Source organism: Caulobacter segnis ATCC 21756, from assembly GCF_000092285.1.
In the GTDB taxonomy this organism is placed as follows: Bacteria; Pseudomonadota; Alphaproteobacteria; order Caulobacterales; family Caulobacteraceae; genus Caulobacter; species Caulobacter segnis.
Window position 1 is genome coordinate 1,057,761 of record NC_014100.1, and the last position, 111,492, is coordinate 1,169,252.

Here is a 111,492-nt window from a genome sequence, read left to right on the forward strand (position 1 = left end):
CAGGGTCGGCAGCAGGGCGGCGACGATCGGATGGTCGGCCTCGTCCATGTGGATGGCGATGGTCAGTTGGCCCTCGACGGCGGCCACGACCTTCTCCAGCTCGGCCTGGTCGGCGGCGCGGACCACCACCGAGGCCGCGCCGAACACTTCCTCGTGCAGGTGCGGATTGGCCAGGAAGTCCTTGGCCGCGACGCTGAACAGGGCCGCGCGGCCGGTGTGGCTGCCGTCGGGACCCGGGATGCCGCGCGCGACCGTGGTCACTTCCTTGGCTTCGGTCAGGGCCGCGACCCCATGGGCGAAGGCCTTGCAGATGCCCGGGGTCAGCATGACCGAGGCCGGCGCGGCCTCGACCGCCTTGCCGGCGGCCTCGACGAAGGCGTCCAGCTCGGGGCCTTCGATCGCCAGGATCAGGCCGGGATTGGTGCAGAACTGGCCCGCGCCCAGGGTCAGGGCGGCCACGAAGTCCGGAGCGATCTGCGGACCGCGCGCCTTCAGGGCGGCGGGCAGCATGATCACCGGGTTGATGCTGCTCATCTCGGCGTAGAACGGGATCGGCTCGGGACGACCTTGGGCGATGGCCAGCAAAGCGAGGCCCCCGCGGCGCGAGCCGGTGAAGCCGGCGGCCTTGACGCGCGGATCGGCGACCAGCGCCTGGCTGACCTCATAGCCGCTGTCGTGGATCATCGAAAACACGCCCGGATGCAGGCCGCAGGCGGCGACGGCGGCCTGGATGGCGCGGCCGACCAGCTCCGAGGCACCCGGGTGGGCCGGGTGAGCCTTGACGATGACCGGGCAGCCGGCCGCCAGCGCCGAGGCGGTGTCGCCGCCGGCCACCGAGAAGGCCAGCGGGAAGTTGCTCGCGCCGAACACGGCCACCGGGCCCAGCGGCACGTTGCGCAGACGCAGGTCCGGACGCGGCAGCGGCTTGCGGTCCGGCAGCGCCGGGTCGATGCGGGCTTCCAGGAAGCCGCCGTCGCGCAGCACGCCGGCGAACAGGCGCAGCTGGCCGACCGTGCGGCCGCGCTCGCCTTCCAGGCGCGGGCGGGGCAGGCCGGTCTCGGCCATGGTGCGGACGATCAGGTCATCGCCGATCGCCTCGATGTGCTCGGCGATCGATTCCAGGAAGGTCGCGCGGGTCTCGTAGGGCAGGGCGCGGTAGCCGGCGAAGGCCTCGTGGGCCAGGGCCGCGGCCGCGTCGACGTCGGCCTTGGTCGCGCCGCCGAACGCGGGCTCCAGGATCTCGCCGGTCGCCGGATTGACGCCCTTGATCTCGCCGTTGGTCCCCTTGCGGCTTTCGCCGCCGATCAGAAGCTGGCCGGTCAGATGCACGTTGGTCGTCCTGCAAGTGTTGTCGTTGTGGTCGCTATAAATGGGAGCGCTAACATGACAAGTCCATGCGCACGCGCCGGCTTTCCGCGCTGGAGCGCCGTCGCCGATCCCGAAAGGCGGCCTTTTGAACCCCGGTTCGGCGCGGGCGCCAAGCAAATCCTCCCCTAGCGTAAGGCGCGGGCCTCGCACGCCGAAGAGGAGCTCCGTCGACCCACCGCCGGCGGCCTTTGGCGCCAAGTACGGGCGTTCAGGCCGCTGTATGCTCGGCGTAGGCGGAGACGAGTCGTTCTAAATCAACGGCTTGTCACTTTTATAGCCTTCTGGATCATCCGCGTCCGCTGGCGCCGTACCTTTATGTCATGGCCCAGAAAAGCGAAGACATCGAAGCCGCCCTTAGCGCCATCGAGGAGTTGGTGGCCCTGACCTACGCCAAGGCGGCGTCTGAGATCCTGACCGCCAGCGAGGACAAGACCTCCGAAGCGCGGATGGAGATCGCCGCCAAGGCCGCGAAGGCCGGCCGAGCCATCAAGCTGTTCCGGGGGAGCGCCCGCCGGGTCGGCCGCGCGCTCTCAAGCCTGCAGCGCTCCGCCAAGGCCGACGACGGCGCAGACCGGAACAATACGGAGACCGCGATGAATGATGACGTCCCATGGAACGCCCAGCGTATCGCCGAGCTTCATGCCGAGGTGCGCGAACGACTGGCGAAGTTTGCTGGATCCCGAGAGCTTAAACACCTGGCTGAGCGGGATCGACGAGAACCGTCCGGACTTGGCGAGCCAACTGGAGGAGAGCCTTCGAACGCTCCGCATCCGGGAGGACCACCAGCTTCCCCCGCCTGACCCCTGGGTCACTTGGCTGTTCTTGGGCGGACGCGGCGCCGGCAAGACCTACGCCGGCGCGGCTTGGCTGATCGAGCAGGCCACGGCGGGCGCTCGGCTGGCCTTGGTCGGACCCACCTTCCACGACGTGCGCGAGGTGATGATCGAGGGGCCCTCGGGCCTTAAGGCGCTGTCGCTACCCGACGAGCACCCCCGCTGGGAAGCCTCGCGTCGACGCCTGGTCTGGCCCAACGGCGCGACCGCCTACGCCTTCTCGGCCGAGGATCCGGACTCCTTACGCGGCCCGCAGTTCCACGCCGCCTGGGCCGACGAGTTCTGCGCCTGGCCCAAGCCCGGCGACACCCTGGCCATGCTGCGGTTCGGCCTGCGCCTGGGGGCCGATCCGCGCCTGGTGGTGACCACCACGCCCAAGCCCCATCGGGCCCTGAAGGTGTTGATGGCCGAGCCTGGCGTGTCGCTGACCCGCGCGGGCACGAGCGCCAACGCCGGCAACCTGGCGCCCGCCTTCCTGCGGACTCTAGAGAGCCTGTATGGCGGCACGCGCCTGGCCGCCCAGGAGTTGGACGGGGTGATCGTCGAGACCGACGGCGGCCTGTTCCGCGCCGAGGACCTGGCGCGCTGCCGGGCCGCCCGGCCGGCGCGCCTGGACCGCGTCGTCGTGGCCGTCGACCCGCCCGCCACCGCCGGCGGCGACGCCTGCGGGATCGTGGTCGTCGGCCGAAGGGACGACCGCGCCTTCGTCCTGGCCGACGAGACGGCGCGGGGGCTGTCTCCCGCCGGCTGGGCGGCGAGGGCGGTCGCGGCCGCGCGGGCCTGGTCCGCCGACGCCCTCGTGGCCGAGGCCAACCAGGGTGGCGACATGGTGAGGTCCGTGCTCGCCCAGGCCGATCCGCCGTGCCGGGTGAAACTGGTGCGCGCGAGCGTTGGCAAGCGGGCGCGGGCCGAGCCGGTGGCGGCTTTGTATGAACAGGGCCGGGTCCTGCACTGCGGGTCCTTCGTGGCGCTGGAGGAGGAGCTGATGGCGCTCGGCTCCGGCGACCTGGAACACAGCCCCGACCGCGCCGACGCCCTGGTCTGGGCGGTGAGCGAGTTGATGCTGGGTCCGGCGCAGAGGCCGAGGCTGAGGGCGCTATAACCGCCACGATGCCCCCACCTGACCGCGCTATCGCGCGGTCGTCCGCCCCCGGAGGTGGCGGAAGGCGCGCGATCCTTCTTCCCCCTTCGGGGGAGGAGGATGCGCAGCATCCGGAGGGGGCATGTGAGTGATGTATTCTCGGATTGTCGAGAGCGTGTCGTCCACGGACGCCATGACCTCGTGCGCAGGAATCCGCAGTGTGCGGACGCCCTGCGCGAGGAGCCACCGATCTCTGGCCAGGTCTCGCCCTGGCCTCGACCCGACGCAGTGCGCGTAGCTATCCACCTCGACCGCCAAGCGCAGCGCCGCGCAGTAGAAATCGAGCACATAGGGCCCGATCGGATGCTGGCGGCGGAACTTGTGGCCGTCCAGGCCGCCGCGCCTGAGCGCGTGCCACAGGTTCATTTCCGGCTTCGACATTTCCTTCCTGAGGCGGCGCGCATTGGCCACCGTCGCCTTGGGCGCTGACATCGCGAACTCCCTGACTTGCCCCCTCCGGGCCTGCGGCCCTCCTCCCCCGGAGGGGGAAGAAGGATGTCCGCTCAATCCTACATTGTTCCTGTTTTGTTCTCAACCTTCCCGGAGCGCCACCCCATGCTCTTCCCCAAACCGCGCCCGCCCGAGCGCAAGGACTCCCGCGCCGCGCGGCTGATCGCGCTGACCACCGGTGGGCGGCCGCAGTGGACGCCGCGGGACTATGGCGCGCTGGCCGCCGAGGGGTTCGCCAAGAACCCCGTCGCCTATCGCTGCGTCCGTATGATCGCCGAGGCTGCCGCCGCGACGCCGCTGGCGGTGTTCGTCGAGGGCCGTCGCGCCGACGATCATCCGCTCAAGCGCCTGCTCGATCGCCCCAATCCCGAGCAGGGCGGGCCGGATCTGATGGAGGCGTTCTTCGGGAACCTGCAGGTCGCCGGCAACGGCTATCTGGAAGCGGCGGGCGACGCCCAGCCCGCCGAGCTCTACGCCCTGCGCCCCGACCGGATGACCGTAGTCCCCGGACCGCGCGGCTGGCCGCTGGCCTATGACTATCAAGCCGCCGGGCGCACGGTCCGCATCGGCCGCGACGGCGACGGCTGGCTGCCGGTGCTGCACCTGAAGCTCTTCAACCCGACCAGCGACCACTACGGCTTTTCGCCGCTCGAAGCGGCGGCTTTCGCGATCGACGTGCACAACGCCTCCAGCGCCTGGAACAAGGCGCTGCTGGACAACTCGGCCAGGCCCTCCGGCGCGCTGGTCTATTCGTCGAAGGACGCCGGCGATCGCCTGACCGACGAGCAGTTCGACCGGCTGAAGACCGAGCTGGCCAACGCCCATTCCGGCCAGGCCAACGCCGGCCGGCCGCTGTTGCTGGAGGGCGGTCTCGACTGGCGGGCCATGTCGCTGACGCCGGCCGAGATGGACTTCACCGAGGGCAAGCACGCCGCCGCCCGCGAGATCGCCCTGGCGTTCGGGGTCCCGCCGCAACTGCTCGGCATCCCCGGCGACAACACCTACGCCAACTACCGCGAGGCCAACGCCGCCTTCTGGCGCGGGACGGTGGTTCCGCTGGCCGAGCGGGCGGCGCGGGCCCTGACCGCCTGGCTGGCCGTGAAGTTCCCCGGCGCGCGGATCGCCCCCGACCTCGACGCCGTCCCGGCCCTGTCGGCCGAGCGCGACGCCCTGTGGAGCCGGCTGGAGACCGCGTCCTTCCTCACCGACGCCGAGCGTCGGCGGCTGGCGGGGCTGGAGCATTGAGCGGCGCGGTCACCCGCTGGCGGCTGGACCGGCAGGTCTCGGCCGCCGTGCTGGTCGCCGTGGCGCTGCAGGCCGCCGCCGCCCTGCTGTGGGCCGGCAAGGCCTCGGCGCGGATCGACGAGATGCAGCGCCGGCTCGAGGCCCAGGCCCCGGTCGCCGAGCGCCTGGCGCGCCTGGAGGCCCAGGCCGACGCCACCCGCCAGTCGCTGAACCGCATCGAAGCCAAGCTGGAGCGCAGCCGATGACCGACGAGGCCCTGAAGATCGAAGGCTACGCGTCCCTGTTCTGGACCCGCGACCTCAATGACGACGTCACCGCCGCCGGCGCCTTCGCCGAGAGCCTGGCGGCCGGGGCGCCCGTGACGATGCTGCACCAGCACGACGAGGCCGAACCGATCGGCGTCTGGGACGAGGTCGTCGAGGACGCCAAGGGCCTGTTCGTGCGCGGGCGCATCCTGCGGGCCACGCCACGCGGTAGGCTCGTCGCCGCCTTGGTCGAGGCCGGCGCGCTGGACGGACTGTCGATCGGCTTTCGTCAGGTGAAGGCGCGCACCCAGGGCCGCCTGCGCGTGTTGTCCCGCGTGGAGCTGTGGGAGGTGTCGATCGTCACCTTCCCGATGCTGCCGGACGCTCGGCTGAAGATCAGTTCCGGATCAGCCTGAGCAAGGTGCCGTCCGGGTCGATCAGGGCGGCCATGAGCTTCTTGTCGCCGGGCGGGTGGAGGCGGGGGAAGCCCTCGGCCTTCTCCTCGATCCCGGCCTCCAGGCAGACCGCGTAGAAACCTTCGAGGTCGTCCAGGCGCAGGCAGCAGGCGAAGTTGCTCCGATCCGGCTTCAGGCCCGGGAACGGGAAGAACTCCAGCGTGAGTCTGCCGCGCTCCAGCACCATCCAGCCCGGGTCGCGCGAGGCCCGCTCGAAGCCGAGGGACGCATAGAAGCTCTCGGTGGCGTCGAAGTCGCTGGACGGAAGGTTCGGCGTGGCGCGGTCAGGCATGGCGTCAGCGTCGCGTGAAGGCGCGAGGCTGGCAATAGGAGATCCTCCCCCGCGTCGCGGGGGAGGTGGCCCAGAGGGCCGGAGGGGGCGAGCTCGGCATCGTCCAGTTAGCCCCCTCAGTCGGCTTCGCCGACAGCTCCCCCGCATCGCGGGGGAGCATCTGTCACCTCTTCTCGGAGAACCCCATGAAGGAAACCAAACACGCGGCCTCGCCCGAGGCCCGCGCGGCGCTGGCTGACGTCCTGACCGCGTTCGAGAGCTTCAAGGCCGCCAATGACGCGCGCCTGGCGGCCATCGAGACCAAGCGGGCCGACGTCCTGCTGGAGGAGAAGGTCGGCCGCATCGACGAGGCCGTCTCGCGCGCCCAGGACCGCCTGGACCGCATCCTGTCCGACCTGCGCCGGCCTTCTCTTTCGGCTGATGCGCCCCAGGCGCATGTCGACGAGCGCAAGGCCGCCTTCGACCGCTATGTGAAGACCGGCGAGACGCCGGCGGCTTTGCTCGAAGCCAAGGGGCTGTCGGAAGGAACGGCCACGGCCGGCGGCTATGTCGCCCCGCCGGAGCTGGAGCGGCTGATCCTGCGTCGCCTGGCGGCCACTTCGCCCATGCGCGAGATCTGCCAGGTGCGCACCATCGGCGCCGGGACCTTCCGCAAGCCGGTCTCGCCCACGGGCCTGGCCGCCGCCTGGGTGGCCGAGACCGCCGCGCGGCCCGAGACCACGGCCCCGACCCTGGACGTCATCGACTTCCCGGCCGGCGAACTCTACGCCAGCCCGGCCGCGACCCAGGCCCTGCTGGACGACGCCTATGTCAGCATCGACGAGTGGCTGGCCGAGGAGGTGCAGGACGCCTTCGCCGCCCAGGAGACGTCCGCCTTCATCAGCGGCGACGGGGTCAACAAGCCCAAGGGCCTGCTCGCCTACACCGCCGCGCCGGACGCCAGCTACACGTGGGGGCAGGTGGGCTACCTGGCCACCGGCGTCGCCGGCGGCTGGACGGCGTCCAACCCGACCGACAAGCTGATCGACCTGATCTACGCGACCAAGACCCAGTACCGCCAGAACGGCCGCTTCGTGATGAACCGCCGCACGGTCAGCGCCGTGCGCAAGTTCAAGGACAGCCAGGGCAACTACATCTGGAACGCGGCCTTGCAGCCGGGCCAGTCGGCGAGCCTGCTCGGCTTCCCGGTCACCGAGATCGAGGCCATGCCCGACGTGGCCGCCAACGCCCTGGCCGTGGCGTTCGGCGACTTCGAGAAGGGCTACCTGATCGTCGACCGCGCCGGCGTGCGCGTGCTGCGCGACCCGTATTCGGCCAAGCCGCACGTCCTCTTCTACACCACCAAGCGCGTCGGCGGCGGCGTGCAGAACTTCGACGCGATCAAGCTGCTGAAGTTCGCGGCGAGCTAGTCGTCCCTAGCGCCCCCTCCGTCTCGCCGCGCGCGCGGCGATCCACCTCCCCCGTTTGCACGGGGGAGGATGAAAGTCCCCCATCCTCCCTCGCGAAGCGGGGGAGGTGGCGCGGCGCGGATACGCGCCGTGACGGAGGGGGCGCTCCCTTTTCGAAAGCCCCCCATGCCCCAATCCCTCACCCTGGCCGAGGCCCGGGCGTTCCTGCGCGTCTCCGACGCCGCGGAAGATACGGTCCTCACCCTCCTGATCGACGCCGCCGAGGCCCGCGTCGCGGCCGCGGCCGGGCTCGCCCTGACCGCCGCGAGCCCCGCGCCGCTGCGCCTGGCCGTCCTCACCCTGGTCGCCCACGCCTACGAGCATCGTGGCTCTCTAAGCGAGAACGGGGGAGAGCCCTCGCTGGCCCTCGTCGAGCCGTGGCTGACCCCTTACCGAAAGGCCCGGCTGTGACCGACAAGCCCCTGATCGACGCCCTGGTCGCGACGCTGAAGGCCGCGCCCGCCGTCACCGCTGTCGCCGGCCAGCGGATCTACGCCACCGCCCCGCGGCTGCCGACCTATCCCTGCGTCGTCGTCACGCGGTCCGAGGGGCGTCCGCTCTCCGAGGGCGACGCGATCGAACACCTGCTGACCCTGACCTGCGCCAGTCGCTTCGGCGGGCCGGAGGAGGCGCGGGCCCTGGTCGCCGCCGTCCGCGCGGCGTTGCACGACGCCCGGCCGACGCTCAGCGGCCGGCGGCTCGTCACCCTGCGCGTCCCCTACGCCGACTGCTTCACCGGCGCCGATCGCGAGACCACGCTCGGGATCGTCCGCGTGCGGGCGGTCACCGAAACCCTTTAGGACAAGGAGCTCCCCATGGCCGCCCAAGCCGGCAAGGACATGCTGCTGAAGATCAGCGACGGGGCCGCGAGCCCGACCTTCCACACCGTCGCGGGCCTGCGCGCGCGCACGCTCAGCCTCAACGCCAAGACCATCGACGCCACCGACAGCGACAGCGCCGGCCGCTGGCGCGAGCTGCTGGCGGGGGCGGGGGTGAAGTCGGTGGCCGTGTCGGGCTCGGGGATCTTCCGCGACGCGCCCTCGGACGCCCAGGTGCGGACGAGCTTCTTCGACCAGTCGGCGCGGACCTGGCGGCTGGTGATCCCCGACTTCGGCCAGCTGGAGGGCCCTTTCCTCGTCGCGGCCCTCGAGTACGCCGGGGAGCACGACGGCGAGGCCGCCTTCGCCATCAGCCTGGCCAGCGCCGGGGCGGTAACGTTCACGGCGATCTAGGATCAGCCAGCGCCCCCACCGTCACGATGCTTCGCATCGCGCCACCTCCCCCGCGTCGCGGGTGAGGAGGGTGTTCATCCTCCCTCGTGCAACGGGGGAGGTGGATCGGCGCGGATACGCGACGAGACGGAGGGGGCGCTCCTGAAAGGACCCCCATCCATGCTCCCGCCCAACCCCGCGCGCGGCGAGGTCGTCGTGACCTTGGCCGGCGCGCCGCGACGTCTGTGCCTGACCCTGGGCGCTCTGGCGCGCATCGAGGCCGCGCTTGGCCTCGCCGACTGGTCTCAACTGCCCGATCGCATCGCCACGCTCAGCGCCGCCGACCTGTCCGCCGTGCTGGCCGCGCTGCTGGAGGGCGGCGGGGAGGCGCCCGAAATCGCCGTCCGCGCCACCGTCCCGGAGGCCGCCTCGGCCCTGGCCGCCGCCCTCGTGGCCTGCGCGTGAGCGCCTGGTCCGCGCCGCTGCGTCTGGCGGTGTCGCTGGGGCTGTCGCCCGAGACCTTCTGGCGCCTGTCGCTGAAGGAATGGCGGGCGCTGACGGAAGCGCCGCCCGCGCTAGCGCCGTCCCGCGCCGACCTCTCCGCCCTGATCGCCCGCTATCCCGACGAGGAGACCCCGCCATGAGCTTCGAGCAAGACGGCTTTTCCAAGAACGATCTGTCCGCCGTGCCCGCCCGGGCCGCCGAGGCCGCCGCCGCCCTGGACGCCCTGAAGGCGCCCGCCGAGCGGGCGGCGCGCTCGATCGACGACGCCTTCGCCCGCGCCGGGGCGTCGCTGGTCCGCTCGCTGTCGCGGGCGGCTTCCGATGGGCAGGTGTCGCTGGCGGAGCTGGCCCGCGCGGTCCTCGGCGCGGCCGGGGCGGCGCTGAAGGGCGGGGGCCTTACCGAGGCGCTGTCGAAGAGCTTTGCGGGCGCCAGGGCCGACGGCGGCCCGGTGCTGCCCGGCGGCGCCTATCTGGTCGGCGAGCGCGGGCCGGAGGTGTTCCGCCCGGCCTCGACGGGGAGCATCGAACCCGTCTCAGGCGGCGGGGTGTCGGTGACGATCAACGTCCAGGGCGGCGAGGCTCAGGGCCTGATCCGCTCCGACGCCCAGATCGCCCAGGCTCTGGCCCGGGCGGTCAGCTTGGGGGCGCGGAGGCTGTAGAGACGCTCGAAGCGCCTGGGCGATGAGGACGACCGGAGACAGCGGCGCGAGGCGCTGTATAGTCGTGGCGTCTTTTCTAGCGACGAGGCGGGCTATGGCTTTGACGCCGATGTTTTTGGCCATGGCCGTGCAGGCGGCGCCCGTAACCATCGCGATCGACGACGCCCGCTTCGCGCCCATAGATCCGCGCAACCCGAATGGGCCTCAGATCGCCGTTCTGCGCGGTGATCCGGCCGCCGGCCCGTCCGATATGCTGATGCGCTTTTCCCGCGGACAAGGCGTGCCCCACGTCCACTCGTCGGACTATCGGCTCGTCGTGGTCGAGGGCGTGATGACCCACGCCAAGGCCGGCGAGGAGGCCGGCGCCAAGCCGCTGGGCCCCGGCAGTTACTGGTTCCAGCCTGGCGAACAGCCGCATGTCGACGGTTGCCTGAGCGAGCGCTGCACCATGTTCATCAGCTGGTCAGGCAAGCGCGACGCCCGTCGGGCCCCCTAGCGCTTCGGCGGACAAGCGTGGGCGCGCGGGCTCCTCGATCCCTACAGCGCCACGGCGGTCGTGTTGGGCGGGGGCGAGCCGTACCTGTTGTCGTTGGGCTGGCCCAGGCTGCAGCCGACCCACAGGGTGAAGGCCAGCCAGATCGCGAAGGCGATGAAGCACGAGACGAAGAAGCCGCCCAGCGCGGTCAGGGCCGCGATCTCGGGCTCGCCGCTGGTCAGGGCCGCGATGGCCGGCAGGACGCCGACCGACAAGGCCGAGCCCATGATCAGGACCGGACCCAACACCCACGGCAGCACCTGCCACCAGCCGGTCTGACCCATGTCGTGCAGGCGCTTGGAATGGATGCAGACGCTGGAATAGATCGTGGCCAAGGCGATGATGTTGCCGATCACGGGCAGCCAGCCCACGGCCATGTTGACGCCCAGCAGGACGAGCCAGCCGATCCAGAACGCTTGCCGGCCGATGCGGCCTTCCGGCGACAGGAACAGGGTCTTCCAATCCATATCGGTCTCCAATCTCGACTCCATAGGTAGGAGCCGAAGACCCGCCAATGAAGTGAAAAGCGGGTCATGACCAAGACTTAATGGCGTTTGGCCGGTCTTGGCGCGCGTTCCCGTCAAATTTCGCAAAACCTTTTCGTGAGGATCGCCATGAGCGAGTTCCATGAAGCGCGCCTGCCCGCGCGTCTCGCCTTCGGCTGCGCCGGCGGCGTCGAATGGCGCACCGACATCGTCGCCCTGGCCTCGGGCGCCGAGCAGCGGACCAGCGCCTGGGCGCGCGGTCGCCGCCGCTACCTGATCGCCACCGCCGCTCGCCCTCTGGATGAGCTGGCCGAGCTTCTGGCCTTCTTCGAGGCGCGGCGAGGGCGGCTGGCGGGGTTCCGGTTTCGCGACCCGGCCGACTTCAAGTCCTGCGCGCCCTCGGCCCAGCCGGCCGCGACCGACCAGCGGATCGGGACGGGTGACGGAAGCCGCAAGATCTTCGAACTGACCAAGGTCTACGGGGCGGGACCGACCGCCCTGGCGCGACCGATCGCCAAGCCGGTGGCCGGGACGGTCAAGGTCGCGGTGGCGGGCGTGGTGCTGGCGGCGGGCGCCTTCTCGGTCGATGTCGCGACCGGCCTTGTCACGCTGTCGACCGCGCCGGCCGCCGGCGCGGCGGTGACGGCGGGGTTCGAGTTCGACACGCCGGTGCGCTTCGACACCGACCGGCTGGACATCACGCTCGAAGGCTTCGCCGCCGGACGCGTCAGCGCCTGCGCGCTCATCGAGGTGCGTGACTGATGCGGGCGCTTCCCGAAGGGCTGGACCTGGCCCGCCTGTGTCACGCCTGGATCGTCGAACGGGCCGACGGCGTGAAGCTGGGCTTCACCGATCACGACCAAGACCTCGTCGTCGACGGCGTGGCCTGCAAGGCCAGTGGCGGCTGGAGCCCAGGCGCCAGCGAGGCCGGCGTCGGCTATGCGCCGGGGCAGGCGGCGGCCTTGGGCGTGCTGGACGACGCGGGAATCTCGGAGGTCGACCTCGACGCCGGGCTCTATGACGGCGCCAAGGTCTTCGCCCTGCGCGTGGACTGGAGCGCGCCGAGCCGTCTCGTGCGGCTGTGGACCGCGACGATCGCCGCGCTCAGCCGCGAGGGGCGGGCGTTCAAGGCGACCCTGGCCGGACCGGCGGCGGCGCTGGAGCGGGTGGCGGGGCGGACCTTCACGCGGCTGTGCGACGCGCGACTGGGCGATCCGCGCTGCGGCGTCGATCTCTCCGCCCATCCCGGCGCGACCTGCGACAAGCGCTGGGCGACCTGCGTCGGCGCGTTCGCCAATGGCGTCAATTTTCGAGGCTTCCCGACCGCGCCCGGCGAGGACTTCCTGACGCTGTACCCCGTCGAGGGCGAGCGCAACGACGGCGGGCGGCGGTGAGGGCGCATAGATGCTCCCCCGCGATGCGGGGGAGCTGTCGCGGAGCGACTGAGGGGGCAAGCGCGGCGGATGCCCAGCTCGCCCCCTCCGGCCCTCTGGGCCACCTCCCCCGCAGCGCGGGGGAGGATCTCGTCGTCACCCAAGCCCGCCTCTGGCTCGGAACCCCCTACCGTCACCAGGCCTCGACCCTCGGCGCGGGCTGCGACTGCCTGGGGCTGGTGCGTGGCGTCTGGCGGGCGATTCACGGCGTCGAGCCGGAAGCTCCGCCGCCCTACCGCCCCGACTGGGCCGAGGTCGGCGAGCGGGAGCTCCTGCTCGAGGCGTTCGCCCGCTGGCTGGCGCCGGTCCCGCTGTCCGGCGCCCGTCCCGGCGACGTCCTGGTCTTCCGCATGGCGCCCGGGGCGGTGGCCAAGCACTGCGCGATCCAGTCCGGACCCGACCGGATGATCCACGCCTACTGGGGCCGCGCCTGCGTCGAGAGCGCCCTGGGGCGCTGGTGGCGCGAGCGTCTGGTCGCGGTGTTCCGTTTTCCCTCCGTCTGAGGAGCATCCCATGGCTCAAGTCATCCTCTCCAGCGTCGGCGCGGCGATCGGCGGGCCGCTGGGCGCCGTGGCCGGGGCGGCGGTGGGCGCGGCGGTCGACCAGGCCGCGCTGTCGGCGCTGTCGCCCGCGCGGCAGGTCGGTCCGCGCATTCCGGAGCTGCGCCTGACCGGCGCCGCCGAGGGCGCGGCCCTGCCGTGCGTGTTCGGTCGCGCGCGGGTCGGCGGCCAGGTGATCTGGGCCGCGCGCTTCCGCGAGAAGCGGGTCGAGGGGCGCGTCGGCGGCTCCAAGGGCCAGAAGACGACCTCGTACGCCTACAGCCTGTCGTTCGCCGTGGCGGTGGCCGAGGGGCCGATCGATGGCGTCGGCCGGGTCTGGGCCGATGGACGGGTCATGGACCTCTCGAGCGCGACGATGCGCGTGCATCTGGGGACCGAGGACCAGGCGCCCGATCCGCTGATCGCCGCCATCGAAGGCCTGGCGCCGGCCTATCGCGGCGTCGCCTATGTGGTCTTCGAGGATCTGCCCCTAGAGGCGTTCGGAAACCGCCCGCCGCAGCTGTCGTTCGAGGTGTTCCGGCGGCCGCGCGCGCCGGGCGATCCGCCGGGGCTGGAGGAGCGGCTGCGCGGGGTCTGCCTGATCCCAGGCGCGGGCGAGTTCGTCTATGCGACCGAGGCGGTCCTGCGCCGCGAGGGCCTGACCCGCACCGCCAGCGAGAGCGTCCATAACGCTGACGGCCGCGCCGATCTGGTCGTGGCGCTGGACCAGCTGCAGGCGCAGCTGCCGAACGTCGATCACGTCACCCTGGTCGTCGCCTGGTTCGGGACCGACCTGCTCTGTGGCCAGTGCCAGATCCGGCCGGGCGTCGAGCAGGCGGCCAAGGACACCTTGCCGGTCGCCTGGAGCGTGGCGGGCGTCGATCGCTCCGGCGCGCACCTCGTCTCGCTGAAGGACGGGAAACCGGCCTATGGCGGCACGCCGGCCGACGTGGTGGTGCTGCAGGCGATCGCCGAGCTGAAGCGGCGAGGGCTGAAGGTCACGCTCTATCCGTTCATCCTGATGGACACGCCGCCGGGCCAGCCGGCCTATCCCTGGCGTGGCCGGATCGCCTGCGAGACGGGGGCGGATGGTGCTGCGGCCGCGACGGCCCAGGTGAACGCCTTCTTCGACGGTGAGTGGGGCCTGCGCCGGATGGTGTTGCACCAGGCCAGTCTCGCGGCCCAAGCCGGCGGCGTGGACGGCTTCGTCATCGGCTCGGAGTTGCGCGGCATGACCACGACGCGCGGGCCGGGCGGGACCTATCCCGCGGTCGCCAAGCTGAGGAGCCTGGCCGCCGAGGTTCGCGGCGTGCTGGGCGCGACCCCCAAGCTCGGCTACGCGGCCGACTGGAGCGAGTATTTCGGCCACCAGCCCGCCGACGGGACGGGCCACGCAGTGTTCCACCTCGATCCGCTATGGGCCGATCCCAACATCGATTTCATCGGCGTCGACTGGTATCCGCCGATCACCGACTGGCGCGAGGGCGAGGCGCATCTGGACGCCGCCGCCGGCTTCCTGGGCCCTCACGATCCGACCTATCTGCGCGCGGGCCTGACCGGCGGCGAGGGCTTCGACTGGTACTATCCGAGCCAAGCGGCGCGCGACTCCCAGGTCCGCAGCCCGATCACCGACGGCGCCCATGGCGAGGCCTGGATGTTCCGGCCCAAGGACCTGAAGGCCTGGTGGAGCAACGCGCACTTCGACCGCCCCGGCGGCGTCCGCGCGGCGACGCCGACGGCCTGGGCTCCGCGCTCCAAGCCGATCCGCCTGACCGAGTTCGGCTGCCCGGCGGTCGACAAGGGAAGCAATTCGCCGAACCTCTTCATCGACCCGAAGAGCTCGGAGAGTTTCCTGCCGCCGTATTCGACCGGCGAGCGCGACGACTTCGGCCAAAGGCGCTGCCTGGAGGCGGTGCTGGCCTGGCTGGACGAGCCGAGCGCCAACCCGGTCTCGCCGGTCTATGGCGGGCCGATGATCGAGGCGGCCAGCGCCTGGTGCTGGGACGCGCGGCCGTTCCCCGACTTCCCGGCCCGCGCCGACGTCTGGGCGGATGGGAGTTCCTGGACCCTGGGCCACTGGCTGACGGGCCGCGCCGGGATCGCGCCGCTGCCCGAACTGATCCGGGCCTTGGGCGCCCGCGCTGGGGTTTCGATCGATCCGGGTGAGGCCGGCGGGGCGGTGGGCGGCTATGTGGTCGATCGGCCAATGCGCCTGCGCGACGCCCTCTCGCCGCTGACCGAGGCCTTCGCGCTGGATCCGGTCGAGCGCGGCGACCACGTGCGGATGATGGCCCGCTCGGGCCGCGTGGCGGGCGCCCTGGCCGAGGCCGACCTCGTGCGACCCGACGACGGTGTGACCGAGCGCGAAACCCGCGTGCTGGAGCCCGCCGCCGAGACCTTGCGCCTGCGCTTTCTGGACGCCGGCCGCGACTATCAGGTGGGCGCGATCGTCGTGCGGCGCGAGCAGGGGGCGGGGACGCGCGACGCCGACGCGCCGATCGTCCTGGCCGCGCCCGACGCCGAGGCCTGCGCCCGCCGGATGCTGGCCGCCGACGAGGCCGCGCGTCGCTCGCGGATCGTTCACCTGTCGCCCTCGGCCGCGTTGCGGCTGGAGCCCGGCGATCGCCTGGCCCACGACGGCGGCGCCTGGCGGGTGTCGCGGCTCGATCTCGACGAGCGGCCCCGTGCGACCCTGGTCCCGGTCGTGGCCGGGCAGGGCGTGGCCGGCGGCCTCGACTGGACGCCGGCCCCGCCGCGCGAGCCCGCGCCGCCGCCGGCGCTGCGCGTGCTGGACTTGCCGTCGAACGGCGCGTTGACGGATGACGCCCGTCCGCTGGTCGCCGCCGCGAGCGCGCCTTGGCGGCCGCTGGAGATCCACGCCGGCGCCGATCTCGACACGCTCAGCGTCCGGGCGCGGGTGAGCCAGCCCGCGACGCTGGGCGTGACCCTGACCGACTTCGCGCCCGCCTCGCCGCATCGCCTCGATCGGGCGGGGAGCCTGACGGTGCGAATGGAGGGGAACAGCCTGTCTTCGGCGCCGCTGGGCGCGATGCTGGCCGGTCGCAACGCTCTTGCGGTCATGGCCGCCGACGGCGCGTGGGAGGTGATCGGCTTCCGCGACGCGGCGCTGCTGTCGCCCGACGTCTGGCGTCTCTCCGGCCTGTTGCGCGGCCAGCGCGACGGCGCGGCGACCGAGACGACCGTCTTGGCGGGCGCGCCCGTGGTGCTGCTGGACGAGGCCGTGGTCCCGATGGAGGTCGCGGCTTTCGAGCGCGGCGCGCCGCTGACGGTGCGCGCCGCGCCGGCGGGCGGTCCTCCGGCGGGCGCGGGGACGAGCCAGGCGACGATCGTCTGGACCGGCCGAGCCCTGCGGCCCTTGGCGCCGGCGCATCTGCGGACGCGTGCGATCGGCGGCGATTTGCGGGTCTCGTGGATCCGCCGCGCCCGCGCCGGCGGCGACGTCTGGGCCGGCGAGGTTCCGCTGGTCGAGGGCCTCGAGCGCTATCGTGTCCGGGTGCTGGACGGCGCGGCGGTGCTGCGCGAGGTCGAGCTGTCGGAGCCTGCGTTCGTCTACACGGCGGCGATGCGAACCGCCGACGCCCCGTCGCTCGCGGCCCTGATCGAGGTCGCCCAGGCCGACGCCCTTCATGGCTGGGGCGCCGTGTCGATGACAGGGTTGTGATAAAAATGCCACATGAGGGCTTGCGCGCCGCGCTGGACGTTCTAGATGGAGGGCGTTACCCCAACCTGCCCGCAAGTTCGATGAGGACCTTCCTTGGCGCGTGACCCCTACCAGGAACTCGGCGTTTCCCGCACCGCGAGCGCGGACGAGATCCGCAAGGCGTTCCGCAAGCTCGCCAAGCAGCACCATCCTGACGCCAACCCCGGCGACAAGAAGGCCGAGGAGAAGTTCAAGCAGGTCAGCGCGGCCTTCGACATCCTGGGCGACGCCGAGAAGCGCAAGAAGTTCGACCTGGGCCAGATCGACGCCGATGGGCGCGAGACCATGCGCGGCTTCGGCGGCCAGCCCGGCAACGGGCCGTTCAACGCCGGCGGCTTCGGCCGCGGCGGCTTCCGCGTCGACGAGGGCGCCGAGATCGACCTGTCGGACCTGTTCGGCGGCATGTTCGGCGGCGGTCGCGGTCCGTTCGGTGGCGGTGGGGGCGGCCAGGCCGGCGGCTTCGCCCCGCGCGGCGCGGACGTCAAGGCCAAGCTGGAGATCGACCTGGAAGAGGCGATCAAGGGCGGCAAGAAGCGCGTGGCCTTCTCGGACGGCCGCACGATCGACGTGACCATCCCGGCCGGCGCCCAGGAAGGCCAGACTCTTCGCCTCAAAGGCCAGGGCGGCCCGGGACGCGGCGGGGCGGGCGACGCCATGATCGAACTGGCGATCAAGCCGCACCCGATCTATCGCCGCGAGGGCGAAGCGCTGGTCATGGACCTGCCGATCTCGGTTCCCGACGCGGTGCTGGGCGGCAAGGTCGAGGCCCCGACCCCCGACGGCAATGTGATGCTGAACGTGCCCAAGGGCAGCAACAGCGGCCAGACCCTGCGCCTGAAGGGCCGCGGCTTCGCCGACGCCAAGGGCAAGCGCGGCGACCTCCTGGCGCGGCTCGTCGTGACCCTTCCCGAGACGATCGACCAGGACCTCGAGAAGTTCGCCCAGGCCTGGCGTGACCAGAAGCCGTACACGCCGAAGCGGAAATGACGCTTCGCCGCGTCGCGGAGCGGCAGCGTCTTTTGGGCGCGCCTCCCAAGCTTGCCTCCAAGCCGCGCCCGTCCTAGGGAATCCCTATCCCTCTAGCGAACTGAACGGGTCCGTCTCCATGGTTCTGGTCAGCCTACTGGCGCTCATGCAGGTCGCCGCCCCGCTTCAGGAGACACCGGTTTCCCAGGCGCCGCCGGAGAGCGAGCAGACCGCGCTGATCGAGGGGCTTCTGGTCAAGGCCGTGCGGGGCAAGGCCAACGGCCCGGCCCAGCCCGAGCTGACCCTCGACGCCTCGGAGATCCAGGCCACCGGGGCCAGCACCATCGAGGACCTGGTCGCCCTGCTGGCGCCTGAAATCACCACCGGCGAACCGGACGCCCCGCCGCCGATCTACCTGGCCAACGGCCGGCGCATCTCGGGCTTCCAGGAGATCAGCGGCCTTCCCAGCCAGGCGATCGAGCGCATGGACGTGCTGCCGCCCGCCACGGCGCTGGCCTATGGCTATCGACCCAATCAGCGGGTCGTGAATTTCGTCCTGCGCAAGCGCTTCCGGTCCGTGACCGCCGAGCTGGAAGAGACCGCGACGACCCGCGAGGGGCGCACGGCCGAGCGCTTCGACGGCGACGCCTTCCGCCTGGCCGGCGACGAGCGGACGACCGTGGGCCTGGACTGGCGCCAGGAGTCGACCCTGTTCGAGGCCGAGCGCGACATCTACCGCGTCCCCTCGGCGACCTCGCCCTACGGCCTGATCGGCAATGTCGCCGGCGCATCGTTCGGCGCGGAGATCGACCCGGCTCTCTCGGCCCTCGCCGGCGGCCTCGTCACCCTGGCGCGCGCGCCGGAGGCGGCTTGGCGCGGCGCGGTCCCGCTGGGGGCCTTCGCGGCGGGCGCCGGCGATCCGGACCTGAGCGGCGTCACCGCCAACCGCAGCCTGCTGCCGTCGCTGGGCCAGGGGAACGTCAAGGCCGCCATCACCCGGGACCTCGCCCACAGCGTGGCGCTGACCGTCAGCCTGGACCTGGAGGACGCCAAGCGCACCAGCTTCCTGGGCTTGCCCGCGACCTCGGTGAAGCTGCCGGCGGCGAGCCCGTTCTCGCCGTTCGCCCAGGACGTGACCGTCTACCGGTATCTGGACGCGCCGTGGTCGCAGCTGCGCGAGCAGGACAGCTTCAAGGGTCAGCTGGCCATGGCCGCCAACGGCTATGTCCAGGACTGGCGCTGGTCCCTCAACGGGACGTACGAGCGCAACGACAACGAGACGACCACCGGCCGGGGCGTCGATTCCAGCGCCTGGAAGGCGGCCGTCGCGGCGGGCGACCCGGCGGTCAACCCGTTCGGCCCCATCCCCCGCGCCCTCCTCAAGGCCAACGCCCAGGACGTGGCCAAGTCGAGCTCCAGGACCGCCAAGGCCGAACTGGTCCTCAACGGTGACGTCGCCGAGATCCCGGCCGGCCGGGTCTCCTCGACGCTGAAGCTGGGCGGGGAGCGGGTCGAGCAGATGTCCGACGCCCTGCGCAACGGCGCGCCGATGCGCACCGACTACGATCGCCGCACGATCACGCTGCAGGGCGATATCGACCTGCCCCTGGCCAGTCGCTCGCACGATGTCGCGCCGGTGCTGGGCGAGCTGACCGCCAGCGTCAACGCCGGCTACAACATCGAGACGTTCAAGGACCGCCTGGCCTTGGGCGCCGGGCTGCAATGGTCGCCGGCCAATCTGGTCAGCGTGAACCTCAGCCTGAACGAGGAACAGTCCGCGCCGAACGCCAACCAGATCGTCGATCCGGTGGTCCTGACTCCCAGCGTCACGGTGTTCGACTTCGCCACGGGCCAGAGCGTCACCGTCAGTCGCCTCGAAGGCGGCAATCGCGCCCTGGCCAACGACCGTCGGCGCACGCTGCGGGCGGGCGTCAATCTGCGACCGATCGGGCGTGACGGCGGCGAGACCCGCCTGACGCTGAACGCCAACTATGTGCTGACTCACATCGAAGACCCGATCTCCAACTTCCCGCTGCTGACGCCGGCCCTGGAAGCGGCCTTCCCCGAGCGCTTCACGCGCAACGCCGAGGGGGTGCTGACGGCGATCGACAGCCGGCCGCTGAACTTCGACGCCATCGACCGCGAGGAGCTGCGCGGCGGCCTGAACCTGACCCGCTTCTTCGGCCGCCGGAAGCCCGGCGCGCCCAAGGGCGCCAAGCCGGACCTCAAGAACGCCGGCCAGGTGCAGCTGTCGCTGAACTACGTGCTGCGGCTGCGCGACGAGACCACCCTGCGCCAAGGCCTGCCGCCGCTGGATCTGCTGAACGGCGCCAGCACCAGCCGTCGCGGCCAGCCGCGCGAGGAGCTGACCTTCCGCGTCAACGCCTTCCGGCAGGGGCTGGGCGTCAACCTGAACGGGGCCTGGCGCGGCGGCAGCGTCATCGATACGGGCCCCACCACCGGCGCCCTGCGCTTCGAGGACCAGGCGACGGTCAACCTGTCGGCCTTCTACGAGGTGCCGCGCGACCTGAAGGCCGGGCCCGCCACGACCTTGCTGGCCGGGGCGCGCGTGACCCTGGCGGCCGACAACCTCTTTTACAGCCGCCCCGTGGCTCGGGACACCAAGGGCGCGACGCCTCAGGCCTATCAAGCCGACTACCTGGATCCGCTGGGCCGCACGGTGAAGCTGACTCTGAGGAAAAGCCTCATCGCGATGTGAGGCGGCAAAGCGTGTACGGCCGTGACAGAACGACGCAGCCCGTTCATAAGCTGGGCGTTCAGTCTCCATTCAGCCACGTTCCGTTAGACCGGAGAGCATGAAAACGATCCGCGTCATCCTCGTCGCCGCCGCGCTGGCCGCCGCCCTTCCGGGCGCGGCCTCGGCGCAGCGTCGCGGTCCTGACTCGCTGGGCGCCGACTGGCGCGCGCAGCAGGACGAGGCGCGTGGCGGCGTGCAGTCGGGCCGGCTGGTGCCGCTGTCGCGGGTGATCGAGATGATCGCGCGCCGCGTGCCGGGCCGCGTGCTGGACGCCGGCCTCGAGGGCCGCAACTACCGCGTTCGCTGGGCCACGGCGGACGGGCGTCGTATCGACTTCATCGTCGACGCCGAGACCGGCCAGATCCTGAGCGGGGGCTGAGGAGTCTCTTAGAACATGCGCATCCTGCTCGTCGAAGACGATCCCGATCTGACGCGCCAGCTGAAGCTGGCCCTGGCCGACGCCGGCTACGCGGTCGACCACGCGCCCGATGGCGAGGAAGCCCAGTTCCTGGGCGAAACCGAGCCGTATGACGCGGTGATCCTCGATCTTGGCCTGCCCAAGGTGGACGGCGTCTCGGTGCTGGAGCGCTGGCGGCGGGGCAATATCGCCACGCCGGTCCTGATCCTGACCGCGCGCGGCGCCTGGAGCGACAAGGTCGCCGGCTTCGACGCGGGCGCCGACGACTATCTGGCCAAGCCCTTCCACACCGAAGAGCTGCTGGCGCGCCTGCGGGCCCTGCTGCGCCGCTCGGCCGGCCACGCCGCCCCGTCGCTGTCCTGCGGCGCCTTGCGCCTGGACCCGCGCGCCGCCCGCGCCAGCGTCAATGGCGAGCCGCTGCGCCTGACCTCGCTGGAATACCGCCTGCTGCACTACATGATGATGCACCAGGGGCGGGTGATCGGCCGCACCGAGCTGGTCGAGCACCTGTACGACCAGGACTTCGACCGCGACAGCAACACCATCGAGGTGTTCATCGGCCGCCTGCGCAAGAAGCTGGGCGCCGAGCGGATCGAGACCGTCCGGGGCCTGGGCTATCGCCTCGCGCCGCTGCCGGGCGAAGACGCGGCCTAATCTTTTGTTGGACCTGCGCCGCCGTTCGCTGGTCCGCCGCCTGATCCTGATCGCCGGGATCTGGACCCTGCTGGTCGTGGTGATCGCCGGGGTCTTCCTGACCGCCCAGTTCCGCGGCGCGGCCATCCGGCGCTTCGACCAGTCGCTGGCGGTGCTGACCGACGATCTCTACGCGGGCTCGACGGTCGAGGCGGGCCAGCTGAAAGCGCCGTTCCTGACCGACATCCGGGCCACGCGCGCCTATTCGGGCCGCTACTGGGTGATCCTGGACAAGTCGCCCGACGGGGCGATGAAGCCGATCGAGCGCTCGCGCTCGCTGTTCGACAGCGACCTGATGCTGTCCTCGGCCCAGATCGACCAGCTGGACGCCGCGCCGGGCAAGACCCAGTACTTCGACATGCGCGGGCCGCAGGACAAGCCGCTGCGCGCCGCCGCCATCCTGACCCGCCTGCCGGGCTATCCGGATCCCGTCGTGTTCCTGGCCGCCGAGGACCGCTCGCCGATCGACGACGACGCCGACCGCTTCGCCCGCATCACCGCCTTCGCCCTGCTGATCCTGGGCGGCGGCCTGATCCTGGGCATGGTCGTGCAGGTGCGCTTTGGCCTGCAGCCGCTGTTCCGCCTGCGCCGCGAGGTCGCCTCGGTGCGGCGCGGCAAGACCGAGCGGGTCGAGGGCGTCTATCCTGAAGAACTTTCGCCGCTGGCCACCGAGCTCAACGCTCTCCTGGCGCATAACCAGGAAGTGGTCGAGCGTCAGCGCACCCACGTCGGCAACCTGGCCCATGCGCTGAAGACGCCGATCTCGGTGATGCTGACCGAGGCGAGCCAGCAGCCGGGCCAGCTGGCCGAGGTGGTCGAGCGTCAGGCCCAGACCATGCGCGAGCAGGTCGACCATCACCTGCGCCGCGCCCGCGCCGCCGCGCGCTCGCAGACCAGCGGTGAGCGCACGCCGGTCGAGCCGATCCTGGACGAGCTGGCCGTGACGCTGGAACGCATCTTCCAGGACAAGGCCGAAGGGCAGGGGATCGAGATCGACTGGCGTTGCCCCGAGGATCTGGCCTTCCAGGGCGAGAAGCAGGACCTGCTCGAACTGGTGGGCAACGTCATGGAGAACGCCGGCAAGTGGTGCCGCGGCAGGATCCGCGTCGACGCCGCGCCATCGGGCGAGGCGCGGATGATCGTCACCGTCGATGACGACGGTCCCGGCCTCCCGCCCGAGGAGCGGGCCCAGGCCCTCAAGCGCGGTCAGCGGCTGGACGAGAACGCGCCGGGCTCGGGCCTTGGCCTCTCGATCGTCGACGAGCTGGCCCGCGCCTATGGCGGCTCGGTCCAGCTTGGTGAATCGCCGATGGGCGGGTTGCGCGTCGCCCTGGACCTGCCGCGCGCCGAAACCTGACAATCGCGACGCTGTGTCGCCCGGCGGCCAGGCCAGGCTAAACCGCTTGCCGCGTTGAGTTTTCGGCGCGTGGCGCTGGCTAACCCGAAGTGCGATTTTTACGGCGTTTCGGAAATCCTTAACCTGCCCCTGAACATGGTTGACGGAACTGTCGGTTGCATGAGCCGACATGGGGAACCATGGCCGCCATAGCCGCCCATAAACTGCAGCTGATCCGGACGCTGGTGGAAACCGCGCCGGATGCGGCGCTGCGCAGCCTGGAGCTGGCCCTGGCGGGCACCAGCGCCCAGAGCATCTTCGCGCCCGTGCGCGAACTGGTCGAGGACGAGACCGCCAACCGCTTCGTCCGCAACAACGTGCTGGCCCCCATCGTGCCCCTGTGCGCCAAGCGCGAAGAGGGAGCGATCGCCTTTCCCGCGCCCGTGCTGTCGCGAACCTGGCGGGCGCTGCGCGGGATCGCGCCGCGCGAGGCGCAGGAAGCGGCGGTCAAGTGCAATCCCTGGGACCTGGAGCAAGGGACCCCTCCGGTCTTCGACGAGCTGTGCAAGATCGGCGCGGCCGCCCTTCGCGACCCCGAGAACGCGGCCTTCGACAGCGTCCGCTCGCTGTGCGACCCCGAAGAGCTGGCCATGTGCCTGCAGCTGGCGCCGATCGTCCGCACCTGCCTGCCCAGGCTGTCGGAGTGGGTCAGCCGGATGTCCGACGAACGCGCGGCCGCCGCGCGCCTGGCCTATACGGACGCCTGCCGCATCCGCGAGGACGCCGGGCCGCTGCTGCTGGACATCCTGTCGGCCCACCTGCCCGACGCGTGGCGCATCCTGCGGGTGATCTCCGCCGTGATGGACCGGCCCAGCGACCGCTATCTGGCTTCGTCCGAGGTCAAGGCGCTGGGCGAGCGCTTCCTGGCCGACATCGAGGCTTCGATCGCCCATGTCGAGACCTTCGACTTCGGCGGCGGCGAGACGGCGGGCCGCGACGCCGCCCAGCGCGCCCAGAAGGTCCAACTGCAGATCGTCGAGTTCCAGCAGTCGGTCGACCTCAACAAGGACGGTCCGTGGGGCCGGCGCGTGGCGCGTTTCAAGCAGACCATGGCCAAGGCCTGCGACCTGCGCATGGACCAGATCGACCGCGAACTGGAAAAGGCGCTGCCGACCCGCCCGATCTCGATGCTGGCCAAGAAGGGCGCGCGGGGCGTGGCCAAGCTGGTCGCCCCGCCCGACGAGGCCATGCTGGAGCGTGCTCGCGGCGCCCTGGCCTTCATCGCGGACCTGCGTCCCTGCGCCGACAAGGCCGGCTACGGCAGCAGCCGCCTCAAGATCCTCGAGAAGCTGAACGCCCGCCTCGACCCCTATATCGAGGACGTGCTGCATGTGGCCCGCACCGGCGACGGCGGCGATCCGGGCCTGGCCATGCAGTATCTCGACGTCGCCGCCAGCTTCATCGCCTACACCCGCGACGACAAGACCGCCGAGATCGTCCGCCGTCGGGCGGCCGCCGCGATCGCGGCCTAGCCACGGCCAGGCTTTGCGCCCCTTAAGCGCTTTTCCCACTAACGGCCGGCGTAAGAACAAGCTAACACCCGCAACATGATCGCATTCTGGATCGCCGCGACGGGCCTGTCGGCCGTGACCGCGGGGCTGGTGCTGCGCGGGGCCGCGCGCGCTCGGCCCGTCGACGACGCGCAGGCGCGTCTGGAGCCGCACCGCCGCCGTCTGGCCGAGGTCGAGCGCTTGGCCATGGATGGCCTCCTGGCCCAGGACGAGCTGAAGGCCGCCCGCGCCGAGGCCGGGCGGGGCCTGCTGGCCGCCGCCGACCAGGCCGAGACCTGGGAGCGTGGGGGCGTGGCCGTTCGCAAGGCGGTGGTCGCCATCGCCGGCGCGGCCTGCGTCGCGGGCGTCGGCCTCTATGTCTGGCTTGGCCAGCCCGAGCTTTCCGACCAGCCCTATCTGAAGCGCGTCGCCGAATGGAAGGCCGCCGATCCGGCGACCCTGCAGCCGGCCCAGATCGCCGCCGTGCTGGAAGGGGTCGCGGCCGAGCGTCCCAATGACGCCGAGCCGTTGGTGTTCCTGGCCAAGGCCCGGGCCGCCTCCGGCGACATGGCCGGGGCCGAGCAGGCCCTGCGCCGCGCCGTGGATCGCGCCCCGAACCGCGCCGACATCTGGAGCCTCCTGGGCGAGACCTTCGTCATCGAAGCGAAGGGCGACATCGGCGCCGACGCCAAGCTGGCCTTCAATCGCGCGCTGAAAGCTGATCCCAAGGACCTGCGCGCCCGCTACTATCTGGGCCGGGCCCGCATCGCCGAGGGCGACGTGGCCGGCGGTGTCGGCGACTGGCGCGCGCTGCTGAACAGCCTCGCCGCCGACGATCCGGCGCGCACGGCGCTGGGCCGCGAGATCGCCGAGGTCGAGGCCGCCGGCGGCCTGCCCGCGCCCGAGCCCGCCGCCGCCCAGAACCCGCAGGTGCAGGGCATGATCGCCGGCATGGTCGAGGGCCTGGCCGCGCGTCTGGCGCAGTCGCCCGACGATCCCGACGGCTGGGTGCGCCTGGTCCGCGCCTACGCCGTGCTGGGCGAGACCGCCAAGCGCGACGCCGCGCTGGCGACCGCCACCGCTCGCTTCAAGGATCAGCCCAAGGTGCTGGCGGCCCTGCGCCAGGCCGCTGACACGCCTCCGCAAAAGACCGCGCAATGAGCTTCTGGCCCCAAAGCTTGCTACCAAAGTCCCGCAAGGCGCGTCGGCGCCTGACGATCCTGCTGGCCGTCGCGCCGGTGCTGGCCCTGGCCGTCGGGCTGGCTCTGTACGGCATGCGCGACAGCATCTCGCTGTTCTACACGCCGGCCCAGGCCCAGGAGGCCCACGTCAAGCCGGGCCGCAAGGTCCAGCTGGGCGGCCTCGTCCAGCACGGCAGCGTGGTCAAGCACGCGGACGGCAATGTCGAGTTCGTGGTCGCCGACCAGAAGGCGACCGCCAAGATCGTCTATCACGGCGACCTGCCCGACCTGTTCCGCGAGGGGCAGGGGATCGTCGCCGAGGGGACCTTCAACGAACAAGGCGTCTTCGTCGCCAAGCAGGTGCTGGCCAAGCACGACGAGCGCTACATGCCGCGCGAAGTGTCAAAGGCGCTGAAGGAGCAGGGCGAGTGGCGCGGCGAGGGCGCGGGCGCCCCGGCCTATGATAAATCCTCCCCCCAAGGGGGAGGTGTCGGCGCAGCCGACGGTGGGGGAAGTTCTGCTCGCCCTGCCTCTCCCCCCTCCGACCTTCGGTCGCCTCCCCCACAGGGGGAGGATCGTCAATGATCACCGAACTTGGCGCCTTCGCCCTCGTCCTGGCGCTGACGCTGTCGGTCGCCCAGACCGGCCTGTCGGCGGTCGGCGGCGCGCGGCGATCCGTGGTGCTGGCCGGCGCGGGACGCGGCGCGGCCGTCGCGGTGTTCCTGGCCGTGGCCGTCGCCTTCGCCTGCCTGATCCACGCCTTCGTGGTCTCGGACTTCTCGGTCGCCAACGTGGCGGCCAACTCGCACACCGCCAAGCCGATGCTCTACAAGGTGGCCGGCGCCTGGGGCAGCCACGAGGGCTCCATGCTGCTGTGGTGCCTGGTGCTGACCGGCTACGGCGCGGCCATGGCCTTCTTCGGCGACAGCCTGCCGCCGCGCCTCAGGTCCTACGCCATCGCCATCCAGGGCGCGCTGGGCGTGCTCTTCCTGGCCTACACCGTCTTCGCCTCGAACCCGATGGAGCGCCTGCTGGACGCGCCGATCGAGGGGCGGTCGCTGAACCCGTTGCTGCAGGACCCGGCGCTGGCCTTCCACCCGCCGTTCCTCTACGCCGGCTATGTCGGCTTCTCGGTGGTCTATTCGCTGTCGCTGGCGGCGCTGATCGAGGGCCGCATCGACGCGGCCTGGGCGCGCTGGGTGCGGCCCTGGACCCTGGCGGCCTGGAGCCTGCTGACCGTCGGCATCACCCTGGGCGCCTTCTGGGCCTATTACGAGCTGGGCTGGGGCGGCTGGTGGTTCTGGGACCCGGTCGAGAACGCCAGCTTCATGCCCTGGCTGATCGGCGCGGCCCTGCTGCACTCGGCCATCGTCACCGAGAAGCGCGGCGCCCTGCCGGGCTGGACGGCGTTCCTGGCCCTGGCGGCCTTCACCTTCTCGATGCTGGGCGCCTTCCTGGTGCGCTCGGGCGTGCTGACCAGCGTCCACGCCTTCGCCGTCGATCCGACGCGCGGCGTCTTGCTGCTGATCATGATGGGCGTGGCGGCCGGCGCGGGCTTCCTGCTGTTCGCCCTTCGCGCCCCGACCCTGAACCCCGGCGGCCAATTCCGCACGATCAGCCGCGAGAGCGCCATCGTGCTCAACAACATCCTGCTGTCGACGGCGACGGCGGTGGTGCTGCTGGGCACGCTGTTTCCGCTGATCCGCGAGGCCCTGGACGGCGAGGCCGTCTCGGTCGGCGCGCCGTTCTTCAACCTGACCTTCGTGCCGCTGATGATCCTGGCCTTCGCCGTGCTGCCGGCCGGGCCGCTGCTGGCCTGGAAGCGCGGCGACGCCGGCGGCGTGGCCCGCAAGCTGTGGGTCGTGCTGGCCGCCGCCGTCGTGCTGGGCCTGATCGCCTACGCGGTGGTCCAGCCGCGCAAGGCCCTGGCCAGCGGCGGTCTGGTCGTCGGCTTCTGGCTGATCGGCGGCGCGCTGCTGGAGCTGTCCGAGCGTCTGAAACTGTTCCGCGCCCCCGCCGCAGAGAGCGCCCGCCGCGCCCGCGGCCTGCCGCGCGGCGCCTGGGGCACGACCCTGGCCCACGCCGGCCTGGGGCTCTTCGTGCTGGGCGCCTCGTTCGAGACCGCCTGGCGCGTCGAGGCGGCGCAAGCCCTCAGCCTGAATGACAGCCAGCCGCTGGGCGCCTACACCCTGACCCTGAAGAAGGTCGGTACGGTCGAGGGGCCCAACTACCTGGCCGAGCGCGGCGTCGTGGACGTGGTCGACAAGGCCGGCCGCGTGGTCTGCCGCGCCACGCCCGAGCGCCGCTTCTATCCGACCGGCGGCCAGACCACCTCGGAGGTCTCGATCTGCCCTGGCCTGCTGGACGACATCTATGTCGTGATGGGCGAGCGTCGGGCGGGCGAGGGCGGCAAGCCGGCCTGGCTGATCCGCGCCTATGTGAACCCCTGGGTGCGGCTGATCTTCCTGGCGCCGCTCTTGATGGCCATCGGCGGCGCCGTCTCGCTGTCGGACCGCCGGGTGCGCCTGGGCGTCGGGCGTCGGACGCAGGAGACGGTGTCGTGAGTGTCTGGCGTTTCAAGATCCTCCCCCGCGATGCGGGGGAGGTGGCCCACAGGGTCGGAGGGGGCTAATGCGACATATGTCCAGCTCGCCCCCTCAGTCGCTCCGCGACAGCTCCCCCGCGGCGCGGGGGAGTATCTTCAAAGCGTTCGCCGTCGCCCTCTGCGCCATCGCCCTGATGGCCGGCGCGTCCGAGCCGTCCGAGCGTCTGGCCGATCCGGCGCAGGAGGCCCACGCGCGGGCCCTGTTCCGCGAGGTCCGCTGCCTGGTCTGTCAGAACGAGTCGATCGACGACTCCGAGGCCCAGCTGGCCGCCGACCTGCGGCGAATTGTCCGCGAGCAGGTCAAGGCGGGCCGCAGCGATCGCGAAATCCGCGCGTTCCTGGTCGAGCGCTATGGCGAGTTCGTGCTACTGAAGCCGCCGTTCTCGGCCGGCAACGCCGTGCTGTGGCTGGCTCCGATCGGGATCCTGCTGATCGGCGGCGTCCTGATGATCGGTCTCCTGCGTCGACGCGAACCGGCGCAGGGAGAGCTTTCGCAGGACGAGGAAGAGCGACTGAAGCGACTGCTTGAAGACGATTGACACGATTGCGCCGAAAAGGGGCCGCAAGAAGTGCTCGCCGGGGCGTGAAGATTAGGTCGAGAACCATTGCACCTTTTATGCGTGGGACTAGGTTCTGTAGTCAGAGGGACCGCGCCGGCGCGGCTTGAGACGTAAGGGACCGCGCGTGAGACGCGCGGGTGAGGAAAGACGAGAATGACCGCTAGGAAGTCGGGTTTCATTGTGGGCGCCGTGGCCGGCGCGGGCGTCGCCTGCGCGGCCCTGGCGGGCGTTGGGATGCGCATGGGAACGGCGGACGCCGCCGAGGCTCAGGTCGTCCGCACGAACGTCGCCAGCGCCCCGGCCTTCGCGCCGCCGCCTGGCGCGCCGATGTCGTTCGCCGACATCTTCGAAAAGGTCTCGCCCGCGGTCGTGCAGATCAACGTGACCTCGAAGGCCTCGCCGCAGCCGCTGCGGATCCCGGGCTTCGAGGGCTTCGATATCGTGCCGCGTGGCAAGAAGGCGCCCGGTCAGGGCCAAGGCCAGGACGGCGATGACGGCGACACGCCCGCCACGCCGAAGCAGCAATCGGCCGGTTCGGGCTTCTTCATCTCGGCTGACGGCTACATCGTCACCAACAACCACGTCGTGGCCGACGCCGACGACATCCAGGTGGTGATGAAGGACGGCCGCGAGCTGAAGGCCACCCTGGTGGGCCGCGACGAGGGTACGGACCTGGCGGTGATCAAGGTCGTCGATCCGAAGAGCAAGAACACCGAGTTCCCGTATGTGAACTTCGAGAACCAGGCCAAGCCGCGCGTCGGCGACTGGGTCATCACCATCGGCAACCCCTTCGGCCTGGGCGGCACCGCCACGGCCGGCATCATCTCGGCCTATGGCCGGAACCTGGGCGACACGACCTCGTCGTTCGTCAACTACATCCAGATCGACGCGCCCATCAATCGGGGCAACTCGGGTGGTCCCAGCTTCGACATCTACGGCCGGGTGATCGGCGTCAACAGCGCCATCTATTCGCCGTCGGGCGGCTCGGTCGGCATCGGCTTCGCCATTCCCGCCGACGTCGCGGAGGACACCGCCAAGCAGCTGATCGCCGGCGGCAAGGTGGTGCGCGGCTACATCGGCGTCAGCATCCAGGACTTCAACGCCGAGGCCGCGGAAGCGATGGGCCTGAAGGACGTCAAGGGCGCCATCGTCGCCGAGGTCGTCGCCGGCGGGCCCGCCGCCAAGGCCGGCCTGCTGCCCGACGACATCTTGGTGGGCGTCAACGGCGTGAAGGTCGCCGACCGTTCGGAACTGACTCGTGAGGTCGCCAAGGCGCGTCCTGGCGAGATCATCAAGATGTCGATCCTGCGCGACGGCAAGCCGCGCATCGTCGATGTCCGTTCGGGCACGCGTCCGTCGGAGAACGCCCTAACCGCCAACGAAGACGATCAGGATCAGGACAACGGCGGCGCGCCCGCGCCGGACAAGCCCGCCACCCAGCGGATCGAGGCCCTGGGCCTGACCCTGGCCCCGATCGACGCGGCCGCGCGTCAGACCTACAAGATCGACAGCGAGATCAAGGGTCTGCTGATCACCGGCGTGAAGGGCGACAGCGACGCGGGCGAGAAGGGCCTGGCCAAGGGCGACGTGCTGGCCAACATCAACGGCGCGCCGGTGACGAGCGCCGCTGACGTCAACGCCGCCGTCGCGGCCGCCAAGAAGGTCGGCCGCACGGGCGTCCTGGTTAAGGTGATCCGTGGGAACCGTCCGGTCTTCGTGCCGCTGAAGATCGCGCCGTAAGCTGACGTTTCTCTGAGCGAGACAGCCCCGCTCCGGTTCGCCGGAGCGGGGCTTTTTCGTTTCTGACCAAGGTTTAAGTTACGCGGATCGCCGAAAACGTTATTTCCCCAACAACTATCGCGCGATGGCGCAGAATCGGGGGAACGTCGAGCGTTCCGCCATTCTGTCCGGGCGCATGAGGGGCTCGCTGATGCGTATTCTGATTATCGAAGACGACCTGGAAGCCGCCGGTGCCATGGCGCACGGCCTCACCGAAGCCGGCTATGAGGTCGAGCACGCGCCCGACGGCGAGGCCGGCCTGGGCGTCGCCCAGAAGGGCGGCTTCGATGTGCTGATCGTCGACCGGATGATGCCGAAGATGGACGGCGTGCAAGTGGTCGAGACGCTGCGCCGCGAGGGCGACCAGACGCCGGTGCTGTTCCTCTCGGCCCTGGGCGAAATCAACGACCGCGTCACCGGCCTGCGCGCCGGGGCCGACGACTATCTGGTCAAGCCCTACGCCTTCCCCGAGCTGATGGCCCGCGTCGAGGCCCTGTCGCGCCGTCGCGAGACGGGCGCCGTGGCCACGACCCTGAAGGTCGGCGAGCTCGAGATGAACCTGATCAACCGGACGGTCCACCGTCAGGGCAAGGAGATCGACCTGCAGCCGCGTGAATTCCAACTGCTGGAGTTCATGATGCGCCACGCCGGCCAATCGGTGACCCGCACGATGCTGCTGGAGAAGGTCTGGGAGTATCACTTCGACCCGCAAACCAACGTCATCGACGTTCACATCTCGCGCCTGCGCAGCAAGATCGACAAGGGTTTCGACCGAGCGATGCTGCAGACGGTGCGTGGCGCCGGCTACCGGCTGGATCCGTAGGTGGCGGCGGTCTAGCCGCCGGGACCTGTCATGCGTCTGCCGCGCCTCCTCCGCACCACGCCGTTCCGGCTGACCCTGCTGTTCCTGGCGCTGTTCGCTGCGGCGGCCAGCGCCTTCCTGGGTTACATCTACGTGGCCACGGCGGGCGAGGTGAACCGGCGCGCCCAGGCCGAGATCAGCCGCGAGTTCGAGAGCCTCGAGGCGGCCTACCGCCAGGGCGGCGTCGACGCGCTGAACCAGACCATCGTCGAACGCGCGACGGGCGAGCGGCCGTTCCTCTATTTCCTGGCCGACCAGACCGGCAAGCGCATCTCGGGCTCCATCGAGGAGTCGCCGGTCTCCAACTTCTCGGGGGACGGCCCCGAATGGGCCAGCTTCAAGGTCACCGAGACCGACCCGGACGGCGCCGAGGTCAAGGCCGCCGCCCGTGGCGTGCAGCAGCGGCTCGATCACGGCGAGATCCTGTTCGTCGGCGCCGACGTCGACGCTTCCGAGGCCTATGTCCGCAAGATCGTCCGGGCGCTGTGGGGCGCGGGGGCGCTGGTCATCCTGCTGGGCCTGGCGGGCGGGGTGCTGATCAGCCGCAACGTCAGCCGCTCGATGCAGGGCCTGGTCGACGTGGTCAACGACGTGCGGGCCGGCGACCTGCACGCGCGCGCCAGGGTGCGCGGCACCCGTGACGAATATGACGAGCTGGCCGAGGGCCTGAACGACATGCTCGACCGGATCGAGCGCCTGATGGGCGGCCTGCGCCACGCCGGTGACGCCATCGCCCACGACCTGCGCTCGCCCCTGACCCGCCTGCGGGCGCGGATGGAGGTCGCCCTGATCGACGCCGAGAACGGCAAGGGCGACCCGGTGGCGGCGCTCGAAACCGCCCTGGCCGACGCGGACGGCGTGCTGAAGACTTTCAACGCCGTGCTGTCCATCGCCCGCCTGCAGGCGGCGGGCGCCGCGCCGGACCAGCGCGTGTTCGACGCCTCGGAACTGGCCGGCGACATGGCCGAGCTCTACGAGCTGTCGTGCGAGGACAAGGGCCTCGACTTCAAGGCCGAGATCACGCCGGCCCTGTCGATCAAGGGCAATCGCGAGTTCCTGGCCCAGGCGCTGGCCAACATCCTCGACAACGCCATCAAGTACACGCCCGAGGGCGGGGCGATCATGCTTCGCGCGCGGCGCACCTCGTCGGGCGAACTGGAGTTCTCGGTCACCGACACCGGCCCTGGCGTGCCCGAGGCCGACCGCGCCCGCGTGGTCCAGCGCTTCGTTCGCCTGGAGAACAGCCGCAGCGAACCGGGGGCGGGGCTTGGCCTCTCCCTCGTTCAGGCCGTCGCGGCCTCGCACGGCGGCCGGCTGGAGCTGTCCGAGGGACCCGGCGAGTACAACGGCACCGGCCCCGGCCTTCGGGTGGCGCTGCTTCTGCCCCGCGTGGAGTAGAGAAGGCGGCCCAGCCGTCTATCGCGGCTCCGCCACCCAGGTGATCGCGCCGGTGTAGGGGTCCATCTGCGGCGCGTAGCTGGGGGTCAGGTCGCCATAGTCGGGACCGCGCGGGGCGACGCTCCAGACGATGGCCATGGCCGCGATCGCCAGGAAGGTCATCGTCAGAAAGCCGGTCACGTCACGCGTCAGGCTGGGCTCGCGACGGTTCAGCAGCGACACCCGCAGGATCAGCGGATGGGTGGCCCAGCCACAGGCCAGAGGCGAGGTGGAGACGCTCATCTGCGCCTTCATCAGCGCCTTGGCGTAGTCGGCGCGGATATTCGAGCGCAGGGCCACGACCGTGGCGTCGCAGGCCAGCTCCTGATCGATACGGACCAGGCGCTGGGCGATGGCGACCGCCGGGCTGCACCAGCCCAGCACGCCGAACACGGCGATGGCCAGGTTGGCGATCGGGTCGCCGCGATTGATGTGGGTGCGCTCGTGCAGCTGGATCATCTCGCGCTCGCGGGCGTCGAACCGCTGGGCGAAGTCCGAGGGCAGGACGATCCGCGGCCACAGCGCGCCCATGACGGCGGGACCGGCGACGCCCTGGCGAACCTTGCGGCGGAACAGATGCTCGCGCAGAACCAGGATGGCCGTGGCGATCAGGCAGCCCATCAGCCACAGCATCACCAGCTTGGGCGCCCAGGCGCCGAGGGGCCGGGCCGGCGCGCCCAGGTCCATGGTCTCGGCCAGGCTGGGGAAGAAGGCCGCTGCGGCGGCGGCAGGCGCGATGATCCACAGGCCGTAGGCCCGGCGCGGTCCGAACAGTTGGCGCGCGAACGGCCGCAAGACGATGATCAGCAGCACCGCCGCGGCGGCCGCCACCTGGGCGCGGATCAGGGCTAGGGCGAAGAGCTCGATCATTCGCGGGCGGTTCCTGCCGTTTCCTCGACCTTGATGGTTACAATTGTAATTTGGCGCGTCAAGCCGTCGTGTGACGCGCCGCGCCTCTCCGCGCGTGCTGAGCCGAACAATGTCGCTCAATCGCTCGGCGATCGCCGGAATTCTGGTCCTGATGGCTCGGGCCCGGGATGACCCCAGGCGCCGATGAGGCTCAACTGAGGACTTCGGGACAATCGTGAACGGGCGTGACGATGGGGATGGCGACACTGGGGCGGCGCGCGGTCCTCGCGGGCCTGGGCGGGTTTGGCGCGTCGGGCCTGGCGGGTTGCGTAACCGGGCCGGCCGCAAGGCTCGGGTCTGTCGCAAGGCCGCCGCCGTTGCCGGCCATCCGGGCCGAGCTGGACCGGATAACCCGCGTGACGGTGTGCCTGCGTCCGTTCCGCAAGGCCGGGCCCCGCCTCGACGTCGAGGCCGTCGGCGACAAGACCGTCGTCCATAACTACGGCCACGGCGGCAGCGGCTGGTCGCTGTCCTGGGGTTCGGCCGAGATCGCCGTCCGCAAGGCCCTGGCCGGCGGCGCCCGCGACGTGGCCGTGATCGGCTGCGGCGCGCTGGGCCTGACCACGGCCACGGTGCTGCGTCGAGCCGGCGCCAATGTCACCATCTACGCCGCCGATCGCCTGGCCGACACCCGCTCGTCGCGGGCCACGGGCACCTGGTCTCCGGACTCCCGCATCGCCGCCGAGGGGGAGGTGGCGGCCGGGTTCCCCGAGCTCTGGGAAGGCATGTGCCGCACCTCGTTCCGGACCTTCCAGGACTATGTCGGCCTGGCCGGCGCGCCGGTGGAGTGGAGCGACCGATACAGCCTGTCCGACGGCCCTCCCGCCTCTCGCCATGACGACAGCGGCGGGGGCGCGCCCCGCTTTGTCGAATACGCCGATCGCGTGCGGGACATCATGCCCCGGCAGACGCCTGTGGCGGCGGCCGACAATCCCTTTCCGGTCGCCAATGTGCGTCGCGGCGCGGCGCTGCAGTTCAACGTCACCGAATACGCCCACGTGCTGATGACCGACTTCCTGCTGGCGGGCGGGCGGATCGAGGTCCGCAAGTTCAACACGCCCGGCGAGCTCACGGCCCTGAAGGAGCCGGTGATCGTCAACTGCACGGGATATGGCGCGCGGGCCCTGTGGAAAGACGAAAGCGTCATCCCGGTGCGTGGCCAGATCGCCTGGCTGATCCCTCAGCCCGAGCTGCGCTACGGCCTCTACTACAAGCACGTCTCGGTGCTGCCGCGCCGGGACGGGATCGTCTTCCAGCAGGTCGGCGCCAGCGACGCCTACGGCTATGGCGACGACCGCGAGGTTCCCGACCTGGAAGAGGCCCGCACGGCGGTGATGACCATCGCCGAGCTGTACGATCGCATGGCGCGCGCGACCTGATCTTGCCCCCGTGGCGGCGTCGCGCGACGGTGCCGCCATGACTCGCCTCGCTGATCAGCTGACGCCCTGTGGCCCCATCGTCGATACCAAGGCCGCCGAGCGCGCCCGCGAGGCGATCGCCAAGCGGGTCGGCGAGGCTTTTCCGGTGGTCGAGGCCGCTTGGCCGGCGCTCGCGCCGGTGTTCGCCGCCTCGCCCTATCTGACCAGCCTGGCGCGGCGGGACGGGATTCGCTTGCCGTCCTTGCTGGAAGCCGAGCCCGAGGCGCGCCTCGCCGAGATCCTGGCCGCCGCCGAGGCGGTCGCCGTCGAACCGGACTTCGAGACCGCCCGCCGGGTTCTGCGCGAGCTGAAGGCCGACCTGCACCTGCTGACCGCGCTGTGCGACCTGTCGGGCGTCTGGGACCTGGACCAGGTCACCGGCGCCCTGACCCGCTTCGCCGACGCGGTGCTTCACGCCGCCCTGGCCCAGGCCGTGCGCCAGGAGGTCGATCGCGGCGCCCTGACCCATGTCGGAACCGGAGGAGAGGGGCCCGCGCCCGGCCTCTTCTGCGTGGCCATGGGCAAGCACGGCGCGTTCGAGCTGAACTACTCCAGCGACATCGACTTCTCGATCTTCTACGCGCCCGAGAAACTGCCGGTCACCGAAGGGCACGAGCCCCAGGCCGTGGCGGTGCGGATCGCCAACCACCTGGGCCGGGTCCTGCAGGAGCGCACCGGCGACGGCTATGTCTTCCGCATCGACCTGCGCCTGCGCCCCGACCCGTCCTCGACCCCGCCGGCCATGCCAGTCGACGCGGCGATGGACTACTACGAGAGCGTCGGCCAGAACTGGGAGCGCGCGGCGCACATCAAGGCCCGGATCGCGGCCGGCGACCTCGCCGAGGGGCGCGCCTTCCTCGAGGAATTGCAGCCGTTCATCTGGCGGCGAAACCTCGACTTCGCGGCCATCGCCGACATCCACTCGATCAAGCGCCAGATCCACACCTACAAGGTCGACGACCGCCTGACGGCCAAGGGCGCGGACCTGAAGTTGGGGCGCGGCGGCATTCGCGAGATCGAGTTCTTCGTCCAGACCCAGCAGTTGATCCTGGGCGGCCGCCAGCCGGACCTGCGCAGCCCCCGCACCCTGGACGCCCTGGCCGCGCTGGCGGAGGCCGGCCACGTCAAGGCCGATGACGCCGCGTGGCTGACCCAGGCCTACAAGGACCTGCGGGCGCTGGAGCACCGCGCCCAGATGATCGCCGACGACCAGACCCACAAGCTCCCGGAGTCCGACGCCGACCGCAAGCGCGTGGCGGCGTTGTGGGGAGAGGGAAACCTGCGCAGCTTCGACGCCGCCGTCGGCAAGATCCTGAAAGGCGTCAACCTGCGCTACGGTCGGCTGTTCGCGGGCGAGGAGGAGCTGTCCTCGCGCTTCGGCAGCCTGGTCTTCACCGGCGTCGACGACGACCCCGAGACCCTGGCGACCCTCAAGCGCATGGGCTTCTCCAGCCCCGAACGCGTCGCCGCCACCATCCGCAGCTGGCACCACGGCCACATCGCCGCCACCCGCACCGAGCGAGGGCGGGAACTGTTCACGCGCCTGGCCCCGCGCCTCTTGGACGCCGCCAACGCGACCGGCGCGCCGGATCAGGCCTTCAACCGCTTCGCCGACTTTTTCAGCCGCCTGTCCTCGGGCGTGCAGATCCAGTCGCTGTTCCTGGCCCAGCCGCGCCTGTTCGAGCTGATCGTCGAGGTCATGGCCTTCGCCCCGCGCCTGGCCTCGACCATGGCCAAGCGGCCGACGGCGCTGGACGCCCTGCTGGATCCCAGCTTCTTCGGCCCCATCGAGACGCCGATCGTCGCGCCCTGGGACCCGGAGGACTTCGAGGGCGCGATGGACGCCGCCCGGCGCCTGTTCCGCGACCAGAGCTTTCGGATCGGCGTGCGGGTGATGAGCGGCAGCGCCGACGCCCGCGACATCGGGCGGGCCTTCGCCGAGCTGGCCGACCTGATCATCGGCGGCCTGGCGCCCGCCGCCCTGGCCGAGGTCGAGCGGATCGGCGGCGCCTTCCCAGGCGAGGTGGCGGTCGTCGCCCTGGGCAAGGCCGGCTCGCGCGAGATGACCGCCAAGTCGGACCTCGACCTGATGACCCTCTACGCCGCCGACGACCCCTCGGGGATGTCGGCGATCAAGGAGTGGAGCGCCGATGTGTTCTACGCCCGCTTCACCCAGCGCCTGACCTCGGCCTTGTCGGCGCCGACAGGCGAGGGGACGCTGTACGAGGTCGACCTGAAGCTGCGGCCGTCGGGGACCAAGGGGCCGGTGGCGGTCAGCTTCGCCGCCTTCGAGGACTATTACGAGCGCGAGGCCGAGACCTGGGAGTTGCTGGCCCTGACCCGCGCGCGGGTGGTCTGGGCCAGCTCCGAGGCGTTCCGGGAGCGCGCGGAGGGCGCGATCGCGGCCGCCTTGCGGCGCGCGCGCGATCCGAAGAAGACGGCCGCCGACGTCGTGGAAATGCGCCAGCTGATGGAGCGCGAGCGGCCGGGCAAGGGCGACTGGGACTTGAAGCTTGATCCCGGCGGCCTGGTGGACATCGAGTTCGCCGCCCAGTTCCTGCAACTGGCTCACGCCGCCGACGGCGGGCCTCTGCGCCAGAACACGGGCGAAGCCCTGGCGGCCCTGCGCGAGGCGGGGCTGGCGGACGACGGAGCCCTCTCGCGCCTCGAGACGGCCTGGCGGCTGGAGCAGGATCTTTCGCAACTGATCAAGGTCGCCCTAGAGGATGGCGGCGACCCCGAGGCCGAGCCCAAGGCCTTCAAGGCCCTGCTGGCCAAGGCCGGCCATGTCGGTCAGTTCAAGTCGCTGAAGCCCAAGCTGGCCAAGGCCAAGGCCGAGGCCCGGGCGGCCTATGAGGCGGTGGTGAGGGGGTAAGGGGTGACGCCCCCTCCGTCACGTCGCCTATCCGCATCACGCCGGAGGGCGCGCAATTCTTGATCAAGCGCGCGACGGAATCCTCCCCGCCACGCGTTCCACTCTCCGGGACGGGCCTTCCAGCTTCGGAGACCTTGAAGACAATGATCAAACGCACCCTGATCGCCGCCGGCGCTGTGCTGGCCGTGGCGGCGCCGGCGCTGGCCCAGACCAGCGCCCCCTCTGGCATGACCCTGGAGCAGTTCCAGGCCAAGAACGCCGACAAGATGTTCGACCGCCTGGACGCCAACAAGGACGACAAGATCTCGCCCGAGGAGTTCGCCGCCTTCCGCGAGAGCAACGCCAAGGCCGACGCCCAGGCGACCAAGGCCGGCAAGCGCGGCAAGCGGATGTTCGCCCGCTTCGACAAGGACAAGGACGGCTCGCTGTCGCGCGCCGAAGCCGGCGACGTGCTGGCCATGCGGTTCAAGCGCATGGACGCCAACAACGACGGGATCCTGACGATGGAGGAGTTGCAGGCCAAGTCCGGCAAGGCCAAGGTCGGGGTCTGATGGCGGCGTGCGCGGCGGGTTGAAGCTTGGCGTCCGACGGGAACGATCCCGACGAGGTCCTGCTGGCGGGGGTGAGCCGAGGCGAACCCGCCGCGGTGCGACAGCTGCTGGACCGACGCCTGCCGCGCGTCCTCGCCCTGGCTCGGCGGATGCTGAACGATCCCGGCGAGGCCGAGGACGTGGCGCAGGAGACGTTTCTGCGCGCCTGGAAACAGGCCAGGGCCTGGAAGCCGGGCGGCGCGCGGTTCGACACCTGGCTGCACCGGGTGGCGCTGAACCTATGCTACGATCGCCTGCGGCGTCGGCGCGAGATCGCGACGGACGCGCCGCCGGAGCAGGTCGACACCGGACCCGCGCCGGACGCGGGCTTGATGGGGGCGGAGGTCTCGCGACGGGTCGAGGCGGCGCTGGCGGCGCTGGCCCCGCGCCAGCGCGAGGCGATCGTGCTTTGCCACCACCAAGGGCTCGGCAATATCGAGGCCGCGGCGCTGATGGAGATCAGCGTCGAGGCCCTGGAAAGCCTGCTCTCGCGGGGGCGTCGGGCGTTGAAGGCGTCGCTGGCGGATCTGCGGGGGACGGGCGGATGAAGGAGGCGTGGTCATGATGTCTCTCGAAAGGTTCGAGGACCTGGCCGAGATCTATGGCGGCGACATCGCCCGCTGGCCGGAAGGCGAGCGCGAGGCCGCGCGCGCCTTGCTGGCCTCGGAGGCCGGGCGTCTGACGCCCGTGCTGGCCGCCGCCGCGCAACTGGATCGCCTGCTCGACCTGGCCCCCGCCCAAAGTCCTGACGCCGCCTTGATGGGCCGTCTGATCTCGGCCGCGCCGCAACCGGCTGGGGGCGGTCGACGCTGGATCGCGGGTCTCAGCGCCGCGCTCGGCCTGTCGGCGGCGGCCTTCGCGGGCGTGCTTGTCGGCGTGACGGCCGGGCGTCCGGCCCCGATGGCCGCGCCAGTGGCCGTCACGACAGCCGCCGAGCCCGTGGTGACGGCGGTCGACACCTCGGCCGCTCTGCAAGACGCCATCGCCGAGCCGGCCGCCCTATGAACGGATCGCGCGCCTGGATGATCGCCCTGGCCGCCTCGGCCGCCGTCAACGTTTTCCTGATCGGCGGCCTGGCCGGGATGGCCTTCGTCCGCCTGACCGCTCCGCCGCCCGTCGCGTCCCCCACGGCGGCGCTCGCCGTAGCGCCGCGTCCGGCGGCTGACGACGTCCGGCCCGCGCCGTCGGCTGCGCCTTCGCCGGTCGTCGAGACGCCGAAGCCGCCCCCTCACGCCGCGCGACCGCCGGCCGCGCCCGTCGCGAGGGGCGAGCCAGCGCCGCCCGCTGAAGCCGCGCCCAGCGCCGGCGGCCTGCGTCCGCCACTGATCTCCGCCGGCGAAGCCTTGTCGCCCGAGAGCCGGCAGGCGTTCCGCAGAGCGCTCAACGAGGCCAACCGCCGCAACCGCCCCATCACCCAGCAGGCCCGCGCCGAGCGTCAGGCGGCTCTGAACGCCCTGAGCGCGCCGGGCTATGATCCGGCCGAAGTCAGCCGCCGGCTGGCGACGGCCCGTGATCTCGACCAGCAGGCCCGGGCCAATGTCGAGGCCGCCCTGACCGCCTTCACCGCCACCCTGTCGCCGCAGGAGCGCGCGGCCTTGGCCGACGGTCTGACGAAGGTCTACACGCCCTTGGTGGCGCGCCGGGCGATGCGGGACGCCAACTGAATTTCACGCGGCGGGTAACCAAAGGGCGGCCTGGCTCGTATCTGTAGGGACAGCCGCTTACGGAGCGTTTCCATGCTGATCCGCCACGCCCCCGACCTGACCGACAACGACGTCACCGACCACGGCCTCTACCTGAGACGCCGGACACTGATGGCGGGGCTCGCCGGGGTGGGCCTCGCGGGCGCGGCGGCGGGCGAGGCGCGGGCTGATCTGGCCTTCACGCGCGGCTTCTCGACCACCGAGAAGCCGACCTCGAAAGAGGACATCACCACCTACAACAACTTCTATGAGTTCGGCGTCGACAAGAGCGATCCGGCCGAGAACTCGAGCAAGTTCAAGCCGCGTCCCTGGACGGTGCGCATCGACGGCGCCTGCGAGGCGCCGCGCACGGTCGGCATCGAGGACCTGATCGGCAAGAACAAGCTGGAGGAGCGCATCTACCGCATGCGCTGCGTCGAGGGCTGGTCGATGGTGATCCCTTGGGTCGGCTTCCCGCTGAAGGACCTGCTGGCCTCGGTGAGGCCGACCTCCAAGGCTAAGTTCGTGGCGTTCGAGACCGTGATGCGGCCCTCCGAAATGCCGGGCCAGGCCTGGAACACGCTGGACTGGCCCTATCGCGAAGGACTTCGAATTGACGAGGCCATGCACCCGCTGACCCTGATGGCGGTCGGCCTCTACGGCGACGTCCTGCCCAACCAGAACGGCGCGCCGCTACGGCTGGTCGTGCCGTGGAAGTACGGTTTCAAAGGCATCAAGTCGATCGTGCGCATCAGCCTGGTCGAGAACCAACCGACGACGGCCTGGAACAAGCTGGCCCCGCGCGAGTACGGCTTCTATTCCAACGTCAATCCGGCCGTGGACCACCCCCGCTGGTCGCAAGCCACCGAGCGACGCATCGGCGAGTTCCGCCGCCGCGAGACCCTGCCGTTCAACGGCTACGGCGAGTGGGTGGCGGATATGTACCGGGGCATGGACCTGAAGCGGTTCTACTGATGGCGCCGGCGAAGAAGCGCCCCTCCAAGCTTCAGGACAACCTCGTCTACGGCCTCGTCTGGCTGGCGTGCTTCGCGCCGCTGGTCTGGCTGGCCTGGCGCGGCGTCATGGGCGAGCTCGGGGCCAATCCAATCGAGAAGCTGATCCGCGAGCTGGGGGTCTGGGGGCTGCGTCTTCTGCTGGTCGGCCTGGCGGTCACGCCGGCCGCGCGGATCCTGAAAAAGCCCCGCCTGGTGCGCTTCCGGCGGACCATCGGCCTGTTCGCCTTCAGCTACATCGTGCTGCACCTGTTCAGCTACATCGGCGTCGACCTATTCTTCGACTGGAACCAGCTGTGGAAGGACATCCTCAAGCGGCCCTTCATCACCCTGGGCATGCTGGGTTTCATGTTGCTGATCCCGCTGGCCGTGACCTCGACCAACGGCTGGGTGATCCGGATGGGCCGCGCGGCCTGGAGCCGCCTGCATAGGCTGATCTACGTGATCGTCCCGCTGGGGGTCGTTCACTACTATCTATTGGTCAAGGCCGACCACCGGCCGCCGATCGCCTACGGCCTTGTGTTCGTGGCGTTTATGGCTTGGCGGGTGTGGGAGGGGTGGCGAACGCAGCGAGCCCTTAAATCCTCCCCCTAGCGGGGGGAGGTGGCGCGAAGCGCCGGAGGGGGAAGTCCGACTGACTTTGCCTCTTCCCCCTCCGTCGTCTCTTCGAGCCGACACCTCCCCGCTAGGGGGAGGATTGGAGCGAGCCTACTTCGCCACCGTCTTCGCATAGGCCTGCGCCGCGTCGACGATGCGCAGGACGTTGCCGCTCCAGATGGCTTCGATGTCGGCGTCGGAATAGCCCTCGGCCTTCAGGCGGGCGGTGATCTTGGGCAGGTCGGTGATGTCCTCGAAACCGTCCATGCCGCCGCCGCCGTCCCAGTCGGCGCCGACGCAGACGCCCTTGGGCCCGGCCACCTTCAGCACATGCAGCATGCTCTTCATGTAGAGGTCGAAGTCGCCGCGCGGGGCCGGATAGGCCTTGTCGATAGCCGCGCGCTTGTCGCCATAGGCCTTCACCATCTCGGGCGTGGCGGTCTTCATGTCCGGCGCGCGGCCCAGGGCGTCGAGCGCGGCCTTGCGCTCTGGGCTGGGCGTGGTGTCGGTCAGGTAGATCGAGTTGATGCAGACCGCGCCGCCGGCGTCGGCGATCTTCTTGATGCGGGCGTCGTCGAGGTTGCGCGGGTGGTTGTAGATCGCCTTCGGGCCCGAGTGCGAGGCGATGATCGGAACCTTGGACAGCGCCACCGACTGGTCGACGACGTCGTCGCTGGCGTGGCTGACGTCGATCACGACGCCCAAGCGGTTGGCCTCGGCCAGCCAGCGCAGGCCCAGCGGCGAATAGCCGTTCCAGATCTTGCCCTTGGGATCGGTCGAGCTGTCGGCCAGCTGGTTGTTGCGGAAGTGGACCGGACCGGCCATCCGCAGGCCTTCCTTGTGGAAGGTGGTCAAGAGGGTCAGGTCCTCGCCCAGCGGCCAGCTGTTCTCCATGCTGACAAAGGCGAACTTCTTGCCGGCCTTGTTGATCCGGCGGGCGTCGTCCGAGGTGAGGGCCAGCTCGAAGCCGGTCTTGTTGCCGGCCAGCATTTCGCGGATCTCGATCGCGCGGTGCAGGGCGTAGTTGCGGGCGTACTCGTAGGCTTCGGCGGTCAGGTCGCCCTGGCCGGTGTAGATCACGAAGAACCCGCCATCCAGGCCGCCTTCGTTCATGCGCGGCAGGTCGACCTGGCTGAAGTCGTGCTCGACCTCGTGGCGGTCGGTGATGTTCCAGCCGGGACGGCCGAAGTGGGTCGGGGTGTCGAGGTGGGTGTCCAGCGTCAGGAACTTGTCGTGCAGCGCCTTGTCGGCCTTGGACACCGCCGGCGGGGCCGCTGGGGCCTTGGCCTTAGCCGTTGTCTGGGCTTGGGCGTCGGCGACACCCCCCAGCAGGGCGGCCGAGCCGAGGAGGACGGTGAGCAGGCGACGCATAGGCGGACTCCGGAGCAAGTGTGCGTCCGGAGGCTCACGGCTCGGCTTGCGGCCGTCAACCCATCTTAAGCCCTCACATCAAGCCCAGCGCCTTGAAACTCGCCACGCCCTCGCGGCCGACCACCAAGTGATCATGGACGGCGATCTTCAGGGCTTTTCCGGCCTCGACGATCTGTTTGGTCATGTCGATGTCAGGCCGTGACGGCGTCGGGTCGCCCGAGGGATGGTTGTGGACGATGATGATGTTGCTGGACGACAGTTCCAAAGCCCGGCGCATCACTTCGCGCGGATAGACCGGCGCGTGATCGACCGTGCCGCGGTTCATCACCTCGTCGGCGATGAGCTGGTTCTTCTTGTCCAGGAAAAGAACCCGAAATTGCTCGCGCGACTCGTTGGCCAGGGCCACCCGGACATAGCCGAGCAGGGCGCTCCAGGACGAGATGACCGGCCGCTTGACGATCTTGTCGCGGCCGGCGCGCAAGGTCGCTTCGTGCAGGAGCTTGAGATCCATCGCTGCCGTCTCGCCGACGCCGGGCACGGTGGCCAGCTCCTCGATCGTCGCGCCCAGAACGCCGCCGAACGAGCCGAACCGGTTCAGCAGCGCCTTGGCCAGCGGTTTGACGTCGCCGCGCGGATAGGTGCGGAAGAGGTAGAGCTCCAGCAGCTCGTAGTCGGGCAGGGCGACGAAGCCGCCCGTCTTGGCCCGCTGGCGCAGCCGGTCGCGGTGGCCGGCGTGGTGGGCGTGAGCGGACTTACGGGCGGGCTTGGCGGGAGCGGCCTCGACCGGCGGCGGCGTTTCGTCCGCCGCGGCGTCGGAGATCGTCAGGGATGAAACGCTGACCATGCCGCCCTCGACTCTGGAGGGCGTCAGTAGGTCAAATCAATCCAGAATTGTCGAGTGGCAACCCACGCGCCTGGCGCGATCAGCCCAGGATCGGCGGCTGGAACAGCCCCGCGGGCGAGGCGGTGAAGATCTCGTAGCCGTCCTCGGTCACGCCGATCGAGTGCTCACACTGCGCCGACAGCGACTTGTCGCGGGTCACGGCCGTCCAGCCGTCCTGCAGCACCTTCACGGCGGGCTTGCCCAGGTTCACCATCGGCTCGACGGTGAAGAACATGCCGGGCTTCAGCACCGCGCCCTGACCGGGGCGGCCGAAGTGCAGGATGTTCGGAGCGTCGTGGAACACTTTGCCCAGGCCGTGGCCGCAGAAGTCGCGGACGACGCTGCAGCGCTGGGCCTCGACGTAGGACTGGATGGCGTAGCCGATGTCGCCCAGCGTGGCGCCCGGCTTCACGGCCTCAAGGCCGCGCTTCATGCCTTCGTAGGTGATCTCGACCAGGCGACGGGCGCGCGGACCGACCTCGCCGACGCCGTACATGCGCGAGGTGTCGCCGTGCCAGCCGTCGACGATCACGGTCACGTCGATGTTGACGATGTCGCCTTCCTTCAGGCTCCACTCGCCCGGGATGCCGTGGCAGACGACGTGGTTGCGCGAGATGCACACCGTCTTGGGATAGCCGCGATAGTAGAGGCAGGCGGGCAGGGCCTTGTGGTCCAGGATGAACTCGCGGGCCAGGCGGTCCAGTTCGTCGGACGAGACGCCCGGCTGGACGTGCGGGATCAGCATGTCCAGGCACTCGGCCGCCAGCTTGCCGGCGCGGCGCATGCCCTCGAAGTCTTCCGGCTTGTGGATCTTGATCTGGCCGGTGCGGGTTTCGGCTTCGATCTCGAGGGTGTTGTCCAACGTCATGCTCTACTCGGCGTCACCGCCGCTCGGAGGCGGCGATCTTGTCTGGGAAAGGCGTATCTCGCCATCCTAGCACGGATTTCAAGACTTTGGCGGACAAGAGTGTCACGGGGTGAGGCGCCGCACGACGCCGTCGCCCGCGTGGACCTCCTTGACGAAGGCCGCGTCCAGCGTCGTGGGTTTGTCGCGGCGCACGTGGCAGACTCCCTTGTAGCGCGTGACCCGGCCCGAGCCCTTCTCGGTGACGTCGGCGGTGAACCTGACGTCCCACTCGCCCGGGCGGCCGGTGGGCTGGGGATCCATGTCATCCGAATTGACGCCTTCGATCTCCTTGAGCCCGAAGCGCCGCTCCAGTTCGGAGGTGCAGGCCTTGAACGCGAAGATCGCGCGCAGGCCCGTCATCATGCCGTTCTCGGGCTTGTTCGGGTCGGCGCGGCCGCACCCTGCCAAGGCCACGGCCAGGACGGTCAGAGCCAGGACGGTCCTCTTCATACGCTCCCCCACATCCGCGCCCCTCGCGCGCGGGTGTGTGAAGAGGTAACCGAAGCCGTGGCGATTGCAGCTTAAATCGCCGTTAGGTGAGCGTTGGTCCACAAGATGCGGCGCGCGATTCGCACCGCATCGGTGTTCATCGCGCACGCATAGACCAGCACCTCCACGCCCGCCGCCGCCGCCGCGTCGAGCCCGCGCGCGAAGGCCGGGTCCAGGTCGGCGCAGGCCTGGAACGCCTCGCAATCCTCGCGCTGAACGACGAACAGCGCCACGGCCCGTTCGCCCAGCGCCACGCGGGCGGCGAGTTCCAAGAGGTGCCGCGTCGAGCGCTCGGCCTTGCAGTCGGGGAATTCGGCCAGGCCTGGGACGCGCGAGAAGTGGCAGTTCTTGACCTCCAGCCAGCAGGGCGGGCGGCCTTCGCCGGTCAGCAGGAAGTCGACCCGGCTGGCCTCGCCATACTTCACCTCCGGACGGATGGTCTCATAGCCGGAGAGTTCCGGGATCGCGCCGGCCGCCAGGGCCTCGGCGACCAGCTTGTTGGGCAGCAGAGTGTTGACGCCGACCAATACGCTTTCTTGGGGAGCGTTTCCCTGCTCGACCATCTGCAGAGTGTAGGCGAGCTTGCGCTTGGGGTCGGGCGACCATGAGGCCCAGGCGACCTGGCCCGGGTCCTTCACGCCCAGCATGGCGCCGGGGTTGGGGCAGTGGGCCGTGACTTCCTGGCCGTCGTCGAGGACGAGGTCGGCGAAGAAGCGCTTGTAGCGCGACACCAGTCGGCCGCGAACGAGCGGTTGCGGGAGCAGCATGCGAAGCCTAAGTCGATCCTCGAAGACCAGACGGCGATGTAGGGGATCCAGACGATGACGGCCACCCAATCCGAGCGCGTGACGGCGGCGGTGATGATCATCGGCGACGAGATCCTCTCGGGCCGCACTCAGGACACCAACCTTTCAGCCATCGCCAAGTACCTGGCGACCTACGGCGTCGATCTCTGCGAAGCCCGCGTGGTGCCCGACGTCGAGCAGGAGATCATCGACGCGGTCAACGCGCTGCGGACCAAGTACGACTACGTCATCACCACCGGCGGCATCGGTCCGACCCACGACGACATCACCGCCGACTCGATCGCCAAGGCGTTTGGCGTCACCGCGCCCGAGCATCCCGAGATCATGGCCATGCTGCGCGAACGTTGGGGCGAGCCGAACGCCGCCCGCCGCCGCATGGCGCACGTGCCCGAGGGCGGCAGCCTGGTGAAGAACCCCGTGCAGGGGCCGCCCGGCTTCCAGAAGGAGAACGTCTTCGTCCTGGCCGGCGTGCCGGCGATCATGCGCGGCATGCTGGAGGACGTCGGCCCGCGCCTGCGGACCGGGGCGGTGGTGCTGTCCAAGACCGTGCGCGTCACCGGTACGGGCGAGGGCGTCATCGCCGCGCCGCTGGAAGCGGTGGCCAAGGCCCATCCAGACATGTCGCTGGGCAGCTATCCGTTCTTCAGCCCGCCGGATGTCTATGGCGCCAACCTGGTGCTTCGCGGTCGCGACGCGGCCGAGCTGGAGGTGGCGGTGAATGAGCTGATGGCGGCGCTGGAAGAGGCCGAGGCCAACAATATCGAGCTGGTGGCGAGCCCGGCTTAAGCAGGCCTATTCGTCGTCGGCGATCGCCTTGGCCAGGTCCGCCAGGTGGCGACGCATGCCGGTCGACTCGATCGCCACATAGGCGCGCGCCAGTTCTGGGCCGCCGGGCGTGGACCAGAACTCGGCCATCTCGTTGGCGAGGTCGGCGGCGGTGGTGTCGGCGCCTTCCGGATCGTCCAGCCCCTCGAAGAAGAAGCCGATCGGCGTCTTGAGGAACATGGCCGTCGCGTGCAGCTTGCTGGCGCTGATGCGGTTCGCGCCGCCCTCGTACTTCTGCACCTGCTGGAACGTCAGTCCCAGGGCGTCGGCCAGCGCTTGCTGGGAATAACCCAGATCCTTGCGCCTCATACGCAGCCGGCGCCCGACGTGGACGTCGACGGGATCGGGGGTCTTGTCTTCAGCCATGGGTCAAGCACTCGAACGCAACAGAGGACGGACGATAGTCTTGCCCGGCGATTGGGCAAGCCGCTCGCCGCGCCAGGAGCGCCAAAAGACACACCGCCCGATCGGCTCGCCGATCAACGAGTATGTCTCAGCCTCTCCCAGAAACCGTCGCAATTCTGGCGAGAGTCGAGCCGTTGAGAAATGACTATTGCAGCGCTGAGTGTCGATTCAGCTGACGCGAGAAGTGCCTCGGTCAGCTCGGCCGTGGGTAGCGGCCGTGTGGGCTGGAAACCGGTTTCTCGCGCGCGCCGAGGCTGAGGTTGTTGGTAGGGACGGTGGGACTCGAACCCACACGGATTGCTCCAACGGATTTTAAGTCCGGCGCGTCTACCGATTCCGCCACGTCCCCATCTTCTCGACCCCTTAAGCCATCGCGGCGTCGGGGTCGAGAAGGGGGAGGTCCGTCGCGTTAGCGGACGACGGCGCGGGCCTGGCGATCCAGGGCGCGCGCCTGGTCGTCGGTCACCTCATACTCGCCCGGGCCGCCGACGGTGGCCGAGACGTTCGTGGCGGCCTGGGTGGCGTCCACGGCGCCGCCGCTGCGCGTCGCGCCGTTCTGGAGCCAGTCGATGTAGAGAAGGCGGTCCGCGGCTTCGAGACCGGCGTCGAAGCTGTCGGCGCGCCAGCCCCGCGTGATCGTCACGCCTTGGCCGTCACGCGCGACGCTCTGGTAGTAGGTCTTGGCGCTGTTCAGCCGACCGGTCAGTTGGTAGCCGGTCGCGAGGTTGAAGCGGTTCTCGACCGTGGGCTCGGCCGCGGTGGCGCGCTTCTGCAAGTTGGTCGCCAGCCAATTATTGCCGCGCGCGATCTCAAAGAGGGCCTTGTCCGCGTCTTCGCGAGCGTCCGAAGCGGCGAAGGCTGCGCCCGCCGCTCCAAGAGTCAGGGCGCCAGCAATGGCCGAAATGAGAAAAGCTTTGCCATTCCGCATGATGAATTCTCCGAATGGTGTCGCTAGGGGGAAGTGGATGTGGTGAAGTTGCTTGGCCAAGCTGGAGAATTAGCGATACTGGATTTGATTTGTTCCACATCATTTGAAAATTGTTTACGCAAAGCTTTACCTTGGCGTGGCGATATTGTGGCGTGTCTGCAAAACTGGCGGGCGTGCGCCCGATTTTGACAAGGCGCTCGTGCGGAAGACCATCGGCGAAGCTGGTCTCGACGTCCCTGGCGAGCGTGATAGCGTCGCCCCTCGAATTCGACGGGGGGACTGATGCACCAAGGGATCAAGACTGTGGCGGCCGGGTTGCTGGCGGGCCTGTTGAGCGCGGCGTCGGCTCATGCGGCGGAGGTCGCGGCGGTCACCGCCGCGCGGCTGCTGGACGTGGCCTCCGGCAAATATGTCGACAACCCTCTGGTCATCGTCACCGACGGGCGGATCACCGCCGTCGGCAAGAAGGGCGACGCCGTTCCGGCCGGGGCGAAGGTGGTCGACCTGCCGGGCGCGACCCTGCTGCCGGGCCTGATCGACATGCACGTGCACCTCGACAGCCTGGCGGAGATCGGCGGGTACAACAGCTTGCAGTACAGCGACCGCTTCTGGAGCGTGGTGCAGACCGCCAACGCGCGGAAGACGCTCGAGGCGGGCTTCACGACGGTCCGCAACGTCGGCGCGGCCGACTATGACGACGTGGGCCTGCGCGAGGCGATCGACGCCGGCTACGTGCTCGGGCCGCGCGTGGTCACCGCCGCCATCTCGTTCGGCGCCACCGGCGGCCATTGCGACTCGACCTTCTTCCCGCCGTCGATGGACGAGAAGAGCCCGTTCAACAGCGACAGCCCCGACGAGGCGCGCAAGGTCGTCCGGACGCTCAAGAAGTACGGCGCCCAGGTGATCAAGATCTGCGCCACGGGCGGGGTCTTCTCGCGCGGCAACGAGCCCGGCCAGCAGCAACTGACCTATGAAGAGATGAGGGCGGTTGTCGACGAGGCCCACATGGCCGGGCTCAAGGTCGCCGCCCACGCCCACGGCGCCTCGGGCATCCGCGAGGCGGTCCGGGCCGGGGTGGACACCATCGAGCACGCCAGCCTGGTCGACGACGAGGGGATCAAGCTGGCGGTCCAGAAGGGCGCCTACTTCTCGATGGACATCTACAACACCGACTACACTCAGGCCGAGGGCAAGAAGAACGGGGTCCTCGAGGACAACCTGCGCAAGGATCGCGACATCGGCGAGATCCAACGGCAGAACTTCAAGAAGGCGCTGAAGGCCGGGGTGAAGATGGTCTACGGCACGGACGCCGGGATCTATCCGCATGGCGACAACGCCAAGCAGTTCGCGGTGATGGTGCGCTATGGCGCTACGCCCCTGCAGGCCATCCAGGCCGCGACAATCACCGCCGCCGAGGCCCTCGGCCAGAGCAAGGATGTGGGACAGGTCTCGGCCGGCCACTACGGCGACATGATCGCCGTGGCGGGGGACCCTTTGACGGACGTCACCGTGCTGGAAAAGCCGGTCTTCGTGATGAAGGGCGGCGCGGTGATCCAGCGGCCCTGAGAAAGGTTTCTTGCGAGAAATGAAGTTTCGTCGCCGACATCAAATCTCGCGAGTTCTTCGAAGATAAGTGCGCCATCGGCCCCCATCGCGGGGCGATGGCGGTGAAAATGGGTTCTTATGGCCGTGCTTTGTGCATAATCGTGCCTTTCTGAAAGCGCGTCTGCTGGGGCGGCGCGCGAAGGTGAGGGGCTCTTGATGATGCACGCTTCGTTCCCGCGACGGGCCATGGCCCTGGTCGCGTCGGCGGCCTTCATGGCGCTGTCGGCGGGTGCGGTCCTGGCGGCCGACGGTTACCAGACCCCGCCGGCGCCGATCGCCCAGATCCTCGACTCGCCGCAGACGCCCGGCGTCGCCGTCAGCCCCGACCGCAAGGTGCTGGCCCAGTTGGGCCGCGAGAACCTGCCGTCGATCGCGGCGGTCTCCGAGCCGATCCTGCGGCTGGGCGGCTATCGGATCAATCCGCGCACCAACGGTCCGATCGAGGCGCGGGCCAACTGGCTGAACAGCCTGGCGTTCGAGGACGTCGCGACCGGCAAGGTCCGCCCCGTCAGCCTGCCCGCCGGAGCGCGCTTCATCGCGCCCAGCTGGTCGCCGGACGGCTCCAAGCTAGCTTTCGTGCTGGACGCCAAGTCGGGCCTGGAGCTGTGGGTGGCCGACGTCAAGGCCGCCACCGCCCGCAAGGTGACCGAGGCGCGGGTCAACGCCGCCCTGGCCGTCGCGACGCCTGGCGGCGTGACCGGCGTCTATGACTGGCTGCCCGACGGCTCGGGACTGCTGGCGCCGATGACCGTCGCCGATCGCGGCGCTCCGCCCGCCGCGGATGTCACGCCTAACGGCCCGACGATCCAGGAATCCAAGGGGCGCACCGCCGCGATCCGCACCTATCAGGATCTGCTGTCCAACGCCCATGACGAGGCGCTGTTCGACTACTACTTCACCTCGCAGCTGACCCGCGTCAGCTTGGCGGACGGCGGGACCGCGCCGGTTGGGCGGCCGGGGATCTTCTCCGGCGTCGCGATCTCGCCCGACGGCCAGTACCTGCTGACCACGCGGCTGAAGCGCCCCTACAGCTATCTCGTGCCAGCGAGCCTTTTCGCGACCGAGATCGCCGTCTCGACGATCGACGGGCGACCCGTGAAGACCCTGGCCGATCGGCCCCTGGCCGACACCCTGCCGCCGGCCTTCGATGCGACGTCCCCGGGGCCGCGCGCGGTCGAGTGGCGCGCCGACGCCCCGGCGACCCTGGTCTGGGCCGAGGCCCAGGACGGCGGCGATCCGCGCAAGAAGGTGGCCGTGCACGACAGCGTCTTCATGCTGGCCGCGCCCTTCTCGGCCGCGCCGACCAAGCTGATCGACCTCGACCAGCGTTATCGAGGGATCACGTGGGGCAGGAGCGACTTCGCCCTGCTGGCCAGCCGCTGGTGGCAGACCCGCAACGAGAAGCGCATCGCCATCGATCCCAGCAAGCCGGGCGCCGGGCGTGTGCTGATCCAGCGCAACTACCAGGACCGCTATAACGACCCGGGCCGCCCCGTGACCCGTCGTGACGCGCGCGGCGAGGACCTCCTGCACTTCACGCCGGATGGCAAGGCGGTGTTCGTGTTCGGCGACGGCGCCTCGGCCAAGGGCGAATTCCCGTTCGTGGGCCGCCTCTCGCTGGCCGACGGCAAGACGACCAAGCTCTGGCAGGCCGAAGCGCCATACTACGAAGCGCCGGTCGGCTTGGCGGACGAGGCGGGCAAGACGGTGATCACCCGCCGCGAAAGCGCCAAGGACGCGCCGAACTACTTTGTCCACGCCGTCGCCAAGGGCGCGAAGGCCAAGCCCCTGACCAGCTTCCCCGACCGCGCCCCGCAGTTCGCGGGGGTCTCCAAGCAGACCATCACCTACCAGCGCGCCGACGGCGTGACCCTGTCGGGCGTGCTCTATCTGCCGGCCGGCTATGACAAGGCCAAGGACGGCCCGCTGCCTCTGCTGATGTGGGCGTATCCGGCCGAGTTCACCGACGCGGCCATCGCCGGCCAGACGGTGGACGAGGGCAACCGCTTCACCCGTCCGGGCGGCGCCAGCCACCTGTTCCTGCTGACCCAGGGCTACGCCATCCTCGACAACCCGGCCTTCCCCATCATCGGCCGCAACGGCGCCGAGCCGAACGACACCTATGTCGAGCAACTGGTCGCCGACGCCCAGGCCGCCGTGGACGCGGTGGTGGCCATGGGGGTGGCCGATCGTGATCGGATCGCGGTGGGCGGCCACAGCTACGGCGCGTTCATGACCGCCAATCTGCTGGCCCATACGCGCCTGTTCCGCGCCGGCATCGCCCGCTCGGGCGCCTACAACCGCACCCTGACGCCTTTCGGTTTCCAGGCCGAGCAGCGCACCTACTGGGAGGCGACCGACACCTACACGAAGATGAGCCCGTTCACCTATGCGCCGAACGTCAAGGATCCGATCCTGCTGATCCACGGCGAGGCGGACGACAACTCCGGCACCTTCCCGGTCCAGAGCGAGCGCTTCTACGCCGCGCTGAAAGGCGCGGGCGCGACCGTGCGCTACGTGACCCTGCCCAACGAGGCGCACGGCTATCGCGCGCTGGAGTCGACCAAGCACACGCTCTGGGAAATGGTCGAGTGGATGAACCGGTACGTGAAGAACGCTCCTAAGCGCGACGGCCAGTAGAGCGCTCGATCGTCACGATCGGGTGGCCGGCCCGTTGAAGGCCCCCCCTGGGCGCCGGTCCCCCGGGGGGTGGCTCCGCGCCAATATGCCGCGCCGTTTCAGGGGCTTAACGTTGTGTGAGCCGATCGCACCGTTTCATCGCTGATGGCAAGGTTGTGGATCGGGAGACACCACCATGAGCCGAACGACCGCGCATCGCGCTTTCCGGCGGACGATGAACCTGATCGCCGGCGGCAAGCCCTTGGCGCTGGCGTTGAAGGCGATCGTCCAGGCCGTGGAGGCGGAGGATCCGGAGATCCTCTGCAGCATCCTGCTGCTCGACTCCGAGCGCCGTCGTCTGGTTCTGGGCGCCGCGCCCAGCCTGCCGGACTTCTACAACGAAGCCGTCGAGGGGGTGGAGATCGGTCCCTCCGTCGGTTCGTGCGGCACCGCGGCCTATCTGGGACGCCGGGTGACCGTCGACGACATTCAGTCCAGTCCGCTTTGGACCGATTTCCGGGAGCTGGCGGCGGAGGCGGGTCTGGCTTCGTGCTGGTCCGAACCGATCCGGGCGCTGGACGGCGCGGTGGTGGGCACCTTCGCGATCTATCATCGCCAGGTCAGCACGCCGAACAAGGAGGACATCGCCTTCATCGAGGCGGCCGCGCAACTGGCCGCGATCGCCATCGACCGGCGGCGCGCCGAGGAGGAGCTGGCGGCCAGCGAGTTGCGCGCCCGGCTCTCGGCCGAGCAGGCGATGGAGACAGCGCGCAACCTGTCGAGTTTTTTCGACGTGTCGGCGGACCTGCTGTGCATCCGCGACATGGAGGGACGGTTCGTGAAGGTGAACCAGGCCTGGGAGACGGTCCTGGGTCACCCCGTCGAGGTGCTGGAGGGCTCTGGTCTTCTGCCGCTCCTGCATGCGGACGACCTGGAGAGCACCCGCGCGAATATGCAGCGCGCCGAGGCGGATGGCGAGGTCAACGGCTTCGTGAACCGTTATCGCCGCGCCGACGGGACCTACTGCCAGTTGGAGTGGCGGGCGCGCCGATGCGGCGATCTGGTGTTTGGCGTGGCGCGCGACGTCACCGAGCGCTTGCGGATCGAGGCCGAGATGGCCGAGGCTCGGCGCGCGGCCGAGACGGCCAACAAGGCCAAGAACGACTTTCTGGCCAATATGAGCCATGAGATTCGCACCCCGCTCAACGGCGTCATCGGCATCGCCGCGGCGCTCGGCGAGACGGCGCTGACACCCCGTCAGGCCGAGATGGTCGACCTGATCCGGCGCTCCGGCGAGACGCTGGAGCGACTGGTCTCCGACATCCTGGACGTCTCGAAGATCGAGGCCGGACAGATGACCATCCAGACTCAGGCCTTCGACCTGGACGGGGTGCTCGACGGCCTGCTGGACGTCACGCGGCTGCGGGCCAAGGAGAAGGGCGTGGGCGTCCGTGTCGAGCGCGGCCCGTCCGTCAGCGGCGGCTTCCTGGGCGACAGCGTGCGGATCGGCCAGGTGCTGAGCAACCTGATGTCCAACGCCGTGAAGTTCACCGATCGGGGGGAGGTCACCGTCCGCATCGATGTCGAGGACCGCGACGACGGCCAAGCCTCTCTCCTGTGTGTCGAGGTCGAGGACACGGGCGTCGGGTTCGACGCGGCGAAGGGCGAGATGATCTTCCAGCGTTTCAGCCAGGCCGACAGCACGATCACGCGCCGGTTCGGCGGGTCGGGCCTGGGTCTGTCGATCAGCCGGACCCTGGTGGAGATGATGGGCGGCGCGATCACGGCGCGGTCAAAGCCGGGCTCCGGCAGCCTGTTCCGGGTCGTCCTGCCGCTGCATCGCACGGAAGCGGAGGCCGCCGTCGACGCCGATCCGATCGCGCCGGGCGTTCAGGCCGAGGGGCTGAGGGTGCTGCTGGCCGAGGACCATCCGATCAACCAGCGCGTGGTGCAGCTGATCCTCGAGCCCTGCGGGGCCGCCGTGACGGTGGTGGAGAACGGGGCCCAGGCCGTCGAGGCGATGGCGGCGAGCCCCTACGACGTGGTCCTGATGGACATGCAGATGCCGATCATGGACGGCCTGGCGGCCACCCGCGCGATCCGGGCCCACGAGGGCGGCGGGCGGCGCACGCCGATCATCATGCTCAGCGCCAACGCCATGGCCGGCCACCGCCAGGACGCCTTGGCGGCGGGGGCGGACCTGCATGTGGCCAAGCCGATCACGGTCGCGACCCTTTTGGACGGGATCAGCCAGGTCATCACCGTCGACGCGCGCCGCGCCGGCTGATGACGCCGGTTTCCCTTCACCTTTGCCGGCTGAACGCCTAAATCGGGCGGCCGGCGGTCTTGGACCGCCGAAACCCCGTTTGGACTTGGCCGCGTGATCACCTTTCAGGACGTCTCGAAAACCTACGCCCAGGGAGGGCACGCCGCGCTCAGCGCCGTGTCGCTGTCCGTCGCCGCCGGAGAGGTGTTCGGCGTGATCGGGGCCTCGGGCGCGGGCAAATCGACCCTGATCCGGCTGATCAACGGCCTGGAGACCCCGACCGGCGGCCGAGTGATCGTGGACGGCGACGACGTTGATGCGCTGGGCGTCGAGGGCCTACGCGCCCTGCGCCGCCGGGTCGGGATGATCTTCCAGCACTTCAACCTGCTGTCTGGAAAGACGGTCGCCCAGAACGTCGCCTTCCCGCTAAAGCTGGCCGGCCGCCCCGCCGCCGAGGTCAAGGCGCGCACATCCGAGCTCCTGGAACGGGTGGGCCTCACCGCCCACGCCGACAAGTATCCGGCCCAGCTCTCCGGCGGCCAGAAGCAGCGCGTCGGCATCGCCCGCGCCCTGGCCACCGGGCCGAAGGTCCTGCTGTGCGACGAGGCCACCAGCGCCCTCGATCCCGAGACCACCGAGCAGATCCTGGACCTGATCTCGGGCCTGAACCGGGAGCTTGGCCTCACCATTGTGCTGATCACCCACGAGATGGATGTGGTCCGCCGGGTCTGCGACCGCGTCGCCGTGCTGGAGGCCGGCCGCGTTGTGGAGGAGGGCGCGGTCGAGGACGTCTTCCTGCACCCGACCAGCGACACCGCCCGCCGCTTCGTGCGCGAGGCCGATGGCGAGGCTGCGACCGCGCCCGGCGTCGGCGGCCGCCTGGTGCGCCTGACCTTCAAGGGCGAGGCGACCTACAAGCCGGTGCTGGGCGAGGTCGCCCGCGTCACCGGCGTCGACTATTCCATCCTCGGCGGGCGCATCCACCGCCTGCGCGAGACGCCCTACGGCCAGCTGACCCTGGCCCTGACCGGCGGCGACGTCGATGCGGCGATCAAGAGCTTCGAGGCGTCCGGCGTCCGCGTCGACGACCTGACCGGGGAGATCGCCCGATGAGCGCCGGAACCTTCGACTTCTCGAACGTCGACTGGAGCGAGATCGGCCAGGCGACTCTGGACACCCTGGCCATGCTGGGGGGCTCGATGGTGCTGACCATCGTGCTGGGCCTGCCGCTGGGCGTGATCCTGTTCCTGACCGGCAAGGGCCAGATGCTGGAAAACCGGCTGGCCAACAGCGCGCTGTCGCTGCTGGTCAACATCCTGCGCTCGGTGCCGTTCGTGATCCTGCTGATCGTGATGATCCCGATGACGGTGGCGCTGGTCGGCACTTCGCTGGGCGTCGCCGGCGCGATCCCGCCGCTGGTCGCGGGCGCGGCGCCGTTCTTCGCGCGTCTGGTCGAGACCGCCCTGCGCGAGGTCGACAAGGGCGTGGTCGAGGCCAGCTTCGCCATGGGCGCCAAGCGTCGGCAGGTGGTGCTGGGCGCGCTGCTGCCCGAGGCCCTGCCGGGCCTGATCGCCGCCGCGACCGTCACCGCCATCGCGCTGGTGGGCTACACGGCCATGGCCGGCGTCGTCGGCGCGGGCGGCCTGGGGGATCTGGCCGTGCGCTTCGGCTACCAGCGCTTCCAGACCGATGTGATGATCGTGACCGTCGTGCTGATGCTGGTGCTGGTCCAGGCGGTGCAGATGGTCGGCGACACGGTGGTGCGACGCGTGTCGCACCGGTAGGAGCGTGAGATGACCGACGAACACACCGATCTCCATTGGGATCCCGCGCTCGCCGCCAGCCTGATCGGCAAGACCCTGCTGATGAACCTGACCTTCCTCGACGACGACGGTGAGGTCCTAGAGCGCCAGCAGTTCTTCGGCGTGGTCATCGACGCCGACGAAGGCGAGGGGATCACGCTCGACCTGCTGGGCGAGCATGACGGCGACACCTACACGCTGCCGCCCCAGACCTCGGCGATCAAGGCGGCCGAGGCCGGCGTCATCAGCCTGGCCGGCGACAAGCCCGACTTCGTGGCCAGCTGGATCATCCACGGGCCGCCGGACGTCGCCAACGACCTCGATGATGACGAGGATCAGCCCGCCTGATCGAACGGGAACGGCAGCCGGCCGGCCTTGAACAGGATGTCGGGGCTCTCGTCGTAGTCGCCCAGTTCGACGTCGGCGCTGGCCGAGAAGGCGACCACGCCCTCGCGCAGGGGCGCCAATCGTTCGGCCTTGCGCCGCGCCTCTTCCGCCGTCTTGCAGCCGATCTGCTGCTCGGCCTTCAGGCCCTTGCCGCGCCCGGCGACATAGGCTTGCACGATGTGGACGGTTTCCTTGGCCATCCCCATCCAAGCGGCCTGTTCGGAGGCGGCGTCAAGCGATGTTCGCGGGCGGCGCACGGAACTCGACGGAGCTTAAGGAAATCTGATTTCCTCGCCCGGCCGTATCAGGGCAAAAGCCTACCTCTACGATCGCCTTATGGAGCCGTTCATGGTCGCCCGCCGCGCTGTTCTCGTCCTCGGTCTCGCCGCCCTGACGGTCTCCGCCATGACGCTCGTCGCTTGTGGCCAGAAGACTCCCAAGGCCAGCGACGCCAACACCCTGACCATCGCCGCGACCGCCATTCCGCACGCCGAAGTGCTGGAATTCATCAAGCCGAAGCTGGCGGCCGAGGGGCTGAATCTCGAGATCAAGGTCTTCAACGACTACGTCCAGCCCAACGTCCAGGTGGCCGAGAAGCGGATCGACGTCAGCTATTTCGAGACCCTGCCGTACCTGGAGACCTTCAATCGCGACAAGGGAACCAACCTGATCCCGATCCAGGGCGTCCACGTCGAGCCGATCGGGACTTATTCGGCCAAGTGGAAGTCGCTCGCCGAGGTTCCGCAAGGCGCCACGATCGCCATTCCCAATGACGCCAGCACCGAGGGCCGGGCCCTGATCCTGCTGGCCAAGAACGGCGTGATCGGCCTCAAGGACCCGACGAACGCCCTGTCGAACCTGAAGGACATCACCAGCAACCCGAAGGACCTGAAGTTCAAGGAACTGGAGGCGCCGTCCCTGCCGCGCGTGCTGAACCAGGTCGACCTAGCGGTGATCAACACCAACTACGCCCTCGACGCCAAGCTGAACCCCAGCAAGGACGCCCTGATCATCGAGGACAAGACCAGCCCCTACGTGAACTACCTGGTCGGCCGTCCGGACAACAAGGACGACCCCCGCGTGAAGAAGCTGGCGGCGGCCCTGACCTCGCCCGAGGTGAAGGCGTTCATCGAGAAGAAGTACTCGGGCGCGGTGGTGCCGGCGTTCTAGGGGTTTTGGTTAGATGCTCCCCCGCGATGCGGGGGAGCTGTCACGAAGTGACTGAGGGGGCGAGCGCGGTATCCGCCCGGTTGGCCCCCTCCGGCCCTCTGGGCCACCTCCCCCGCATCGCGGGGGAGGAACTAGCGCCTAGCTACTTCTAACATTTCACTTTACCTATCAGCGCTCGCACGCCTCGGAGTCCCCATGGCCTCGCCCTCGCTGAAATCGCCCGCCGGCCCCCGGCTGGTGCTCGATGTAGCCAATTCGTCGGGGCTCGATGACTGGGCGCCCGAGCTGCAGAAGACCAAGGTCTACGAACGCATCCTGCTGGACCTGATCTTGGGCGAGCTGCAGGCCGGGTCGCGGCTGGACGAGCAATTCCTGGCCGCGCGCTACGAGGCCGGCCTGGCGGGCGTTCGCGACGCTCTGGGGCGTCTGGCCTTGGAGGGCCTGGTCATGCGCCGCGCCCGTTCGGGCACCACGGTCGCGCCTTTGGACCTTGTCGAGCTGCGCCAGGGCTACGAGGCTCGGGTGCTGATCGAGCCGCATTGCGCGGCCTTGGCGGCTCGCAACGCCTCGAAGGCCGAGGCCCAGGCGATGTTCGACATCTTCGCCGATGGGGAGGAGGCCGCGAGGATTTGCGACCTGCCGGCGCTGGTGGCCATGGATCTGCGATTCCACGCCGCGGTCGCGCGCGCCTCCGGCAACCTCGCCCTGGCGCGCATCTTGATTCCCCTGCAGCACAAGGCCGCGCGCTTCTGGGTCTTTTCGTTCAACGGCGCCAGTGAACAGGAGCTGATCGAGGAGATCGAGGAGCACCGGGAGGTGGCGCGCGTCATCGGTGGCGGCGATGTCGAGGCCTCCCGTCAGGCGATGCTGCGAATCCTGGATGTCCAGCCAGAGGCTCAGGGCCGCGCCTGAGCGCCGAACCGCGCCGCGAGTTCCCCAGCGTGACCTGAGACTTCGTCGCCACAGTGTCTTCGCAATCTCAACTAAAATGTCAGAAGGCATTTTGACGAAGATCAAGCGATCCCCAGATAACGGGTCGCGACCGCCGAGCTTCCGTCTCGCCGGCGAGGTGAGATTCGATGCCGTCTCGACTGTTGATGCTGTCCGCCAGCCTGCTGGCGCTTTCCGTTTTCGCCCCCGCTGGCGCTCGCGCCGAGACTCAGGTGTCCGATCAGGTCGACGCCGTGGTGATCGTGGCGCGCGACAAGGCGGGGCTGTTGGAGAAAGCGCCCAGTCAGACCGTGTTTGGGATCGACAAGCCCCTGATCGAGACGCCGCGCTCGGCCAGTCTGGTCAGCGACCTGACGCTGGAGCGCTATGGCGTCCAGTCGCTGGACGGGGCGACGAAGGTCGCGCCCGGGACCCACACGGCGAGCTTCTACGGCGTGCCCGGCTCCCTGAACATTCGCGGCGCGCTGGCCGAGAACTACTTCCGCGGCTTCAAGCGCGTGGAGAACCGGGGGACCTATTCCACGCCGATCGGCGGGGCGGCTCGCATCGAAATCCTGCGCGGGCCGCCGACGCCCGTCTATGGCGCGGGCAAGGTCGGCGGTCTGGTCAACTTCATCCCGAAATCGGCCCGCGATGAAGGCCGCTTCCTGGCCGAGCCCGAGGGCGAGGTCACCGCCACCTTCGGCAGCTACAACAAGAAGCTGGTCACGGGGCAGTTCGGTGCGCCAGTCACCCTGGGGGCGGCCGAGGGCGGCGTTTATGTCTACGGCGAGGCCGAGGACAGCCACAGCTACTACAAGGGGATCTATCCGCGTCACCGGACGCTGGAGGCCTCGGCCGACTTCGACCTCGGAAACGGCTGGAGCACGGCGTTCGGCGGGATGGCCTTCCATAGCGAGGGCGATGTCCAGACGCCGGGCTGGAACCGCCTGACCCAGGACCTGATCGACCACCGGACCTATGTCACCGGTCGCGACACGACGCTGCGAGACGCCGACGGCAACGGCAAGATCACGCCCAACGAGATCGGCGCCTACCCCTACGCCAGCGCCCTCTACCTGCCATATTACGGATACCCCACGAGCGACGCCGTCCACACGTTGGATGCTGGAGTCGGCACGACCAAGCTCGATCGGCGGACCGTCTATATCAGCCCGGCGGACTTCTCGAAGACCAACACCCAGACCCTCTATTTCGACCTCGCCAAGGACCTGGGCGGCGACCGGTCGCTGACGCTGCAACTGTTCCACGATCGCCAGGACAACAAGCGCTTCGTCTCCTACGGCTATCCCTCGGCGATCGACGCCAAGGTCAGCGAGGTGCGCCTGACCTACGCCTTCCCGACCGAGCTTGGCCCCGTCCGCGCGCGGACCCTGACGGGCGTCTCGCACCGCTGGTTCGAAGGCCGGCGACGTGAGAGCTACAACAGCGGCCTGATCGCGCTGGACCGGCGCGACATCAGCTTCGGGGTCACGGCGACCGACACCATCGACAGTCCGTTCGATGACGAGCCCGGCGGGATCGGCGTGCGCTGGGAGAACGACAACCGCTCGACCTGGAAAGAGACCGGCGCCTTTTTCACCTCGGACATCGTCGCGGGGCGCTGGAACCTGGTGCTGGGCGGTCGCTGGGACCACTATTCGGTCGAGAGCGAGGACACCGGCTTCCTCAGCTACACGGTCGCGGGCCGTCAGGCGGACGATAGGGACAAGGCGACGTGGAGCGCCAGCCTGACCTACAAGCTGCCCGTGGGGCTGATGCCCTACGCCAGCTACGCCAAGGCGTCGGCCCTGGAAATGAGCCAGGCGGGCGATATCGCGCCGGGCCTGATCGCCGACGGCTCGTGGCTGTCGAGCTCCGACCTCTCCGAGGCCGGGGTGAAGTTCCAGCTGCTGCGGGGGACGCTGATCGGCTCGCTGGCCGCCTACCGCCAGACCCGCACCCAGATCGCCGGGGCCATCTCGCCGCCGACAGTGCAGGGGCTGCGGTCCAAGGGCGTGGAGCTGGAGCTCCGCTGGCTGGCGTCCGAGCGCCTGTCGTTCACCTTCGCCGGCAACAACCAGCGCACGACGGTGAGGGGACCGGACACCTCGTTCCAGTACATCCCGGCTTACACGGCGGGCGTTCCGGGCGCGCAGGCCTATGGCGGCTCGTACGTCGTCTGGAGTTTCGCCAGCCTGCCAGGGCGCGGCGGCGACTACGCCTACACCCTGACGCCGAAGTCGGTGCTCAGCCTCTACGGGACCTACACCAGCAAGGGCTACGACTGGGGGCAGGCGGGCGCGACCGTCGGCGTCAGCTATGTCGGCCGGACGGCCGGCACGGTCCAGAACGCGGTGCATTATCCGAGCTATGAGCTGGTCAATGCGTCGGCCTTCGTCGCTCGCGGTCCGTACACCCTGTCGATCAATATCGATAACCTGCTCGACACGTTCTATGTCACACCTGACGCCGACACCTACGCCAACCTGGGCGCCTTGCCGGGCAAGGGGCGCGAATGGCGGGCAACCCTGAAGCGGACGTTCTGATCTTGACCCCTTTCGAGACCCGCTTCCGCCCGTGGCTTCTGCTGGCGGCGCTCAGCCTGCTGCTGTTCCTGATCACCGCCTCGACCTACGGCTCGCTGGGGGTCGTGCTGCCGACGATGATCGGCGAGCTGAAGTGGAGCTTCGAGAAGGCGTTCCTGGGCTTCTCGGTGCTCGGGGTCTTCACCGGCGCCTCGTCCTGGCTGCCGGCCATCCTGATCCGGCGGATCGGCGTGCGGGGGACCTTGCTGCTGGGCGCGGTCGTCCTGGCCGGCGGCTTCATCGGCATCGCCAACGCCGAGAGCCTGCTCAGCTACTATGTCGGCGCGGCGGCGTGCGGCGTCGGATTCCAGATGGCGGCGCTGATCCCCGGCACGCACGTGCTGTCGTCGCTGTTCACGAAGCGCGCCCTGCCGTTCGGGGTCTATTTCACCTTCGGGTCGCTGGGCGGCGCGGCCGGGCCCTGGATGGCCTTGACCCTGATGGGCGCCAGCGGCGGCGACTGGCGACTTTACTGGGTGGTTCAGGCCGCGCTCGCCGCCGGTGTGGGCCTGGTCTGCGCCCTCATGGTCGGTGGATCGAAGTGGCTGGCGGTCGCGGCGCATGAGGTCGACCTCGAGGTCGAGCAGGAGGCGCGTGAGGCGCCGGCCACAGCCCGCGTTTATCGCACGCCCTACGAATGGACCGTGCCTCAGGCGCTGCGGACCCCACAGTTCTACATCCTGGTCGCGGCCTATTTCAGCCATCTGCTGGTCGGGGTGACGGTGGCCAGCGTCTCGGTCACCCACCTGACCGAGCTGGGTGTCGCCGCAGGCGTCGGCGCGGTCGCGGCCGGCGCCTTGGCCGCCAAGATGCTGAGCCTGGAGTCGCTGATGCAGACCTTGGCGCGGCTGGGCGGCGGGGCGCTGGGCGACCGGGTCGACCCGCGCTGGCTGCTCGTCCTCGCGCAGGGGATGTTGGTCGTCGGCCTGCTGGCCTTGGCCAAGGCCGCCACGCCGGACCTGATGCTGGTCTATGCGATCGGGACAGGCGTCGGGTTTGGCCTGACCGTGCTGGCCGTCACCGTGCTGCTGCTGAACTACTATGGCCGCCAGAGCAATCTGGAGCTGTTCTCGCTGACCTGCCTGGTCGGCGCGGTCTCGGCCGCGGGTCCCTTTGTCGCCGGCGCCATGCGCGACCGGTTGGGCGGCTTCGCGCCGACCTTCGAGCTGTTCGCGGCCGTGACGGCGGTGGTGTTCGTCGCGGTGCTGTTGATGCGCCCGCCCAAGGCCCCGACCGCCTGAGCGCCAAAAGAAAAGCCGCCCCGGCGGACCGGAGCGGCTTCCCTCGTCTAACTGTGGAAGGCTGGTCTTAGAAGACGGCCTTCAGGCCGACGACGAAGCGGCTGCCGTAGATCTTGCCCAGGCCGTGTTCGTCCGTGTCGTGATAACGGAGGTCCAGGCCGAGCTTGTCGGTCACCGCGTAGGTGGCGCCGATGTTCCAGGTCGCGTAGTCGCCGGCCGACTTGTCATACTCTTGGTGGCCCAGAGCAGCGCTGACGGTCAGCTTTTCCATCACCGGCATCGCGGCGTTGACTTCGTAGTAGAGCGACTTGCCGAGGTCGGTCGAGTATTCCGGCGAGTAGTACGCGGCGAGGCCAACGGTGGCCGGGCCGATCGAGCGCGAGGCGGCCGCCTTCACCTCGAAATAGCTGAACGCGCCGGGCGCGCCCTTGTCCTTGGTGTAGCTGTAGTACAGCACGCCGAGGTCCAGCGAGGTGTCGCCGACCGTCGGGCGAATGCCGGCGTAGAAATCGATTTCAGCGCTAGGGTCGCTGGTGCCAAAGTCGACGTTCGAGGCCCACACGCCCGCGTAGCCAATGCCGTAGGTGGCGTCCACGCCGCCTTGGACCGTAGGATCTTCTTGAGTTTGGCTGACGCCGCGGAAGACGTAGTCGCTCGCCACGCCGATGTTATAGGAAAGCGTCAGGTCTTGAGCCATCGCGGCGCCGGTCAGGGCGACCGTGGCCGCAGCGGCGGCCAGCGCAATCTTCATGACTTTCATTAGTTTTATCCCCTTCTGTGTGTCGTCTCCCGGGTTGGTTCCCGAGCCCCGACGCGCCTGCAAGCGCATTTGCGTCCCCCGCCGATTAGCGGTGCGCATGACCTTAGTTGCAATCCAAGCGCGCGAAGCGCCAGTGAGAAGGGCGCCGCCCGCTCAAAGTTTGGGCGCAGTGTGACGATTTTGCTTCAGAACGTACGCGGATAAGCAACAGGCGACGGAAAAGGCGATCTTGCTTGTCGTGTGGCTCATACGCCCGTTCGGCGAACGTGAGTCGGTCACCGCATCGCCAGGCTGGCGCCGCCCAGGTGCAGGCCCGCATCCACCAACAGGGTCTCGCCCGTGACGTGACGCGAGGCCGGCGAGGCCAGGAAAACGGCCGCTCCGGCGACGTCTTCGGCCGTCGAGGCGACCTTCAGCGGCGTGGCCGCCGCGGCCCCGGCCCGCAGGCGGTCGACGCGCTCGGCGTCCATCGCCTTGCCGAACCAGGGGGTGTCGATGAAGCCGGGGCAGATGGCGTTCACGCGGATCCGTGGGGCCAGGGCCCGGGCGAGCGACAGGGTCATGGTCGTCATGGCGCCCTTGGACGCCGCGTAAGGCACGGATGAGCCATTGCCGACCACGCCCGCGATCGAGGCGGTGTTGACGACGGCGCCCGGCGCGGGCGCGGCCTCCAGCAACGAGCGCGCCGCGCGCACCATCTGAAAGGCCCCGACGACATTGACCGCGTAGAGTCGCAGGAAATCCTCGGCGTTCACCGCGTCGAGATCGGCGTGGTTGGGGGCGAACTTCGTGACGCCGGCGTTGTTGAACAGGGCGTCGATGCGGCCCGTGGACGCCGCGGCCTCGGCGATCTTGCGGCAGTCCTCGTCCTGAGCGACGTCGCCTCGGGCCAGTACGGCCTTGGCGCCTTCGGCCTCGACGAGGCGGGCGGTCTCTTCGGCTTCCTCGGCGCTGCGCGCATAGTTGACGACGACGAGGCCCGCGCCCCGTCGGGCGGTCTCGACCGCGATCGCCCGGCCAAGGCCCGTGGAGGCGCCCGTGATCACCACGGTGAAGCCTTCGAAGTCCCGTCCCGACATCGTTTTCTCCCCAAACGTTTGTTGGAGTTGTTGTAGCGAGGGGCGCGCGGCTTGTCTCGTGGGCCCAGTCTTGTCTTAAGAGGGGGGGAGGCCTAAATCGCGGCGATGACCGATCTGAACGTCACCCAGCTGGGCCGCGTCGTCGACGCGCCCGACAGCCCCGAGGCCGCGGTCCTCGAGCGCGTGCCCAATCCGCAGAGCGACGTGCTCTATCTGGCACGCTTCGTCGCGCCGGAGTTCACCTCGCTGTGCCCCGTCACCGGACAGCCTGACTTCGCGCACCTCGTCATCGACTACGCGCCGGGCGATTGGCTGATCGAGAGCAAGTCGCTGAAGCTCTACCTGACCAGCTTCCGCAACCACGGCTCGTTCCACGAGGACTGCACGGTCAAGGTGGCGCGCAAGATCGTCGAGATCGCCCAGCCGCGCTGGCTGCGCATCGGCGGCTACTGGTACCCGCGCGGTGGCATCCCCATCGACGTGTTCTGGCAGACCGGCTCCGCGCCCGAGGGCCTCTGGGTTCCGGATCAAGGCGTCGCGCCCTACCGCGGTCGCGGCTGAGTTTAAGCCTTGGACAGCCTGCGCCGGTTCGCCCGAACCTTGCGGCGCAGGTGGGCGAGGGAGCCCGAGGCGATCGCGGGCCCGGTCGCGCCTAGCTGGCCGGTCGCGGCCAGCATGGGCAAAGTCACGCTGGTCGCGACCTTCTCGCTGACCATCAATTGAGCTTCGGCCTGGGCCGCCGCGCCGCCGGCGGCCAGCTTCATCATGCGCAAGCCGATCACGGCCGACGCCTCCATCCCCAGCGCCCAGCTGTCGAAGGCCAGGCTGGTCCAGGGGTCTTTGCGTCGCGTCATCGGCTTTCCTTCCGTGCCGTCCCTTCAACGCCCGAGCGCTAGTTCGGGGTCCAGTAGCTGGTCAACGCGGTGGCTTCGGGGCGCTGGCGCTCCTGCGGCTGTTCGGCGGCCGTGCCGAGGTACAGGAACCCGGCGACCTTCTCGTCCGGGCCGCAGCCCAGGATGTCCAACGCGCGCGGATCATAGCTGTACCAGTCGGTGATCCAGTTGGCGCCCCAGCCCAGCGCCGAGGCGCCCAGCAGGATCTGGTGACAAACGGCGGCCGCGCTCTGCCGCTGCTCCCATTCGGGGATTTCCCCCGGCAGGTGACGCGAGATCACGGCGACGCAGACCGGCGGGTTGGTCAGCTTGCGCAGAGCGGCCGTCGCCTTGGTCGGATTGGCCTGGCTGGGAGCCAGAGCGGTGATGCGCTCGGCGAAGACCGCCTTGGCCTCGCCTTCCAGCACGATGAAGCGCCAGGGCGCGAGCTTGCCGTGATCGGGAACGCGGACCGCCAGGCGCAGGAGGTCGGCCAGTTGGGCCTTGTCCGGTCCCGGCGCCGTCAGGGTCATCGCGCTGGCCGAGCGGCGCCGCGCGAGGAAGGCGACCGTCTCCGGCGAGGCCTCGACCGGCAGGGTTTCGCCAAATTCGGGAGCAGGGGGGACGGAACCGGCCAAGACGGCCTCCTCATGGGCGTTGCAGCGTTGTAAGGCCGTTCAGTTAGGCCTTGCGCGGCCCCGATGGAACCGCGCGCTCGCAAAAATGAGCGGCCTTGAAGTCTGGAGCGACGATGTCCGACAAGCCCGCCTGGTTGAAGCCGCACGGAAAGCCCTGGGGCGTGGACTCCAGCCAGGTCGTCTACGACAACCCCTGGATCACGGTCACCGAATACCAGGCGATCGCGCCGACAGGCCGTCCTGCGCTGTACGGGAAGATCGGCTTCAAGAACCAGGCGATCGGGATCGTGCCGCTGCACGACGACGGGACCGTCACCCTGGTCGGCCAGAACCGCTTCTCGCTCGCCAACTACAGCTGGGAGCTGCCCGAGGGCGGCGCGCCGCACGGCGAGGATCCGCTGGACGGCGCCAAGCGCGAGCTGGCGGAGGAGGTGGGGCTGCAGGCCAGCGACTGGCGCCCGATCCTGAGGATGGAACTCTCCAACTCGGTCACCGACGAGATCGCTTACGGGTTCCTGGCGATGAACCTTTCGCCGACCGAAACCGCACCCGACGAGACCGAGGACCTCGCCGTGGTCCGCGTGCCGTTCCGCGAGGCGCTGGACGCGGCGGTGGCCGGCCACATGCCCGACGCCATCACCGTCGCGCTGCTTTTGCGGACGCATCTGATGGCGGTGCGAGGCGAGCTGCCCGCGGCTTTGGCGGCTCTCATGCTGTAACGCGACGGGGAATTGATCCTGATCGTGTCGCGCGATCGCGTTCCGGTCCAGAACCAACTCCGCCCATCCGCGGAGTCGCCAGGACCGTCATGACGCAATCGCCCCATCTCACCCCGCAAAGCCTGGTCGGCCGCCGGTTTCCGCCCGACATCTTCGGCGACGTGAAGGTCGCCCTGGTCGGCTACTGCCCGCCGCCGTCGGCGCTCGAGCGCTACCAGCCCGAGCGGGTGGAGGGGCAGCATTTCATCCACCTGTCGCCCGACAGCGTGCGGCTGCTGAGCCACGGAGGCCGCAAGTTCCTGTCGCTGGCGCACGTCTACGGCGGCCCGGTGTCGAGCTCGACGGCCGAGGAACTGGCCTATTACGGTATCGAGCTGGTGCTGGCCTACGGCCTGGCCGGCGGCCTCGGAACCGGCGACCTGGGCATGGGCGACTTCTACCTGGCCGAGGACACCCTGGCGGCGGACGGCACGACTCCGCACTACACGGGCGCTCGTATCCTGCGGGCCGACCAGGCGCTGGTCGACGCCGCGCTCGAGCTGTGGCCCGGCCCAACGCCGTTGAAGCCCGTCCGTGTCGCCACGGGCGATGCGATCTATCGCGAGTACGACCCGATGCTGGAGGCCTATCGTCTGGAGGGCTGCGACATCGTCAACCTGGACTGCGCCCACCTCTACGCGGCGGCGCGCATCAATTCGTCGGGGCGAGCGATGCGCGCGATCCAGTGCGGGGTGATCTCCGACGTCGTGCCGGCGGAGCCCGAGGCCCGGTCCAGCAGCACCCTGTCGGCCATGCTGGCGGACGGCGAAGAAGGGCTGAACCCTTTGGAACGGACCGGCGAGATCGCATCTTTCTTCATCGAGACCTTGACGCCGGCGCTTTTGCCCTGATCTGAGCGGGGCGCGTCCGAGCGGGTGTCTTGAACATCCGTTCGGGTTTTGTGGAGCATTTCGTATATAGATGCTCCACGCGCCCAGCCTGCTGGGGAGGGAGAGCCCGATGGCCAAGCACTTGGAAGTGGTGACCCCCGAGACGGAAACCCCCGTCTGGGTCGCCCTGCGAAACCAGGCCGAACACGCCGCCAAGGCCGAGCCGGCCCTGGCCTCGCTGCTCAACGCGGTGATCCTGAGCCATGACAACCTGGCCGACGCCCTGACCTTCCAGCTGGCGCGCAAGCTGGGCGACCAGGAGATGCGGGCGATGACGGCGCGCGAGTTCGCCGCCGACGCCTTCAAGAGCGATCCCTCGATCGTCGAGGCGGCCGAGGCCGACCTGAAGGCGGTCTTCGAGCGCGATCCCGCCTGCAAGGGCTATGTCCAGCCGTTCCTGTTCTTCAAGGGCTTCTTGGCCCTGCAGACGCACCGCGTCTCGCACTGGCTGTGGACCCAGGGCCGCGAGACCCTGGCCTTCTACCTGCAGAGCCGGGCCAGCGAGGTCTTCCAGGTCGACATCAATCCCGCCGCCAAGATCGGCAAGGGCGTGTTCATCGACCACGGCACCGGCATCGTCATCGGCGAGACCGCGGTGGTCGGCGACGACGTCTCGATGCTGCACGGCGTGACCCTGGGCGGCACCGGCGCCGAGCGCGGCGACCGTCACCCCAAGATCGGCAAGGGCGTCCTGCTGGGCGCCGGCGCCAAGGTGCTGGGCAACATCACGGTCGGCGACTACGCCAAGATCGCCTCGGGCTCGGTGGTGCTGCGACCGGTGCCGGCCCACTGCACGGCCGCCGGCGTGCCCGCGCGCCTGGTCAACTGCCCGACCTGCGAGGAGCCGGCCAAGACCATGGACCACACCCTGGCCGAGACGGTCTACGCCGCCGGCGACTACGTGATCTGAGCCTGATCCCTTGAGTTCCAAGCGTCTTCGCCTCGGTGGGCTGCTGCTGTGCGCCGCCCTGGCCTTCGGTTTCGCCGTTTCCGCCCAGGCCGCGCCCGCGCCGGTGGGCGGCTATCAGGTCGTGCGCGCCTATGCGCACGACGCCGACGCCTTCACCCAAGGGCTGTTCTATCGCGACGGCTTCATGTTCGAGAGCACGGGCCTGCGCGGTCGCTCCCTCATCCGTAAGTGGAGCCTGGAGACCGGCTCGGTCGAGCAGGAGCGCCTGATCGACAGCCGCTATTTCGGCGAGGGGATCGTCGACTGGAAGAACCGGCTCTACGAGCTGACCTGGACCAACGAACTGGGCTTCATCTACGACATCGACAGCTTCGAGAAGGTCGGCGAGTTCAGCTATCCGGGCGAAGGCTGGGCCCTGACCCGCGACGACAAGCGGCTGATCATGAGCGACGGCACCGCGTTCATCCGCTTCCTGGATCCCGACACCCTGAAAGAGACCGGCCGGATCGAGGTCACGGACGACGGCGTGCCCGTCCGGAACCTCAACGAGCTGGAATGGGTGAAGGGCGAGCTGCTGGCCAATGTCTGGCAAACGACCCGCATCGCCCGCATCGACGTCAAGACCGGCAAGGTGCTGGGCTGGATCGAACTGGGCGGACTCCTGAAGGAAGCCGGCGTCACCGGCCAGCGCGACGACGTGCTGAACGGCATCGCCTACGACGCGGCCGCCGACCGCCTGTTCGTGACCGGCAAGCTGTGGCCGAAACTTTTCGAGATCAAATTGACCGCTTCGTCGCGTTGAGACGGAACCGCGTTCGGGGGATGGCGTTAATTCTGCGTCCGCCCCTCTACGCCCCCCCGACCTAGTGGGCGGACTTGAGCCCTGGCCGCGCGTATCGCCGCCAGGGCTCAACCCTATCTGGGGTCAGCTTTCCCGAAATGGCTTGGCGCAGGCGATGTTTGGCGAAGCCTTGGCGGCCGCCGATCGAACGTCGGGGCTTGTCGCCGGCCTCAGCAGGCCGTTGATCGCGGCCGCCCAAATCGCCAGCAGCGCCAGGATCTGAAGCGGTGTGATGCGGGAAGGTGAGGGCATGTCCGCCTTATCCCGTGATTGCGCGTCGCCGGATAACGACTTATCCGTCAGCCTTCTGTGAGGTTTCTTCACATGGCTCGCCGCATCCTGCCGCCGCTGAACGCCCTTCGCGCCTTCGAGGCCTTCGGACGCCATGGTCGCATGACGCTGGCCGCCGACGAACTTTGCGTGACCCACGGCGCGGTCAGCCGCCAGATCCGGCAGTTGGAGCAACACCTCGGTGTCGCCCTGACCGAGGGGCCACGCACGCGCCTGCGCATGACCGAGGCCGGCCTGAAGCTGGCCCAGGCTCTGTCGCCGGCCTTCGACCAGATCGAGGCGGCGACGCCGCGCTCGGTCGAGGCCGGCGCAAAGCCGCTGGTGGTCTCTTGCCTGCCGACCTTCGCCATGAAGTGGCTGATCCCGCGCCTGCCGCGATTCCAGGCCGCTTATCCTGAAATCCCGGTGCGGGTGGCGGAGTCGAACGGTCCTTTCGATTTTCGTGATGACCAGATCGATCTGGCGATCCGGATGCGCCGTCCGGGGGAGGGCGACTATCCGGATTCCGTGGCCGAGCCCTTCCTGCGCCACTACCACGGCCCGGTGATGGCGCCGGAGCTTGCGGCTGGGCGGGTCGTCGATTTCCAGGCCGTCTGCGCCGCCCCCCGCCTGCAGACGCGGACCTATCCGCAGAGCTGGAGCGACTGGATCCGCGACACCGGCGCGGAGGGCCTGCCGCCTGCCGCTCGCGAGCAGGAGTTCGACCACTTCTTCTACATGCTAGAGGCGGCGGCCGCCGGGCTGGGCGTGGCGGTCGCGCCGTGGGCCTTCGCCCAGCGCGATCTGGCCAGCGGGCGTCTGGTCGCCCCGCTCGGATTCGCGCCGGGCCAGACCTGGATCGTGGCGCTGACGCCCCGCGAGGGCGGCTCGCCTCAGGCTATCATATTCCGCGATTGGCTCGTCGCCGAGGGAGCGTCCACACCTCTTCCGCCGGAAGCGGCTTGCCAGTCGCGCGCCGCACGCTAGTTTCGCCCCGAGGACGCGCCCCGGGCGCTTCTAGCCAAGAATAAGGATTCCCCGTGGACGCCAACACCATCGCCAAGATCGAGAAGCACCTGAAGCGGACCTTCGGGAACCCGCACATCCAGCTGAAGCCGCGTCCCAAGCAGAAGGACTCGGCCGAGGTGGAAGTCGCCGGCGAGTTCATCGGCGTCATCTTCCAGGACGAGGACGAGGACGGCTCGTTCATGTTCGAGATGGCCATCCTGGCCGAAGACCTGGACTAAGGCGAAGAGGGGGTTAGGCGACGTGTAAGCGGTTCGCCGCCCGAACACCCTCTCGACAAAGACGTCGCGCGCCTCAGGCCATCGCCGGCCTGGGGACCGCGCGGCGGATCATCAGCGAGGCGACGCCGGCGACCAGGCCCGCGGTCCCTGCGATGATGAAGGCCTCGACATACTGGCCCTGGCTGGCGCGGATGGCGCCGGCGCCGATAGCCGCCGTGGCCGCGCCCAACTGGTGGCCCGCCGCGATCCAGCCGAACACGATGGGGCCGTCGCGGTCCCCGAAGGCCTCCGTCGCCAGACACACCGTCGGCGGCACGGTGGCGATCCAGTCCAGGCCGTAGAACACCGCGAAGGCCGACAGGCTGACCACCGAGAAGTCCGAGAAGGGCAGGTAGATCAGCGATAGCCCCCGCAGCACGTAATAGACGAACAGCAGCTTGCGGCTGTCGTAGCGGTCGGTCAGCCAGCCCGACGCGGTCGTCCCGAACAGGTCGAACAGTCCCATCAGCGCCAGCAGGCCGGCGGCCCGGACCTCGGGCATGCCCCGGTCGCCGCAGAACGCGATCATGTGCACCCCGATCAGGCCATTGGTGGTCAGGCCGCAGATGAAGAAGCCCAGGAACAGCAGCCAGAAGGTGCGCGTCCTGGCCGCTCGGCCCAGGGCCTGGAAGGCGTAGGCGAGGGCGCCGCCGGCGTTGATCGGAGGCGGGGCTTCGTAATCCTCGGGGGCGCCAAAGGGCTTGAGACCGACATCCGCCGGCCGTTCGGGGATCAGCAGCCACGTCAGCGGCGCCAGCGCCAGACACACGGCCGCGATGGTGATCACCACCGGCTTCCAGCCGCCATGCTCGGCGATGAAGGCCATGCCAGGCAGGAAGATCAGCGACCCGGTGGCCGTGGAGGCCGTCAGCAGGCCCAGCATCAGGCCGCGCCGGGCGACGAACCAGCGGTTCACGACCGTCGCGCCCAGCACCATCGCCACCGCGCCGCTGCCGAGGCCCGCCAGCACGCCCCAGGTGGCCACATACTGCCAGGACGTGGTCATGAAGGCCGAAAGCCCGGTGGAGAGCGCCATCAGCAGGAGGGCCAGGGTCACGGTCCTGCGCAGGCCGAATGAATTCATCAGCGCGGCCGCGAACGGGCCGGTTAGGCCGTAGAGGAAGATGCCGATGGCGGCGGCCAGGGAGATCGAGGCGCGGTCCCAGCCGAACGCCTTCTCCAGCGGCAGCATCAGCACGCCTGGCGCGGCGCGAAGAGCGGCGGCCGCCAGCAGGGCCAGGAAGATCGCTCCGGCGACCACGAAGGCGTAGTTCTGCCCGAACGGGCGACGGTGGGCGGTCGTCATGCGGTCCTCGATGTAACCGATCGGTACGGTCTTGATTGGCTACATACGTACCGGTAAGTAACATCGTCAAGAGCCATGACCAAAAGAACGCCAGAAGAGGTCCTGTCCGGACCTTACGGATCGGCCCCGCGGGCGGCCGACCGCATCTTCGACACCGCGTGCGAGCTGTTTTATCGCGAGGGTATCCGCGCCGTCGGCGTGGACGAAATCGTCACCCGCGCCGGTGTGACCAAGCCCAGCCTCTATCGCAGCTACAAGTCCAAGGACGAGCTGGTCGCCGCGGTGCTCCGCCAGGTCGAGGCCGGGTTCTGGGAGCGCTTCGAGGCCGCTGAACAGCTGCATCCGGGCGATCCCAAGGCCCAGATGGTCGCCTATTTTCAAGGCTTGGCCGATCGGTCTGGCGGCGACGACTATCGCGGCTGCAACCTCTCGAACGCGCGGTGGTCGAATATCCCGATCGCCAGCACGCGGGCCGCCAGGTCGCGCAGGTCCACAAGCAGCAGCTGCGCGAGCGCCTCCAGGCCAAGGCGGCCGAGATGGGCGCGAGCGACGCGAAGGCCCTGGGCGATGCGATGATGTTGCTGGTCGAAGGCGTCTTCACCTCCAGCCAGATGTTCGCCGGCGACGATAAGCCGGCCAAGGCCGTCGTCGGCGCGATGAAGGCGTTGATCGCCGCCTATTGCCCCGCTTGAATGGGGACATGAGCGCTCACATCCTGGATCGCCCCGTCTGGGCCACGCTGACCGGTCGTCAAGCGCATCTGGCCGTCCGAGGCGGCGGCGTGATCCGGATGCAGCCGGACTACGGGCTGTTCGCCGCGCTGCCCGACCAAAGCCCCGAGGCCCTGGCCGCGCTGGGCGAACTCGTGCGCGACATGGGACCGGTGGGCCTGGTCGAGCTGGCCGCCCCGCCGCCCGTTCCTGGAACCGAGGTCGTCTCCAGCGCCCTCTGCCTGCAGATGGTGGCCGAGACCGTCGCGCCGGCTTGGGACGTTCCCTTCGACATGCTGCCGCTGGGCGACGCCGACGCGGCCGAGATGCTGGCCCTGGCCACCCTCACCAAGCCGGGCCCGTTTTTCGCCCGCACGCACCAGCTCGGCGCGTTCATCGGCGTCCGTGTCGAGGGCCAGCTGGTCGCCATGGCCGGGGAGCGGATGCGGCCCGACGGCTACACCGAGGCCAGCGGCGTCTGCGTCCATCCCGACCATCGCGGAAAAGGCTACGCGGCGAGGCTGCTGCGCGAGGTGACGGCCCGGATCCTCGATCGCGGCGACAAGGCCTTCCTGCACAGCTACGCCGACAACGCCACGGCGATCGGACTCTACGAGTCGTTGGGCTATCGGGGGCGGGCCGAGGTGGTGTTCACGGTGATGCGGCCGGCGGAATGAAAAAGACCCCGAGGTCGCCCTCGGGGTCTTTTGTTTAGTGGAGCTTAGAAAAGGCTTACGCCTCCAGCGCCTTCGCGCCGGCCTTGCGGGCCCAGCGGTAGAGGCCGATGACCACGATGGCCGCGGCGAGCAGCGACAGGACCATGCCGACATGCTCGGGCGGCGCGAACGGCACGGCCAGGGGCTCGCCCTTGCCGGTCGAGACGATCATCAAGGCCAGGGCGACGTTGAACAGGCTCTCGCCGACGATGAAGCCCGAGGCGATCAGCACGCCCAGGCGCTTGGCGGGCTCGGCCGCGCGGTCCTTGGCGACGATCTTCTCGAACAGCCAGCCGGCGACGGCGCCGACCACGACCGGGGCCGTGACGGTGCTCGGCAGATAGATCGCCAGGCCCACGCCCAGGGGCGGCAGGCTGAGGCGGTCCTTGCTGGTCTTGCGCAGGATCGTGTCGACGGCGACCAAAGCGAGGCCGATCAAGGCGCCGACGCCCAGCAGGCCCCAGTCGAGGTCGCCGCCTAGCACGCCCTTGGCCAGGGTCGAGATCAGGGTGGCTTGCGGCGCGGCGAGCGGCTGGTCCGAGATGGCCTGCAGGTTCGGCGCGCCGGCGAAGCCGTTCGAGCGGTTCAGCAGCTCCAGCACGAACGGGATGACCACGGCGCCCGACAGCACGCCGATGATCAGGCCGACCTGCTGCTTCCACGGGGTGGCGTCGACCAGTTGGCCGGTCTTCAGGTCCTGCAGGTTGTCATTGGCCACGACGGCCACGGCCAGGACGCAGGTGGTGACGTAGAGGGAGAAGGCGATCAGGGCCTTGGTCACGTCGGGGCCGACGAGGCCGCGGCCGACCACGCCGACCATCAGCGACGCGCCCAACACCGTAAGAATGGCGATGCCCGAGACCGGGCTGTTGGACGAGCCGATCAGGCCGGCCATGTAGCCGCAGACGGCGGCGGCCAGCAGACCGGCGAAGATCAGATAGCCGATCCCGATCGCGACCAGCGGCGCGGCCAGGCTGGTGATCGGACCGCCGGCCAGGAAGTGGGCCAGGAACCAGCCGGCCGGGGCCAGGAGGATCAAGGAGACCAGGCCGACGATGCCGATCGGGATGTCCTGCTCGACGCGCGGCAGGTCGCCGGCGCCGCTCTTGCGGGCCTTGGCGGCGGCGAACGCCGACTTGAGGCCCGCCGTGATCGGGCCGACCAGCTTGGCCAGGGTCCAGATGGCGGCGGCGCCGATGACGCCCGCGCCCAGGAAGCGGACCTGGGTCTTCCAGACCGAAAGAGCGTGGGTGGCGGCGTCGGCGTCCGGCATCGGCGTGGCGAGGGTGAGGATCGGCACCAGGATCGCCCAGGCGATGAACAGGCCGGCGAACATGGCGATGCCGACGGTGATGCCCATCAGGTGGCCCGCGCCCATCAGGGCCAGCGAGCTCGAGGCGCCCAGACCGGTCGCGCCCGCGCCAGCCTTGAACTTGAAATAGGCGGCGACCTCGGCGGCGAACAGCTTCGCCGCGCCCAGGGCGCCGAACAGGGCCGAGGCGATCGCGCCCAGGCTGACGGCGACCAGGCCCGCCTTGCCCTCGGCGGCGCCTTCGCGCGAGCCGGTGCCGACCTTCAGCACCTCGGCGGCGGCGACGCCCTCGGGGTAGGGAAGGTTGGAATTGGTCACCAGGGCTCGGCGCAGGGGGATGGTGTACATCACGCCCAGGATGCCGCCGACCGCGCAGGCGCCGAAGGTGGGCAGGAACGGCACGTTCGCCCACCAGCCGATCATCAAGAGGCCCGGCAGGACGAAGATCACCGAAGACAGCGTCCCCGCCGCCGACGCGATCGTCTGGACGATGTTGTTTTCCTGGATGGTCGAGGTCTTGAACGCCCGCAGCAGGGCCATCGAGATGACGGCGGCGGGGATCGAGGTGGCGAAGGTCAGGCCGACTTTCAGGCCCAGATAGACTTGCGCGGCGGTGAAGACGAGGGTGATGGCGATGCCGAGGAGTATCCCTCGGAGGGTCAATTCGCTGCGCGGCGCGGTCGAGTCGGCCATGAACATGTCCAAAAAAGTAGAAAGGCGGCCGGACCTTGCACGTCCGACCGCCTCCAACTCAAGCTCGGATTTCGCCTAGACCGATGAAAAGCCAGGGCGAACGGCGCGATCTGACCCCGCTGGGAAGCGCAGACCCACCCGCTTCTAGAGCGGACGGGTTTCCGGGCGCGCCTCGGGAGGGGAAAGCTCGCAGACCTCAGCCACGCGCGCGGCCAGATAGCGGTCGCCGTCAGTCTTCATGGCTTGCAAGGCGTCATCGCAACGGCCGGCGTTGATCAGTGTCGCGGCGCGCTTGGCGCGCGCCATCTGCTCAGCCTGACGGGTGATGGCGGCGCCGCCGAAGTACATCGGCTGGCGATGGTATTCGTTGAAAGACTTGGGCGCGGGAAGCCTCTGCTGCGGGGGAGCCGCGGTCGTGGCCGCCTGTAGTGAGATCGCCAGTAGAGTCCCGATCATCGTCTTTGCCTCTATGGTTGAAAATTGTCCCAGTAAGGACTGTCTCACGCTCTTGGGTTGTGAGCAACGGGCTGAAAGCAAATCGGGCTCGCCACGTCGTGACGAGCCCGAAATCTTAGCGGTGGACTGGCCCCGCCGGGCTAGAGCACGCCCAGCATCTCCGCGACCAGCGGGTGGCGGACGATGTCGCGGTCGGCCAGGCGGACGACGGCGATGTTGGGCACCGCATCGAACTTGGCCGAGACTTCCGCCAGGCCTGAGATGCCGGGCAGGAGGTCCGATTGGTTGGGATCGCCGGTGACCACCATGGTCGAGTGCCAGCCCAGGCGCGTCAGCAGCATCTTGAGCTGCATGTAGGTGCAGTTCTGGGCCTCGTCGATCACCACGAAGGCGTTGTTCAAGGTGCGGCCGCGCATGAAGCCGACCGGGGCGATCTCGATGGCGCCCTCGGCCATCAGGGCCCGCATCCGCTTGACCGACAGCCGGTCGGTCAGGGCGTCGTAGAGCGGACGCAGATACGGGGCCAGCTTGTCTTCCATGTCGCCCGGCAGATAGCCGATCGACTCGCCGGCCTCGACGGCGGGGCGCGAGAGCACGATGCGGCTGACGCGCCCGGCCTCCAGCGCCTCCACGGCCTTGGAGATGGCGATGTAGGTCTTGCCGGTGCCGGCCGGACCCAGCGCCATGACGAGGTTCTTCTCGTCGATGGCTTCCATCAGCTCGGCCTGGCCGGGCGATTTCGGTTTTATGGTTTTAAGATAGCTCTGGTCCCGACTATCCCCTCTCGCGCCTCCCTCATCGGGCAGAGGCGACCAGCCGCCGCGGTGATCGACAGGCAGGCGGCGCACCTTGGCGTCGTCGTATTGGCCGGTCTCGTACGCGCCTTCGCGCGCCATCCGCTTCAGGGCTCGCTTGGTCATCAAAGCCTCCATTCGGGCATGAAAAAAGGACGAGGCCGTAAGGCGTCGTCCTTGGCGGTGAGCTGGATTTGAACGAAGCCGCATGCGCGGCCGGGCGGCTCGGAGGAGCTTTCCCCGGGAGCGGGGGACGGTGCTGTACGCCGAAACGCCAAGTGCGACACCTCGTCTTCGTCAGCGGGCGGGCGAAGGCGTCTCCGCCAGGCCCGTCACGATCAGGAGAATGATTCCCGCTGAGGGAATGTTCCCCCCTGAATCGCCGGACTACAATGGCGACGATAGGGTTTCCGGATCGTTAATTTCGAAATCGCCGGCAAGAAACGAGGCATACGGATGAATGTATATTCCCTGGGCGACCTAAATCCGACACTGCCGTCGAAAGAAGAATACTGGATTGCTCCGACGGCTAGCGTGATGGGGAACGTCATTCTTAAGAGGAATACCAGTATATGGTGGGGCGCCGTTGTTCGTGGGGACAACGATCCGATCACGATTGGAGAGAACAGCAATATCCAAGATGGTTCGGTGCTTCATACTGATCTTGGCTCGCCACTCACCATCGGCGCGAACGTGACCATCGGTCACATGGTGATGCTGCACGGCTGCACGATTGGCGACGGCTCGCTGATCGGTATTGGAGCAATCGTGCTGAACGGGGCGAAGATCGGGAAGAACTGCCTGATCGGCGCCGGCGCCCTGATCACCGAGGGCAAGGAGATTCCCGACAATTCGATGGTCGTCGGCGCGCCGGGCAAGGTCGTGCGCGAGATCGGCGAGCAGCACGCGATCGTCCTGCAGGCCTCGGCCCTGCACTATGTCGAGAACTGGAAGCGCTACGCCCGCGACCTGAAGCCGATCGAAGCCTAGCCGACGAGATCAGGACAGGACGCCGTAGGGAGCGCCGCCTGCCGCTTGGGGGATCGCAAGGCGGCGCTCCCGCTTCCCGCGTGGGAAGGGCCAACGCGGGAAGGACCCACCCTGCTGGAGGCGTCTTCCGCAAGGTAGGACGGGGCGCGATACTGCGCTCCGTTCATCCATAGCTTGTATATATCACGTCCTTGGTAGAGTTAAAATGCGAGACTCGCGTTTTCCGAGTTGTCGTCTTCCCTAGCGACACATCTTGCGCCTGACGGAAAGCCGGATCACTCTCGCCTTAACAACGATAACCTTCGAGGGAGGGCGTCCGGGCCATGGCCAGCGAACGCTATGATTACGTCGTCATCGGCGCCGGATCGGCCGGCTGCGTGCTCGCCGCCCGCCTGACCGAAGACCCCAACATCAAGGTCTTGTTGCTGGAGGCCGGCGGCAAGAACACCTCTATCCTGGTGAAGATGCCGGCGGGCGTGGGCCAGCTGATCAAGGACAAGGGCGAGCAGAACTGGGGCTTCTGGACCGAGGCCGAGCCCCACCTCGATAATCGCAAGCTCTGGTGGCCGCGCGGCAAGGGCCTGGGCGGCTCCTCGGCCATCAACGGCATGATCTATATCCGCGGGCACGCCCGCGACTACGACCAGTGGCGGCAGATGGGCCTCACGGGCTGGTCCTATTCGGAGGTCCTGCCGTACTTCAAGCGTTCGGAGACCCACCATGGCGGCGGCGACGTCTATCACGGCGACAAGGGCCCGCTGCACGTGTCGAAGGGCGAGTCCGACAGCCCGTTCTACAGCGCCCTGGTCGAGGCGGGCCGCCAAGCCGGCCACAAGACGACGCGCGACTTCAACGGCTTCCAGCAGGAGGGCTTTGGCCCTTACGACCTGACGATCCGCGACGGCAAGCGCTGGAGCGCGGCCATGGCCTATCTGTCCCAGGCCCTGTCGCGCCCGAACCTGACCTGCGTCACCGAGGCCCGCACCACGCGCATCGTCATCGAGAAACGCCGCGCCGTCGGGGTCGAGTACGTCGCCGGCAAGGGCGGCGAGCGCAAGATCGCCTATGCCGACGCCGAGGTGCTGCTGAGCGCCGGCGCGGTGCAGTCGCCGCACATCCTGCAGCTGTCGGGCGTCGGCGCGCCGGATGAACTCAAGGCTCAGGGGATTTCGGTCGTCCACGAGTCCAAGGGCGTCGGCGCGAACCTGCAGGATCACCTGGACGTCTGCGTCTCGTGGACCGCCAAGAACCTGAAGACCGCCTATTCCGCCAACAAGGGGCTGAACAAGCTGGGCGTCGGCCTCAACTACATGCTGTTCGGCAAGGGTCTGGGGCGTCAGCAGTTCCTGGAGAGCGGCGCGTTCCTGAAGTCGCGGCCGGATCTCGACCGGCCTGACCTGCAGATCCACGGGGTGCTGGCCATCATGCAGGACCACGGCAAGGTCGTGGTCGAGAAGGACGGTTTCACCCTGCACGTCTGTCAGCTGCGCCCCGAGAGCCGGGGCCATGTGGGCCTGCGCTCGGCCGATCCGTTCGATGACCCGACCATCCTGGCCAATTACCTCTCGACCGACGAAGATCGCCGCGCCATCCGTGAAGGCGTCCGGATCGCCCGCGAGACCGTGGCCCAGGCGGCCTTCGATCCCTATCGCGACGCCGAATACGCGCCGGGCGCGGACGTGCGCACCGACGCCGATCTCGACGCCTGGATCCGCGCCAAGGCCGAGACGATCTACCACCCGGTCGGCACCTGCCGCATGGGCGTGGCCGGCGATCCGCTGGCGGTGGTCGACGACCAGTTGCGGGTGCAGGGCCTGTCGGGCCTGCGCGTGATCGACGCTTCGGTGATGCCCAACCTGATCGGCGGCAACACCAACGCGCCGACGATCATGATCGCCGAGCGGGCTTCGGACCTGATCCGAGGCAAGGCGACGCTGGCTCCGCTGGACGTGCCGGTCTACGGCGACGAAACGGCGGTGGCGGCTTAGCGCTAGGCGATCCGGCGGCCGTCCAGGGTCGCCAGGCGCAGGCGAGGCATGTCGCGATTGTCCTCGCCCAGCGGCCGGACTTCGCGCAGACCCAGTTCAAAGGCGGGGCGACCCATCAAGCGGGCCGTCGCGCCGATCGGCTGGTAAAGGCCGAGGAACCGGTCGGTCTCGCCGCTGGCGCCGCGCAAGGGCGCGAACAGCACCTCCATGCCGACCGAGGGAACGCCTAGCGCGCGGATGTCGGCGATGGCGACCACCGGCGTGCGGCGTTTGCGGGCGACGTCGAGCGCGCTTTTCAGCTCGAGACGATGGGCGAGGGCCCACAGCGAGAGGGCGTCGTGACCCCGCAGGTCGCGGGCGTGCAGGTCGCTGACGAAGCCGCCCGCCAGACGGAAGGGCAGGCGCGCGCCGTCGCGGCCCAGGACGAAGACCTGCGGCAGCAACTCCAGGAAGTCGCCTGGATTGATGTCGGTGCGACGCGGCAAGGCGTCTTCGCCCCGGCGATCGCGCCAGTAGTCGATCAGTCGTTCCGTGCTGGGATGGAACATCCTTGTTCCCCGGCGGGCTCCTTCGCGGCTGTTCTGGGGCCGCACGGAGCTTGCTGGAGGAACCGGGCCAAGGGCTGGACTGTCCCATTTTGGCGCACGATCCAGTCTTTTAGAAGAAAAGGGCCCCGCCGGAAGCGAGGCCCTTGGCCGTGAAGTCTACTTCGCCGCCGCTTCCGGCTTGACCAGAAGCAGCCAGGACTTGTCGTCGGCGAGGTAGGTCTTGGCCGCCTTCTGAACGTCGGCCGGCGTCACGCGGGACAGGCCCGCCAGCACCGAGCGGGTGGCGTCCAGCAGGCGCGGATCGGTCTGGGCGCCGGACAGCGCGCTGACCCAATACTCGTTGGTCACCCGCGCCTTCTCGATCTGGTCGATACGCGGCTTCTTGGCCCGCTCCAGCTCGTCGTCGGTCACCGGCTTGTCGCGCAGGTCGGCGGCGATCTTGCGGATCGAGGCGACCACGCCGTCCAGCTTCTCGGGCGGGACCTCGAGGCTGACGGCCAGATAGCCCCAGTTCTTGAACACCACGCTGGATGTGGCCGAGGCGTTGGGCGAGTAGGTCGCGCCCTGCTTCTCGCGCAGTTCGTCGATCAGGCGCAGTTGCAGGACCTGGCCGAGCACCGAGACGTCGCGCGAGCGCTGCAGGTTCGAGAACAGATCATCGGTGCGCCAAGCCATGAACAGCGCGGCCTGATCGGCGCGGCCCTTGTGCGTCCGCACGATCGGCGTCGCCGACGGCGCGGGGAACGGCGCCTGGCGGGCGGCGTCCGACGCCGGCAGGTCGGACCGCGCGGGCAGGGCGCCGAAGGTGTCCGCGACCGCCGCGATGGCCTTGTCCACGGTGGTGTCCCCGACGATCACCACCTCGATGTCGTCCTTGGTCAGCGGATTGGCGACGGCGGTCTTCAGGTCATCGAGCGAGGCGCTGGCGATCTGTTCGCGTGAGGGGAAGGTCCAGCGCTGGTCGCCGCCGTGCATAAGGCCGCCCAGGTCACGACCCAGGACCCCGCCCGTGGTGCTCTGCAGCTGGTCGTGCAGCGTGCCGTAGCTGGTCTTGACGCGATTGAACGCCTCGGGACGCCAGCCGGGTTCGGTGGCGAAGGCGGTGAGAACCTGCAGCTCGGTCGACAGGTCCTCGGGACGGGTGCGGCCGTTGAGGGTGAAGGCGTCGTCCTCGACGCCCAGCTGGGCGTTCCAGATCTTGCCCGTCAGCACCCGCTCCATGTCCTGGGAGGAGATCTGCTTGAGGCCGCCTTCGATGAAAGCCGAGCCCGACCACAGCGGGCTCTGCTTGTCCGACGGCATGTCGAGCAGGCCATGGCCGGCGCGGACCTTCACCAGCACCTGGCTGTCGCGGAACTTGGTCGGCTTGACCGTCAGTCGCACGCCGTTCTCGAAACGCACGAAGACCGTATCGAGGTCGCTGACCTCCTTCTGCTCGACGACTTTCCCCGTGGGGCCGAAGCTGGAATACGGCCATACGGTCACGCCCGGCGCGGCCGGCGGCGTGACGGGCTGAGACTTGAGGTCTTCATAGGCCTTGAGGATCGCGGCTTCGCCGCCCTCGATGTTGGTCGGCGCGGCGATCACCACCAGCGGACCCGAACCGGCGAACGACGACTTCAGCACCGCGTTGACGCGCTCGGCCGTCAGGCCCTTGGTCATGGCGTCGAAGGCGGCGAGGTTCTGGCTGGGCGAGGTGACGACCTCGGCGTCGCCCAGGGTGTCGACCAGCTGGTTGGCCAGGGCCGGCGTGCGCTGGGTGGCTTCGCCCGCGGCGGCGGCGGCCAGGCCAGCGCGTAGGGAGGCGATCTCGCGGTCCAGCTCGTCCTGGCGCACGCCATACTGCAGGGCCCGCCGCTGCTCGGCGTCCAGCGCCTTCATCGCCGCTAGCCATTCGCCCGGCTGGGCGGTGGCGCCCAGGGTCGTCACGCGCACCGCGCCGTACTGATCGCCCTTGAAGGCGCCGCCGGCGATGAACGGCGGCTCGGCCAGGCGACCCAGGGCCTGGAGCCGACGGTTCAGCACCGCGAAGGCCAGGTTCTCGAACATGTCGCGCTCGTCCAGCGCCTTGGTCTCGACCAGGCCGTCAGGCTTGCGGGTCCAGGTCATCTGGACGCTCCACGGCGCGCCGGCCTCGACGATCAGCTTGGCGGTCGGGCCGCGCTTGGCCACGGCGCCGACGTCCGGGTTCTTGCCGGGCTGGCCCTTGCCGGCCCAGTCCCCGAACTTGGCCTTGATCTTGGCCTCCATGGCGTCGACGTCGAAGTCGCCCACGGCGACCAGCACCGCCCGCTCGGGGCGATAGTAGGCTTCGTAGAAGTCGCGAATGCGCTGGGCCGAGGCGTTCTTGAGAATCTCGGTCTTGCCGATCGGGATGCGCTTGGGCGGCAGCTGGCCGTCCATCTGGGCCGACAGGGTCTTGATGGCGACGCGATAGCCGGGCGTGTCGCGGGCGCGCTCCTCGGACAGGACGACGCCGCGTTCGCGATCGACGGCGTCCTGCGCGATCGTCAGCTCGCCCGCCGCTTCGCGCAGCAGCATCAGCGAGGTGTCGACCGTGTCCGCGTCGGTCTTGGGCAGGTCCAGCTGGTAGATGGTCTCGTCGAAGCTGGTCTGGGCGTTGGTGTCGGCCCCGAAGGCCAGGCCGTGGCGCTCCAGGATCTTGATCATCTCGCCTTCGGGCACGTTCTTCGACCCGTTGAACGCCATGTGCTCGAGGAAGTGGGCCAGACCCTGCTGGTCGTCGGCCTCCATCAGCGAGCCGGCGTCGAACCACAGGCGCAGGGAGGCCTGGGCCGGCGGCGTGGCGTTCTTGCGGATCGCGTATCGCATGCCGTTGGGCAGCACGCCAAAGCGCCAGGCGGGATCCGGCGCGATGTCCGACAAGGCTTGCGCCCACTGTCCGGGCTTGAGGTCGTCCTTGCGCGGTCCCGCCAGGGCGGGCGCCTCGACGGCGGGCTCGCGCTTCAGCGACGGCAACGACGGCGTGGGAACGTGGGAGCAGGCGGCGAGCGAGAGGCCGGCGGCGGCGACAAGCGCCAAGCGCGAAGCGCTGATCATCGAGAATCCAGGATAGGCGAAAAGGAAGCCGCACCTTGGCTGTCCCGCATGGCGCGCGCAAGGCGCGACAAAGGCGGGTTTAGGTCCTTGCCGATCAGGCGGCGGCGACGTCGCCGGTCTGGCGGCGCAGGCGCCAGAAGCGGATCGTTCGCAAGGCCGCCTCGCGGGGCAGGGCGGCGTAGAGCTCGCCATAGGCCTTGGCCCGGCCCATCACCTCGTCCGAAGGCTCGAGGATCAGCAGGGCGAAGGTCAGGAACAGCGAGCGATCGAAATCGGCCGCCTTGCAGATCACCGACAAGGCGTCCATCTCGCGCCGCTCCAGGATCTTGCGGGCGGTGTGGAAGTCGACGTCGGCCAGGTCCGCCAGCGCCACCAGGAACAAGGTCGTGCGCTTGGCGCGCAGCATGTTGGCCAGGATCTGCGGCGAGATCGGCCCCTTGGCGCGCAGGGCGCGGAACTCCTTTTCGGCCTCGGCGTGGTCCGGCGGCAGCGCGCCGTCCTTGGCCGCGATCCGCTTGCGGCCCGCCGCCAGCGCGGCCTCCAGGGTCGCCGGATCGACGTCGGCGTTGCGCTCCAGGATGCGGTCGCGCAACCGCGCCTCGGCGACGAAGTACATCTCGTTCAGCAGATCGACGGGCAGGCTCTGGCGGTCGATGACCGCTTCGTGCAGGGCGGGATTGGCGGCGGCGCGATCGACGACGGTCTCGTGCGCCTCGCGCGACAGCACCGCGCCCTCGTTGCGCAGCAGCACGCCCAGGGTGTCGTCATCGCCGCGCGCGACGATGGCGTCGGACACGACGCTCGAAACGCTGGGGCGCTGCGAGATCGCCCGCAGGTGATCCTGGCCCTGGGTGCGGGCCACGTGCAGCAGGTCCTCGTCCGTCAGCGCTCCCGAGCCTTTCAGGATCGGAGCGGCCACGGCGATGCTCTCCGACGCCAGGGCGCGAGAGAGGCCGCGCGGCGCGGTCTGGGCCTCGCCCAGCCGCTGGGCCAGCTCGGCCTTCACGGCCTCCTCCATGTCGCCGGCCAGCTGGCTCAGGACGTCGTCGAAAAGCTCCATCTCCAGCGCGCTGTGGCCGTCGCCGGAGAAGAACATGTCGGTGACGCCACGCAGCAGCTCGCGCCGCTTTTCGCTGGAGGGCTCATTGGCCAGGGTGATCAGTTCGTGGAGGCGCGATTCCATCATGACGCCTCGCCACGCGCGATAGCTTTGCGATCGGCGGGAGCGGCGGTGAAAACGACGACGCGCATGAACATCCGAACCGAAAGAACGTCGATACCGTCGTAGACGGCGCCGCTTAATCTTGGCCTAACGACCGCGCCAAGTGTTGAGAAGTCGACGTTCGGCGTACTCCATCGCCGCGTGCAGCCCAACGCCCAGGATGGCCAGGGCCAGGAGGGCCGCGAAGACCTTGGCGGTCTGCAGGCGGTTGTAGGCTTCGAGGATGCGCCAGGCGAGGCCCTGGGCTCCGCCCGAGCCGGCCACGAACTCGGCCACCACGGCGCCGATCACCGCCAGGCCCGCCGCCACCTTGTGCCCTTCCAGCAGGGCGGGCACGGCCGAGGGCAGGCGCAGGCGAACCAGGCGCTGCAACGGCGTCGCGCCATAGAGGTCGAAAAGGCGGGCGAGGTCCGGATCGACGGCTTTCAGACCGGTCAGGGCGCCCGAGAAGATCGGGAAGAAGGCGACGACGGCGGCCAGGCCGGTCACGGCGCGGCCCCGGATGCTCGATCCCGGCCCAGATCGTGACCAGCGGCGCGATCGCCACCAGGGGCGTGACCTGGAGGGTGACCGCGATCGGGCGGACGGCGTCCTCCAGCAGGCTGCTGAGGCTGACGGCCAGCGCCAGGGCGCAGGCGACCACGCTGGCGATGACCAGGGCGATCAGGGCTGTCGACAAGGTCGCCCAGGCGGAGCTCAGCAGCAGCGGCCAGGACTCCAGGAAAGCCGCGCCGATCGCGCTGGGGGCGGGCAGCAGATAGGACGGGACCGCCAGGGCGCGACAGGCGATCTCCCAGCCGCCCAGCAGGACGGCGATCAGGATGACGGGAGCCAGGATGCGCTTCACGCGGCCGCCTCCGTGGCCGTGGCCAGCAGGGTCGAGACGGCCTCTGCGGCGGACCGGAACGCCTCTGTGGTGCGGAAGCCGGGGAGACGGACGATCGGGCCGTCGATGGCGACCTCGCCGGCGACGCGGCCGGGGCCGGGGGCCATGACCACGACGCGGCCGGCCATGTAGACGGCTTCCTCGACATTGTGAGTGACGAAGACGACGGCGGGCGAAAGCTCGGCGGCCAGGGCCAGGACGTCGTCGGCCAGGGCGCGGCGGGTGATCTCGTCCAGGGCGGCGAACGGCTCGTCGAGCAGCAGCAGACGGGGGCGGGTGACGAGGGCGCGGGCCAGCGAAGCGCGCATGGCCATGCCGCCGGACAGCTGCCCCGGCCGTGCGGCCAGCGCCTGGCCCAGCCCGACCTTGCGCAGCGCCTCGTCGGCGGCCGCCAGGGCCTCGCGCTTACCGGCGCCCGCCAACTCCAAGGGCAGTGCCGCGTTGTCCCGCGCCGACAGCCAGGGCGCGAGCGTGGGCGACTGGAAGACAACCGAGGTCTCGCCCTTGCCGGCCGCGCGGGTCACGACGCCGCGGGTCGGCGCCTCGAGGCCCGCGAGCAGCCGCAGAGCCGTCGACTTGCCGCAGCCGGACGGCCCGACCAAGGCGACGATCTCACCGGGCGCGAGAGCCAGATCGATGGGGCCCAGGGCGCGGCCCCGGGCGTAGTCGACCTCGACGCCGGAAAGGTTGGCGATAGATGCGCTCATTGGCCCTTGGGCAGGAACTGCAGCGTGTAGGCCTTCTTGTAGTCCATCGTCTTCGGATAGACGCCTTGCTCCGAGGCGACCTTGAAGAATTCGGTCCAGCGGGCGTCGCTCATCTGGCCGATCTCGCCATCCTTGCCGACGATGCCGTACGACCGCATCTTTTCACGGGCCTGGTCGAGCACGTCCTGGGTCATCTCCGGATTGTCCTTCAGGATCGCCGCGTCGCCGGGCTTGGGATCGCCGTACAGATACGACGTCCAGCCGGCGGCGGTCGCCTCGACGAAGGCCTGCACGGCCGCGGGGTTCTTGGCGATCAGGCTGTCGGGGACCAGGGCCATCGAGGCGTAGGCGGGATAGCCGCTGTCGGCCAGCAGGAAGACCGCCGGTCTGATCTTGCCCTCCTTCTCGATCAGATACGGCTCGCTGGTGGCGTAGCCCTGCTGGATCACCCGTTTGTCGGCCAGGAAGGGCGCGCTGGAATAGTTGTACTTGCGCACCTGGTCGTCGGCGAAGCCGTACTTGGCTTTCAGCCAGATCCAAAAGGCGGTGATCGAGGCGTCGGCCAGCAGGATCGGGCGACCCTTCATATCGGCGATCGACGCGATCCCCTGGTCCGGGTGGGCGATCAGGACCTGCGGGTCTTTCTGCATGAAGGCCGCCACGGCCTTCACCGGCGCGCCCTCCTTGGCCAGGTTCATGACGATGAAGCTGTTCGAGCCGACCCCGACGTCGACCGCGCCGGTGGCCAAGAGTTGCGGGACGTTCACCGCCGGGCCGCCCTGGATCAGGGTCACGTCCAGGCCGCGCTTCTTGTACTCGCTGGTGGCCAGCGCCTGATAGTAGCCGCCCAGCTCGGCCTGCGCCCGCCAGTCGGTCGCCAGCTTCAGCTTGGTGGCGCCCGTCTGCGTGGCGTCCTTGCTGGGCGCGGGCGAGCAGGCGGCGAGCAGCGCGGTCAGGCCCAGCATGGCCCCCGTGATGACAAAGGCGCGACGGCGCATCGAAATGGTTCCCTCGTTCCCGGTGAAGTTAGGGGCGAGGCGGAAGACTTCCAAGCCAGAACGCGAAGGCGAGGTCAGGCCTAACGGAGCGTGGGCTTGCGCCGCCAACGCTCGACCTTGGCGTACAGCGTCTCACGTTGGACCGGCTTGGGGATGTGATCGACCATGCCGGCGGCGTAGCAGCGCTCCACCTGGGCCGGCAGGGCGTCGGCGCTCATGGCGATGATCGGCGCGGTCCCGAAGGGCGCGGGCAGGGCGCGGATGGCGCGGGTCGCCTGCAGTCCGTCCATCTCGGGCATGTGCATGTCCATCAGGATCAGGTCGTAGGCGGTGCTCCGCGCGCGATCAACCGCCTGGCCGCCGCTCTCGGCCTGGTCGACCTCGTAGCCGGCCATGCTCATCAGCGTGGCGGCGATTTCCAGGTTGATCGGATGGTCGTCGACGACCAGGACCCGCCCAACCGCCGCTTCCGCCGCCGGCGTGGGGGCGGGCGCCGCGGCCCGTTCCACGCGCCGGGCCGACAGTTCAAACCAGAAGCAAGATCCGCGTCCGGGCACGCTGTCGACGCCGATCTTGCCGCCCATGGCGTCCACGAGGGCGCGGCAGATGGCAAGACCAAGCCCCGCCCCGGACGGCATACGGCCCAGCGCGACATCGGCGGACGCCCGCTGGAACAGCAACGCCTGCTTTTCCAAAGCGATACCGACACCGGTGTCCACGATTTCGAAGCGGAGCCTGTCCGTGGCGGCGCCGGGGTCGATGATCAACCGGACGGAGATGCGTCCCTGATCGGTGAACCTGATGGCGTTGTTCAGCAGGTTGATCAGCACCTGACGCACGCGATCGGCGTCGAGATCGTGGTGGCGGTGGTCAGGGTCGATGACGTCGAGATCAAGCTCGAGTCCCTTGGCGCGGACTTCGGGCGCCATGATCGCCACCGTCTCGCGCACCAGCTCCGCCGCCGAGGTCGGCTGCGGCTGCAGTTCGATCTGGCCAGCTTCGACCCGGGAGAAGTCGAGGATGTCGTCCAGCACGGTCACCAAGGCGGCGCCGGCGCTGTCGATCAGGTTCACTTGCCGCCGGGCGTCGGGCGAGAGGTCGTCGCGCTTGGCCAGGAGTTGGGCGAAGCCGAGCACGCTGTTCAGCGGCGTCCGGATCTCGTGGCTCATCGTGGCCAGGAACTCGGTCTTGGCCTCGGTGGCGGCGAGCGCGCGAGCCCGAGCGACGCGGGTCAATTGTTCTCGGCGCTGAAGCAGGCGCCGCAGCCGATCCTGCTGCGCCAGGACCAGGCTGGCGGCCATGCAGGTATAGAACAGCACCGCGATGAAGATCTGGATCGTTCGGGCCTGAGCCGTTGGCCCCAGGATGGCGTTGAATCTCGGCGAGGCGCCGGACATGGCGATCGGCAGGGTGATCAGCGCCACGATGAGGCACGCCATCGCCGCGCCTCGCGCGCCCAGCCGGTAAGCGGCGACCAGGGCGATCGGGAAGATCAGGAAGGGCGGCGCGCCCGACAGCGGATGCGCGCAAAGCAGCGTGACCGCGGCCACGGCGAACAGCAGGGAGCCCTGTTCAACCAACGAAACGCGATAGGCCCGACGGTGCTGGGAGTCGATCAGCACGAGGGCCGCCGGCAGGACAACCGCCAGGCCAAGCGCGCCGCGCAGGAACCAATCCACCCAGGTCTTGAGCAGGGGCTCGCCGAAGGACAGCGACAGGACGGCGGCGCAAATCGTCGCCGAGACCGCCGCGATGGGCGTGGTGACAGCGGGAAGAACCGCCAGGGCGCGCATGGTTCGCACGCGCGGGGCCCGCCCCCACAGGCGGACGCACACCCACCAGAGCGCGAGCGCCTCCAGCGTGTCGATCGCCGCGTAGAGCAGCGCGCGGGGGACGCTATCCCCCACGAGGAGGTCGGCGGCGACGTGGAAGGCGACGAAGACGCTCGCCAGCGCCAGGCGCCGCTTGGGCGTCAGGGCCACGAGCCCCGCGGCGAGCAAGGCGTTAGCCGGCCAGAAGGCGGCGACGCCCAGGATCGTGCGGGTCAGAAACTCGCTGAAGAAGAGCCCGCCGACGAGCGCCACGGAGAGGCCTTGCAGCAAGGCCGCCTGCCGCCTCCGCTCATGCTGCGCCAGCCCCTGCGGCATACGCTTCCATCCCCCACTCCGCCGTGTTCGGCGGTCAAGCTCGACTATGGTCCGCGCGTCGAAAGCGACGGAGGCCAAGTGTTCGCCGTCTTCGCTTGGCGGACACGGTGACGTTACCACTCAATACGCACGCGCGACGACGGGTTGCCTGCTCATCCGGGGATGTGTCGTTTCGCCGCAGGACGCCTCCGCGACCGCCGCACCCCTCGACTCGCCCCTATCGCGCTTGTGTAAAATGGGCGGGATGACAATGCATGCCGTAGACAACAATTCAAGGGCTTGTAGTTGTTTCAGGTCCCGCGCTGTGGCGCGCAAGACCTCGAGCAGCACTATGTCGGGTCAGCCTGCGGCGAGGCTTTCCTTCTTTTCTTCGAGTTCGAGCCACTCCATCTCGGCTTGCTCGAGATCAGCACGCGCCTTGTCCAGGGCCTTCATGGTTTTATCGAATGTCGCCGGATCTCGGCTGTAGAGATTGGGATCGGCGAGCGCTTCCTCGAGTTTGGCGATGATTGAGGGACTCTTGGCGATCAGGGTCTCGCATTCCTCCAGGCGCCGTTGGTCTTTGTATGAAAGCTTCACGCTCTTCTTCGCCGGCGGCGGCGCGGCGGGCGCGACCTTGGGCGCGACGGCCGTGATCGGCGCGCGGACGGCGCTGAAGAAGCCCGGGTTCTGATCCATCAGGTCGGTCCAGCCGCCCGGCGTCTCGATAACCCTGCCCCGGCCGTCCAGCGCGATCGTCGAGGTGGCCAGGCGATCGATGAAGTCGCGGTCGTGGCTGACCAGGATCAGCGTGCCCTCGAAATCGGCCAGCAGGTCCTCCAGCAGGTCCAGCGTGTCCATGTCGAGGTCGTTGGTCGGCTCGTCCAGCACCATCAGGTTGGTCGGATTGGCCAGAGCCCTCGCCAGCAGCAGGCGGTTGCGCTCGCCGCCCGAGAGGCTGGTCACCGGCTGGCGCAGCTGGGCGTCGGTGAACAGGAACTCCTTGGCGTAGCCGGCCACGTGCTTGGACTGGCCGCGCACGACGATGGAGTCGCCGCCGCCGGGTGTCAGGAAGTCCCAGACCGTGATCTTGTCCGAAAGCGCCATGCGCGCCTGGTCGATGTACGAGACCTCGAGATTGGCGCCCAGCTGCACCGAGCCGGCGTCCAGCGCCAGCTCGCCCAGAAGCAGCTTGACCAGGGTGGTCTTGCCCGCGCCATTCGGGCCGACCAGCGCCACGCGGTCGCCGCGTAGGATGCGCGTCGAGAAGTTCTCGACGATGGTTCGCTCGCCAAAGCGCTTGGTGACGCCCTTGGCCTCGATCACGCGCTTGCCCGAGATCCCGGCGGACTCGACCGCCATGGTCATGGTTCCGCGCTGATCGCCCTGACGATCCTTCTTTTCCGCGCGAAGGGCCAGCAGCGCCCGGCGGCGGCCCTCGTTGCGAGCCCGTCGCCCCTGGACGCCGCGCGCCAGCCAGGCGTTCTCGCGCTCCAGCACCTTGTCCAGCCGTCGCGCTTCTTCCGCCTCGGCCGCCATCACGCTGTCCGCCCAGGCCTCGAACTCCGAGAAGCCCCGGTCCAGGCGGCGGATCTTGCGATGCTCCAGCCAGAAGCAGCGCTCGGTCACCCGGTTCAGGAAGGCGCGGTCGTGGCTGACGATCAGCACGGCGCATTTCGAGGCGGCCAGTTCCTCTTCCAGGGTCTGGATCGCAAAGATGTCGAGGTGGTTGGTCGGCTCGTCCAGCAGCAGGACGTCAGGCTGTTCGGCGAAGGCGCGCGCGAGGGCGGCGCGGCGGGTCTCACCTCCGGACAAACCCTTGGCGACCTTGTTCGGATCGAGGCCGAAGTCGGTGAGCGCCGCCTGGGCCTCGTAGTCCTGCGCCCCGCCGGCCGTGGCGTAGTCGAGCAGGGTCTCGCCGGTGATCTCCGGCTCCTGACCGACATAGACGACCTTGGCGCCCGGCTGCACCGAGCGCTCGCCGCTGTCGGCCTCGACGCCCTGGGCGGCGAGGATCTTCAGTAGCGTCGACTTGCCCGCGCCGTTGCGGCCGACCAGGCAGGCGCGCACGCGTGGCTCCAGCGCCAGATCGACGCCGTCGAACAGCGGCTTGGCGCCGTCGGCGAGACGGACGTCCTTGAGGGCGAGTATGGGCGCGCGGGGAGGAGGAGCCATGGTCGTCACGGATATGGAGCGGGAGGATCGCGAAGGCGAGGCCCTATCGCAGGCGGGCTCCCGAGGAAACCGTCAAATCGAACCCAGCGCGGCGTCGCTGTTGCAAGGGGACGACCAAATCCCCCGTCAACAGCTGGCGAAACGCGGCTTTGTGCGCGCCCCGGGGCCCATTAGATAAGCCTTAGGCGCGCGGCTTCGATTCAGAGGGCCGGGCCAAGGATTGAGTAGCCATGGCGCGTGAACGTCCCGAACCGATCTTCAACGCGCCGTGGCCTGCCCTGCTGGCCGCCGCCTCGATCCTGGCGCCCAACGCCATCCTGATGAACGCCGATGAGCCGACCATCCTGTCGCTGGCTCTGGTCCCGAGGGACTTCTGGGCCGGTCATTGGACGGGCGTCGTCACCATGATGTTCGTGCATGGCGGTTGGCTGCACGCGCTGATGAACGCCGCCTTCGCGGTCGCCTTCGGCGCCCCGGTCGCCCGTTTGCTGGGAACCAGCGCGAGAGGCGGAGCGGTTTTCGCGCTCTTCTATATGGCGTGCGGGATCGGGTCGGGTGTCGGCTACGCGATCCTGCATCCTGACGCCATGGGGCCTGTGGTCGGCGCCTCGGGCGCGGTGTCGGGTCTGATGGGCGCGGCGGCCCGTACGATGGACGGGCGAGGCGGGCTTGGACCGATGTTCGGCCCTCAGGTTCTGTCGCTGGGCCTGGGCTGGCTGGTGGTGAACCTCGTCATGGCGGTCGCCGGAGGTCTTCTGACCGGCGGAGCCGGCGGCGTGGCCTGGGAGGCTCACCTGATCGGCTTCGCCGTCGGCGTGCTGGTGATCGGCCCCTTCGTCCGCTGGGCCGGCCCCGGCGATCCCGCGCCGCGCGATCCCCATTGATCCCGGGGCCCGTTTGCGAGACCCTCGTTCCATAAAGAACAAGGGAGGTAGCTCAGTGCTGATTTCTCAAATCCTCAAGGACAAGGGTGATTTGGTGTTCACGGCCTCCCCCCAGGAGACCGTCGGCGCCGCGGCCGCCCTTCTGCATACCCGTCGGGTCGGCGCCATGGTGGTCGTCGATGAGACCGAGGCGGTGGTCGGCATCCTCTCCGAACGCGACATCGTCCGCGTGATCGCCAAGGAGGGGGCGGCGGCCCTGACCAAGCCGATTTCCAGCTGCATGAGCGCCAAGGTGATCTTCGCCGAGCCGCACGAGACGGTCGACGCTTTGCTCGAGCGGATGACCGATCGCCGAATCCGCCACCTTCCGGTGGTCAAGGGCGGACGCCTGGCCGGCATCATCTCGATCGGCGACCTTGTGAAGCACAAGATCAACGAAGCGCTGGCCGAGGCCGACGGCCTCAAGGCCTATATCGCCGCCGGCTGACAGGGGGCGCTCTCTCTATAGAGAGGAGCCTATGGAGAGCGGGCTGAAGCGTCAGCCCTCGATCAACTCCGCGCCGACGCCCTGGACGGCGTCGGCCAAGCTGTAGCCTTCCAGCACGGCGGCCGTGGCGTCGCGCGCTCTCAGCAGGGCTTCGCGAAGGGCGCAGGTCGCGATGTCGCGGCAGTCCTCGCAGCGCCGGAAGGCCGTTCGACTGACGCACGGGGTCAGGGCCAATGGGCCGTCGACCAGGCGAATGATCTCGGCGAAGCTGATCTGGTCGGCTGTGCGCCCCAGGACATAGCCGCCGAACTTGCCGCGTCGGCTGATGATCAGGCCTTCTCGAGACAGGGACAGCAGGATCGCCTCGAGGAACTTGCGGGGCGCGTCGGCGCGTTCGGCCAATTCGCCGGCCGTGACCTGCCCGTTCTCGCGAGCCAGTTCGATCATCGCGCGCAGGGCGTAGCGCGCCTTCTGGGATAACATGGACGCCGGTGACCTTGTTCAAGCGCGCATGAGGCGCGTCTCTTAAAGAGCGTTCAGCCTTCTGAGCGACGCTTGGTCGCGACGCAAGCCTCGCGTGACGGCGTTCATGCACAGAGGAATGGTCCGTCTGGGGATAAGCCGGCCATTTCGGGCTTGTCGGAGCGGGGAGGGGGCTCTAGAAGCCGCCCCTCGCTTCGGGGCCGCGGCCGCTGAACGGAACCTTCGCCTTTCGGGGCTTGCGTTTCGAACAGTAGATCGCTAAGTTCCGCAGCCTCAATCGAATCTCTTCGAACTTGCAGCGCTCCTCACGGCGCGCTTCGGGTGTCTTTTGCGCTCTAAAGTGGCCTCGGTCGCAAGAATAGCAAAAAGAAAAAGAGGCGGTTGACCGGGGAATTCGGTTTCGCTAGAAGCCGCGCTCCCTGAAATACTGGAGCCGCCGCAAGGTTGTTCAAGTACTTCACTCCGGAAGGGCTTCTCTTTCTTTTGAAAAAGATGCTTGACTGGCTCCGGTGACTTCTTTAGAAGCTGCCGGCTCCGCCGAAAGCCTCCTGGGCTGGCTGGCGGAAAAAGTCGGAGAGTTTCTCGCAGAAACGATTTGACACGGAATTCGAGGTTGGATAGATAGCCGCCTCCGCCGACACCGGGCGCTAAACGGTGGGGCCGCTGAAGCGGTTCGGGTCTTTGACATTGTTGATTTGGAAAGAGAAACGCAGGCGGCGGCGCTCTGGCGGTTCACTCTACGGAGTGGATCATTGACGCTGACGTTATGCGGTCTCTTGAAGACACCATTTATACGCCGATTGGCCTTCGGGCTGGTCGGAGTGTGATGGGAACTCGTCAAGATACTATGCAAACCAGAACGCAGACTGAGGTTTTCCCCTCGGTCTAAACACTGGAGTCAATGTCAACTCAACCTGAGAGTTTGATCCTGGCTCAGAGCGAACGCTGGCGGCAGGCCTAACACATGCAAGTCGAACGGATCCTTCGGGATTAGTGGCGGACGGGTGAGTAACACGTGGGAACGTGCCCTTTGGTTCGGAACAACTCAGGGAAACTTGAGCTAATACCGGATGTGCCCTTCGGGGGAAAGATTTATCGCCATTGGAGCGGCCCGCGTCTGATTAGCTAGTTGGTGAGGTAAAGGCTCACCAAGGCGACGATCAGTAGCTGGTCTGAGAGGATGATCAGCCACATTGGGACTGAGACACGGCCCAAACTCCTACGGGAGGCAGCAGTGGGGAATCTTGCGCAATGGGCGAAAGCCTGACGCAGCCATGCCGCGTGAATGATGAAGGTCTTAGGATTGTAAAATTCTTTCACCGGGGACGATAATGACGGTACCCGGAGAAGAAGCCCCGGCTAACTTCGTGCCAGCAGCCGCGGTAATACGAAGGGGGCTAGCGTTGCTCGGAATTACTGGGCGTAAAGGGAGCGTAGGCGGACTGTTTAGTCAGAGGTGAAAGCCCAGGGCTCAACCTTGGAATTGCCTTTGATACTGGCAGTCTTGAGTACGGAAGAGGTATGTGGAACTCCGAGTGTAGAGGTGAAATTCGTAGATATTCGGAAGAACACCAGTGGCGAAGGCGACATACTGGTCCGTTACTGACGCTGAGGCTCGAAAGCGTGGGGAGCAAACAGGATTAGATACCCTGGTAGTCCACGCCGTAAACGATGAGTGCTAGTTGTCGGCATGCATGCATGTCGGTGACGCAGCTAACGCATTAAGCACTCCGCCTGGGGAGTACGGTCGCAAGATTAAAACTCAAAGGAATTGACGGGGGCCCGCACAAGCGGTGGAGCATGTGGTTTAATTCGAAGCAACGCGCAGAACCTTACCACCTTTTGACATGCCCGGACCGCCACAGAGATGTGGCTTTCCCTTCGGGGACTGGGACACAGGTGCTGCATGGCTGTCGTCAGCTCGTGTCGTGAGATGTTGGGTTAAGTCCCGCAACGAGCGCAACCCTCGCGATTAGTTGCCATCAGGTTTGGCTGGGCACTCTAATCGTACTGCCGGAGTTAATCCGGAGGAAGGCGGGGATGACGTCAAGTCCTCATGGCCCTTACAAGGTGGGCTACACACGTGCTACAATGGCGACTACAGAGGGCTGCAATCCCGCGAGGGGGAGCCAATCCCTAAAAGTCGTCTCAGTTCGGATTGTTCTCTGCAACTCGAGAGCATGAAGTTGGAATCGCTAGTAATCGCGGATCAGCATGCCGCGGTGAATACGTTCCCGGGCCTTGTACACACCGCCCGTCACACCATGGGAGTTGGCTTTACCCGAAGGCGCTGCGCTAACCGCAAGGGGGCAGGCGACCACGGTAGGGTCAGCGACTGGGGTGAAGTCGTAACAAGGTAGCCGTAGGGGAACCTGCGGCTGGATCACCTCCTTTCTAAGGATGCTTCTCCAGGCTCTCACGGGTCTATTGAAGCTCCAAGACACGGTGCGCTTGACGCACCACAAAGAGCGGATCGCCGCCGTCTTCGTTTCTCTTTCCACTCATCCTGATCGTCGAGATCAGGATGCGATCGCGAGCCCGGAGCGGATGCCCCGAAGGCCGTCATAGGCCTGTAGCTCAGGTGGTTAGAGCGTACGCCTGATAAGCGTAAGGTCGGCAGTTCGAGTCTGCCCAGGCCTACCACTCTTTCTCCTGACTTCGGATCACGACCAGCTCTCCTGGCTAACCTCCATCTCTTGCAAAAGAGCGGGGCCATAGCTCAGTTGGTAGAGCGCCTGCTTTGCAAGCAGGATGTCGTCGGTTCGAATCCGTCTGGCTCCACCATGCTTTGTTGGAAATCTCGCTTCGTCTTCGCTCAAGCAGCGAAGCGGTAGCGAAGACGATGAAACAAAGAGGTTCTCGCGATTGGAATGACAAGTTTGCAGCAGCGCCTGGCGCTGATGCGAAATGACATTGTGAAGGCAGGGTTCTCCCGCCGACCGCAGCTCACCCCTGGGATGCGGATCCGGTTTAAGGGCGGACTTAAGAAGACATCATTGTCTGACTAAAGGTAGAGCTCATGCTCAGGCCTCCCCGCGTGACGCGGCGAGACCTGAAACAGCATGGGTTTTGCTGAGAACGATCAAGCGCATAAGGGCTTCTGACGGATGCCTTGGCATTGAGAGGCGATGAAGGACGTGGCACGCTGCGATAAGAGCCGGGGAGGCGCGAGCACCCTTTGATCCGGCTATCTCCGAATGGGGAAACCCACCTTTATGGTCACCCGACTTAGCTTCGCCTTCGGGCGGGGCCAGGATCGGTTGATCAGACAAGGTATAATGGGCTGAATACATAGGCTCCATTAAGCAAACCCGGGGAACTGAAACATCTCAGTACCCGGAGGAAAGGACATCAACCGAGACTCCCGTAGTAGTGGCGAGCGAACCGGGACCAGGCCAGTGCTGTCGTGACATAAAGCTGAAGGATCTGGGAAGGTCCGCCATAGTGGGTGATAGCCCCGTAAGCGTCAAATAGCGACAGACTCGAGTAGGGCGGGACACGTGAAATCCTGTCTGAACATGGGGGGACCACCCTCCAAGCCTAAGTACTCCTCAATGACCGATAGCGAACAAGTACCGTGAGGGAAAGGTGAAAAGCACCCCGACAAGGGGAGTGAAACAGAACCTGAAATCGGAAGCCTACAAGCAGTCGGAGCCACCGCGCGTGGTGACGGCGTACCTTTTGTATAATGGGTCAGCGACTTCATGTGCCGTGCAAGCTTAAGCCGTTAGGTGTAGGCGCAGCGAAAGCGAGTCTGAATAGGGCGAATAAGTACGTCGCATGACGACCCGAAACCAGGTGATCTATCCATGAGCAGGTTGAAGGTAAGGTAACACTTACTGGAGGACCGAACCGGTGAATGTTGAAAAATTCTCGGATGACTTGTGGATAGGGGTGAAAGGCCAATCAAACCTGGACATAGCTGGTTCTCCGCGAAAACTATTTAGGTAGTGCCTCGGACGTATTCCTTGGGGGGTAGAGCACTGAATGGATGCGGGCGGCGCGAGCTGTACCAATTCTAATCAAACTCCGAATACCCAAGAGAACTATCCGGGAGACACACGGCGGGTGCTAACGTCCGTCGTGAAAAGGGAAACAACCCTAACCATCATCTAAGGCCCCCAAGTTCTGGCTAAGTGGGAAACGATGTGGGTTTGCTTTGACAACCAGGATGTTGGCTTAGAAGCAGCCATCATTTAAAGAAAGCGTAACAGCTCACTGGTCAAGCGAACCTGCGCGGAAAATGTAACGGGGCTCAAGCCAGACGCCGAAGGTATGGGTGTGCGTAAGCACGCGGTAGCGGAGCGTTCCGTAAGCCGGTGAAGGTGAGGCGTGAGCCTTGCTGGAGGTATCGGAAGTGAGAATGCTGACATGAGTAGCGATAAAGAGGGTGAGAGACCCTCTCGCCGAAAGCCCAAGGGTTCCTGCGTAAAGCTAATCTGCGCAGGGTTAGTCGGCCCCTAAGGCGAGGCCGAAAGGCGTAGTCGATGGGAATCAGGTGAATATTCCTGAACCAGTTGGAAGTGACGGATCTGGTAAATTGTCAGGGCTTATTGGATTGCTCCTGGCAGTGAACAGGTCCCTGGAAATAACTCCAACGGAGACCGTACCCGAAACCGACACAGGTGGGCAGGTAGAGTATACCAAGGCGCTTGAGAGAACTATGCTGAAGGAACTCGGCAAATTGCACGCGTAACTTCGGGATAAGCGTGACTCTTCTTTGGGCAACCAGAGAAGAGTGGCACAAGCCAGGGGGTAGCGACTGTTTATCAAAAACACAGGGCTCTGCGAAGCCGCAAGGCGACGTATAGGGTCTGACGCCTGCCCGGTGCCTGAAGGTTAAAAGGAGGGGTGCAAGCTCTGAATTGAAGCCCAGGTAAACGGCGGCCGTAACTATAACGGTCCTAAGGTAGCGAAATTCCTTGTCGGGTAAGTTCCGACCTGCACGAATGGCGTAACGACTTCCCCACTGTCTCCAGCATAGGCTCAGCGAAATTGAATTCCCCGTGAAGATGCGGGGTTCCCGCGGTCAGACGGAAAGACCCTATGAACCTTTACTGCAGCTTCGCCTTGGCGTTAGCAGCAACATGTGTAGGATAGGTGGGAGGCTATGAAACTCGGGCGCCAGTTCGAGTGGAGCCATCCTTGAAATACCACCCTTATTGTTGCTGACGTCTAACCGCGGCCCGTTATCCGGGTCCGGGACATGGCGTGGCGGGCAGTTTGACTGGGGCGGTCGCCTCCCAAAGTGTAACGGAGGCGCGCGATGGTGGGCTCAGACCGGTCGGAAATCGGTCGTCGAGTGCAATGGCATAAGCCCGCCTGACTGCGAGACTGACAAGTCGAGCAGAGACGAAAGTCGGCCATAGTGATCCGGTGGTCCTGCGTGGAAGGGCCATCGCTCAACGAATAAAAGGTACTCTAGGGATAACAGGCTGATTTTGCCCAAGAGTCCATATCGACGGCAAAGTTTGGCACCTCGATGTCGGCTCATCACATCCTGGGGCTGGAGCAGGTCCCAAGGGTTCGGCTGTTCGCCGATTAAAGTGGTACGTGAGCTGGGTTCAGAACGTCGTGAGACAGTTTGGTCCCTATCTGCCGTGGGTGTACGAGACTTGAGAGGATCTGTCCCTAGTACGAGAGGACCGGGATGGACACACCTCTGGTGGGCCTGTCATGGCGCCAGCTGTGCAGCAGGGTAGCTAAGTGTGGAATAGATAACCGCTGAAAGCATCTAAGCGGGAAACTAACCTCAAAACAAGGTCTCGCTGAGAGCCGTGGAAGACCACCACGTTGATAGGCCGGGTGTGGAAGTGCGGCGACGCATGGAGCTTACCGGTACTAATAGCTCGATAGGCTTGATCGTTCTTCAGTCAAACCCATGCACCAGCATGGCTCTACTTCAGACACTGATGTCTTCTTCTTAAATCACTGCCCTCGAAAGAGGGCGGTCGATATCCCTTTCGCTGACCTGGTGGCTTTGCCGGGGGTTCCCCACCCGATCCCATTCCGAACTCGGTCGTTAAGTCCCCCTGGGCCAATGGTACTTCGTCTCAAGGCGCGGGAGAGTAGGTCGCCGCCAGGTCCGCCAAAAGGATATCAAACCCAAGTCCGCAAACCCTGCACACACAATCTCACAAAACACCCTGACGCGGGGTGGAGCAGCCCGGTAGCTCGTCAGGCTCATAACCTGAAGGTCACAGGTTCAAATCCTGTCCCCGCACCCAAGGTCCCCCAGGTCGATTTTGGGCCGATATGTCCACCCCGTCCGATTGCGGCCGGGGTTTTTCTATATCGGTGCGTGCAATTTAGAGTGGCATTGGCGCCACGCTTGCCCCCCGAACCGCGAAAATTTCTGGCGCTCGCCGCCTTCCCGTCGATTTTCTCCGCTCAAAGCCCATAGCGCGTGGCGCGGTTTTGCGTCATGACTTCCGTTGGAAGGACGCGGGCCGACTATCAGCCCGTCGATTGAGGTGTTTGAGGATAATATGGCGAACGGTGTCGTTAAGTGGTTCAACCCGGCCAAGGGCTTTGGCTTCATTCAGCCCGAGGACGGCGGCCAGGACGTGTTCGTCCATATCGCCGCGGTTGAACGCTCGGGTCTGTCGGGCCTGAACGAGGGTGATCAAGTCGCGTACGAACTGGAAGAGGACCGCCGCTCGGGTAAGACCTCGGCCGGTCAACTGCGCGTCACGGGCCATGGCCCGGCTCCGGCCGGCGGCGGCGCTGGCCGTGGCGCTCCGCGCCCGGCGCGCGGCGGCTTTGACAGCGCGCCTCGCAACAACTTCTCGAGCGGCACCGGCGAGTCCGGCACCGGCGTCGTGAAGTGGTTCAACACCACCAAGGGCTTTGGCTTCATCCAGCCGGACAACGGCGGCGGCGATGTGTTCGTGCACATCTCGGCCGTGGAGCGCGCCGGCCTGCGTGGCCTGAACGAAGGCCAGCAAGTCGGTTACGAGCTTGAACAGGACCGCCGCTCGGGCAAGACTTCGGCCGGCAACCTGCGCATCCTCTAAGCGCAAAAAAGAAGAGGCCGCCCCGGACGGGACGGCCTTTTCAGAGACTTTCGAGGGCCCCGCCCGACGTTGACGCGTCGGTCGGGGCCTTTTGTCGTTTCAGGCTAGCGCTCAGGCGGGCGTTTGGGCCCGTTCGGAGGCCGCCTGGTTCACGGCCAAGGCCGTGAGGTTGACGATGCCGCGCGCCGTCACGCTGGGAATCAGCACGTGCAGCGGTTTGGCCATGCCCAGCAGCAGCGGGCCGACCAGCAGCGATTCGGTGGCCGCGCTCAGCAGGGTCAGGCCGATATTGGCCGCGTCCAGCGTCGGCATGACCAAGAGGTTGGCCGAGCCCTTCAGCGGGCTGTCGGCGACCATGCGCTCGCGCAGGTGCTGGCTGAGGGCCGCATCTGCGTGCATCTCGCCGTCGACCTCCAACTCCGGCGCTTGTTCGCGGAGAATGGAGAGCGCCTCGCGCATCTTGCGCGCGGTCGGCGAATTGCTGGCTCCGAACGAGGAGTGCGAGAGCAGGGCGGCCTTGGGCGTCAGGCCAAAACGGCGGACCGCTTCGGCGGCCAGCTGAGTGCACTCGGCGATCTGCTCGGCGGTCGGGTCGACATTGACGTGGGTGTCGCAGAAGAACAGCGTGCCGTTGTCCAGGATCAGCGACGACATCGCGTAGACGCGGCTGACATTGTCCCGCTTGGGGATGATCGGCAGGGCGTACTTCAGGTGCTGCCACCAGTCGCCGCTGCCGCCGACCAGGGCGGCTTGGACATAGCCCGACGCCAGTAGCATCGAGGCGGCCACCGTGCGGCGGCCCTGGACGCGGCGTTCGGCGGCCGTCGGCGGGACGCCGCGACGACCGACAAGCTTCTGGTAGTCCGCCACCAGCGGACCGAAGAGGTCCTTGTCGGCCTGGGGATCGACGATTTCGACCGTCCCGCCGACATCGAGGCGCAGACCCATGTCCTGGATCTTGGCCTTGATCACCTCGCGGCGGCCGACCAGCACCGGCGAGGCCAGGCCTTCGTCGACCACCGTCTGGACCGCGCGCAGCACGCGCTCGTCCTCGGCCTCGGCGTAGGCGACCTTGACCGGCGCCTTGCGGGCCCGCTCGAAGACCGGCCGCATCAGCTGGCCCGAGCGATAGACGAAGAGCTCCAGCTCCTGGCGGTAGGCGTCGAAATCGGCGATCGGCCGGGTGGCGACGCCGCTGTCCATGGCCGCCTTCGCCACGGCCGGCGCGATCTGCAGGATCAGGCGCGGGTCGAAGGGCTTGGGAATGATGTACTGCGCGCCGAAGACGGGCGCCGCGCCGCCATAGGCGGAGGCGACCACTTCCGAGGCTTCGGCGCGGGCGAGTTCGGCGATCGCCTCGACGGCCGCGACCTTCATCGCCTCGTTGATCTCGGAGGCGCCGACGTCCAGCGCGCCGCGGAAGATGAAGGGGAAGCAGAGGACGTTGTTGACCTGGTTGGGATAGTCGCTGCGGCCGGTCGCCATGATGGCGTCGGGACGGGCGGCGTAGACCAGCTCGGGCAGAATCTCCGGATCCGGATTGGCCATGGCCAGGATCAGCGGGTTCGGGGCCAGCAGCGGCAGCCATTCGGGCTTGAAGACGCGCGGGGCCGAGAGACCCAGGAAGATGTCGGCGCCCGGCAGCACCTCGGGCAGGGTGCGGGCGTCGGTCTGGCGGGCGTAGCGGGCCATGTTGTCCGGCATGTCCGGATCGCGGCCGGCGTGCACCACGCCCTTGATGTCGGTCAGGGTGACGTTCTCGACCGGCAGGCCCATCGACACCAGCAGGTCGACGCAGGCCAGGGCCGCCGCGCCGGCGCCCGAGGTCACCAGCTTGACGTCCTTCAACGTCTTGCCCTGAACGAGCAGCGCGTTGCGGACGGCCGCGGCGCAGACGATGGCGGTGCCGTGCTGGTCGTCGTGGAACACCGGGATGTTCATCCGCTCGCGCAGGGCGCGCTCGATGACGAAGCACTCGGGGGCCTTGATGTCTTCCAGGTTCACGCCGCCGAACGTCGGCTCGAGCGCCGCCACCACCTCGATGAAGCGGTCGGGATCCTTGGCGTCGACCTCGATGTCGAAGACGTCTATGCCGGCGAACTTCTTGAAGAGGACGGCCTTGCCCTCCATCACCGGCTTGGACGCCAGCGGGCCGATATCGCCCAGGCCCAGCACCGCGGTGCCGTTCGAGATGACCGCGACCAGATTGCCGCGCGCGGTGTAGTCGCGGGCGGTGTCGGGGTCGTCGGCGATCGCCAGGCACGGCGCGGCGACGCCAGGCGAATAGGCGAGAGCGAGGTCGCGCTGGGTGGCCATCCGCTTGGTGGCTTCGATCGCCAGCTTTCCGGGCCGCGGGAGGCGGTGATAGTCCAACGCCGCCTTGCGGAAATCCTCGTCCATTGGTCTTCCTCTAGAAGCTCTGCGCGTTTTCGCGCGGCCCGTCTCGGTCGCGGGCCGTTCACCCGTCTAGCTACCGGGGATGACCGGCTTTTCCAACCCTGTGCGACCGGGGAATGATTTCATTTGTGATAGCGGTAACATCGCGTCGCTCGTCCGAGGGGCTCTCGCAAGTAATAAATCTATTATATAATGCCTGCGCTTCGGGCGCCGCGCGCCATGTTCCTCGGCGGTTCGGCGATCGCGTTTCGCGGGCGCCTCGCGATGCTGGACATGGCGACGCGCGCGGCCGAGCATCGACTCGATCGGAGTGCGGACGATGAGCGGATTGACGACACACATCCTCGACCAGGCGGCGGGCAGGCCGGCGGCGGGCGTCGCGGTGCGCGTCTCGTGGCGCGAGGGCGAGGCCCTGTCGCCGGTCGCCGAACTGCGCACCGACGCCGATGGTCGGGCGCGCCTGATCGATGGCGAGGCCCTGGCGGTCGGCGGCTATCGCCTGGAGTTTTCGATCGGCGACCACTTCAAGGCCTCGGGCCTGCCGGTCACTGATCCGCCGTTCCTGGATGTGGTGGTGATCGATTTCGCCGTCTCGAACACCGCGCAGCACTGGCACGTGCCGCTGCTGGTCTCGCCCTACGGCTATTCCACCTACCGGGGCAGCTGATGGGCGAGGTGATCCGTTTCCTGCTGGACGGCCAGGTGCAGGAGGTGCGCGGGGCCAATCCCACCACCACCCTGCTGGAACACCTGCGCGGCCCCATGCGCCGCACAGGCACCAAGGAAGGCTGCGCCGAGGGCGACTGCGGCTCGTGCACCGTCTTGGTCGGCGAGGCGGAGGGGGACACGGTCGCCTGGCGGGCGGTCAACGCCTGCATCCAGTTCCTGCCCATGCTGCACGGCAAGGCGCTGATGACGGTGGAGAGCCTGGTCAAGGACGATGCGCTGCATCCGGTCCAAGAGGCCATGGTCGAGAAGCACGGCTCGCAATGCGGCTTCTGCACGCCCGGGATCGTCATGTCGCTTTATGGCCGCGCGGTCGGAGCCAAAGGCGCGGACGCGCCGGTCGGCGAGGTGCTGGCCGGCAACCTGTGCCGCTGCACCGGCTATGGCCCAATCATCGAGGTCGCAAAGGCTGTGACGGCCGAGGCCGCGCCGGCGGTCGATCTGGCCGCCGTGCGTGACGAGACCATGCTGGCGCTGAGCTTCGAGGACGAGGTCCACGGCGTGACGCGGACATGGCTGTCGCCGCGAACGCTCGACGAGCTGGCGCAAGCCTATCTGCAGCACCCCGACGCCACGATCGTCGCCGGAGCGACCGATGTCGGCCTCTGGGTCACCAAGCAGCGGCGGCCGCTGCCGACCCTGATCAGCGTGTCCGAGGTGGCGGAGCTCAAGGCGATCGAGGAGACGCCCGACGAGCTGCGGATCGGCGCGGGCGTCCGCTATGTCGACGCGATCGATGTGCTGGCTCGGCTCTATCCGGACCTGGGCGTGATGATGCGGCGGCTGGGCTCGACCCAGGTGCGCAACAGCGGCACGATCGGCGGCAACATCGCCAATGGCTCGCCGATCGGCGACATGCCGCCGGCCCTGATCGCGGCCGAGGCGACCCTGGTCCTGCGGCGTGGGAACGAGCGGCGCGAACTGCCGCTGGAGGCCTTCTTCCTCGAGTACGGCAAGCAGGATCGGCGACCTGGCGAGTTCGTCGAGGCGGTCGTGGTTCCGAAGCTTCCGGTGGGACGGATCTTCAAGGTCTTCAAGCTGTCCAAGCGGTTCGACCAGGACATCTCGGCGGTCTGCGGCGCGTTCTCGATCGCGGTCGAGGATGGTGTCGTGACGGACGCGCGCATCGCCTTCGGCGGCATGGCCGGGACGCCCAAGCGCGCCAAAGCCTGCGAGGCGGCCCTGGTCGGTCAGTCCTGGAGCGAGGCGACGGTCGAGGCGGCGATGGCCGCCCTGGAGACCGACTACGCGCCGATGAGCGACATGCGCGCCTCGGCGACCTACCGCGCCCTGGCCGCGCGCAACATGCTGCGCAAGGTGTTCCTGGAGAGCCTATCGCCCGATCTCGAAACCCGCGTCATTCCGGAGAGCGCCCATGGCTGACTCCGGCGTCGCCCCCGCGATCACCGCGCCGCGCGGCGTGAACGCGCCCCTGCCGCACGACAGCGCCGAACGGCATGTGGCGGGCTCGGCGATCTATGTGGATGACCTGCCCCAGCCGCCGGGGCTGCTGCACGTGCACCTGGGCACGAGCACGCGAGCCCACGCCCGGATCGCCAAGCTGGACCTGTCGGCCGTGCGGGCCTCGCCCGGCGTGGTGCTGGTGCTGAGCGCGCATGACATTCCCGGGGAGAACGACGTCAGCCCGGTGATCCACGACGATCGGCTTTTCGCTGACGGCGAGGTCCTCCACGTCGGCCAGAGCCTGTTCGCGGTCGCCGCGACCTCGATCGCCGCCGCCCGCGCCGCCGCGGCCAAGGCCGTGGTCGAGTACGAGGATCTTCCGGCCGCCATCGACATCGCCGCCGCCCGGGCCATGGACCTGAAGATCGAGGCCAGCCAGCGCATGGCGCGCGGCGACGCGCGGGCGGCGCTGGACGCCTCGCCGCGACGGATCCAGGGCGGCTTTTCGATGGGCGGCCAGGATCACTTCTATCTTGAGGGCCAGGTCGCCCTGGCCACGCCGCGCGAAGGCGGCGACGTCCACATCTGGTCGTCGACCCAGCACCCCAGCGAGGTGCAACACCTGATCGCCCGCGTGTTGGACCGGCCCCATACGGCGGTCACCGTCGAGGTCCGCCGCATGGGCGGAGGCTTTGGCGGCAAGGAGACGCAAGCCTCGCTGTTCGCCGCCGCCGCCGCCCTGGTCGCGGTCAAGACCGGCCGCCCGGCCAAGTGCCGGCCCGACCGCGACGAGGACATGGTCATGACCGGCAAACGGCATGACTTCGAGGTCGCCTACGACGTTGGCTTCGACGACGAGGGGCGGTTGACGGGTCTTTCGCTGGAGCTGGCCTCGCGCTGCGGGGCGACGACCGACCTGTCGATGGCGATCAACGACCGGGCGATGTTCCACGCCGACAACACCTACTTCCTGCCGGCGGTCGAGATCGTGTCGCACCGGTTCAAGACCCACACCGTCTCGAACACCGCTTTCCGGGGCTTTGGCGGCCCGCAGGGCATGCTGGCGATCGAGCGGGTGATGGACGCGGTCGCCGCCGAGGTCGGCCTCGATCCGCTAGAGGTGCGCCGCCGCAACCTCTATGGCGGCGAGGGCCGGAACCTGACGCCCTACCACCAGGTGGTCGAGGACAATGTCGCGCCGCAGTTGATCGAGGAACTGGCCGCGTCCTGCGATTACGAGGCCCGCCGCCGCGAGATCGAGGCGTTCAACAAGGCCAGCCCCGTGCTGAAGAAGGGCGTCGCCCTGACGCCCGTGAAGTTCGGCATCTCGTTCACGACCACCCACCTCAACCAGGCCGGCGCGCTGATCCACCTCTACGCCGACGGCTCGATCCTGCTGAACCACGGCGGGACCGAGATGGGGCAGGGGCTGAACATCAAGGTCGCCCAGATCGTCGCCCAGGCCTTCCAGGTCGACGCCTCGCGGGTGAAGATCACCTCGACGGTCACCGACAAGGTGCCCAACACCTCGGCCACGGCCGCCTCGTCGGGCGCGGACCTGAACGGCATGGCCGCCCTGAACGCGGCCGAGACGATCAAGGCGCGGCTTGTGGACTTCGCCGCCGCCAAGTGGAGCGTCGCGCCGGAAGCGATCGCCTTCACGCCGGATGGCGTGCGGGTGGGAGAGAAGACGTTCGAGTTCGGCTGGTTCGCCCGCCAGGCCTATCTGGCGCGGATCTCGCTGTCGGCCACCGGCTTCTACGCGACGCCCAAGATCCACTACGACCGCGCCACCCACACCGGCCGGCCGTTCTACTACTTCGCCTACGGCGCGGCCTGCAGCGAGGTGTTGATCGACACCCTGACCGGCGAGATGAAGGTGACGCGCGCCGACATCCTGCACGACGTCGGCAAGTCGCTGAATCCCGCCATCGATCTCGGCCAGATCGAGGGCGGCTTCGTCCAGGGCATGGGCTGGCTGACGACCGAGGAGCTCGTCTACGACGGAGAGGGCCGCCTGCGCACGCACGCGCCCTCGACCTACAAGATCCCGACCTGCGGCGACCGTCCGGCGCATCTGGACATCCGCCTGTGGAAGGCCGGCCGCAATGTCGAGGCGACCGTGCACCGCTCCAAGGCCGTCGGCGAGCCGCCGTTCATGCTGGCGATCTCGGTGCATTCGGCGATCAACCACGCGGTGTCCAGCGTTGGCGACTACAAGATCTTCCCCGAGCTGAACGCGCCGGCGACGCCGGAGGCGATCCTGATGGCGTGCGAGGATGTCCGGAGGCGGGCCCGTGCTTAGCGCCCCCTCCGTCCGCTTCGCGTCCACCTCCCCCGTTGCACGGGGGAGGATGACAGCTTCCTCACCCGCAACGCGGGGGAGGTGGCGCGGCGTGGATGCGCGCCGTGACGGAGGGGGCGCATGAGCAGGAACTGGGCCCGCGCCGCGCTCGCCCGTCTCGACGCCCATGACGAGGCCGCCCTGGTCACCGTCCTTGCGACCGAGGGCTCGGCGCCGCGCGAGGCGGGGGCCAAGATGGTCGTCTGGCGCGAGGGCCAGGACGGCACCATCGGCGGCGGCAATCTGGAGTACCGCGTCGCCGACCAGGCGCGGCGGATGCTGGATGGAAGCCAGGCGCACTTCGCGATCCAGGACTATCCGCTGGGGCCGCTGCTGGCCCAGTGCTGCGGCGGCCGCGTGCGGCTGTTCCTAGAGCGCCTCGACGACAAGAGCCGCGACTGGCTGACCGAGGCGGCTCGGCGCATGGACGCGGCCCAGCCGTTCGAGGTCCGCACGCGCTTTGATCCTGGCGCACTGGGCAAGACCATCGCGCCGATCCTGGCGACCGCCAGCGACGCCCCGGCCGTCACCCTGGCGGGCGCGCCGGCCAGCGCGCGCGGGGCGCGGCCCGAGCTCGGCGACGAGTTGGTCGAGCGCGCCGACGCGCCGCGGCCGCCGCTGCTGCTGTTCGGCGCCGGTCATGTTGGCCAGGCGATCGCCCGCGCCTTCGAGCCGCTGCCGTTCCGCCTGTTCTGGTACGACAGTCGCCCCGAGACCGCGCAGATCCCCGGCGTCACGGTGCTGGAGCCGGCCGAGATGGCGGCCAAGGCCATGGGTGCGACGCCCGACGCCTATGGCCTGGTGCTGACCCACGACCACGCCCTGGACTACGCCCTGGTCTCGGCGGGGCTGGCGGGCGGGGGCTTCGGCTATTTCGGCGTCATCGGCTCGAAGACCAAGCGCGCGCGGTTCATGAGCCGGTTACGCGATGATGGTTTCTCCGAAGTCGTGCTGACCCGCCTGACCTGTCCGATCGGCCTGCCGGGCCTGAAGAGCAAGGCGCCGGAGGTGATCGCGGTCTCGGTGGCCGCCGACCTCCTGATGCGCCAGGAAGCCGCGCGCGTGCGCAACGACGAGAGTTCGAAGACGTGAAAGCCTATCGAGGGTCGATCCTCCACCTGCTGGACGACCCGACCAAGACCTCGCACGCGGAGGCGGTCGCCTTCCACGAAGACGGCCTGCTGCTGGTCGAGGACGGCCGCGTGGCCGCCTGCGGCGCCTATGCGGACCTCGCCGGACGCCTGGGCGACACGCCGGTCGAGGACCTGACCGGCCACCTGATCACGCCGGGCTTCATCGACACGCACATCCACTTCCCGCAGGTCGACGTGATCGCGGCCCACGGCGCGCAACTGCTCGACTGGCTGGAGCAGCACACCTTCCCGTGCGAGGCGGCGTTCGCCGATCCGGCGCATGCGGCTCAGACCGCGACGTTCTTCATCGACGAACTGCTGCGCAACGGCACGACCACGGCGCTGGTGTTCGGCTCGGTGCACAAGGTCTCGGTCGAAGCCCTGTTCGCCGAGGCCCTCTCGCGCGACATGCGGCTGATCGCCGGCAAGACCCTGATGGACCGCAACGCGCCCGAGGGCCTGACCGACACGGTCGAGAGCAGCCGCGTCGACATGGAGGCGCTGATCGCCGACTGGCACGGCAAGGGGCGCCTGGGCTACGCGGTCACGCCGCGCTTTGCGATCAGTTGCAGCGACGAACAACTGGCCATGGCTGGCGAGGTCTTGGCGGCTCATCCCGGCGTCTGGATGCAGACGCACCTGTCGGAAAACGCCCATGAGATCGAGGAGACGGCGCGGCTCTTCCCCGCCGCCACGGACTATCTCGACGTCTATGACCGCTTTGGCCTGCTCCGCGAGCGCTCGGTCTTCGCCCACTGCGTCCACTTGAAGGGCGAGGCGTTTCAGCGAATGGCGGCCAAGGGCGGGGCGGCGGCGTTCTGCCCGAGCTCGAACCTGTTCCTGGGCTCGGGCCTCTTCCCGCTGAAGGACGCCTGCGCCCACGGGGTGAAGGTCGGCATGGGCACCGACGTCGGCGCCGGCACGACCTTCTCGATCCTCCATACGCTGGGCGAGGCCTACAAGGTCGGCCAGCTGCGCGGCGACGCGCTCGACCCGTTCCAGGCCTTCTATCTGGGCACGCTGGGCGGGGCGCGGACGCTGGATCTGGACGACAAGATCGGAAACCTCGCGCCCGGCAAGGAAGCGGATTTCCTGGCGCTGGACCTGGCGGCCACGCCGCTGATCGCGCGCCGGCTGAACGCGGCCAAGACGCTGGAGGACAAGCTCTTCGCGCTGACGGTGCTGGGCGATGACCGGGTGGTCGCGCGGACGTATCTGGCCGGCGTGCAGCGGTACAGGCGGGAGTAGTCCGAGGACTCGCCCCCTCCGCGCTACGCGCTCCTCCCCCGGGAGGGGGAAGAAGGATCTCCTTCCGCCCGCCTTCGGGGGCGGACGACCCGCGAAGCGGGTCAGGTGGGGGGAGTCACCCGTGCTTGGCCGTCATCGTTTCGGCGTACAGCTTCAGCAGCCGCTCGCCGTCGACCGCAATGGTCGCGGCCTGGATCGGCTGGTCGTCCCAGGCGGACGGCCCGAACAGTTCGCCTTCGGCCTTCTGGCAGGTCTGACCCAGCGCGATGCCCTCGGTGACCACGCGGACCGAGCCGCGGCGCACCGTGAACAGCGTCGGGTCGATCACGAAGGCGACCGCGGCCGCATCGTGGACGCAGCAGCCGACGATGCCGTCGCGGCCGCCGTAGAAGGCGGCGTAGGGCTTGGAGATGGCGTTCAGGAAGCCGCCGGCGTCGCTGCCGCCGGCCGCCAGGGCGTCCATGTAGGCGGGCGACATCACGACCTGGGTCGTCACGTCCAGGCTGACGGCGGTCAGTTTCCAGGGGGCGGTGAAGACCTGGTCGGCGGCCTCGGGATCGTTCCAGATGTTGGCCTCGGCGACGGGCGTGACATTGCCGGGCTTGCCGGCCACGCCGAACGCGCCGCCCATGATCACGACCGACTTCAGCAGGCTGGCGACCTCGGGATCGGCCTGCAAAGCGAGGGCCAGGTTGGTCAGCGGACCGACCGCGCACAGCACGACCTCGCCAGGATACTGGCGGGCCAAGTCGATGATCGCCTGGTGGGCCGGCTTGGCTTCAGGCTGCTCGGGGACGAGACCCGTCAACTCGACGTCGCCCAGGCCGTTCTCGCCGTGCACGAAGGTCGGCGAGGGGTTGCGCGGGCGGACCAGGGGCTTGTCCGTGCCCTTGTAGACCGGCGCCTTCAGGCCGAAGCGGCGCTTCAGATAGAGGGCGTTGCGGGTGGTGGTGTCGATGTCGGAATTGCCGAAGATGGTCGTCACCGCGATCAGGTCGAGGGCGGGGCTCGCCTCGATGAACAGCAGCGCCATCGCGTCGTCGATGCCGGGATCGGTGTCGAAGATGATCTTGGTCGGGGTCGTCATTCGAGGGCTCTAGCGCTTTTCGGTCGGGGAGGCGAGCCGTTGATCGGCGCTCTCCTGCATCAGGGAGACGTGGGCCGAGGCGACCTTCCAGCCGTCCTCGGTGCGGATCCAGGTCTGGCTCTGGCGGCCGAGGCGGCCCGTGTCGTCGCGCTGGAACAAGACGTTGGCGGTCGCGAAGTCCGACCCGAAGGTGGTGATCTCGGTCCGCAGGCGCGTGCGGGGCGGCGAGCCGCCGGCCCGGCCGACGCGGAAGGCGGCGATCTCGTCGAAGCTCCACA

At 68.6% G+C, this 111,492-nt stretch carries 98 protein-coding genes, 4 tRNA genes, 3 rRNA genes and 7 pseudogenes (2 of these 112 running past the window's edge); 74 read left to right on the forward strand and 38 right to left on the reverse strand.

The window, feature by feature from the left end; genetic code table 11:
* A protein-coding gene (locus tag CSEG_RS04920; protein ID WP_013078154.1) for an aldehyde dehydrogenase (NADP(+)) crosses the window boundary here: on the reverse strand, window positions 1–1,329 show its 5' portion. Its footprint begins 255 nt before the window's first position; 1,329 of the gene's 1,584 nt are visible here — the first part of the coding sequence; the start codon lies at window positions 1,327–1,329; the stop codon falls past the left edge of the window.
* A 636-nt stretch (window positions 1,330–1,965) separates the two neighbouring features.
* Between CSEG_RS04920 and CSEG_RS04925 the strand changes: the two genes are divergently transcribed.
* Window positions 1,966–3,303 (forward strand): DNA-packaging protein, encoded by a 1,338-nt coding sequence (locus tag CSEG_RS04925; protein ID WP_013078155.1) that lies wholly within the window; start codon window positions 1,966–1,968, stop codon window positions 3,301–3,303.
* A gap of 27 nt (window positions 3,304–3,330) precedes the next feature.
* Here CSEG_RS04925 and CSEG_RS04930 read toward each other — a convergent pair whose 3' ends face one another.
* Window positions 3,331–3,774 carry an endonuclease domain-containing protein gene (locus tag CSEG_RS04930; protein WP_013078156.1) on the reverse strand — a complete coding sequence of 148 codons (444 nt, stop codon included), beginning with the start codon at window positions 3,772–3,774 and terminating at the stop codon, window positions 3,331–3,333.
* Between CSEG_RS04930 and CSEG_RS04935 the strand changes: the two are divergent.
* From CSEG_RS04935 to CSEG_RS04945, 3 genes and pseudogenes are all read left to right on the forward strand, one after another.
* Window positions 3,746–5,037 (forward strand): annotated as a pseudogene (locus tag CSEG_RS04935) (phage portal protein). The gene CSEG_RS04930 and the pseudogene CSEG_RS04935 overlap by 29 nt on opposite strands.
* Window positions 5,034–5,282 (forward strand): hypothetical protein, encoded by a 249-nt coding sequence (locus CSEG_RS04940; RefSeq protein ID WP_013078158.1) that lies wholly within the window; start codon window positions 5,034–5,036, stop codon window positions 5,280–5,282. Before CSEG_RS04935 ends, CSEG_RS04940 begins: the two are co-directional and overlap by 4 nt.
* Complete coding sequence (locus tag CSEG_RS04945; RefSeq protein WP_013078159.1) at window positions 5,279–5,698, forward strand: HK97 family phage prohead protease; 420 nt, start codon at window positions 5,279–5,281, stop codon at window positions 5,696–5,698. The genes CSEG_RS04940 and CSEG_RS04945 overlap by 4 nt, the downstream gene beginning before the upstream one ends.
* Here the strand turns inward: CSEG_RS04945 and CSEG_RS04950 are convergent.
* Entirely contained in the window at window positions 5,679–6,029 is a 351-nt protein-coding gene (locus CSEG_RS04950; protein WP_013078160.1) for a VOC family protein, read from the reverse strand. The two genes, CSEG_RS04945 and CSEG_RS04950, sit on opposite strands and share 20 nt — an antisense overlap.
* Before the next feature lie 185 nt (window positions 6,030–6,214).
* Here CSEG_RS04950 and CSEG_RS04955 point away from each other — a divergent pair, with 185 nt between their 5' ends.
* On the forward strand, window positions 6,215–7,438 hold the full coding sequence (locus CSEG_RS04955) for a phage major capsid protein (protein ID WP_013078161.1): 1,224 nt from the start codon (window positions 6,215–6,217) through the stop codon (window positions 7,436–7,438).
* An 81-nt stretch (window positions 7,439–7,519) separates the two neighbouring features.
* On the opposite strand, the pseudogene CSEG_RS23720 reads toward CSEG_RS04955, so the two are convergent.
* Window positions 7,520–7,603, reverse strand: a pseudogene (locus CSEG_RS23720) (hypothetical protein); the annotation flags it as partial.
* Between CSEG_RS23720 and CSEG_RS21890 the strand changes: the two are divergent.
* From CSEG_RS21890 to CSEG_RS04970, 3 genes are read left to right on the forward strand one after another with little or no spacing between them, the layout of a single operon-like run.
* Window positions 7,604–7,888 carry a head-tail connector protein gene (locus tag CSEG_RS21890; protein ID WP_013078162.1) on the forward strand — a complete coding sequence of 95 codons (285 nt, stop codon included), beginning with the start codon at window positions 7,604–7,606 and terminating at the stop codon, window positions 7,886–7,888.
* The gene (locus CSEG_RS21895) at window positions 7,885–8,277 is read left to right on the forward strand and encodes a DUF3168 domain-containing protein (RefSeq protein WP_013078163.1); all 393 of its coding nucleotides are present in this window, start codon (window positions 7,885–7,887) and stop codon (window positions 8,275–8,277) included. The genes CSEG_RS21890 and CSEG_RS21895 overlap by 4 nt, the downstream gene beginning before the upstream one ends.
* 15 nt (window positions 8,278–8,292) lie before the next feature.
* Window positions 8,293–8,709 (forward strand): phage major tail protein, TP901-1 family, encoded by a 417-nt coding sequence (locus tag CSEG_RS04970; protein ID WP_013078164.1) that lies wholly within the window; start codon window positions 8,293–8,295, stop codon window positions 8,707–8,709.
* 2 nt (window positions 8,710–8,711) lie between these two features.
* Here CSEG_RS04970 and CSEG_RS23205 read toward each other — a convergent pair.
* A pseudogene (locus tag CSEG_RS23205) lies at window positions 8,712–8,852 on the reverse strand (hypothetical protein); the annotation flags it as partial.
* A gap of 16 nt (window positions 8,853–8,868) precedes the next feature.
* Between CSEG_RS23205 and CSEG_RS04975 the strand changes: the two are divergent.
* From CSEG_RS04975 to CSEG_RS21455, 4 genes are all read left to right on the forward strand, one after another.
* Window positions 8,869–9,153, forward strand: a complete 285-nt coding sequence (locus CSEG_RS04975) for a GTA-gp10 family protein (protein WP_013078165.1) — start codon at window positions 8,869–8,871, stop codon at window positions 9,151–9,153.
* The gene (locus tag CSEG_RS04980) at window positions 9,150–9,332 is read left to right on the forward strand and encodes a phage tail assembly chaperone (protein ID WP_013078166.1); all 183 of its coding nucleotides are present in this window, start codon (window positions 9,150–9,152) and stop codon (window positions 9,330–9,332) included. The genes CSEG_RS04975 and CSEG_RS04980 overlap by 4 nt, the downstream gene beginning before the upstream one ends.
* Window positions 9,329–9,850, forward strand: a complete 522-nt coding sequence (locus CSEG_RS04985) for a hypothetical protein (protein WP_013078167.1) — start codon at window positions 9,329–9,331, stop codon at window positions 9,848–9,850. Before CSEG_RS04980 ends, CSEG_RS04985 begins: the two co-directional genes overlap by 4 nt.
* A gap of 94 nt (window positions 9,851–9,944) precedes the next feature.
* Complete coding sequence (locus CSEG_RS21455; protein WP_013078168.1) at window positions 9,945–10,346, forward strand: DUF4437 domain-containing protein; 402 nt, start codon at window positions 9,945–9,947, stop codon at window positions 10,344–10,346.
* 41 nt (window positions 10,347–10,387) lie between these two features.
* On the opposite strand, the gene CSEG_RS04995 is transcribed toward CSEG_RS21455, so the two are convergent.
* Complete coding sequence (locus CSEG_RS04995) at window positions 10,388–10,852, reverse strand: DUF805 domain-containing protein (RefSeq protein WP_013078169.1); 465 nt, start codon at window positions 10,850–10,852, stop codon at window positions 10,388–10,390.
* A gap of 147 nt (window positions 10,853–10,999) precedes the next feature.
* Here CSEG_RS04995 and CSEG_RS05000 point away from each other — a divergent pair, with 147 nt between their 5' ends.
* From CSEG_RS05000 to uczS, 17 genes and pseudogenes are all read left to right on the forward strand, one after another.
* The gene (locus CSEG_RS05000; protein ID WP_013078170.1) at window positions 11,000–11,632 is read left to right on the forward strand and encodes a DUF2460 domain-containing protein; all 633 of its coding nucleotides are present in this window, start codon (window positions 11,000–11,002) and stop codon (window positions 11,630–11,632) included.
* Window positions 11,632–12,264, forward strand: a complete 633-nt coding sequence (locus CSEG_RS05005; RefSeq protein WP_013078171.1) for a baseplate hub domain-containing protein — start codon at window positions 11,632–11,634, stop codon at window positions 12,262–12,264. Before CSEG_RS05000 ends, CSEG_RS05005 begins: the two co-directional genes overlap by 1 nt.
* Window positions 12,265–12,287: 23 nt before the next feature.
* Entirely contained in the window at window positions 12,288–12,806 is a 519-nt protein-coding gene (locus CSEG_RS05010) for a C40 family peptidase (RefSeq protein ID WP_013078172.1), read from the forward strand.
* Between the two features lie 10 nt (window positions 12,807–12,816).
* On the forward strand, window positions 12,817–16,524 hold the full coding sequence (locus CSEG_RS05015; RefSeq protein ID WP_013078173.1) for a baseplate multidomain protein megatron: 3,708 nt from the start codon (window positions 12,817–12,819) through the stop codon (window positions 16,522–16,524).
* A 93-nt stretch (window positions 16,525–16,617) separates the two neighbouring features.
* Entirely contained in the window at window positions 16,618–17,550 is a 933-nt protein-coding gene (locus tag CSEG_RS05020; protein ID WP_013078174.1) for a DnaJ C-terminal domain-containing protein, read from the forward strand.
* A gap of 118 nt (window positions 17,551–17,668) precedes the next feature.
* Window positions 17,669–20,248 (forward strand): porin family protein, encoded by a 2,580-nt coding sequence (locus tag CSEG_RS05025; protein ID WP_013078175.1) that lies wholly within the window; start codon window positions 17,669–17,671, stop codon window positions 20,246–20,248.
* 97 nt (window positions 20,249–20,345) lie between these two features.
* Window positions 20,346–20,666 (forward strand): PepSY domain-containing protein, encoded by a 321-nt coding sequence (locus tag CSEG_RS05030; RefSeq protein ID WP_013078176.1) that lies wholly within the window; start codon window positions 20,346–20,348, stop codon window positions 20,664–20,666.
* 15 nt (window positions 20,667–20,681) lie between these two features.
* Entirely contained in the window at window positions 20,682–21,359 is a 678-nt protein-coding gene (locus CSEG_RS05035; RefSeq protein ID WP_013078177.1) for a response regulator transcription factor, read from the forward strand.
* A gap of 4 nt (window positions 21,360–21,363) precedes the next feature.
* Window positions 21,364–22,755: an ATP-binding protein gene (locus tag CSEG_RS05040; RefSeq protein WP_041538204.1), complete on the forward strand. Its 1,392-nt coding sequence runs from the start codon at window positions 21,364–21,366 to the stop codon at window positions 22,753–22,755.
* A 179-nt stretch (window positions 22,756–22,934) separates the two neighbouring features.
* Window positions 22,935–24,266: a hypothetical protein gene (locus CSEG_RS05045; RefSeq protein WP_013078179.1), complete on the forward strand. Its 1,332-nt coding sequence runs from the start codon at window positions 22,935–22,937 to the stop codon at window positions 24,264–24,266.
* 75 nt (window positions 24,267–24,341) lie between these two features.
* Window positions 24,342–25,445 (forward strand): c-type cytochrome biogenesis protein CcmI, encoded by a 1,104-nt coding sequence (gene ccmI / locus CSEG_RS05050; RefSeq protein ID WP_013078180.1) that lies wholly within the window; start codon window positions 24,342–24,344, stop codon window positions 25,443–25,445.
* Window positions 25,442–25,942, forward strand: a pseudogene (ccmE, locus tag CSEG_RS05055) (cytochrome c maturation protein CcmE); the annotation flags it as partial. The gene ccmI and the pseudogene ccmE, both read left to right, overlap by 4 nt.
* Before the next feature lie 104 nt (window positions 25,943–26,046).
* Window positions 26,047–28,029, forward strand: a complete 1,983-nt coding sequence (locus CSEG_RS05060; protein ID WP_013078182.1) for a heme lyase CcmF/NrfE family subunit — start codon at window positions 26,047–26,049, stop codon at window positions 28,027–28,029.
* Between the two features lie 67 nt (window positions 28,030–28,096).
* The gene (locus CSEG_RS05065) at window positions 28,097–28,609 is read left to right on the forward strand and encodes a cytochrome c-type biogenesis protein (RefSeq protein WP_013078183.1); all 513 of its coding nucleotides are present in this window, start codon (window positions 28,097–28,099) and stop codon (window positions 28,607–28,609) included.
* A gap of 174 nt (window positions 28,610–28,783) precedes the next feature.
* Window positions 28,784–30,370, forward strand: a complete 1,587-nt coding sequence (locus tag CSEG_RS05070) for a Do family serine endopeptidase (RefSeq protein ID WP_013078184.1) — start codon at window positions 28,784–28,786, stop codon at window positions 30,368–30,370.
* 190 nt (window positions 30,371–30,560) lie between these two features.
* On the forward strand, window positions 30,561–31,232 hold the full coding sequence (uczR, locus tag CSEG_RS05075; protein ID WP_013078185.1) for a two-component system response regulator UczR: 672 nt from the start codon (window positions 30,561–30,563) through the stop codon (window positions 31,230–31,232).
* 30 nt (window positions 31,233–31,262) lie between these two features.
* Window positions 31,263–32,669: a two-component system sensor histidine kinase UczS gene (gene uczS / locus CSEG_RS05080; protein WP_013078186.1), complete on the forward strand. Its 1,407-nt coding sequence runs from the start codon at window positions 31,263–31,265 to the stop codon at window positions 32,667–32,669.
* Between the two features lie 18 nt (window positions 32,670–32,687).
* Here the strand turns inward: uczS and CSEG_RS05085 are convergent, their stop codons facing one another.
* Window positions 32,688–33,578 (reverse strand): M56 family metallopeptidase, encoded by an 891-nt coding sequence (locus CSEG_RS05085; RefSeq protein ID WP_013078187.1) that lies wholly within the window; start codon window positions 33,576–33,578, stop codon window positions 32,688–32,690.
* 356 nt (window positions 33,579–33,934) lie between these two features.
* Between CSEG_RS05085 and CSEG_RS05090 the strand changes: the two genes are divergently transcribed.
* The 8 genes from CSEG_RS05090 to msrQ all read left to right on the forward strand — a co-directional run bounded on the left by CSEG_RS05090 (window position 33,935) and on the right by msrQ (window position 41,789).
* Complete coding sequence (locus CSEG_RS05090) at window positions 33,935–34,996, forward strand: FAD-dependent oxidoreductase (protein WP_013078188.1); 1,062 nt, start codon at window positions 33,935–33,937, stop codon at window positions 34,994–34,996.
* Between the two features lie 37 nt (window positions 34,997–35,033).
* Window positions 35,034–37,910, forward strand: a complete 2,877-nt coding sequence (locus CSEG_RS05095) for a bifunctional [glutamine synthetase] adenylyltransferase/[glutamine synthetase]-adenylyl-L-tyrosine phosphorylase (RefSeq protein ID WP_013078189.1) — start codon at window positions 35,034–35,036, stop codon at window positions 37,908–37,910.
* 143 nt (window positions 37,911–38,053) lie between these two features.
* Window positions 38,054–38,461 carry an EF-hand domain-containing protein gene (locus tag CSEG_RS05100; protein WP_013078190.1) on the forward strand — a complete coding sequence of 136 codons (408 nt, stop codon included), beginning with the start codon at window positions 38,054–38,056 and terminating at the stop codon, window positions 38,459–38,461.
* A gap of 26 nt (window positions 38,462–38,487) precedes the next feature.
* Window positions 38,488–39,048, forward strand: coding sequence for an RNA polymerase sigma factor (locus CSEG_RS05105; protein WP_013078191.1), 561 nt, complete (start codon window positions 38,488–38,490; stop codon window positions 39,046–39,048).
* Between the two features lie 13 nt (window positions 39,049–39,061).
* Window positions 39,062–39,505 (forward strand): hypothetical protein, encoded by a 444-nt coding sequence (locus CSEG_RS05110; RefSeq protein ID WP_013078192.1) that lies wholly within the window; start codon window positions 39,062–39,064, stop codon window positions 39,503–39,505.
* Window positions 39,502–40,164: a periplasmic heavy metal sensor gene (locus CSEG_RS05115; protein WP_013078193.1), complete on the forward strand. Its 663-nt coding sequence runs from the start codon at window positions 39,502–39,504 to the stop codon at window positions 40,162–40,164. Before CSEG_RS05110 ends, CSEG_RS05115 begins: the two co-directional genes overlap by 4 nt.
* 72 nt (window positions 40,165–40,236) lie before the next feature.
* A complete protein-coding gene (gene msrP / locus CSEG_RS05120; protein ID WP_013078194.1) occupies window positions 40,237–41,157 on the forward strand; it encodes a protein-methionine-sulfoxide reductase catalytic subunit MsrP in 921 nt (306 codons plus the stop codon).
* Entirely contained in the window at window positions 41,157–41,789 is a 633-nt protein-coding gene (gene msrQ, locus CSEG_RS05125; protein WP_013078195.1) for a protein-methionine-sulfoxide reductase heme-binding subunit MsrQ, read from the forward strand. The genes msrP and msrQ overlap by 1 nt, the downstream gene beginning before the upstream one ends.
* A 114-nt stretch (window positions 41,790–41,903) precedes the next feature.
* On the opposite strand, the gene CSEG_RS05130 is transcribed toward msrQ, so the two are convergent.
* The 5 genes from CSEG_RS05130 to sfsA all read right to left on the reverse strand — a co-directional run bounded on the left by CSEG_RS05130 (window position 41,904) and on the right by sfsA (window position 46,209).
* On the reverse strand, window positions 41,904–43,163 hold the full coding sequence (locus CSEG_RS05130) for a dipeptidase (RefSeq protein WP_013078196.1): 1,260 nt from the start codon (window positions 43,161–43,163) through the stop codon (window positions 41,904–41,906).
* Between the two features lie 73 nt (window positions 43,164–43,236).
* Window positions 43,237–44,007, reverse strand: a complete 771-nt coding sequence (gene radC, locus CSEG_RS05135; RefSeq protein ID WP_013078197.1) for a RadC family protein — start codon at window positions 44,005–44,007, stop codon at window positions 43,237–43,239.
* A 79-nt stretch (window positions 44,008–44,086) separates the two neighbouring features.
* Window positions 44,087–44,914 carry a type I methionyl aminopeptidase gene (gene map / locus CSEG_RS05140; protein ID WP_013078198.1) on the reverse strand — a complete coding sequence of 276 codons (828 nt, stop codon included), beginning with the start codon at window positions 44,912–44,914 and terminating at the stop codon, window positions 44,087–44,089.
* Between the two features lie 102 nt (window positions 44,915–45,016).
* Complete coding sequence (locus tag CSEG_RS05145; RefSeq protein WP_013078199.1) at window positions 45,017–45,403, reverse strand: hypothetical protein; 387 nt, start codon at window positions 45,401–45,403, stop codon at window positions 45,017–45,019.
* 71 nt (window positions 45,404–45,474) lie between these two features.
* On the reverse strand, window positions 45,475–46,209 hold the full coding sequence (sfsA, locus tag CSEG_RS05150; RefSeq protein ID WP_013078200.1) for a DNA/RNA nuclease SfsA: 735 nt from the start codon (window positions 46,207–46,209) through the stop codon (window positions 45,475–45,477).
* 54 nt (window positions 46,210–46,263) lie between these two features.
* On the opposite strand from sfsA, the gene CSEG_RS05155 reads away from it, so the two are divergent.
* On the forward strand, window positions 46,264–47,034 hold the full coding sequence (locus CSEG_RS05155; protein WP_013078201.1) for a competence/damage-inducible protein A: 771 nt from the start codon (window positions 46,264–46,266) through the stop codon (window positions 47,032–47,034).
* A gap of 6 nt (window positions 47,035–47,040) precedes the next feature.
* Here the strand turns inward: CSEG_RS05155 and CSEG_RS05160 are convergent, their stop codons facing one another.
* From CSEG_RS05160 to CSEG_RS05170, 3 genes are all read right to left on the reverse strand, one after another.
* Entirely contained in the window at window positions 47,041–47,439 is a 399-nt protein-coding gene (locus tag CSEG_RS05160; protein ID WP_013078202.1) for a helix-turn-helix domain-containing protein, read from the reverse strand.
* Between the two features lie 303 nt (window positions 47,440–47,742).
* A tRNA-Leu gene (locus CSEG_RS05165) sits at window positions 47,743–47,827 on the reverse strand.
* A gap of 60 nt (window positions 47,828–47,887) precedes the next feature.
* Window positions 47,888–48,406, reverse strand: a complete 519-nt coding sequence (locus tag CSEG_RS05170; RefSeq protein ID WP_013078203.1) for a hypothetical protein — start codon at window positions 48,404–48,406, stop codon at window positions 47,888–47,890.
* A gap of 282 nt (window positions 48,407–48,688) precedes the next feature.
* On the opposite strand from CSEG_RS05170, the gene CSEG_RS05175 reads away from it, so the two are divergent.
* The 6 genes from CSEG_RS05175 (at window position 48,689) to CSEG_RS05200 (ending at window position 57,046) form a co-directional block, all read left to right on the forward strand.
* A complete protein-coding gene (locus CSEG_RS05175; RefSeq protein ID WP_013078204.1) occupies window positions 48,689–49,972 on the forward strand; it encodes a Xaa-Pro dipeptidase in 1,284 nt (427 codons plus the stop codon).
* Between the two features lie 195 nt (window positions 49,973–50,167).
* Window positions 50,168–52,651 carry a S9 family peptidase gene (locus CSEG_RS05180; RefSeq protein ID WP_013078205.1) on the forward strand — a complete coding sequence of 828 codons (2,484 nt, stop codon included), beginning with the start codon at window positions 50,168–50,170 and terminating at the stop codon, window positions 52,649–52,651.
* Window positions 52,652–52,826: 175 nt separating this feature from the next.
* Window positions 52,827–54,917 carry an ATP-binding protein gene (locus tag CSEG_RS05185; protein WP_013078206.1) on the forward strand — a complete coding sequence of 697 codons (2,091 nt, stop codon included), beginning with the start codon at window positions 52,827–52,829 and terminating at the stop codon, window positions 54,915–54,917.
* Window positions 54,918–55,010: 93 nt separating this feature from the next.
* Window positions 55,011–56,009 (forward strand): methionine ABC transporter ATP-binding protein, encoded by a 999-nt coding sequence (locus CSEG_RS05190; RefSeq protein ID WP_013078207.1) that lies wholly within the window; start codon window positions 55,011–55,013, stop codon window positions 56,007–56,009.
* The gene (locus tag CSEG_RS05195; RefSeq protein WP_013078208.1) at window positions 56,006–56,680 is read left to right on the forward strand and encodes a methionine ABC transporter permease; all 675 of its coding nucleotides are present in this window, start codon (window positions 56,006–56,008) and stop codon (window positions 56,678–56,680) included. Before CSEG_RS05190 ends, CSEG_RS05195 begins: the two co-directional genes overlap by 4 nt.
* Window positions 56,681–56,689: 9 nt before the next feature.
* Entirely contained in the window at window positions 56,690–57,046 is a 357-nt protein-coding gene (locus tag CSEG_RS05200) for a hypothetical protein (RefSeq protein ID WP_013078209.1), read from the forward strand.
* On the opposite strand, the gene CSEG_RS05205 is transcribed toward CSEG_RS05200, so the two are convergent.
* Window positions 57,034–57,285, reverse strand: a complete 252-nt coding sequence (locus tag CSEG_RS05205) for a hypothetical protein (protein WP_083778456.1) — start codon at window positions 57,283–57,285, stop codon at window positions 57,034–57,036. The two genes, CSEG_RS05200 and CSEG_RS05205, sit on opposite strands and share 13 nt — an antisense overlap.
* Before the next feature lie 136 nt (window positions 57,286–57,421).
* Here CSEG_RS05205 and CSEG_RS05210 point away from each other — a divergent pair, with 136 nt between their 5' ends.
* The 4 genes from CSEG_RS05210 (at window position 57,422) to CSEG_RS05225 (ending at window position 63,014) form a co-directional block, all read left to right on the forward strand.
* Window positions 57,422–58,255, forward strand: coding sequence for a MetQ/NlpA family ABC transporter substrate-binding protein (locus tag CSEG_RS05210; protein WP_193852712.1), 834 nt, complete (start codon window positions 57,422–57,424; stop codon window positions 58,253–58,255).
* A gap of 195 nt (window positions 58,256–58,450) precedes the next feature.
* Window positions 58,451–59,167 carry a GntR family transcriptional regulator gene (locus CSEG_RS05215; RefSeq protein WP_013078212.1) on the forward strand — a complete coding sequence of 239 codons (717 nt, stop codon included), beginning with the start codon at window positions 58,451–58,453 and terminating at the stop codon, window positions 59,165–59,167.
* 167 nt (window positions 59,168–59,334) lie between these two features.
* Window positions 59,335–61,734: a TonB-dependent siderophore receptor gene (locus CSEG_RS05220; RefSeq protein WP_013078213.1), complete on the forward strand. Its 2,400-nt coding sequence runs from the start codon at window positions 59,335–59,337 to the stop codon at window positions 61,732–61,734.
* Window positions 61,704–63,014 (forward strand): MFS transporter, encoded by a 1,311-nt coding sequence (locus CSEG_RS05225; protein ID WP_013078214.1) that lies wholly within the window; start codon window positions 61,704–61,706, stop codon window positions 63,012–63,014. The genes CSEG_RS05220 and CSEG_RS05225 overlap by 31 nt, the downstream gene beginning before the upstream one ends.
* Before the next feature lie 67 nt (window positions 63,015–63,081).
* On the opposite strand, the gene CSEG_RS05230 is transcribed toward CSEG_RS05225, so the two are convergent.
* Together CSEG_RS05230 and CSEG_RS05235 are read right to left on the reverse strand one after the other, a co-directional pair.
* Window positions 63,082–63,774 carry a TorF family putative porin gene (locus CSEG_RS05230; RefSeq protein ID WP_041538207.1) on the reverse strand — a complete coding sequence of 231 codons (693 nt, stop codon included), beginning with the start codon at window positions 63,772–63,774 and terminating at the stop codon, window positions 63,082–63,084.
* A 275-nt stretch (window positions 63,775–64,049) separates the two neighbouring features.
* Window positions 64,050–64,853, reverse strand: a complete 804-nt coding sequence (locus CSEG_RS05235; protein WP_013078216.1) for an SDR family NAD(P)-dependent oxidoreductase — start codon at window positions 64,851–64,853, stop codon at window positions 64,050–64,052.
* A 105-nt stretch (window positions 64,854–64,958) separates the two neighbouring features.
* Between CSEG_RS05235 and queF the strand changes: the two genes are divergently transcribed.
* Entirely contained in the window at window positions 64,959–65,414 is a 456-nt protein-coding gene (queF, locus tag CSEG_RS05240) for a preQ(1) synthase (RefSeq protein WP_013078217.1), read from the forward strand.
* Window positions 65,415–65,416: 2 nt separating this feature from the next.
* Here the strand turns inward: queF and CSEG_RS05245 are convergent, their stop codons facing one another.
* Both CSEG_RS05245 and CSEG_RS05250 read right to left on the reverse strand, forming a co-directional pair.
* A complete protein-coding gene (locus CSEG_RS05245; protein WP_013078218.1) occupies window positions 65,417–65,707 on the reverse strand; it encodes a hypothetical protein in 291 nt (96 codons plus the stop codon).
* A gap of 38 nt (window positions 65,708–65,745) precedes the next feature.
* Window positions 65,746–66,363: a nitroreductase family protein gene (locus tag CSEG_RS05250; protein ID WP_013078219.1), complete on the reverse strand. Its 618-nt coding sequence runs from the start codon at window positions 66,361–66,363 to the stop codon at window positions 65,746–65,748.
* Window positions 66,364–66,476: 113 nt separating this feature from the next.
* Between CSEG_RS05250 and CSEG_RS05255 the strand changes: the two genes are divergently transcribed.
* The 4 genes from CSEG_RS05255 (at window position 66,477) to CSEG_RS05270 (ending at window position 69,723) form a co-directional block, all read left to right on the forward strand.
* Complete coding sequence (locus CSEG_RS05255; RefSeq protein WP_013078220.1) at window positions 66,477–67,082, forward strand: NUDIX domain-containing protein; 606 nt, start codon at window positions 66,477–66,479, stop codon at window positions 67,080–67,082.
* An 89-nt stretch (window positions 67,083–67,171) separates the two neighbouring features.
* Window positions 67,172–67,972, forward strand: coding sequence for a purine phosphorylase family 1 protein (locus CSEG_RS21460; protein WP_013078221.1), 801 nt, complete (start codon window positions 67,172–67,174; stop codon window positions 67,970–67,972).
* A gap of 109 nt (window positions 67,973–68,081) precedes the next feature.
* Window positions 68,082–68,921: a serine O-acetyltransferase gene (gene cysE, locus CSEG_RS05265; RefSeq protein WP_013078222.1), complete on the forward strand. Its 840-nt coding sequence runs from the start codon at window positions 68,082–68,084 to the stop codon at window positions 68,919–68,921.
* A gap of 10 nt (window positions 68,922–68,931) precedes the next feature.
* Window positions 68,932–69,723: a glutaminyl-peptide cyclotransferase gene (locus CSEG_RS05270; protein ID WP_013078223.1), complete on the forward strand. Its 792-nt coding sequence runs from the start codon at window positions 68,932–68,934 to the stop codon at window positions 69,721–69,723.
* A 123-nt stretch (window positions 69,724–69,846) separates the two neighbouring features.
* Here CSEG_RS05270 and CSEG_RS22475 read toward each other — a convergent pair whose 3' ends face one another.
* On the reverse strand, window positions 69,847–70,014 hold the full coding sequence (locus CSEG_RS22475) for a hypothetical protein (RefSeq protein WP_157038970.1): 168 nt from the start codon (window positions 70,012–70,014) through the stop codon (window positions 69,847–69,849).
* 72 nt (window positions 70,015–70,086) lie between these two features.
* On the opposite strand from CSEG_RS22475, the gene CSEG_RS05275 reads away from it, so the two are divergent.
* Both CSEG_RS05275 and CSEG_RS05280 read left to right on the forward strand, forming a co-directional pair.
* Window positions 70,087–71,019: a LysR substrate-binding domain-containing protein gene (locus CSEG_RS05275; RefSeq protein ID WP_013078224.1), complete on the forward strand. Its 933-nt coding sequence runs from the start codon at window positions 70,087–70,089 to the stop codon at window positions 71,017–71,019.
* A 53-nt stretch (window positions 71,020–71,072) separates the two neighbouring features.
* Window positions 71,073–71,279, forward strand: a complete 207-nt coding sequence (locus CSEG_RS05280) for a DUF3126 family protein (RefSeq protein ID WP_013078225.1) — start codon at window positions 71,073–71,075, stop codon at window positions 71,277–71,279.
* Window positions 71,280–71,352: 73 nt separating this feature from the next.
* Here the strand turns inward: CSEG_RS05280 and CSEG_RS05285 are convergent, their stop codons facing one another.
* On the reverse strand, window positions 71,353–72,624 hold the full coding sequence (locus tag CSEG_RS05285) for an MFS transporter (RefSeq protein WP_013078226.1): 1,272 nt from the start codon (window positions 72,622–72,624) through the stop codon (window positions 71,353–71,355).
* A 75-nt stretch (window positions 72,625–72,699) separates the two neighbouring features.
* Between CSEG_RS05285 and CSEG_RS05290 the strand changes: the two genes are divergently transcribed.
* A complete protein-coding gene (locus CSEG_RS05290) occupies window positions 72,700–73,200 on the forward strand; it encodes a TetR/AcrR family transcriptional regulator (protein WP_244264923.1) in 501 nt (166 codons plus the stop codon).
* Between the two features lie 124 nt (window positions 73,201–73,324).
* Window positions 73,325–74,011, forward strand: coding sequence for a GNAT family N-acetyltransferase (locus tag CSEG_RS05295; RefSeq protein WP_013078227.1), 687 nt, complete (start codon window positions 73,325–73,327; stop codon window positions 74,009–74,011).
* Window positions 74,012–74,066: 55 nt separating this feature from the next.
* On the opposite strand, the gene CSEG_RS05300 is transcribed toward CSEG_RS05295, so the two are convergent.
* The 3 genes from CSEG_RS05300 to CSEG_RS05310 form a co-directional block, all read right to left on the reverse strand.
* Window positions 74,067–76,061 carry an OPT family oligopeptide transporter gene (locus tag CSEG_RS05300; RefSeq protein ID WP_041538208.1) on the reverse strand — a complete coding sequence of 665 codons (1,995 nt, stop codon included), beginning with the start codon at window positions 76,059–76,061 and terminating at the stop codon, window positions 74,067–74,069.
* A gap of 138 nt (window positions 76,062–76,199) precedes the next feature.
* The gene (locus CSEG_RS21465) at window positions 76,200–76,511 is read right to left on the reverse strand and encodes a hypothetical protein (RefSeq protein ID WP_013078229.1); all 312 of its coding nucleotides are present in this window, start codon (window positions 76,509–76,511) and stop codon (window positions 76,200–76,202) included.
* 140 nt (window positions 76,512–76,651) lie between these two features.
* Entirely contained in the window at window positions 76,652–77,443 is a 792-nt protein-coding gene (locus CSEG_RS05310) for a PhoH family protein (RefSeq protein ID WP_083778353.1), read from the reverse strand.
* Between the two features lie 318 nt (window positions 77,444–77,761).
* On the opposite strand from CSEG_RS05310, the gene CSEG_RS05315 reads away from it, so the two are divergent.
* Together CSEG_RS05315 and CSEG_RS05320 are read left to right on the forward strand one after the other, a co-directional pair.
* Window positions 77,762–78,295 carry a gamma carbonic anhydrase family protein gene (locus CSEG_RS05315; RefSeq protein ID WP_013078231.1) on the forward strand — a complete coding sequence of 178 codons (534 nt, stop codon included), beginning with the start codon at window positions 77,762–77,764 and terminating at the stop codon, window positions 78,293–78,295.
* A 323-nt stretch (window positions 78,296–78,618) separates the two neighbouring features.
* A complete protein-coding gene (locus CSEG_RS05320) occupies window positions 78,619–80,283 on the forward strand; it encodes a choline dehydrogenase (protein ID WP_013078232.1) in 1,665 nt (554 codons plus the stop codon).
* 2 nt (window positions 80,284–80,285) lie between these two features.
* Here the strand turns inward: CSEG_RS05320 and CSEG_RS05325 are convergent, their stop codons facing one another.
* The 8 genes and pseudogenes from CSEG_RS05325 to CSEG_RS05360 form a co-directional block, all read right to left on the reverse strand.
* A complete protein-coding gene (locus tag CSEG_RS05325) occupies window positions 80,286–80,831 on the reverse strand; it encodes a PAS domain-containing protein (protein ID WP_013078233.1) in 546 nt (181 codons plus the stop codon).
* A gap of 156 nt (window positions 80,832–80,987) precedes the next feature.
* Window positions 80,988–83,891, reverse strand: coding sequence for a M16 family metallopeptidase (locus CSEG_RS05330; protein WP_013078234.1), 2,904 nt, complete (start codon window positions 83,889–83,891; stop codon window positions 80,988–80,990).
* Window positions 83,892–83,985: 94 nt separating this feature from the next.
* Complete coding sequence (locus CSEG_RS05335) at window positions 83,986–85,074, reverse strand: DUF2336 domain-containing protein (protein ID WP_013078235.1); 1,089 nt, start codon at window positions 85,072–85,074, stop codon at window positions 83,986–83,988.
* Between the two features lie 126 nt (window positions 85,075–85,200).
* Window positions 85,201–85,960, reverse strand: a pseudogene (locus CSEG_RS05340) (ABC transporter permease).
* On the reverse strand, window positions 85,957–86,706 hold the full coding sequence (locus tag CSEG_RS05345) for an ABC transporter ATP-binding protein (protein ID WP_013078236.1): 750 nt from the start codon (window positions 86,704–86,706) through the stop codon (window positions 85,957–85,959). The pseudogene CSEG_RS05340 and the gene CSEG_RS05345 overlap by 4 nt, the downstream one beginning before the upstream one ends.
* Complete coding sequence (locus CSEG_RS05350; RefSeq protein WP_013078237.1) at window positions 86,703–87,704, reverse strand: ABC transporter substrate-binding protein; 1,002 nt, start codon at window positions 87,702–87,704, stop codon at window positions 86,703–86,705. The genes CSEG_RS05345 and CSEG_RS05350 overlap by 4 nt, the downstream gene beginning before the upstream one ends.
* 80 nt (window positions 87,705–87,784) lie before the next feature.
* Window positions 87,785–89,851: a hybrid sensor histidine kinase/response regulator gene (locus CSEG_RS05355; protein WP_013078238.1), complete on the reverse strand. Its 2,067-nt coding sequence runs from the start codon at window positions 89,849–89,851 to the stop codon at window positions 87,785–87,787.
* A gap of 339 nt (window positions 89,852–90,190) precedes the next feature.
* Window positions 90,191–92,005: an ABC-F family ATP-binding cassette domain-containing protein gene (locus CSEG_RS05360; protein WP_013078239.1), complete on the reverse strand. Its 1,815-nt coding sequence runs from the start codon at window positions 92,003–92,005 to the stop codon at window positions 90,191–90,193.
* Between the two features lie 230 nt (window positions 92,006–92,235).
* On the opposite strand from CSEG_RS05360, the gene CSEG_RS05370 reads away from it, so the two are divergent.
* Together CSEG_RS05370 and CSEG_RS05375 are read left to right on the forward strand one after the other, a co-directional pair.
* Window positions 92,236–92,889, forward strand: coding sequence for a rhomboid family intramembrane serine protease (locus tag CSEG_RS05370; protein ID WP_013078240.1), 654 nt, complete (start codon window positions 92,236–92,238; stop codon window positions 92,887–92,889).
* 55 nt (window positions 92,890–92,944) lie between these two features.
* Window positions 92,945–93,376, forward strand: a complete 432-nt coding sequence (locus CSEG_RS05375) for a CBS domain-containing protein (protein WP_013078241.1) — start codon at window positions 92,945–92,947, stop codon at window positions 93,374–93,376.
* Between the two features lie 51 nt (window positions 93,377–93,427).
* Here CSEG_RS05375 and CSEG_RS05380 read toward each other — a convergent pair whose 3' ends face one another.
* Entirely contained in the window at window positions 93,428–93,859 is a 432-nt protein-coding gene (locus CSEG_RS05380; protein WP_013078242.1) for an RrF2 family transcriptional regulator, read from the reverse strand.
* A 910-nt stretch (window positions 93,860–94,769) separates the two neighbouring features.
* Between CSEG_RS05380 and CSEG_RS05385 the strand changes: the two genes are divergently transcribed.
* The 8 genes and pseudogenes from CSEG_RS05385 (at window position 94,770) to CSEG_RS23215 (ending at window position 100,875) form a co-directional block, all read left to right on the forward strand.
* Window positions 94,770–96,253: ribosomal RNA gene (locus CSEG_RS05385) — 16S ribosomal RNA — on the forward strand.
* Between the two features lie 172 nt (window positions 96,254–96,425).
* A tRNA-Ile gene (locus tag CSEG_RS05390) sits at window positions 96,426–96,502 on the forward strand.
* Between the two features lie 65 nt (window positions 96,503–96,567).
* Window positions 96,568–96,643, forward strand: a tRNA-Ala gene (locus CSEG_RS05395).
* A gap of 296 nt (window positions 96,644–96,939) precedes the next feature.
* A 23S ribosomal RNA gene (locus CSEG_RS05400) occupies window positions 96,940–99,725 on the forward strand.
* A 104-nt stretch (window positions 99,726–99,829) separates the two neighbouring features.
* A 5S ribosomal RNA gene (gene rrf / locus CSEG_RS05405) occupies window positions 99,830–99,944 on the forward strand.
* Together the 16S, 23S and 5S rRNA genes with 3 tRNA genes alongside form the textbook arrangement of a ribosomal RNA operon.
* A 65-nt stretch (window positions 99,945–100,009) precedes the next feature.
* Window positions 100,010–100,086: transfer RNA gene (locus tag CSEG_RS05410), tRNA-Met, on the forward strand.
* A 261-nt stretch (window positions 100,087–100,347) separates the two neighbouring features.
* Window positions 100,348–100,551: pseudogene (locus CSEG_RS23210) on the forward strand (cold-shock protein); the annotation flags it as partial.
* A 129-nt stretch (window positions 100,552–100,680) separates the two neighbouring features.
* A complete protein-coding gene (locus tag CSEG_RS23215) occupies window positions 100,681–100,875 on the forward strand; it encodes a cold-shock protein (protein WP_035017693.1) in 195 nt (64 codons plus the stop codon).
* 111 nt (window positions 100,876–100,986) lie between these two features.
* Here CSEG_RS23215 and CSEG_RS05420 read toward each other — a convergent pair whose 3' ends face one another.
* Window positions 100,987–103,275 carry an NADP-dependent malic enzyme gene (locus tag CSEG_RS05420; RefSeq protein ID WP_013078244.1) on the reverse strand — a complete coding sequence of 763 codons (2,289 nt, stop codon included), beginning with the start codon at window positions 103,273–103,275 and terminating at the stop codon, window positions 100,987–100,989.
* 316 nt (window positions 103,276–103,591) lie between these two features.
* Between CSEG_RS05420 and uraH the strand changes: the two genes are divergently transcribed.
* From uraH to guaD, 5 genes are all read left to right on the forward strand, one after another.
* Window positions 103,592–103,939 carry a hydroxyisourate hydrolase gene (gene uraH / locus CSEG_RS05425; protein WP_013078245.1) on the forward strand — a complete coding sequence of 116 codons (348 nt, stop codon included), beginning with the start codon at window positions 103,592–103,594 and terminating at the stop codon, window positions 103,937–103,939.
* Window positions 103,939–105,381, forward strand: a complete 1,443-nt coding sequence (gene xdhA, locus CSEG_RS05430) for a xanthine dehydrogenase small subunit (RefSeq protein WP_013078246.1) — start codon at window positions 103,939–103,941, stop codon at window positions 105,379–105,381. The genes uraH and xdhA overlap by 1 nt, the downstream gene beginning before the upstream one ends.
* Window positions 105,374–107,707, forward strand: coding sequence for a xanthine dehydrogenase molybdopterin binding subunit (gene xdhB, locus CSEG_RS05435; RefSeq protein ID WP_013078247.1), 2,334 nt, complete (start codon window positions 105,374–105,376; stop codon window positions 107,705–107,707). The genes xdhA and xdhB overlap by 8 nt, the downstream gene beginning before the upstream one ends.
* Before the next feature lie 120 nt (window positions 107,708–107,827).
* Window positions 107,828–108,838, forward strand: a complete 1,011-nt coding sequence (gene xdhC / locus CSEG_RS05440) for a xanthine dehydrogenase accessory protein XdhC (protein WP_013078248.1) — start codon at window positions 107,828–107,830, stop codon at window positions 108,836–108,838.
* Window positions 108,835–110,127: a guanine deaminase gene (gene guaD / locus CSEG_RS05445; RefSeq protein ID WP_013078249.1), complete on the forward strand. Its 1,293-nt coding sequence runs from the start codon at window positions 108,835–108,837 to the stop codon at window positions 110,125–110,127. Before xdhC ends, guaD begins: the two co-directional genes overlap by 4 nt.
* Before the next feature lie 12 nt (window positions 110,128–110,139).
* On the opposite strand, the pseudogene CSEG_RS23725 reads toward guaD, so the two are convergent.
* From CSEG_RS23725 to hpxZ, 3 genes and pseudogenes are all read right to left on the reverse strand, one after another.
* Window positions 110,140–110,228: pseudogene (locus CSEG_RS23725) on the reverse strand (hypothetical protein); the annotation flags it as partial.
* Between the two features lie 14 nt (window positions 110,229–110,242).
* Entirely contained in the window at window positions 110,243–111,214 is a 972-nt protein-coding gene (locus CSEG_RS05450; RefSeq protein WP_013078250.1) for a nucleoside hydrolase, read from the reverse strand.
* A 9-nt stretch (window positions 111,215–111,223) separates the two neighbouring features.
* Window positions 111,224–111,492 carry the 3' portion of an oxalurate catabolism protein HpxZ gene (gene hpxZ, locus CSEG_RS05455; RefSeq protein WP_013078251.1) on the reverse strand. Its footprint extends 148 nt past the window's final position, so 269 of the gene's 417 nt are visible here — the last part of the coding sequence; its start codon lies off the right edge, out of view — the gene reads right to left on this strand; the stop codon is at window positions 111,224–111,226.

Excerpts from the sequence above, each read along its gene's own strand:
- CSEG_RS05035 (WP_013078177.1), top strand. The coding sequence starts at position 20,682 with ATGCGCATCCTGCTCGTCGAAGACGATCCCGATCTGACGCGCCAGCTG.
- CSEG_RS05145 (WP_013078199.1), bottom strand. The coding sequence starts at position 45,403 with ATGAAGAGGACCGTCCTGGCTCTGACCGTCCTGGCCGTGGCCTTGGCA.
- queF (WP_013078217.1), top strand. The coding sequence starts at position 64,959 with ATGACCGATCTGAACGTCACCCAGCTGGGCCGCGTCGTCGACGCGCCC.
- CSEG_RS04930 (WP_013078156.1), bottom strand. The coding sequence starts at position 3,774 with ATGTCAGCGCCCAAGGCGACGGTGGCCAATGCGCGCCGCCTCAGGAAG.
- CSEG_RS05175 (WP_013078204.1), top strand. The coding sequence starts at position 48,689 with ATGCACCAAGGGATCAAGACTGTGGCGGCCGGGTTGCTGGCGGGCCTG.
- CSEG_RS05130 (WP_013078196.1), bottom strand. The coding sequence starts at position 43,163 with ATGCGTCGCCTGCTCACCGTCCTCCTCGGCTCGGCCGCCCTGCTGGGG.
- CSEG_RS05290 (WP_244264923.1), top strand. The coding sequence starts at position 72,700 with ATGACCAAAAGAACGCCAGAAGAGGTCCTGTCCGGACCTTACGGATCG.
- CSEG_RS05380 (WP_013078242.1), bottom strand. The coding sequence starts at position 93,859 with ATGTTATCCCAGAAGGCGCGCTACGCCCTGCGCGCGATGATCGAACTG.
- uraH (WP_013078245.1), top strand. The coding sequence starts at position 103,592 with ATGAGCGGATTGACGACACACATCCTCGACCAGGCGGCGGGCAGGCCG.
- CSEG_RS05180 (WP_013078205.1), top strand. The coding sequence starts at position 50,168 with ATGATGCACGCTTCGTTCCCGCGACGGGCCATGGCCCTGGTCGCGTCG.
- CSEG_RS05225 (WP_013078214.1), top strand. The coding sequence starts at position 61,704 with ATGGCGGGCAACCCTGAAGCGGACGTTCTGATCTTGACCCCTTTCGAG.
- CSEG_RS05330 (WP_013078234.1), bottom strand. The coding sequence starts at position 83,891 with ATGATCAGCGCTTCGCGCTTGGCGCTTGTCGCCGCCGCCGGCCTCTCG.
- ccmI (WP_013078180.1), top strand. The coding sequence starts at position 24,342 with ATGATCGCATTCTGGATCGCCGCGACGGGCCTGTCGGCCGTGACCGCG.
- CSEG_RS05045 (WP_013078179.1), top strand. The coding sequence starts at position 22,935 with ATGGCCGCCATAGCCGCCCATAAACTGCAGCTGATCCGGACGCTGGTG.
- CSEG_RS05210 (WP_193852712.1), top strand. The coding sequence starts at position 57,422 with ATGGAGCCGTTCATGGTCGCCCGCCGCGCTGTTCTCGTCCTCGGTCTC.
- CSEG_RS04945 (WP_013078159.1), top strand. The coding sequence starts at position 5,279 with ATGACCGACGAGGCCCTGAAGATCGAAGGCTACGCGTCCCTGTTCTGG.
- CSEG_RS05085 (WP_013078187.1), bottom strand. The coding sequence starts at position 33,578 with ATGATCGAGCTCTTCGCCCTAGCCCTGATCCGCGCCCAGGTGGCGGCC.
- CSEG_RS22475 (WP_157038970.1), bottom strand. The coding sequence starts at position 70,014 with ATGCCCTCACCTTCCCGCATCACACCGCTTCAGATCCTGGCGCTGCTG.
- CSEG_RS05015 (WP_013078173.1), top strand. The coding sequence starts at position 12,817 with ATGGCTCAAGTCATCCTCTCCAGCGTCGGCGCGGCGATCGGCGGGCCG.
- CSEG_RS05300 (WP_041538208.1), bottom strand. The coding sequence starts at position 76,061 with ATGTTCATGGCCGACTCGACCGCGCCGCGCAGCGAATTGACCCTCCGA.
- CSEG_RS04970 (WP_013078164.1), top strand. The coding sequence starts at position 8,293 with ATGGCCGCCCAAGCCGGCAAGGACATGCTGCTGAAGATCAGCGACGGG.
- CSEG_RS05195 (WP_013078208.1), top strand. The coding sequence starts at position 56,006 with ATGAGCGCCGGAACCTTCGACTTCTCGAACGTCGACTGGAGCGAGATC.
- CSEG_RS04985 (WP_013078167.1), top strand. The coding sequence starts at position 9,329 with ATGAGCTTCGAGCAAGACGGCTTTTCCAAGAACGATCTGTCCGCCGTG.
- xdhC (WP_013078248.1), top strand. The coding sequence starts at position 107,828 with ATGAGCAGGAACTGGGCCCGCGCCGCGCTCGCCCGTCTCGACGCCCAT.
- CSEG_RS05060 (WP_013078182.1), top strand. The coding sequence starts at position 26,047 with ATGATCACCGAACTTGGCGCCTTCGCCCTCGTCCTGGCGCTGACGCTG.
- CSEG_RS04995 (WP_013078169.1), bottom strand. The coding sequence starts at position 10,852 with ATGGATTGGAAGACCCTGTTCCTGTCGCCGGAAGGCCGCATCGGCCGG.
- CSEG_RS05010 (WP_013078172.1), top strand. The coding sequence starts at position 12,288 with ATGCGGGGGAGCTGTCGCGGAGCGACTGAGGGGGCAAGCGCGGCGGAT.
- CSEG_RS21465 (WP_013078229.1), bottom strand. The coding sequence starts at position 76,511 with ATGATCGGGACTCTACTGGCGATCTCACTACAGGCGGCCACGACCGCG.
- CSEG_RS05360 (WP_013078239.1), bottom strand. The coding sequence starts at position 92,005 with ATGGCTCCTCCTCCCCGCGCGCCCATACTCGCCCTCAAGGACGTCCGT.
- CSEG_RS05320 (WP_013078232.1), top strand. The coding sequence starts at position 78,619 with ATGGCCAGCGAACGCTATGATTACGTCGTCATCGGCGCCGGATCGGCC.
- CSEG_RS05155 (WP_013078201.1), top strand. The coding sequence starts at position 46,264 with ATGACGGCCACCCAATCCGAGCGCGTGACGGCGGCGGTGATGATCATC.
- CSEG_RS21460 (WP_013078221.1), top strand. The coding sequence starts at position 67,172 with ATGACGCAATCGCCCCATCTCACCCCGCAAAGCCTGGTCGGCCGCCGG.
- CSEG_RS05220 (WP_013078213.1), top strand. The coding sequence starts at position 59,335 with ATGCCGTCTCGACTGTTGATGCTGTCCGCCAGCCTGCTGGCGCTTTCC.
- CSEG_RS05325 (WP_013078233.1), bottom strand. The coding sequence starts at position 80,831 with ATGTTCCATCCCAGCACGGAACGACTGATCGACTACTGGCGCGATCGC.
- CSEG_RS05030 (WP_013078176.1), top strand. The coding sequence starts at position 20,346 with ATGAAAACGATCCGCGTCATCCTCGTCGCCGCCGCGCTGGCCGCCGCC.
- CSEG_RS05235 (WP_013078216.1), bottom strand. The coding sequence starts at position 64,853 with ATGTCGGGACGGGACTTCGAAGGCTTCACCGTGGTGATCACGGGCGCC.
- cysE (WP_013078222.1), top strand. The coding sequence starts at position 68,082 with ATGGCCAAGCACTTGGAAGTGGTGACCCCCGAGACGGAAACCCCCGTC.
- CSEG_RS05255 (WP_013078220.1), top strand. The coding sequence starts at position 66,477 with ATGTCCGACAAGCCCGCCTGGTTGAAGCCGCACGGAAAGCCCTGGGGC.
- CSEG_RS05350 (WP_013078237.1), bottom strand. The coding sequence starts at position 87,704 with ATGCGCCGTCGCGCCTTTGTCATCACGGGGGCCATGCTGGGCCTGACC.
- CSEG_RS05315 (WP_013078231.1), top strand. The coding sequence starts at position 77,762 with ATGAATGTATATTCCCTGGGCGACCTAAATCCGACACTGCCGTCGAAA.
- CSEG_RS05115 (WP_013078193.1), top strand. The coding sequence starts at position 39,502 with ATGAACGGATCGCGCGCCTGGATGATCGCCCTGGCCGCCTCGGCCGCC.
- uczR (WP_013078185.1), top strand. The coding sequence starts at position 30,561 with ATGCGTATTCTGATTATCGAAGACGACCTGGAAGCCGCCGGTGCCATG.
- CSEG_RS04950 (WP_013078160.1), bottom strand. The coding sequence starts at position 6,029 with ATGCCTGACCGCGCCACGCCGAACCTTCCGTCCAGCGACTTCGACGCC.
- CSEG_RS05185 (WP_013078206.1), top strand. The coding sequence starts at position 52,827 with ATGAGCCGAACGACCGCGCATCGCGCTTTCCGGCGGACGATGAACCTG.
- CSEG_RS05110 (WP_013078192.1), top strand. The coding sequence starts at position 39,062 with ATGATGTCTCTCGAAAGGTTCGAGGACCTGGCCGAGATCTATGGCGGC.
- CSEG_RS05335 (WP_013078235.1), bottom strand. The coding sequence starts at position 85,074 with ATGGAATCGCGCCTCCACGAACTGATCACCCTGGCCAATGAGCCCTCC.
- CSEG_RS04975 (WP_013078165.1), top strand. The coding sequence starts at position 8,869 with ATGCTCCCGCCCAACCCCGCGCGCGGCGAGGTCGTCGTGACCTTGGCC.
- CSEG_RS04955 (WP_013078161.1), top strand. The coding sequence starts at position 6,215 with ATGAAGGAAACCAAACACGCGGCCTCGCCCGAGGCCCGCGCGGCGCTG.
- CSEG_RS04925 (WP_013078155.1), top strand. The coding sequence starts at position 1,966 with ATGATGACGTCCCATGGAACGCCCAGCGTATCGCCGAGCTTCATGCCG.
- sfsA (WP_013078200.1), bottom strand. The coding sequence starts at position 46,209 with ATGCTGCTCCCGCAACCGCTCGTTCGCGGCCGACTGGTGTCGCGCTAC.
- CSEG_RS05000 (WP_013078170.1), top strand. The coding sequence starts at position 11,000 with ATGAGCGAGTTCCATGAAGCGCGCCTGCCCGCGCGTCTCGCCTTCGGC.
- CSEG_RS05025 (WP_013078175.1), top strand. The coding sequence starts at position 17,669 with ATGGTTCTGGTCAGCCTACTGGCGCTCATGCAGGTCGCCGCCCCGCTT.
- CSEG_RS05420 (WP_013078244.1), bottom strand. The coding sequence starts at position 103,275 with ATGGACGAGGATTTCCGCAAGGCGGCGTTGGACTATCACCGCCTCCCG.
- uczS (WP_013078186.1), top strand. The coding sequence starts at position 31,263 with ATGCGTCTGCCGCGCCTCCTCCGCACCACGCCGTTCCGGCTGACCCTG.
- CSEG_RS05450 (WP_013078250.1), bottom strand. The coding sequence starts at position 111,214 with ATGACGACCCCGACCAAGATCATCTTCGACACCGATCCCGGCATCGAC.
- xdhB (WP_013078247.1), top strand. The coding sequence starts at position 105,374 with ATGGCTGACTCCGGCGTCGCCCCCGCGATCACCGCGCCGCGCGGCGTG.
- CSEG_RS05230 (WP_041538207.1), bottom strand. The coding sequence starts at position 63,774 with ATGAAAGTCATGAAGATTGCGCTGGCCGCCGCTGCGGCCACGGTCGCC.
- map (WP_013078198.1), bottom strand. The coding sequence starts at position 44,914 with ATGACGTTGGACAACACCCTCGAGATCGAAGCCGAAACCCGCACCGGC.
- CSEG_RS05310 (WP_083778353.1), bottom strand. The coding sequence starts at position 77,443 with ATGGAGGCTTTGATGACCAAGCGAGCCCTGAAGCGGATGGCGCGCGAA.
- CSEG_RS05070 (WP_013078184.1), top strand. The coding sequence starts at position 28,784 with ATGACCGCTAGGAAGTCGGGTTTCATTGTGGGCGCCGTGGCCGGCGCG.
- CSEG_RS05370 (WP_013078240.1), top strand. The coding sequence starts at position 92,236 with ATGGCGCGTGAACGTCCCGAACCGATCTTCAACGCGCCGTGGCCTGCC.
- CSEG_RS05170 (WP_013078203.1), bottom strand. The coding sequence starts at position 48,406 with ATGCGGAATGGCAAAGCTTTTCTCATTTCGGCCATTGCTGGCGCCCTG.
- msrQ (WP_013078195.1), top strand. The coding sequence starts at position 41,157 with ATGGCGCCGGCGAAGAAGCGCCCCTCCAAGCTTCAGGACAACCTCGTC.
- CSEG_RS05200 (WP_013078209.1), top strand. The coding sequence starts at position 56,690 with ATGACCGACGAACACACCGATCTCCATTGGGATCCCGCGCTCGCCGCC.
- CSEG_RS05160 (WP_013078202.1), bottom strand. The coding sequence starts at position 47,439 with ATGGCTGAAGACAAGACCCCCGATCCCGTCGACGTCCACGTCGGGCGC.
- CSEG_RS05095 (WP_013078189.1), top strand. The coding sequence starts at position 35,034 with ATGACTCGCCTCGCTGATCAGCTGACGCCCTGTGGCCCCATCGTCGAT.
- CSEG_RS05245 (WP_013078218.1), bottom strand. The coding sequence starts at position 65,707 with ATGACGCGACGCAAAGACCCCTGGACCAGCCTGGCCTTCGACAGCTGG.
- CSEG_RS05100 (WP_013078190.1), top strand. The coding sequence starts at position 38,054 with ATGATCAAACGCACCCTGATCGCCGCCGGCGCTGTGCTGGCCGTGGCG.
- radC (WP_013078197.1), bottom strand. The coding sequence starts at position 44,007 with ATGGTCAGCGTTTCATCCCTGACGATCTCCGACGCCGCGGCGGACGAA.
- xdhA (WP_013078246.1), top strand. The coding sequence starts at position 103,939 with ATGGGCGAGGTGATCCGTTTCCTGCTGGACGGCCAGGTGCAGGAGGTG.
- CSEG_RS21455 (WP_013078168.1), top strand. The coding sequence starts at position 9,945 with ATGGCTTTGACGCCGATGTTTTTGGCCATGGCCGTGCAGGCGGCGCCC.
- CSEG_RS05005 (WP_013078171.1), top strand. The coding sequence starts at position 11,632 with ATGCGGGCGCTTCCCGAAGGGCTGGACCTGGCCCGCCTGTGTCACGCC.
- CSEG_RS05215 (WP_013078212.1), top strand. The coding sequence starts at position 58,451 with ATGGCCTCGCCCTCGCTGAAATCGCCCGCCGGCCCCCGGCTGGTGCTC.
- CSEG_RS21890 (WP_013078162.1), top strand. The coding sequence starts at position 7,604 with ATGCCCCAATCCCTCACCCTGGCCGAGGCCCGGGCGTTCCTGCGCGTC.
- CSEG_RS05355 (WP_013078238.1), bottom strand. The coding sequence starts at position 89,851 with ATGCCGCAGGGGCTGGCGCAGCATGAGCGGAGGCGGCAGGCGGCCTTG.
- CSEG_RS05065 (WP_013078183.1), top strand. The coding sequence starts at position 28,097 with ATGCGACATATGTCCAGCTCGCCCCCTCAGTCGCTCCGCGACAGCTCC.
- CSEG_RS05205 (WP_083778456.1), bottom strand. The coding sequence starts at position 57,285 with ATGGCCAAGGAAACCGTCCACATCGTGCAAGCCTATGTCGCCGGGCGC.
- CSEG_RS05285 (WP_013078226.1), bottom strand. The coding sequence starts at position 72,624 with ATGACGACCGCCCACCGTCGCCCGTTCGGGCAGAACTACGCCTTCGTG.
- CSEG_RS05345 (WP_013078236.1), bottom strand. The coding sequence starts at position 86,706 with ATGAGCGCATCTATCGCCAACCTTTCCGGCGTCGAGGTCGACTACGCC.
- CSEG_RS05275 (WP_013078224.1), top strand. The coding sequence starts at position 70,087 with ATGGCTCGCCGCATCCTGCCGCCGCTGAACGCCCTTCGCGCCTTCGAG.
- CSEG_RS05295 (WP_013078227.1), top strand. The coding sequence starts at position 73,325 with ATGAGCGCTCACATCCTGGATCGCCCCGTCTGGGCCACGCTGACCGGT.
- msrP (WP_013078194.1), top strand. The coding sequence starts at position 40,237 with ATGCTGATCCGCCACGCCCCCGACCTGACCGACAACGACGTCACCGAC.